The organism is Nitrospira sp. (assembly GCA_024998565.1).
Classification (GTDB): Bacteria; Nitrospirota; Nitrospiria; order Nitrospirales; family Nitrospiraceae; genus Nitrospira_A.
The window spans coordinates 1-115,343 of record JACOEM010000012.1; the positions used below are offsets into that span (position 1 = coordinate 1).

At 57.7% G+C, this 115,343-nt stretch carries 88 protein-coding genes, 2 tRNA genes and 2 pseudogenes (1 of these 92 running past the window's edge); 64 read left to right on the forward strand and 28 right to left on the reverse strand.

Translation table 11 applies throughout. The features are described from left to right. The 6 genes from H8K11_16780 to H8K11_16805 all read right to left on the reverse strand — a co-directional run. A partial coding sequence (locus H8K11_16780; protein ID MCS6265408.1) for a response regulator occupies positions 1-1,054 on the reverse strand: 1,054 nt, incomplete at its 3' end. Then, positions 1,051-4,683 (reverse strand): PAS domain S-box protein, encoded by a 3,633-nt coding sequence (locus tag H8K11_16785; protein MCS6265409.1) that lies wholly within the window; start codon positions 4,681-4,683, stop codon positions 1,051-1,053. The genes H8K11_16780 and H8K11_16785, both read right to left, overlap by 4 nt. A gap of 5 nt (positions 4,684-4,688) precedes the next feature. Then, complete coding sequence (locus tag H8K11_16790; GenBank protein ID MCS6265410.1) at positions 4,689-5,837, reverse strand: FIST C-terminal domain-containing protein; 1,149 nt, start codon at positions 5,835-5,837, stop codon at positions 4,689-4,691. A gap of 14 nt (positions 5,838-5,851) precedes the next feature. Next, on the reverse strand, positions 5,852-7,603 hold the full coding sequence (locus H8K11_16795) for a PAS domain S-box protein (protein MCS6265411.1): 1,752 nt from the start codon (positions 7,601-7,603) through the stop codon (positions 5,852-5,854). A 193-nt stretch (positions 7,604-7,796) separates the two neighbouring features. Further along, on the reverse strand, positions 7,797-8,495 hold the full coding sequence (locus tag H8K11_16800) for a hypothetical protein (GenBank protein MCS6265412.1): 699 nt from the start codon (positions 8,493-8,495) through the stop codon (positions 7,797-7,799). Next, positions 8,492-9,523: a hypothetical protein gene (locus H8K11_16805; GenBank protein MCS6265413.1), complete on the reverse strand. Its 1,032-nt coding sequence runs from the start codon at positions 9,521-9,523 to the stop codon at positions 8,492-8,494. The genes H8K11_16800 and H8K11_16805 overlap by 4 nt, the downstream gene beginning before the upstream one ends. A 255-nt stretch (positions 9,524-9,778) precedes the next feature. On the opposite strand from H8K11_16805, the gene folD reads away from it, so the two are divergent. The 3 genes from folD to panB all read left to right on the forward strand — a co-directional run bounded on the left by folD (position 9,779) and on the right by panB (position 12,490). Next, positions 9,779-10,639: a bifunctional methylenetetrahydrofolate dehydrogenase/methenyltetrahydrofolate cyclohydrolase FolD gene (gene folD / locus H8K11_16810; GenBank protein MCS6265414.1), complete on the forward strand. Its 861-nt coding sequence runs from the start codon at positions 9,779-9,781 to the stop codon at positions 10,637-10,639. A gap of 172 nt (positions 10,640-10,811) precedes the next feature. Then, positions 10,812-11,702: a methylenetetrahydrofolate reductase gene (locus tag H8K11_16815; protein ID MCS6265415.1), complete on the forward strand. Its 891-nt coding sequence runs from the start codon at positions 10,812-10,814 to the stop codon at positions 11,700-11,702. Then, on the forward strand, positions 11,702-12,490 hold the full coding sequence (panB, locus tag H8K11_16820) for a 3-methyl-2-oxobutanoate hydroxymethyltransferase (GenBank protein ID MCS6265416.1): 789 nt from the start codon (positions 11,702-11,704) through the stop codon (positions 12,488-12,490). The genes H8K11_16815 and panB overlap by 1 nt, the downstream gene beginning before the upstream one ends. Before the next feature lie 142 nt (positions 12,491-12,632). Here panB and H8K11_16825 read toward each other — a convergent pair whose 3' ends face one another. The 9 genes from H8K11_16825 to H8K11_16865 all read right to left on the reverse strand — a co-directional run bounded on the left by H8K11_16825 (position 12,633) and on the right by H8K11_16865 (position 25,199). Continuing rightward, positions 12,633-13,172 (reverse strand): DUF309 domain-containing protein, encoded by a 540-nt coding sequence (locus tag H8K11_16825; protein ID MCS6265417.1) that lies wholly within the window; start codon positions 13,170-13,172, stop codon positions 12,633-12,635. After that, the gene (locus tag H8K11_16830) at positions 13,159-13,977 is read right to left on the reverse strand and encodes a symmetrical bis(5'-nucleosyl)-tetraphosphatase (GenBank protein ID MCS6265418.1); all 819 of its coding nucleotides are present in this window, start codon (positions 13,975-13,977) and stop codon (positions 13,159-13,161) included. Before H8K11_16830 ends, H8K11_16825 begins: the two co-directional genes overlap by 14 nt. A 66-nt stretch (positions 13,978-14,043) precedes the next feature. Continuing rightward, positions 14,044-18,345, reverse strand: a complete 4,302-nt coding sequence (locus tag H8K11_16835) for a PAS domain S-box protein (protein ID MCS6265419.1) — start codon at positions 18,343-18,345, stop codon at positions 14,044-14,046. A 22-nt stretch (positions 18,346-18,367) separates the two neighbouring features. Then, positions 18,368-21,205: a response regulator gene (locus H8K11_16840; protein ID MCS6265420.1), complete on the reverse strand. Its 2,838-nt coding sequence runs from the start codon at positions 21,203-21,205 to the stop codon at positions 18,368-18,370. Between the two features lie 67 nt (positions 21,206-21,272). After that, positions 21,273-21,992: a hypothetical protein gene (locus H8K11_16845; GenBank protein ID MCS6265421.1), complete on the reverse strand. Its 720-nt coding sequence runs from the start codon at positions 21,990-21,992 to the stop codon at positions 21,273-21,275. A gap of 75 nt (positions 21,993-22,067) precedes the next feature. Further along, positions 22,068-22,841, reverse strand: a complete 774-nt coding sequence (locus tag H8K11_16850) for a c-type cytochrome (GenBank protein ID MCS6265422.1) — start codon at positions 22,839-22,841, stop codon at positions 22,068-22,070. Between the two features lie 13 nt (positions 22,842-22,854). Next, a complete protein-coding gene (locus H8K11_16855) occupies positions 22,855-24,300 on the reverse strand; it encodes a hypothetical protein (protein ID MCS6265423.1) in 1,446 nt (481 codons plus the stop codon). 198 nt (positions 24,301-24,498) lie between these two features. Next, the gene (queF, locus tag H8K11_16860) at positions 24,499-24,927 is read right to left on the reverse strand and encodes an NADPH-dependent 7-cyano-7-deazaguanine reductase QueF (GenBank protein ID MCS6265424.1); all 429 of its coding nucleotides are present in this window, start codon (positions 24,925-24,927) and stop codon (positions 24,499-24,501) included. 23 nt (positions 24,928-24,950) lie between these two features. After that, positions 24,951-25,199, reverse strand: coding sequence for a methylenetetrahydrofolate reductase C-terminal domain-containing protein (locus tag H8K11_16865; protein MCS6265425.1), 249 nt, complete (start codon positions 25,197-25,199; stop codon positions 24,951-24,953). Positions 25,200-25,661: 462 nt separating this feature from the next. On the opposite strand from H8K11_16865, the gene H8K11_16870 reads away from it, so the two are divergent. The 5 genes and pseudogenes from H8K11_16870 (at position 25,662) to H8K11_16890 (ending at position 29,817) form a co-directional block, all read left to right on the forward strand. After that, positions 25,662-26,561, forward strand: a complete 900-nt coding sequence (locus tag H8K11_16870; GenBank protein ID MCS6265426.1) for a ferredoxin oxidoreductase — start codon at positions 25,662-25,664, stop codon at positions 26,559-26,561. Positions 26,562-26,584: 23 nt separating this feature from the next. Continuing rightward, complete coding sequence (locus H8K11_16875; protein ID MCS6265427.1) at positions 26,585-27,298, forward strand: 2-oxoacid:acceptor oxidoreductase family protein; 714 nt, start codon at positions 26,585-26,587, stop codon at positions 27,296-27,298. A gap of 24 nt (positions 27,299-27,322) precedes the next feature. Continuing rightward, a pseudogene (locus H8K11_16880) lies at positions 27,323-27,553 on the forward strand (hypothetical protein). Between the two features lie 114 nt (positions 27,554-27,667). Then, positions 27,668-28,432, forward strand: coding sequence for a 2-oxoglutarate:ferredoxin oxidoreductase (locus H8K11_16885; protein MCS6265428.1), 765 nt, complete (start codon positions 27,668-27,670; stop codon positions 28,430-28,432). A 38-nt stretch (positions 28,433-28,470) separates the two neighbouring features. Beyond that, positions 28,471-29,817, forward strand: a complete 1,347-nt coding sequence (locus H8K11_16890) for a ferredoxin oxidoreductase (protein ID MCS6265429.1) — start codon at positions 28,471-28,473, stop codon at positions 29,815-29,817. 92 nt (positions 29,818-29,909) lie between these two features. On the opposite strand, the gene H8K11_16895 is transcribed toward H8K11_16890, so the two are convergent. After that, on the reverse strand, positions 29,910-30,158 hold the full coding sequence (locus tag H8K11_16895) for a hypothetical protein (protein ID MCS6265430.1): 249 nt from the start codon (positions 30,156-30,158) through the stop codon (positions 29,910-29,912). Positions 30,159-30,343: 185 nt separating this feature from the next. Here H8K11_16895 and H8K11_16900 point away from each other — a divergent pair, with 185 nt between their 5' ends. From H8K11_16900 to H8K11_16955, 12 genes are all read left to right on the forward strand, one after another. Continuing rightward, entirely contained in the window at positions 30,344-31,429 is a 1,086-nt protein-coding gene (locus H8K11_16900) for a hypothetical protein (protein ID MCS6265431.1), read from the forward strand. Positions 31,430-32,151: 722 nt separating this feature from the next. After that, on the forward strand, positions 32,152-32,574 hold the full coding sequence (locus H8K11_16905; protein MCS6265432.1) for a dual specificity protein phosphatase family protein: 423 nt from the start codon (positions 32,152-32,154) through the stop codon (positions 32,572-32,574). A gap of 188 nt (positions 32,575-32,762) precedes the next feature. Beyond that, complete coding sequence (gene mutM / locus H8K11_16910; GenBank protein ID MCS6265433.1) at positions 32,763-33,626, forward strand: bifunctional DNA-formamidopyrimidine glycosylase/DNA-(apurinic or apyrimidinic site) lyase; 864 nt, start codon at positions 32,763-32,765, stop codon at positions 33,624-33,626. 191 nt (positions 33,627-33,817) lie between these two features. Next, on the forward strand, positions 33,818-35,017 hold the full coding sequence (locus H8K11_16915; GenBank protein MCS6265434.1) for an ATP citrate lyase: 1,200 nt from the start codon (positions 33,818-33,820) through the stop codon (positions 35,015-35,017). A 42-nt stretch (positions 35,018-35,059) separates the two neighbouring features. Beyond that, on the forward strand, positions 35,060-36,880 hold the full coding sequence (locus H8K11_16920) for an ATP citrate lyase (protein ID MCS6265435.1): 1,821 nt from the start codon (positions 35,060-35,062) through the stop codon (positions 36,878-36,880). A 114-nt stretch (positions 36,881-36,994) separates the two neighbouring features. Further along, entirely contained in the window at positions 36,995-39,241 is a 2,247-nt protein-coding gene (locus tag H8K11_16925) for an aconitate hydratase (GenBank protein MCS6265436.1), read from the forward strand. Positions 39,242-39,267: 26 nt separating this feature from the next. Next, a complete protein-coding gene (locus H8K11_16930) occupies positions 39,268-41,499 on the forward strand; it encodes an NADP-dependent isocitrate dehydrogenase (GenBank protein MCS6265437.1) in 2,232 nt (743 codons plus the stop codon). An 83-nt stretch (positions 41,500-41,582) separates the two neighbouring features. Next, positions 41,583-42,293 (forward strand): (2Fe-2S)-binding protein, encoded by a 711-nt coding sequence (locus tag H8K11_16935; GenBank protein ID MCS6265438.1) that lies wholly within the window; start codon positions 41,583-41,585, stop codon positions 42,291-42,293. Between the two features lie 69 nt (positions 42,294-42,362). Beyond that, complete coding sequence (locus H8K11_16940; GenBank protein MCS6265439.1) at positions 42,363-43,964, forward strand: FAD-binding protein; 1,602 nt, start codon at positions 42,363-42,365, stop codon at positions 43,962-43,964. Positions 43,965-44,048: 84 nt separating this feature from the next. Beyond that, positions 44,049-45,227, forward strand: coding sequence for an ADP-forming succinate--CoA ligase subunit beta (gene sucC / locus H8K11_16945; protein MCS6265440.1), 1,179 nt, complete (start codon positions 44,049-44,051; stop codon positions 45,225-45,227). Between the two features lie 11 nt (positions 45,228-45,238). Further along, positions 45,239-46,111, forward strand: a complete 873-nt coding sequence (gene sucD / locus H8K11_16950; GenBank protein MCS6265441.1) for a succinate--CoA ligase subunit alpha — start codon at positions 45,239-45,241, stop codon at positions 46,109-46,111. Positions 46,112-46,400: 289 nt separating this feature from the next. Further along, entirely contained in the window at positions 46,401-48,035 is a 1,635-nt protein-coding gene (locus tag H8K11_16955; protein ID MCS6265442.1) for a B12-binding domain-containing radical SAM protein, read from the forward strand. A 394-nt stretch (positions 48,036-48,429) separates the two neighbouring features. On the opposite strand, the gene H8K11_16960 is transcribed toward H8K11_16955, so the two are convergent. Together H8K11_16960 and H8K11_16965 are read right to left on the reverse strand one after the other, a co-directional pair. Beyond that, positions 48,430-49,686 (reverse strand): adenosylhomocysteinase, encoded by a 1,257-nt coding sequence (locus tag H8K11_16960; GenBank protein MCS6265443.1) that lies wholly within the window; start codon positions 49,684-49,686, stop codon positions 48,430-48,432. Between the two features lie 106 nt (positions 49,687-49,792). Next, on the reverse strand, positions 49,793-50,941 hold the full coding sequence (locus H8K11_16965; GenBank protein MCS6265444.1) for a methionine adenosyltransferase: 1,149 nt from the start codon (positions 50,939-50,941) through the stop codon (positions 49,793-49,795). Between the two features lie 398 nt (positions 50,942-51,339). Between H8K11_16965 and H8K11_16970 the strand changes: the two genes are divergently transcribed. The 6 genes from H8K11_16970 (at position 51,340) to H8K11_16995 (ending at position 57,041) form a co-directional block, all read left to right on the forward strand. Next, positions 51,340-52,776 (forward strand): cytochrome c biogenesis protein ResB, encoded by a 1,437-nt coding sequence (locus tag H8K11_16970; protein MCS6265445.1) that lies wholly within the window; start codon positions 51,340-51,342, stop codon positions 52,774-52,776. Between the two features lie 77 nt (positions 52,777-52,853). Then, the gene (gene ccsB / locus H8K11_16975; protein MCS6265446.1) at positions 52,854-53,768 is read left to right on the forward strand and encodes a c-type cytochrome biogenesis protein CcsB; all 915 of its coding nucleotides are present in this window, start codon (positions 52,854-52,856) and stop codon (positions 53,766-53,768) included. Between the two features lie 102 nt (positions 53,769-53,870). Beyond that, on the forward strand, positions 53,871-54,395 hold the full coding sequence (locus H8K11_16980; protein ID MCS6265447.1) for a TlpA family protein disulfide reductase: 525 nt from the start codon (positions 53,871-53,873) through the stop codon (positions 54,393-54,395). A 32-nt stretch (positions 54,396-54,427) separates the two neighbouring features. Then, positions 54,428-54,964: a TlpA family protein disulfide reductase gene (locus tag H8K11_16985; protein MCS6265448.1), complete on the forward strand. Its 537-nt coding sequence runs from the start codon at positions 54,428-54,430 to the stop codon at positions 54,962-54,964. A 2-nt stretch (positions 54,965-54,966) separates the two neighbouring features. After that, positions 54,967-55,713 (forward strand): sulfite exporter TauE/SafE family protein, encoded by a 747-nt coding sequence (locus tag H8K11_16990; GenBank protein ID MCS6265449.1) that lies wholly within the window; start codon positions 54,967-54,969, stop codon positions 55,711-55,713. Positions 55,714-55,832: 119 nt separating this feature from the next. Further along, positions 55,833-57,041, forward strand: coding sequence for a geranylgeranyl reductase family protein (locus H8K11_16995; protein ID MCS6265450.1), 1,209 nt, complete (start codon positions 55,833-55,835; stop codon positions 57,039-57,041). A 166-nt stretch (positions 57,042-57,207) separates the two neighbouring features. Here the strand turns inward: H8K11_16995 and bamD are convergent, their stop codons facing one another. Beyond that, the gene (bamD, locus tag H8K11_17000; protein ID MCS6265451.1) at positions 57,208-58,128 is read right to left on the reverse strand and encodes an outer membrane protein assembly factor BamD; all 921 of its coding nucleotides are present in this window, start codon (positions 58,126-58,128) and stop codon (positions 57,208-57,210) included. Between the two features lie 204 nt (positions 58,129-58,332). On the opposite strand from bamD, the gene H8K11_17005 reads away from it, so the two are divergent. The 3 genes from H8K11_17005 (at position 58,333) to H8K11_17015 (ending at position 61,023) form a co-directional block, all read left to right on the forward strand. Then, entirely contained in the window at positions 58,333-59,325 is a 993-nt protein-coding gene (locus H8K11_17005) for a ketoacyl-ACP synthase III (GenBank protein MCS6265452.1), read from the forward strand. A gap of 24 nt (positions 59,326-59,349) precedes the next feature. Then, positions 59,350-59,967: a DUF47 domain-containing protein gene (locus tag H8K11_17010; protein ID MCS6265453.1), complete on the forward strand. Its 618-nt coding sequence runs from the start codon at positions 59,350-59,352 to the stop codon at positions 59,965-59,967. Positions 59,968-60,030: 63 nt separating this feature from the next. After that, positions 60,031-61,023 carry an inorganic phosphate transporter gene (locus tag H8K11_17015; GenBank protein ID MCS6265454.1) on the forward strand — a complete coding sequence of 331 codons (993 nt, stop codon included), beginning with the start codon at positions 60,031-60,033 and terminating at the stop codon, positions 61,021-61,023. Here the strand turns inward: H8K11_17015 and H8K11_17020 are convergent. Both H8K11_17020 and H8K11_17025 read right to left on the reverse strand, forming a co-directional pair. Further along, on the reverse strand, positions 60,989-62,848 hold the full coding sequence (locus H8K11_17020) for a HAMP domain-containing protein (protein MCS6265455.1): 1,860 nt from the start codon (positions 62,846-62,848) through the stop codon (positions 60,989-60,991). The two genes, H8K11_17015 and H8K11_17020, sit on opposite strands and share 35 nt — an antisense overlap. After that, complete coding sequence (locus H8K11_17025; protein MCS6265456.1) at positions 62,845-63,561, reverse strand: response regulator transcription factor; 717 nt, start codon at positions 63,559-63,561, stop codon at positions 62,845-62,847. Before H8K11_17025 ends, H8K11_17020 begins: the two co-directional genes overlap by 4 nt. Before the next feature lie 173 nt (positions 63,562-63,734). Between H8K11_17025 and ispH the strand changes: the two genes are divergently transcribed. From ispH to H8K11_17090, 13 genes are all read left to right on the forward strand, one after another. Further along, positions 63,735-64,697, forward strand: coding sequence for a 4-hydroxy-3-methylbut-2-enyl diphosphate reductase (gene ispH / locus H8K11_17030; protein MCS6265457.1), 963 nt, complete (start codon positions 63,735-63,737; stop codon positions 64,695-64,697). Between the two features lie 189 nt (positions 64,698-64,886). Continuing rightward, the gene (gene smc, locus H8K11_17035; GenBank protein MCS6265458.1) at positions 64,887-68,570 is read left to right on the forward strand and encodes a chromosome segregation protein SMC; all 3,684 of its coding nucleotides are present in this window, start codon (positions 64,887-64,889) and stop codon (positions 68,568-68,570) included. Between the two features lie 214 nt (positions 68,571-68,784). Beyond that, entirely contained in the window at positions 68,785-70,959 is a 2,175-nt protein-coding gene (gene shc / locus H8K11_17040) for a squalene--hopene cyclase (GenBank protein ID MCS6265459.1), read from the forward strand. A gap of 54 nt (positions 70,960-71,013) precedes the next feature. Next, complete coding sequence (locus H8K11_17045; protein ID MCS6265460.1) at positions 71,014-71,769, forward strand: hypothetical protein; 756 nt, start codon at positions 71,014-71,016, stop codon at positions 71,767-71,769. Positions 71,770-71,829: 60 nt separating this feature from the next. After that, complete coding sequence (locus tag H8K11_17050) at positions 71,830-72,597, forward strand: ABC transporter permease (GenBank protein MCS6265461.1); 768 nt, start codon at positions 71,830-71,832, stop codon at positions 72,595-72,597. A gap of 89 nt (positions 72,598-72,686) precedes the next feature. Then, complete coding sequence (locus H8K11_17055) at positions 72,687-73,448, forward strand: ABC transporter ATP-binding protein (GenBank protein ID MCS6265462.1); 762 nt, start codon at positions 72,687-72,689, stop codon at positions 73,446-73,448. Positions 73,449-73,460: 12 nt separating this feature from the next. Further along, positions 73,461-73,904, forward strand: coding sequence for an outer membrane lipid asymmetry maintenance protein MlaD (gene mlaD, locus H8K11_17060; protein ID MCS6265463.1), 444 nt, complete (start codon positions 73,461-73,463; stop codon positions 73,902-73,904). Between the two features lie 88 nt (positions 73,905-73,992). Further along, complete coding sequence (locus H8K11_17065; GenBank protein ID MCS6265464.1) at positions 73,993-74,607, forward strand: ABC transporter substrate-binding protein; 615 nt, start codon at positions 73,993-73,995, stop codon at positions 74,605-74,607. 34 nt (positions 74,608-74,641) lie between these two features. Continuing rightward, positions 74,642-75,847, forward strand: coding sequence for a BamA/TamA family outer membrane protein (locus H8K11_17070; GenBank protein ID MCS6265465.1), 1,206 nt, complete (start codon positions 74,642-74,644; stop codon positions 75,845-75,847). Next, positions 75,848-76,876 carry a DUF3187 family protein gene (locus H8K11_17075; protein MCS6265466.1) on the forward strand — a complete coding sequence of 343 codons (1,029 nt, stop codon included), beginning with the start codon at positions 75,848-75,850 and terminating at the stop codon, positions 76,874-76,876. Between the two features lie 183 nt (positions 76,877-77,059). Further along, positions 77,060-79,006 (forward strand): 1-deoxy-D-xylulose-5-phosphate synthase, encoded by a 1,947-nt coding sequence (locus H8K11_17080; protein MCS6265467.1) that lies wholly within the window; start codon positions 77,060-77,062, stop codon positions 79,004-79,006. Positions 79,007-79,050: 44 nt separating this feature from the next. Beyond that, positions 79,051-80,256, forward strand: a complete 1,206-nt coding sequence (ispG, locus tag H8K11_17085) for a flavodoxin-dependent (E)-4-hydroxy-3-methylbut-2-enyl-diphosphate synthase (protein MCS6265468.1) — start codon at positions 79,051-79,053, stop codon at positions 80,254-80,256. A 100-nt stretch (positions 80,257-80,356) separates the two neighbouring features. Then, positions 80,357-80,432 (forward strand) — tRNA-Cys (locus H8K11_17090). A gap of 161 nt (positions 80,433-80,593) precedes the next feature. Here H8K11_17090 and H8K11_17095 read toward each other — a convergent pair. Then, positions 80,594-81,226, reverse strand: a pseudogene (locus tag H8K11_17095) (site-specific integrase). A gap of 331 nt (positions 81,227-81,557) precedes the next feature. Further along, a complete protein-coding gene (locus H8K11_17100; GenBank protein ID MCS6265469.1) occupies positions 81,558-82,274 on the reverse strand; it encodes a hypothetical protein in 717 nt (238 codons plus the stop codon). Between the two features lie 205 nt (positions 82,275-82,479). On the opposite strand from H8K11_17100, the gene H8K11_17105 reads away from it, so the two are divergent. The 10 genes from H8K11_17105 to H8K11_17150 all read left to right on the forward strand — a co-directional run bounded on the left by H8K11_17105 (position 82,480) and on the right by H8K11_17150 (position 93,879). Beyond that, positions 82,480-82,689, forward strand: a complete 210-nt coding sequence (locus tag H8K11_17105; protein MCS6265470.1) for a helix-turn-helix domain-containing protein — start codon at positions 82,480-82,482, stop codon at positions 82,687-82,689. Continuing rightward, positions 82,686-83,399 (forward strand): hypothetical protein, encoded by a 714-nt coding sequence (locus H8K11_17110; GenBank protein ID MCS6265471.1) that lies wholly within the window; start codon positions 82,686-82,688, stop codon positions 83,397-83,399. Before H8K11_17105 ends, H8K11_17110 begins: the two co-directional genes overlap by 4 nt. A gap of 432 nt (positions 83,400-83,831) precedes the next feature. Next, positions 83,832-84,551, forward strand: a complete 720-nt coding sequence (locus H8K11_17115) for a response regulator transcription factor (GenBank protein MCS6265472.1) — start codon at positions 83,832-83,834, stop codon at positions 84,549-84,551. A 2-nt stretch (positions 84,552-84,553) separates the two neighbouring features. After that, entirely contained in the window at positions 84,554-86,032 is a 1,479-nt protein-coding gene (locus H8K11_17120) for a HAMP domain-containing protein (protein ID MCS6265473.1), read from the forward strand. A gap of 151 nt (positions 86,033-86,183) precedes the next feature. Continuing rightward, on the forward strand, positions 86,184-86,978 hold the full coding sequence (locus tag H8K11_17125; protein MCS6265474.1) for a chlorite dismutase family protein: 795 nt from the start codon (positions 86,184-86,186) through the stop codon (positions 86,976-86,978). A 597-nt stretch (positions 86,979-87,575) separates the two neighbouring features. Then, positions 87,576-88,805 carry a hypothetical protein gene (locus tag H8K11_17130; protein ID MCS6265475.1) on the forward strand — a complete coding sequence of 410 codons (1,230 nt, stop codon included), beginning with the start codon at positions 87,576-87,578 and terminating at the stop codon, positions 88,803-88,805. A 202-nt stretch (positions 88,806-89,007) separates the two neighbouring features. Continuing rightward, a tRNA-OTHER gene (locus H8K11_17135) sits at positions 89,008-89,093 on the forward strand. A gap of 488 nt (positions 89,094-89,581) precedes the next feature. Further along, a complete protein-coding gene (locus H8K11_17140; protein MCS6265476.1) occupies positions 89,582-90,010 on the forward strand; it encodes a hypothetical protein in 429 nt (142 codons plus the stop codon). Positions 90,011-90,422: 412 nt separating this feature from the next. Next, positions 90,423-90,938 carry a DMP19 family protein gene (locus H8K11_17145; protein ID MCS6265477.1) on the forward strand — a complete coding sequence of 172 codons (516 nt, stop codon included), beginning with the start codon at positions 90,423-90,425 and terminating at the stop codon, positions 90,936-90,938. Between the two features lie 1,195 nt (positions 90,939-92,133). Then, a complete protein-coding gene (locus tag H8K11_17150) occupies positions 92,134-93,879 on the forward strand; it encodes a cation:proton antiporter (GenBank protein MCS6265478.1) in 1,746 nt (581 codons plus the stop codon). Between the two features lie 190 nt (positions 93,880-94,069). On the opposite strand, the gene H8K11_17155 is transcribed toward H8K11_17150, so the two are convergent. From H8K11_17155 to H8K11_17175, 5 genes are all read right to left on the reverse strand, one after another. Further along, the gene (locus H8K11_17155) at positions 94,070-94,558 is read right to left on the reverse strand and encodes a hypothetical protein (GenBank protein MCS6265479.1); all 489 of its coding nucleotides are present in this window, start codon (positions 94,556-94,558) and stop codon (positions 94,070-94,072) included. Between the two features lie 458 nt (positions 94,559-95,016). Next, entirely contained in the window at positions 95,017-96,750 is a 1,734-nt protein-coding gene (locus H8K11_17160) for a carbamoyltransferase (GenBank protein ID MCS6265480.1), read from the reverse strand. 55 nt (positions 96,751-96,805) lie between these two features. Then, positions 96,806-97,702 carry a polysaccharide deacetylase family protein gene (locus tag H8K11_17165; GenBank protein ID MCS6265481.1) on the reverse strand — a complete coding sequence of 299 codons (897 nt, stop codon included), beginning with the start codon at positions 97,700-97,702 and terminating at the stop codon, positions 96,806-96,808. Positions 97,703-97,802: 100 nt separating this feature from the next. Then, complete coding sequence (locus H8K11_17170; GenBank protein MCS6265482.1) at positions 97,803-98,408, reverse strand: outer membrane beta-barrel protein; 606 nt, start codon at positions 98,406-98,408, stop codon at positions 97,803-97,805. A 112-nt stretch (positions 98,409-98,520) separates the two neighbouring features. Continuing rightward, on the reverse strand, positions 98,521-100,791 hold the full coding sequence (locus H8K11_17175) for a hypothetical protein (GenBank protein ID MCS6265483.1): 2,271 nt from the start codon (positions 100,789-100,791) through the stop codon (positions 98,521-98,523). A 161-nt stretch (positions 100,792-100,952) separates the two neighbouring features. Between H8K11_17175 and H8K11_17180 the strand changes: the two genes are divergently transcribed. From H8K11_17180 to H8K11_17235, 12 genes are all read left to right on the forward strand, one after another. Further along, on the forward strand, positions 100,953-102,317 hold the full coding sequence (locus tag H8K11_17180) for a hypothetical protein (protein MCS6265484.1): 1,365 nt from the start codon (positions 100,953-100,955) through the stop codon (positions 102,315-102,317). Between the two features lie 87 nt (positions 102,318-102,404). Continuing rightward, on the forward strand, positions 102,405-103,553 hold the full coding sequence (locus H8K11_17185) for a hypothetical protein (GenBank protein ID MCS6265485.1): 1,149 nt from the start codon (positions 102,405-102,407) through the stop codon (positions 103,551-103,553). Between the two features lie 11 nt (positions 103,554-103,564). After that, a complete protein-coding gene (locus H8K11_17190; protein MCS6265486.1) occupies positions 103,565-104,620 on the forward strand; it encodes a glycosyltransferase in 1,056 nt (351 codons plus the stop codon). Next, positions 104,614-106,452: a hypothetical protein gene (locus H8K11_17195; protein ID MCS6265487.1), complete on the forward strand. Its 1,839-nt coding sequence runs from the start codon at positions 104,614-104,616 to the stop codon at positions 106,450-106,452. Before H8K11_17190 ends, H8K11_17195 begins: the two co-directional genes overlap by 7 nt. Before the next feature lie 12 nt (positions 106,453-106,464). After that, complete coding sequence (locus H8K11_17200; protein ID MCS6265488.1) at positions 106,465-107,892, forward strand: hypothetical protein; 1,428 nt, start codon at positions 106,465-106,467, stop codon at positions 107,890-107,892. Positions 107,893-107,898: 6 nt separating this feature from the next. Continuing rightward, a complete protein-coding gene (locus H8K11_17205; GenBank protein MCS6265489.1) occupies positions 107,899-109,035 on the forward strand; it encodes a glycosyltransferase family 2 protein in 1,137 nt (378 codons plus the stop codon). A 31-nt stretch (positions 109,036-109,066) separates the two neighbouring features. Beyond that, on the forward strand, positions 109,067-109,696 hold the full coding sequence (locus H8K11_17210; protein MCS6265490.1) for a sugar transferase: 630 nt from the start codon (positions 109,067-109,069) through the stop codon (positions 109,694-109,696). A 16-nt stretch (positions 109,697-109,712) separates the two neighbouring features. Further along, positions 109,713-110,696, forward strand: a complete 984-nt coding sequence (locus H8K11_17215) for a thiamine pyrophosphate-dependent dehydrogenase E1 component subunit alpha (protein MCS6265491.1) — start codon at positions 109,713-109,715, stop codon at positions 110,694-110,696. A gap of 7 nt (positions 110,697-110,703) precedes the next feature. Beyond that, positions 110,704-111,678, forward strand: a complete 975-nt coding sequence (locus H8K11_17220) for an alpha-ketoacid dehydrogenase subunit beta (protein MCS6265492.1) — start codon at positions 110,704-110,706, stop codon at positions 111,676-111,678. A 17-nt stretch (positions 111,679-111,695) separates the two neighbouring features. Next, a complete protein-coding gene (locus H8K11_17225; GenBank protein MCS6265493.1) occupies positions 111,696-112,808 on the forward strand; it encodes a DegT/DnrJ/EryC1/StrS family aminotransferase in 1,113 nt (370 codons plus the stop codon). Continuing rightward, on the forward strand, positions 112,805-113,581 hold the full coding sequence (locus H8K11_17230; GenBank protein MCS6265494.1) for a class I SAM-dependent methyltransferase: 777 nt from the start codon (positions 112,805-112,807) through the stop codon (positions 113,579-113,581). The genes H8K11_17225 and H8K11_17230 overlap by 4 nt, the downstream gene beginning before the upstream one ends. Positions 113,582-113,748: 167 nt before the next feature. Next, positions 113,749-115,343: the 5' portion of a polysaccharide biosynthesis protein gene (locus H8K11_17235; GenBank protein MCS6265495.1), read on the forward strand. Its footprint extends 376 nt past the window's final position; only the first 1,595 of its 1,971 coding nucleotides appear in the window; it begins with the start codon at positions 113,749-113,751; its stop codon lies beyond the right edge, outside the window.

A 115,343-nucleotide genomic window follows, 5' to 3' on the forward strand; every position in this document is an offset into this window, starting at 1 on the left:
CACAGAGGAGATCTGTCCGCACGGCGTGCTTGCTTTCCGCATATAGTACGTTGTCCGAGACGGAAAATCGGATAAGCATCACCCGTTCCTGCTGCGTCGACGGTTCCCCATATCTGGTCGCAGGAAACTCAAGGCCTTGTTCGGGTAGTCGTTGATCGAGTTCCACCAGGACGGAGACCGAACCGTGCTCACTGAACTTGATGGCGTTCGCAAGCAAATTGCTGAGGATCTGTTGCAGCCTTGCCGGGTCGCCGCACAGGCTGCCGGGCACGTCCTCGGCGATCCGTGAAGTCAGCAACAAACCTTTCCGTTGTGCTCGTTCTCCAAAGAGGGCCAGAATACGGTCTAGAAATGTGGGCAAGTCGAAGTCCAGCAATTCAAGCGACAGTTTCCCGGATTCGATTTTGGAGAAGTCCAGAATGTCGTTGATGATGACCATCAAGGCATCGCCCGATGAACGGATCGTCTGAGCGCAGTCAAGCTGTTCGGCGGTAAGGGGCGTGTCCAGCAACCAATCGGTCATGCCCAGGACGCCGTTCATGGGGGTACGGATTTCGTGACTCATGGTGGCGAGAAATTCGGATTTGAGTCGGGCGCCCTCAATCGCGGCATCGCGGGCTTGCGTGAGCGTGGCCTGGCTCTCCCGAAGTTCCTGGAGCACCTGGTCGGCGCGCACCATATAACGAATCCTGTGGGTCAGCAGCATCGCATTCAGTGGTTTGACGATAAAATCGGTCGCGCCGGCATCGTAGGCCTTCGTAATCGATTCAAAATCGTCCAGTCCGGTCATGATAAGAATGGGGGTATGTTCGCCGCCAGGCAGCCGGCGTAATGCCGCGCAGGTGGCGAACCCGTCCATCCCGGGCATCATGACGTCCAGCAGCACCACGTCCGGCGGACACTTCTGGAAAAGTTCGCAGGTTTCAATTCCGTTTTGAGCCTCCTCGACGACCCACCCGGCTTGCTCCAGCGCCTCCCGGGCGAACATACGGATGATGATATCGTCGTCCGTAATCAGTGCATAGGGTGCTCGTCCTGGTGTCAGCGGGTTCATGTCTGCTTCTCCTTGGCGATCTCATTTCGAAAGACGGTACAAGCGGCGCGATAGTCGGATTCCAACTGGGCAAACATCTGGTCGGCATCGACGAGATGTTTTCTGTTCCCCATGGTTTCGAGCTCTTTGCAGCAGGCGGCCACCGCAATGGCGCCGAGTTGCGCGCTGCTAGATTTGAGGCGATGCGCGATTGCTTCCAGGGCCATCGGGTCGTTGGCGCGGATGGCGTCACGTAGTGCGTCCACGCTTTCTCGCGAATTGTCGAGATACTTGCGAAGCACGGAGGCCAGCACGTCCGGCCGGTTGGGACGTTGCAACGCACGGATGCCCTCCAGGGCCTTGAGGTCCATGCCTGGCGATGCAGTTGGGGGGTCCGCTGCCGGCTCAGTCGTGGGTTGAGGGGGCACGGATTGAGTTCCGGGAGCTGTCGCGTTCGGCTGTGCGGCCTGCGCGGGAGGCTCATGGTGACTCAGCCATTTACGGACGATTCCCTGCAACTGCATCTGGGTGAATGGTTTGCTCAGATAATCGTCCATGCCGGCGGCGAGGCAGTGTTCGCGGTCTCCCTGCATGGCATGCGCCGTCAAGGCAATGATGGGTAGTCGACGCCGACCGGAGACTGTTTCGCGACGGCGAATTTCTCCGGTGGCCGTGAGCCCGTCCATTTCAGGCATCTGGCAGTCCATCAGCACGATGTCGAACTGGTTGCGTTCGGCGGCCGTGATGGCCTGCCGGCCGTTTTCCGCCACCTCGACTTCATAGCCCAGTTGCTCCAACATGCCGACGGCCACTTCGCGATTGACGGGACTGTCTTCGGCCAGCAGAATGCGCCCGCTCTGTTTGGGGCTCGGTGCTGCTGCTCCCGCTTCAGTTACCTGGGGGCAGGGAATGTCGCTCGTTTGTCTGGGCGAGACGAGGGGATCTGCCCATTGCGCATACGGCGCGAGCTTCGTTGAGAGTCCGGATCCCAGGGGTTGCAGATCGAAGCGGGTCGTAAACGCGAAGGTCGAGCCGCTTCCCGGTGTGCTTTCCACGGTGATGGTCCCACCCATGAGGCCGACCAGCTGCTTGGCAATAGAGAGGCCCAGTCCGGTCCCGCCGTATCGTCGGGTAGTCGACCCGTCCGCCTGAGAGAAGGCGTCGAAGATGCGTGATTTGGCGGCCGGCGGAATGCCGATGCCGGTGTCGGTCACGGCGAAGCGCAGCAGGGCCTGGGTGGTGGTTCCTTCTACATACTCGGCGTTCAACGAGACGCCCCCAGTTTCGGTGAATTTCATCGCGTTGCTCAGCAGATTCATGAGGATCTGGCGGAACCGAACCGGGTCGCCCTTGAGGTAGCGCGGGACCGCGTCGGCGATGTGTTGAGAAAGGCGAAGCTGTTTCCGGCGGGCCGCTTCACCGAACAACTCGATCGATTCCTCGAGCACCGGGAGCAGGTCGAAGTCGACGCATTCCAAATCGAGTTTCCCGGCTTCGATTTTTGAAAAGTCCAGAATGTCGTTGATGATGGCCAGCAGCGTTCTTCCGGATCGATGCACGGTCGATGCGAGATGGCGTTGTTTGTCCGTCAGCGCACTGTTGAGCAGCAGTTCGGTTGTGCCCAATACTCCGTTCATGGGAGTGCGGATTTCGTGACTCATATTGGCCAGAAACTCGCTCTTCGCTTTGCTGGCGGCCTCTGCGGCTTCCTTCGCGGCACGGAGCTCCTGCTCAGCCTGTTTACGGTCGGTGGTATCGATGTGGATGCCGACCATGCGCGCGGTTACGCCATAAACATCTCGAATCAGACTGCCGCGAGACAGGATCCATCGATAAGAGCCGTCTCGATGTCGAAGACGATGTTCAAGTTCGAACTGGGATCGTTGGCCATCCAGACAGGTCTGGATGGTTTCCTGCACGAATGGTTGGTCGTCAGGATGGATCCGCGTCCGCCACTCGTCGAAGTTATTGGGGAGCGTGGTGTCGTCATAGCCGAGCTGGTTCTTCCATTGCGGAGAGAAATAGATCACGCCTGTGGTGAGGTTCCAGTCCCAGATCCCGATGTGCGAGCCCTGCACGGTCATCGTCAACCGTGCTTCGCTCGTGCGCAAGGCCTCTTCCGCCTCTTTTCGTTCTGAAATATCCACCACGAAGGCGGTGAAGGTATAGGCATTCTCGATACGGAGCGGGGTAATGGCCAGCTCGACCGGGAACTCTGTGCCGTCGCGTCGCAGCGCCGTGATCTCGATTCGTTTGTTCAAGATCGGGCCGTCACCGGTCTTGAGGAACTGCTCAAGCCCGCGTTGGTGGGCCTCGCGGTGCGCATGCGGAATGATGGTGTCTGTCATCGCACGGCCGAGGGCCTCCTGGCGGGTCCAGCCGAAGATCTGCTCGGCCTGCGTATTCCAGCCGATGATAAGGCCTCGCTCGTCCATCCCAATCACCGCGCTTAGTGCGGTGTCGATGATCAATCTCGTCCGGCCTTCGCTCTTGCGCAGCGCTCCTTCTGCGTGAAGACGTTCGACGGCTTCGAGCGCCAGGGATACCAGAGAGGCGATCGCATGGCCGAACTGCTGTTCCTCCAGCATCCAGGGGCGGGGTGGGCCGATATGCTCGTTGCAGAGCACCCCGACGAGTTTGCCATTAAAGCGAATTGGAATGTCCAGCATGGCGCCGATTCCGAGGGGCTCGAGATAGCTGGCGGTGAACTCACGGGTGCGAGGGTCGCATCTGGCATCCGAGGCATCGATCACGCGCTCGGAAAGAAGTTCCCGGAAGTATTCGGGAAAGTCGGCCGATTGGAGCTCAGTTCCCGAGGAGTGGCTGTTCTTCGACGATTCATAGAGATCCTTGCATCGGATTGAGTCGTGGCCTTCACTCAAGATCCAGATGCTGGTTCGGCTCACTCCGAGGGTCATCGCCGTCGCGCGGGTAATTTCCTGCAACGCCGGTTCCAGAACGCCGCTCTGAATGATGCTGTTGCGTGTCAGCTCAAGGAGGGTGCTCTGTTGTCGCCGAAGCAAACTCTCCGTATGACGACGGATGTCCTCCGCCTGTTTGCGGTCCGTAATGTCGCGAAACACGAGCACGGCTCCAGCCGAGCGGTTCTCCTGGACGATTGGTGCCAAGACACACGACACCGGAAACGAGCGCCCGGTGGTCGAGGTCAGCAGCCCGTCATCGGTCCGGAACGAGCCTCCCTGGGCAGTATCATCCAGCAGAATCTGGGTGAAGATCGGTTCCGTAAGCTTCGTGCCGTAGGACAAGGAGATCATGTCGTGTAGCCGGCGACCGACGACCTCTTTTTCGGTCAGACCCCACAGCCGTTCGCCCTCGGGATTCAGCAGCACGATGTTCCAGTGCCCATCGACGACGCAGAGCCCGTCTCCGATGGAGCGGAGGACCGTCTGCAATTTGTCCCGTTCCACGGCGAGCTGGCTTTCGGACGTGCGGCGGAGTTGCTCGTTCAACTCCTGCATTTCGCGCGACGACAGGGCGATGGAGCGCTCCAGCAGTTCGCGTCCCTGATCCGACTCCAGGTAACTCTGGCTGACCCGTTCGAGGAGCTGTTGCCAGCACTCGAGCGAGGACGGCGCGGTTGCATCGTCCAGCCCCAGGCGGTTCAGCTGTCGTTTGAGCAACGGATGCATAGATCTTAGTGCTCGGTAATGGTCGTGAGCGTCATGGTTTGGTTATGCAGATCGCAGGCGCCGCTCTTGTAGGGCGAGATTTCGCCATAGGAGTAAAAGCCGATTTGCTGGCTGCCTTTCGGCAGAATCTCTAGTGTGGCTTCGATTTCCTCTTCGGTCCGCTCGCCAAGCACCAGGCGCCGGCCGACACAGCTGATGGCGATGGAGAGCGTCGGCGAATCGGAGTGTGAACCGTTGTGGTGATCGAACGTGAGCGTGGCGGCTTCGGATGCGCCCTGAATCAGCCGATCGAAATTCGCGCGCATCAGCTGCGCGAAGACCCCTTCGGGAATGTCTCCGGCAAACGTCATGGATTGGGTGGCTTCGTCCACGGCCAGAATGGTGCGGACCAGGACTTTTCCCTCCGCTTGGGAGGTTCTGATTGCGAGAGGGAACAGGAGTCCAGTGGCGGGCAAGCCGGTGGCGCGATCTCCCAGATACTCTTTGTAGAGTTGCAGTGCGGGACGGCCGTCTAGCTCGTAGAGAATGTTGCCGGTGGATTTGGTGACCAGCCGTTCCGGGCCGAATTTATCCCAGCCACCCTTTGAGCCATGTCCGAGCCGGACGTGGTCGCCATAAAATCCGACGGCCGTCACGTAGCCGCTTTGGGGCGTGCGATCTTTCAATACCCATGTTCGTTTGAAGTGAGTCCCATCGCCCGCCAGCCCGCCCGTGACGACAACAGCCTCTCCCAGCGTGTCATTCAGCCCTTTCACGAGTTCGCTGCCATTGACATTGAGGCCGTCGGAGAGGACCAGGACGCCTCGGAGCGAGGGTTGTTTGAGCTGTGTGGCGATTGCGCGTCCGGCGGCGTACGAATCGTTTGGGGAGTGTACTGCTGCGTGGGCCGTGCGGATCGGGGTGTGGTCGAAGCGCACGGCGGCGACGGCTATGCTGTCATCGGAAATTTCGCCTCCGTGAATTTCGCCTGCCGTCGAACAGCCCATCACGTGACTCCGGGGACAGGCGTCGACCACTTCGCGGATGCGATGGGGAGCGTCGATCAAGTCAGGAGCCCCGAAGAGCAGGACGAGGGTTCCTTCCGAATCCAATGCGGAGAGCGACGCCGGAGAGAAGGAGTCGCCGGATTTGATCGAGGATGTAGTGACATGCATGGGGGGATCTCCTTCTAGTTGCCCGGTTTCTGCCGTGTGGCCGTCGTGAGGGTGGTCTCATCGGAGCGGTGCGGCTGCGACGCCGTATCGGATGAGCTGTTCCTGTCAAGGGAGAGCGTGAACCAGAAGGTCGTGCCTTGTCCGGGTGTGCTGGTGAGGCCGAGTCGTCCACCCATCATGCCGACCAGTTGCTTCACGATGGCGAGCCCGAGTCCGGTTCCGCCGTATTTTCTCGTCATCGATCCGTCCGCCTGCGAGAAGGAATCGAAAATCTTTTCCTGAGCATGCAGCGGAATGCCGATGCCCGTATCGGTTACCTCAATGCGGACCTCTCTCGGATCACCGTCGTCCGGGCGCACGGAGACCGCCACATTTCCCCTCTCGGTGAATTTGAGGGCGTTGCCGACCAGGTTGGTCAGAATCTGGCGGAGCCGGTGCGGATCGCCGTGGACCATGTCGGGAATGTCCGGTGCAATGGTGACGCTCAGCGCCAGTCCCTTTTTTTGAGCCTGCTCGTGATAGAGCCCGATGGTTTCGGTGAGTAGCTGGCGGAGACCGAAGGGGATGTATTCCAAGACCAGGCGGCCGGCTTCGATCTTGGAGAAATCCAGAATGTCATTGATGATGTGCAACAGATTGGTGCCCGAATTGTGCACGGTGTCGGCGTATCGGCGTTGTTTGTCGTTCAGCGGGGTCGTCAGGAGGAGTTCGGTCATCCCGAGGACGCCGTTCATGGGGGTTCGAATTTCATGGCTCATGTTGGCCAGGAATTGGGACTTGGCCAGGCTGGCAGTCTCGGCGGCCTCCTTCGCGCGACGGAGGCGTTCTTCCTGCTGCTTTCGCTCGGAAATGTCCTGCACGAAGATGGTGAACTGCTGCGTCCCACCGACGGCCAGACAGCTCATGGCGATTTCCACGGGAAAACTTCTCCCCTGAGAAGTGTGGCCCAGCATTTCACTGCGCCGGTTGAGAATGGCTCCGGGGACTAACCCCGTGTACGGTGTAAGGGGGGCGGATCCGGTTGCGGGGGCTGAGGCGGATACGTAGGTGGTCAGGGGCTTTCCGATCGCCTCGGTTCGCGGGACGTCAAACATCAACTCAGCCTGGGTGTTCCATCCGTTGATGGTCCCCGTGGCATCCGTCGTGATGACGGCGTCGAGGGCGGTTTCGATGATCATGCGAGTTCTGGCCTCGCTTTCCCGGACCTCGTCTTGTGCGAGTTCATTGACCCGCCAGAAGTAGAGCAGAGCCGCACATTGGGCGAGGATGAAACCGCCATGGATCAAGGCCCAGGTCCAGGGGTGTGTTTGCCCGCCCGTATGGCCGTACACCATGTCGGGCATGAGCGTGCCCACCACTCCGTGATCGAGGATGATAAATTGGAGCCCGACGAGAAACGGAAGCCAATCCTGGTACAACACAATCACAGACATCATCACGAAGAAATGAAAGTGCAGTTCGGTTTGGCCCCCAGCGAGGTGAACGAGGAGGGCCGAGGCGGTCATCAGTCCGCAGGTGGCAATGGCAGACTGGAGGCGACGGCAGACAACCGATAGCCGTGCGGCGACGGCGATACCTGCGAGCAGCGCTCCCCCTCCGAGATAGAGGCTGGGACTTGCTCCCATGTAGGCACCGAACATCGGCACTCCCGGCACGTGGAGCCAGAGGATCGAAAGAATGCCCCGGTGACGGGAGTTCCAGGCCGGTTCGGCCAGAGCCTCTCCCTTCGGCAGGCCTGCCAGAAGATCCATAAACAAAGAGCCCATGAGTTTCAGTCAGTTGTGGCGATTCGCCTGACCGCGCTCCGTTGCGCAGTCGTAGGTCTTGACACGCCTGTATCGGCAGAAATCAACCGAAACTAAAGAGAAAATAGGTGCAGGAAAGGTGCAGGAATCAACAGGAGAGGCCGGCTATAGGCATGCCGGGCAGTGACGGATGCAAGCCTAATGAGACGGGGGATTAGTGATGGTGATGACGGCATTCCGGACTATGGACATGGGTCGGCTCCTGGGGGGGCGGGGTCAGTTGCCCCGGGAGCACGATCCGTCCGGCTTCGTGCTGTTTGGTCAAATGCTCGGCGATTTCGGGGTGGAATGTTTTCACGTACCCGATCATGCCGTTCAGGAAGCGGCGTGATTGAAAGTCCTGGCCGGAAAATTCTGTCAGAATCGCGACTGCGCGATCGAGAATTTCCGGAGCTGATCCGGCATCGCTGACCTGTTGGGGCTGTTGTTTGACGAACGTGTCGTATTCCTTCTTGAGTCGTTCCGCAAACACCGGCATCGGGGCCGACGGCACATGAAGGGGGCTCAAGGTCCGACGAAGGGCTTGGATGGCGGCAAAGACTTCGGCATCCTGGCCGTCTCGCCGGTCGTGGAAATAGCCGAAGGTGACGACCTCGATGAGGTTGAACAGCGCGGCCGCCTTTTCGCCTCCCGCCACACTCAGTTGCCGGTAGAGCTCCCGCCGGACCGGGGCGAACTGCTCGCCCAGCCGCTTCTGCTGATAGTCGCTCCCGGTGTCGAGATAGTCGCAGTCGGGAGGACAGGAGATTCTCGTCAGTCGATGTTCCCCGCAGCATTGGCTGCAGATCAAACCGGTGAGGGCGGGACAGGAACGTTTGCCCTTGCGTTGCTTGCAGTAGACACATCGGCTCATTTGCGAGGAGATCCTTCCTTGTCGGATTTCTTGGGTTCGACGAATCCATAGTCCGCCAGTGTGCGTTTGGCCCGATCACCCGATGCAGCCGTCGGCGATTCGAGGCCGTTGACCTCGGCGGCATTGGAGTCTTGGTAGGGGACGAGAATCAGGTGGTTGACTCGGTCGATTCCCACATCAGATGGGCCCGGCAGGTATTCCGCGATCACCTGGAACTTCCCGTTCGGGAGCATGCGCCAGATCTTGCCCTTCGTCCCATCCGAGACATACATGCTACCCCACCGGTCGAAATCCACGCCGCTGAGATTCTGGAACCGGGCGGTAAAAAATCCGTTCGACGCCAGTTCTGTGAGCGCACCTTCCGGGGTGATGTCGAAGATCTTTCCGGAATCATAACTGACCACCACCACATGTCCGGTCTTGGGATGCACGGCGACTCCGGAGGGGCCGGCCAGGTGCGCACCGGAGACATACAACGACAGCGTCAATGTCGGCGCTAGATCCACGCGATAGATCGCGTTGCCGCCCTGGTCGGCCAGGTAGAGATGGCCTTGGCCATCGGAGGCCACATCGGTGAGGGACTGGGCGGCGCCGCCGGCTGCGGGGCGTGGGAGCGCCAGCGTGGCGAGAGGTTTCCCCGTCGTCTTGTCGAAGGCGCGCAGGGTATCCAGATCGGTCACATAGAGGACGTCATCAACGACCACCATGCCCTTGGGAGCATGGAGCGTGACGTCGCCGCGGCCGCCCTCAATAAACTTGAAGGCGGTGATCCGGCCGTCGTCGCTCAGCTTGGTGATGAATCCATTGTTATCCCGGGCATCGGTTTCCCCGTTGATGTTGGAAATAAAATAGGACCTGGTCGCCGGGTCGGCCAGAAAGCTATGCGGAGACTCCAGTCCGCTCACTTGGAGAGCCCAGGCCCAGGGGTGATGGAGCAGGACGCCAATGACCAGGGCGAGCGCCGGGCCGAGACCGCGGCGGCGCAGTCGCCGTGTGAATCTGTTGTGGCGGATGGTCGTGGAAATCATCAACGAAGGTGTCGCACAGAGGATTCTGTAGATGCATCGTAGCCAAGGGCCTCGGAGACTGTCAAGGAAGCCGCAGGTCGGTGCAAGGGGAACGACTGCTCGCGGAGTGGCGACGACAGGAGAGAAGCGGTGAAATATGGCCTCCCCACGGGGCGTTGTCGGTGGTCTACGCGGAGCCGCCAGCGTTGACTTGTTGAAAAATTGCCTGCTATGGTGCCGACACTTTTTGATTCTATTCAGGCCAGGGAGGATATCGTGGCAGCTCGAATTATCGATGGAAAAGCGTTGGCACAGCAAGTCCGGGAACGACTGGCTGTAGAGTCGGCCGCGGTGCTGGCCAAAACAGGAGTCAAGCCTGGACTGGCGACGATTTTGGTGGGAGACGATCCTGCGTCGCACGTGTACGTCAGGAATAAACAGAAGGCCTGCGAATTGGCAGGGATCTATGTGGACGATCACAAATTGCCGGCTAGCACGACGCAAGCAGAGCTGCTGGCATTGATCGAAAAGAAGAACGCCGATCCGAAGATTCACGGCATCCTGGTCCAGCTGCCGCTGCCCAAGCACATCGAGAGCCGCGTGGTACTGGAGGCGGTCTCGCCGAATAAGGATGCCGACGGGTTTCACCCCTACAACTTCGGACGGTTGGTCGAAGGCAACCCGGTCTTCGAAGCCTGTACGCCGAAGGGGGTCATCAAGATGATCGAATCGACCGGCGTGTCGATCGAAGGCAAGCGCGCCGTGGTCGTCGGACGGAGCAATATCGTCGGCAAACCGTTGGCGCTGATGTTGCTCCAACGCAATGCCACCGTTACGATTTGCCATTCGAAGACGAAGGACCTTGCGGCGGTCTGCCGTGAGGCCGATCTGCTGTTGGTGGCGATCGGGAAAGCCAAGTTCGTGACGGCGGATATGGTGCGAGAGGGTGCGGTCGTGATCGACGTGGGCACCAACAAGCTGCCGGACGGCAAGCTCTGCGGCGACGTGGATTTCGAGCCGGTCAGCCACAAGGCCGGGTGGATCAGCCCGGTTCCCGGCGGAGTCGGGCCGATGACGATTGCGATGTTGCTCGACAATACGGTTGAATCTGCTAAGAGAATGGCAGGGATGAAATAGGGTTGATCGAGAGGCTGTTGGCTCATTTGCTCGCCGGTGAGCGCCCACGTGATGCCCGGCATCCCTCGCATCGCATCACGCGCGGCCCCGGAAGGCCCTCGTTGGGCCAGCGGCTTGTCCGTTGCGACCGTGGAGAAGGGCAGGTAAGGATCGAGATGCATAGGAGACTCGCATGAGCCGAGAGCCGCGGCGACTCAAAGACGTATTGGCCCAGGGACAATTTGCCGTGACGGTGGAGTATAACCCGCCGAAGGGCACGAACCTGACCCATGTGGTGGAAAGTGCCAAGGCGCTCGTCGGACGCGTGCATGGGGTGAACGTCACCGACAACACGGCCGCGATCGTGCGTGCCGGGTCCTTGCCGGTCTGCCGTGTGTTGTATGAGTTGGGGCATGACCCGGTGATGCAGCTGACCTGTCGGGACCGTAATCGGATCGCGATGCAATCCGATCTCATGGGGGCGCACATTCTGGGCATCCGGAACATCCTCTGTCTGACCGGAGACTATCCCACCGTAGGCGACCATAAAGAAGCCAAGCCGGTGTACGACCTGGATTCTGTTCAGGTCATGCAGCTGGTCACGGGATTGAATAACGGGAAGGACTATGCGGGCAACAAGCTCGACGGGTCCACCGCTTTTACGATCGGCGGGGCCGTGACTCCCGAAGCCGATCCGCTCGGCCCGATGTTGGTCAAGTTCGAGGTCAAAGTGCGGGCGGGCGCGGAGTTCTTTCAAACCCAGGCGATTTATCAGCCGGAGCAGTTCAAGAAATTCATGGAGGCGGTGCGTCCCTTCAAGGTCAAGGTGCTGGCCGGAATTCTGTTGCTCCGTAGCGCGAAGATGGCAGAATTCATGAACGCCAACATTCCCGGCGTCTGTGTGCCGCAGGACATGATCGACGAAATGCGCGCGGCGGGGGACAAGCGGGCCCTCGATGCCGGTGTTGAGATTGCCGTGCGCACCATCAAAGCCGTGCGGCCGTACTGCGACGGAGTGCACATCATGGCGATCAAGTCGACGGAGCGGCTGCCGGAAATTCTTACGAAAGCAGAGCTCGGGTGATGACCGTCCCGGACTTGCAGAAGTGCAAGCGCGACAGACGGAAGATCACGGTCGTCACCGCGTACGACGCGTTGTTTGCGCGCATCGTCGAAGAGGCGGGCATCGACGTGATCCTGGTGGGCGATTCCCTGGGGGTGGTGGTACAGGGCAAGTCCAACACCCTCTCAGTCACGATGGAGGAGATGCTGTACCATACCAAACTGGTGGCCGGAGCGACTCAGCGGTCGTTGGTCATCGGCGATATGCCGTTCCTGTCCTACCAGGTCAGCCAGGAGGAGGCACTTCGAAACGCCGGCCGGTTCATTCAGGCCGGAGCCCATGCCGTGAAGCTGGAAGGGGGAGCTGCGGTTGCGGACCGTGTGTCGGCGATCGTGAAAATTGGTGTCCCGGTGATGGGGCACCTCGGGATGACGCCGCAATCGGTTCATCAGTACGGCGGGTATAAGGTTCAGGGAAAGGGCAAGGATCGGGCGCAGCAACTGCTTGAAGACGCGCAGGCGTTGGAAGCGGCCGGGGCCATAGGGATCGTGCTGGAAGCGATTCCCGCGGGGTTGGCCAAGACCGTGACGGAGGCACTCACGATTCCGACGATCGGCATCGGGGCCGGCCCGCATTGCGATGGTCAGGTGCTGGTGTTGTACGACCTGCTGGGTCTCTTCGATGAGTTTGTGCCGAAGTTCGTCAAACCCTACGCGCATCTCAAGGTCGATGCTCTGCAGGCTCTCCGCCGGTACAAGGATGAGGTTGAGCAGGGCACCTTCCCGTCCGATTCTGAAAGTTATCACTAGCCGGTTGCCGCTTCCCCCAACTTCGATCCCGGCTGGAATCAATCCTTACCGTTGCCAGCAGCGACGATGCGGCTTACTTCTCGACGCGGACCTGCTTGAACCATCGAAGGTGTTCCTGGCCCTACCAGGAGCGATGGATTGCTCAGGGGGCCTTGTTCACTGATGGCCCGTTGCCACAGTGCTCCAATCGAATACGCACGGCTGGCCGGCTGGTGTCCCCCATCCACATTGTGACGTCATCGGCGAATGTGACGGTATCAAGCCCCATGTAGGAGGCGGGACTGTTCTGCAGGCGCAGGAGCCCGCTATGGGCAAGCTTGCGCACGGCTGCCTCATTGCCGAGCGCGCGTTTGAGATGGGCGGCGGCGAGTTGAATGAGGGCTTGGAAGTAGTTGCCCGCCGTCGTTCTGCGTCCGCACGCGTGCCACAACCCCTCCAACACTTCGTGCGATTCCCACCAGTACCCGAAGTTATAGAGATCGACCGCATACAAATAGTCTTCTGAATTCGACCATTGGTGCGGTTCAAACGGGCGCGGGCGTGGCTCCGGCTCTGCGAAGGAATGCCCCAGTGGATCGCGGCGTGGATGTGGAGTCAGGCCCGGGAGGAATCGGTAGGTCGGCAGCGCCCTGCTATTGTAGCGGGGCCAATCGACCGTGAGCGGGTGCTCATTTGTCTCCACGTGTCTCCTCGCAACGCACTTGGAAGACCTTCCGGTCCTCCAGTCGTACGGCGGTGAGTTGCCGCCCATAGACGCAGCCGCTGTCCAGGGCACACAGATTCGGTGTGAGATGCAGGCCCATTGCCGCCCAATGCCCGAACACAATTGTGGCGGTCGCACTTCGTCGGTTCGGGACATCGAACCAGGGGCGAAATCCCTGGGGTGTGAGTTTCGGCGGGCCGGAGAAGGTCGATTCCATGATACTGTCGTCGGAGCAGGTTCTGATTCGGGTCAACACTTTGATGATGGTGGCAAGGCGCACCGGGCCTTTCAGATCGGAGTGCCATTGCAGAGAGCCGCTGGGGTGAAGGGCGCGAAGCGTTGCGCTGGATTGTTCTCCCCGCAGTGCCGTTTCTGCCTCCATGGCGAATTGCTGGGCCTCCTCGATCGTCCAGTGCGGCAAGAGCCCCGCATGGACCAGTACATAGGAGCCCTCCCGATAGAGCAACGGCTGCTGTCTGAGCCAGGCCGTGAGTTCGCCGCAGTCCTGGGCATCGAGGATTTGGGTCAACGTATCGTCGCGCCGAAGGGGTGTCAGGCCGGTCGCCACGGCAAGCAGGAACAGATCGTGATTGCCGAGCACGGTGACCGCAGCCGGCCCGAGGTCCCGGATATAGCGAAGGACACCAAGCGAGTCCGGCCCGCGATTGACGAGATCCCCCACGAACCAGAGACGGTCCTGTGCCGGATTGAATCCGACCGTCTTGGTGAGCTGTCTGAGCGAGGCAAAGCAGCCTTGTACATCGCCGATTGCATAGGTAGCCATGAGTGCGTGCAGACTAGCGCGGACGACGTTCATTCGCAAGTCGCGAGAGCCGGTCGAGCGGTTGGTTTATCGGGCGGAGCGCTGTTGTAGTTCCGAGGTGATCGCGGCGCAGGCGAACTGATGGGCTTCGATGAGTTGCGACAGACGGTGCGCAGCCTCGTCGTTCCGGGCAAGCCGTCCAAGGGTCTCCAATTCTTTGCAATGGGCGGCGGTGGCCAGGACGCCGAGCTGGGCGCTGCTGGACTTCAAGCGGTGGGCGGCCTGAGAAAGAGCGACCGAATCCTGTGACTGCACGGCGGAGCGAATCTGCTCCACGAGCTGGCGGGAATCATCCAAGTAGGTTGCCAGCACGCGGGCTAAGATGTCGGGCCGTCCCGGGCGTTGGAGCGACAGAATCGCATCCCAGGCAGTCTTGTCGATGGTTGTCGGAACCGGTGCTTCCTCTGTGGCGGCCGGTTCGTCGGCGTCGGCGGTATGGGTGGAGGAGGCCTGGTCGGTCTCGCTCGCCTTGGCTGGCTGTGGCGTCAACCATTGCATGAGCAAGGCGTGTAGCTGCGAGACGGTAAACGGTTTGGTGAGATAGTCGTCCATCCCGGCGGCCAGGCAACGGGCGCGATCGCCTTCCATGGCATTGGCGGTCAACGCGATGATGGGCACATGGCGACGGTCGGTCGCCGTCGCTTCCTGCCGGCGAATGGCTGCTGTGGCAGTGAAACCATCCATCTCGGGCATCTGGCAGTCCATGAGAATGAGGTCGAACCGGCCGGTTGTGGCTGCCTCGACGGCGGCCCGTCCGTTGGGTGCGATCGTGATGCGACATCCCAGCATGTCCAGCATGAAGGATGCCACATCCTGGTTGACGGGGTTATCCTCGGCCAGGAGGATGTGGGCGTCGACGTGCGGACGCGGGGTCGGCGCGGACTCCGGGCTGTGGGGCACTGGTCCGGCGGACCCTCCGAGCACTCGCGTCAGGCAGTCTTTGAGCAGTGACTGTCGCACCGGCTTGCGCAGGAAGCTGTGAAAGAGCCGGTGGGTTACGTCGCTGTCGTCCGAGAGACGCTCGACTGAGCTGAGTGCGATCAGGGGGAGATTCTGATAAGCCGTCTGCTGTTTGATGGAACGCGCGAGATCGACGCCGTCCCGCCCCGGCATTCGAAGGTCGAGGATGGCCATGTCGATTCGATGCTGCGTGTGCCGGAAGTGCTCCAATTGGAGGAGCGCATCGTCGGCAGACTCCGCGGTGAAGACCGTGGCTCCCCAACTCCGCAGGTGGGTGGCCAGAATCTCGAGGTTTGTGCGTGCGTCATCGACGATCAGGATCTGCCGTCCGGCGAGATGGCGTTCGGCAAGCGGAGGGTATGCGGCGTGAGCACTTCCACGTGTGACGGTGAATGTGAACGAGAACGTCGTGCCCTGACCGGGCGCACTCACCAGGCCGACTTCACCACCCATCAGCCGTACCAGTTGTTTGACGATCGCCAGGCCGAGCCCGGTGCCGCCGAATCGCCGGGTGGTAGAGCCGTCGGCCTGGGTGAACGCCGTGAACAGTTGGGCCTGAGCGGCGTCAGGAATGCCGATGCCGGTATCGCGCACCTGGCAAGCGAGTGTGAGGGTATCCGCCTGTTGCTCTGCCAGCGCAAACGCGACCGTCACCTCCCCCTGTGTCGTGAACTTGATGGCGTTGCCGATCAGGTTGAGCAGAATTTGGCGTAGACGGACAGGGTCTCCCACGAGACTATCCGGCACCTCGGCCGGGATGAAGTAGGTCAACTCCAGTTTCTTGTTGCCCGCGGCCCCGGCAAACAATTCGACTGCCTCCTCAACGACCTGTCTCAGGCCGAACTCCACCTGTTCGAGTTCAAGCTTTCCCGCTTCGATCTTGGAGAAATCCAGAATGTCATTGATGACCTCGAGGAGGGCCACGCCTGAGCGGCGGACGGTTTCCAACAGCGACTGTTGTTTGGCCGAGAGACTGGTGCTCAGCAGCAGTTCGGTCATTCCGAGGACGCCGTTCAGCGGTGTGCGGATTTCATGACTCATGTTGGCCAGGAACCGAGACTTTGCCACATTGGCTGCCTCGGCCGCTTCTTTGGCCGAAACCAACTCCTGTGCCGTCAGCTTCAGCGGCGTGATATCGGTGGCGATGCCGAGGTAGCCGGTGATCCGGCCATCCGCCTCCCGCAGTGCCGTGACATTCAACAGTACCGTCTTCCTGGTGCCATCCTTACACACGTACGCCCACTCGTGCTCGTTGGGGAGATTCCGCCGGCATTTTTCGACGAACACGTCGAAGCCCGGTTCGATCGTGGTCCCCAATTCCGCGGAAAACTGGCGCGCTCGCGCGACCACTTCGTCCAAGTCGTGGAAGATGCCCGGGGTCTGTTTGCCGACTAATTCATCGGCGCTGTATCCCAGCAGGGCTTCCGCCGCCGGATTGAAGACCTGGATCATGCCGTCGGGCTTGCACGAGATGATCGCATGACCGGCGTTGTCCAGCATGGCCTTCTGGAAGGTCGAATAGGCCTGCAATGCGGTTTCGCTGCGGCGTTGTTCGGTAATGTCGCGGACGGTCGCCTGCAGTCCGGTGGTCCCTTTCAATGTGATGCGGGTCAACTGTACGCTCGCCAGGAAGGCGGGGCCGCCGACTCGTTTGTGTAACCACTCGAAGCTGTGAGAGCCTTCTTGAAGGGCCATCCCAATCATCTTCGGCGCCTTGACCATGGATTCTTCGCCGTCAGGCTGATGCTCGGGAGAGACGTCCCATGGTCCGAGTGACGTGAAATGCTCGGCGTCCCGCGCCCCGAAGAGTTGAACGGTCGCCGGGTTGCAGGCCGTGAAATTCCAATTCGGGGACGACAAAATCATGATGGCATCGCGCGAGGACTCGAACAGCTCGCGATACTTCTCTTCGCTCTCGTGCAGGATCGATTCGTGTGCGGTCCGGTCGGTGATATCTTCGGCGATGCCGAGCAGGAAGCGGGGGCGTCCCTGCTCATCCATGACAGGCAGTTTCTTGGTGCGCAGCAGTCGTACGCCCCGGTGCTGTGTGTGAATTTCTTCTGAGGCGACCTCGATGAGGCGGCCGCTCCGGAGCGCTTCGCGATCATGACGTGTGAAGCGGTCGGCCTCTTCTTTGCGGAAAAAATCATGGCCGGTCCGGCCGAGGATGAGGTCGCGACTGAATCCTGTGAGCTCCTCCGCCGCCCGATTCCAGCGTGTGAACCGGAGCTGTTCGGCTTCTTTCACATAGACCATGATGGGGAGGTTTTCGATCACCGAGTCGAGAAATTGTTCGGCACGTTTCGTTTCGGTTTCAGCCTTATGCCGGTCCGCTGCCTCTACGGCGAGCGAAACGGTGTTCGCCACTGAGGCCGCAAACTGCTGTTCCTCCGTCGTCCAGACTCTGGGCGTTCCGATGTGTTCACAGTGCAGCGCCCCAACGAGAATGCCCTCGGCGCGGATAGGCACGTTCAGCATGGAGGTGATCCCCAGCGGCAGCAGATGGTGTGCTGCAAATTCCACCGTTCGCGGGTCCGCCTGCGCCTCGTTCGCGACGATCATCTCTCCCGCCTCGAGCGATGAGAAGTACTGTGGATAAAGGGCGGCGGGTTGCTCGATGCCGTGTGAGTGTTGATCGCCCGGTTGGTCATAGAGGTCCGCGCACCGGAGAACCGCATGGTCCGGCGCATAAAACCAGATGCTGACCCGCGCGACGCGGAGGCTCTGTGTCGTGACCCGGGTGATGAGGTGGAAGGCCTCGGTCAATTGTCCACGGTAGATCGCCTGATTGCTCGCCAACCCGACCATGCCTGTCTGTAAGCGGCGGAGTAACGCGGAGTTTTCGATCTGATGTGGCTCCGCCTCCTTCTGGGCTGTGAGATCCCGGAACGTCAGGACGGCTCCGCGTACGACGCCATCATGCGACATCGGAGTGATCGTCAGAGAAATCGGCGTCAACTGGCCATCTTGTCTGAGCAGGAGACCATTGTCGGTCCGGTAGGGGAGAGCGGATTGCAGCGGAGGAATGGAGCGGTCGGTTACGAAGCACTCGTGGCGGAATTCCTCCGGGCCGGGAGCAAGCAGTTGATACGCGGGGCGTCCTTTCAGGTCATGGGCGGGGGCGCCGATTAAGATCTCGGCCTGGGGATTCAGTCTGAGGATGTGCCATTGCGCATCGACGATGCACAGGCCTTCGTCGAGCGAGCAGAGGACGGCGTCGAGTGCGCGGCCTTCGTCGAGGGACAGAGGCGTGTTGGAAGGCGGAATCTCCCGGTGTTCGGTTTGCGAGTCGCCCGAGTCGGTCGCGAGTTGCCCGCTTGTGCGCCGCACGCTCTGCCTGAGTTGTTGCAGAAGCCGACGCATCGTCACGACTGGTCCTTCCGATGGGGCATCATGCCGCCGACCGTCCTGCCCGGTTGAGTTCTTCACGCATCAGGGCGCATACCGCTCGGTGTTCAGCAATGAGGCGCCCGCAGAGATCGGGAAGATTATCCGGAGTGCCTGCCCGGCATGTCGCTTCGATTTGCGCGTACAGGTCGGCCAGTCGCGGTGCGCCGAGCTGGGCCGTTGAAGATTTCATCATATGGGCGATGGTCTTTACAGCCTGGATGTCGGCGCCGGCCATGGCCTGCTGGAGCTGACTAAGCTGGGCGTCGGCATGGGGCACATACAATGTGAGGGCTTTGTGGAGAAGATCCGGCTGGCCGGGTCGTTGGCGAGCACGGATCGCCTGCCACGCGTTGAGGTCCACATGGTCGTCGCTTGGCGCGGCGGCTTCGGCCGGTGGTGCCGTCTGTGGGGGCGGTGCCTGCGGTGTCGACCGCAGAAGGGGTTCGGTTGTCCGTGAGGGCCCCTTGATGGAAAGCCGGCGGTGCAGCACTTCCTTGAGCGTGGTCAATGTAAACGGCTTGGACAGATAATCATCCATGCCTGCCGCGAGGCACCGCTCGCGGTCTCCTTCCAATGCATTTGCGGTGAGGGCCACGATGGTCGTGTGCCGGGGTTGCGCGGCCTGCGTTTCCTGTTCACGAATCAGGGCGGTGGCGGTCAGGCCGTCCATTTCCGGCATGTGGCAATCCATCAGCACCAGGTCGAATGGCCGATTCGTGAGCGCCTCGACCGCCTCTCTGCCGTTTTCAACCATGGTGGTGGTGCACCCGAGTAGCTCCAGCATCGTAAATGCCACTTCGCGGTTGACGGGGTTGTCTTCCGCGAGCAGGACGTGGGCGGCGAATGGGACGGCCTGATCGTCGGGCTGGGTCGGCGCGGGTGCCTCGGTCGCCGGGACGTGGTGGCACAGGCGTGTGAGGCAATCTTTCAACAACGACTGGTGGACCGGCTTTCTCAGCCAGGCACTGAAGAGCGACGGGTGCCGCTGGGATTCGTCTGTGACCTGGTCGACCGAACTGAGCGCGACGAGCCCCATGTCGGAACGCCGCGCATCTTCTCTAATGGTCCGAGCCAGCGTAATGCCGTCCATGTCCGGCATGTGAATATCCAGCACGGCCAGATGGACTCTGCGCCGGGCCGTACATTGGCGATCGAGCAACGCCAGCGCTTCCAGGCCGGAGGTGGCGGACAGCACTGCGGCGCCCCAGGCGGTCAAGTGCGTTTCAAGGATTTGCCGGTTCGTCGGGTTGTCATCGACGATTAAAATGGAACATCCGTCTAACGGCGTTTCGGTTGCTCCCGAGGCGGCAGTGCGTTGGGCGGCGCATTGCAGTTCGACGGTGAACCAGAACGTGGATCCCTGGCCGGACACGCTGTCGACGCCCACATCGCCTCCCATCAGGAGGGCGAGTTGTTTCACAATCGCGAGACCAAGCCCTGTGCCGCCGAATTTCCGTGTGGTGGAGTTATCGGCCTGGGAGAACGCCTGAAACAATCGTGCCTGTGCCGCTTCAGGAATGCCGACTCCCGTATCGCGGATGCGGAATTTGAGCGTCAGGTTCGTCGGGGTATGGGTGAGGAGTTCGAGTGTGACGGCCACGTCGCCGGTGTGGGTGAACTTGATGGCGTTGCCGACGAGATTCAGAAGGATCTGCCGGAGCCGAACAGGATCTCCAATCACGGTGTCCGGGATGTCCGGCGGCACGAAACAGGTGAGTTCGAGGTGTTTGCGACCGGCGGTTTCTGCAAACAGATCCACTGCATCTTCAACCGTCTGTCTGAGGCCGAACTCGATCCGTTCCAACTTCAGTTTGCCGGACTCGATTTTCGAGAAATCAAGGATTTCATTGATGATGTCCAGGAGCCCGGTGCCGGACCGGTGCAGGGTTTCCGTCAATGAACGCTGCTTGGGTGTGAGTGCTGTTGTGAGGAGGAGTTCCGTCATCCCCAGCACCCCGTTCATCGGGGTGCGGATTTCGTGGCTCATATTCGCGAGGAATTGCGATTTGGCACGATTCGCCGCCTCGGCCGCCTCCTTGGCCTGATGCAATTCGGTGGTTCGTTCCCGTACAGCTTGCTCCAGTGAGTCGGTAAAGGATTGGAGCCGCTGTGCCTGCGTGGTGAGCAGAGTGGTGGTCGTCTCAACCAGATCGACGACCTGCTCCAGTTCGCCCTTGCAGGACGGCGAGGCAGGGGAGTTGTCGTTGTCGGACGTCTCATCGCCGGACGGCGCCTGTTCCGAGACGCAATGGAGGGTATGCAGGGTCTCCTGCAGCTTTTCGGCAGTTTCTCGAAACAGGCCGGACATGCGCCTGATCCCGAGTTGAGCGACCGAAATCGTGGCCCCCATGAATAGGACTGACAGGAGGAAGAGGCGGCGCGCTTCGCGGGTGAGTTCCTCCTGCATCGCCGCGAGGGAAAACTCGATCCGCACCCACGCGGCGATGTCCTGTTCGTTCAGGAGCGGCGTGGCGACCAGGAGTGTGGGCACGCCGCCCATAGTTTGGCCATGGGAAATGGTCTCGGCGTTGGTTTCGTGTGCCTGCGCGAGGGTCTCATCCGTCAGCTGCTGTCCGATTTGCTGAGGATTCGTCGCTGCGACGATCATGTTGTCGGGATCGATGATGAGGATACTCAGAATGTCCGAATCCTGGGCATAGCGACCTAACGCTTCTTGGATGCGAAAGAGATTGTCCAACACGGCGGCTGCGCCCACCATTGAAAACGTGCGGCTGACCGCCAGCGCCCGGGCTTGCGTGGCCTGTTCGATGGACTGACGAATTTCAACTAACCGGAAGGTCGCGAAACCGGCCATGCCGATCGTAATCAGGACCGCCATTCCGATGCTAAGACGAAGGCGGAGATTCCCGTGCCAGATGCGCCAGGGGCGACAAATCCAGTCGGTCCTATTTTTTATTGGCATCGACATGAGCGGGGTATTCGATCGTGATGGTGGCTTCGCCGCGAGCTGGAATCGTGATTCGTTGTTGGAACGTTCCCAATGTGTCGTGCCAGACTGTTACGAGGTGCTCCCCCGGGGTGAGTTGGGCGATCTGAAACGCGCCGGTGTCGTCTGTGACACTAAAAAAGGGGTGGGTGAAGGCGAGCACAGTGGCGCGCATAAATTTGTGTGCATCGCACTGGACCATATAGATGCCGGGTTGCTTGAGCGGTTTTTCGACCGGTCGGCTCGCGGGAATCATGGCGACATTCACAAAGGTTCGCGGTCCCATGGAAATGTGGGTGTTGTGCATGACGGGGTCATCATTGCGGATCTCCAGTTGTTGGCCGACCTCGCCCGCGACAATGCGAGGGGAGAAGGCACAATGGGTATTGGTGAGCACAAGCGGGCGGCGTGGCAAATCGGCCGTGGGGACTGTGTCACCGTCGATGCTGACGACTGCGGCTTGAAGGCCTCGCGTCTTCGCATTCACCGTCACGGGGTGGATGGCGGTGGTGGTGCCGCAGAACGACGAATCGCGTGTGACCGTGATCACCTGCCCTGATTCGATCGGGCCGGCATAGGTGATTCGGCCCATCAGTGTGCTTGTGGGAGATTCCGCTCTCAGGAGGGCGCTCGGGCCGAGCATTACGCAGAGCGTCACGGTCAGCAGTATCGGTTTCATGTACCGCATCTCCATTTCCTCGTTGGGCGTCCGATTCGCAGGTTGTATGAAATGTGGGTGCTTCATGGTGCCGAATTATCGCCCCGGCTGACCTGATAGGGACTGGAGGTACCACACCAGATCCCATGCAGCTTCTTCCTGTCCGGAAAATTCATCGGCATAGGCAGGCATCGGGGTGCCGTCCAGGCCGGTCATGATGCTTCGATAGAGATCGTGAGGCGTCGCCCCGTTTTTGAATGAGGATGGGTCGGTGAGGTCCGTGGCGGTCATGGGAAGGTTGTTGGCGTCCCGCAGGTGCCCGGCCTTCGATTCCGGCCCATCACCTGCACCATTGTCCCCGTGGCAGGTCCGACACTCGTACTTGGCGTACAGAGCCCGGCCGTTTGTGATTCCATTCCCGGAGGGAAGGGGCGGCGGAGAGGGGAGCGCGATCGGCGTCGGCTGTTCCTGCTCGAACGCCGGATTCAACGATTTGAGATAGGCGATGACCTGCCATCGTTCCTGCTCGTTCAAGGATCGGTACGACGGCATGAAGCCGGGAATGCCCTGTGTGATGGTTCTGAAGAGATCCTGATCCGTTGGCAGTTCACCCGAGGGGGTGCTTCGCAGTTTGTAGCTCTCTGCCGTGAAGTCGCGAGGACGAGGGGCTGCGTACCGACCGATGGACCAGCCGGATGGCCCGTCCCCTTTCCCTTCGCTGCCATGGCACCAGGCGCAGGCCCGATCATAGATTCGATGCCCCTCGGTAATGGTATCCCGCCCGTCCTTCGGCCGTAGCGCTTGCGCGGTCGTGGCGCAGAAGCCTGTCACGATGAGGATCGCAAGATATCGGAGTACACGGCGATGCATGATTCTTCCCGGTCTAGTAAGAGATATCGATTCCCACAAAAGCTGCATGTCTCAGATTGCGAGCCGCTGCATTGCCCTCTTCTGCACGACGCAAATTGAGGTCGTGTCGGGCGTAAACGGCCACATTCGAGCGAAGGTAGTGCTTGATCTGCATGCCGGCGAACGTTTGTGATGTACGCTGGGCCAGATCTCCTCCGGCATCCATGTTGTCGTACCGTAGCGAGAGCAGGGTTCGGTTCGTGACGTAGGCATCCAGCGCGACGGTCACTCCGCTGGCGGTGGTGTCGAAATTGCTCAAGGCCGCTGTCGGGATATGTGTGATTCTATCCAGTGTATACATCCCATGGAGATCCAGCATTTTGTAGCGCAGGTGGGCAGCCGCACCGTAGCGATTCCAATTCGCATCGACGTTGCGTGTGCCGTCGAATACGGTGGCGTTGCTGTTCCCGAGATAGGCAAATCCCGAGAGGCTTGCTGAAAAGTTGGCTGAGCGGGCGTAATCAAGGCGGATGGCGCCGTAAAAGTCTTTGCCTTTGTTGGAATCTCCAAAGCCTTCGTTCGATCCATTCAGCACGCCGACCTGATACATGAACCAGTCGCCGAACGGGCGCCCGCGGACTTCGACGCCGGTTTCCGCCACTGCGTTGTAGAGCGAGGGGGCATAGGGGGAAATGACGGCCCCTGAGCGATCGCGCAAACCGTAGAATTTGGCGGCTGCGGCAAGCGGGAAGAGCCCTGCCCGCTGGACCGCGTCGCTGGAGGAATTCGTGCTCTCACCGATAAATTCGAGTTGTTGCCGGAGAGTGGAAAAGGAGAATACGGCCGAAGGGTCGAGTTTTCCGATGCGGATATTGGCAATATTCTCACCTGCAACATTGTTGAACGTAATGAAGGCTCGCTCGATCCCTGTTGCCCCTTCTTCGAGATTGGATTCCAGCTCGGCAAAAAACCCGATATTTTTGCTCAGGGTGCCGGCAGTGAATAGGCTGAACACTTCCGGGAATCCGAGCTCGCTTTTGTTTTGGACCGTGCCGGATTCTGCCCCCGGCGGATTCTGCTGCTTGAAGTTGTGGGCGCGCAGGACGTTTCCACGGAGCCGGACACCTGTGTAGTTCGCAAAATCATCCAGGCTGAGGTCGCCGAGATTCTTCTTTCCTGTGATGCCTCCATCTTCGGTTCCCGGAAGCTGATAGCCGTTTTCAAGGAACCGCTCACCGAATGTATTGAGCTGTGGTGGAGCCGTGTGGCACGTCGTGCAGTTCAACGCATATTTCCGCGCAAAGGCGGGGATAGCTTCTGCGGTTTGAACCGACATGTCGTAGGTTCCCGATATCACAACAAAGAGCCCTACCACCGCCTGAACGATGGTTGCTCCCATGGAGTGCGTGCGCAAGACGGTGTCCTTTTCCTGCTCGATAGCAACCCTGTTGCGACGCACAGGTAGCCTGTGCCGACCCATGCCGCACCCTGACTGTCTGATGTCGGTGGATTTTGAGTGGGACTTTAGGCGTTTTCAGTGAGAAACATTGGCAGTGCGCAGCACGTAATGAGCTGCCGCAGAGTTAGTGGGATAGTTGCGATGGGAGTGCCGGTGATGAGGTGAAGCGAGGCAAGTAGCCAGTGGAAGGCGCGCAGAGGAGGCTGTTGAGCAGGCAATTTATGCCGGATAGTTTGCTTCGATCACGCTTCGCAGTCCCCCACGAGCGGCAAATTCACCGGTTACCGTCGCCTTGGTTGGCCGACAGGCTCGTACGATGTCCTGAAGGATGCGATTGACCGCATTCTCGTAGAAAATTCCTACATTTCTGTAGGCATGAATGTACATTTTGAGCGCCTTAAGCTCGAGGCAATACTTGTCTGGCCTGTAGCGAAGGGTGATAGTTCCAAAGTCCGGCAGGTTGGTCTTAGGACAAATGGCTGTGTACTCTGGGATGACGATTGTAATTTCGTATCCCTTGTATTGATTGGGGAATGTCTCAATGTCGGGCAGGGGAGTAGCGATCCCGCTCTTGGCGTGCCGTTCGTTGTATCCCAGCCTTGTGGTTGCTCCCGCGGGCTTCTGTTTTTTATTACCTTTCGCCGTCACCCGATCACCCCACCTTGTTGTTGTCAGACTTGCTTCATCCACTCCAGTTGGCCCAGTTCGTTCAATTTATTGTAGAGCGTGACCCACGGACAGGTCATTTCCGGATAGACCTCGCAGAATCCACCTTTGCGGACGCCTCCGCATGGACCATGGCTCATGAATTTTGGGCACTCGGCCTTGAGTGAGCCATCCGGGATTGGTGGTCGCTTGTGCACCCCTCCCGCATGTTGCTCGCCATGTTCTTCTCCCGGGACCAGCACTCGTATAGGCATAGGCGCAGTGTAGATCGAAACGCGTTAAGCAGCAATGTTTACCCGCTTCTCGGGTCAACTGCAACTGAATTGCGTGACGCATCGTGGTTGCGGCAGAAGTAAAATCTTCGCGTTCAAGCGGATTTAGGGCCAAGGGCCTAGCACCGTTATTTCTACTAGGCCTTCTTTCGTCCGGTGTGGGCCTTCTGCAAAGTTGCATTGCTTTTCCGGACTCTATAGACTCGCCATTGTCCTGGAGTAATGGGACTTTTTTCCGTACTGGTTGCAATTGACAGATTTTTTCGGGCTTTGTTACACTCGGCAACTATGCGAAGTAAGAATGCTAACATTCCGTTCCGTGTCGGGAACACAGGTCGGTACTCAAGTCCAAATATAACGTCAAGATAATCTGCACCTGACTTTTTCTGACCGTTGTTGTTGGTCCGAAGAAAGTCCTCAGCTTATAAAAGGGAGGGAATTCTTATGAGCCTTGATTACGTCAAGTTTTCAAGTGGCTTTGAAAAGTTCATGCCGAAAGAATATCGGGACATGGTTGAGCATGGTCCCTTCGGGAAAAAAGTCTCTGTTTCGCAAATGGGCTCCTTCAAGGAGGTGCTTGAAGAGCACCCGATGTGTGCCGGCTGTGCGATGACCCTTTTCATCCGGCTCGCCATGATTGCCTTCCCCAATCCAGAGGACACCATCACGGTTGGAACTGCCGGTTGTGGACGCCTGGCGATCTCGCAGGCCGCCATTCCTTTTGTGTACGGCAATTACGGCGACCAAAACGGTGTGGCAAGCGGGCTGTCCCGTGGGTTGCGGCTTCGGTTTGGTGATAAGCCCAAGGACGTGGTTGTTATGGCCGGTGACGGCGGTACGGCTGATATCGGATTTCAGCAGGTCCTTCACTCCTGGTTCCGCAAGGAACGCTTCACCACCATCATGTTGGACAATGAAGTGTACGGGAATACCGGTGGGCAGGAAAGCGGCATGACCAATCGTGGCGCCGTGCTCAAGATGGCTCCGTTAGGGAAGAAGTTTGAGAAGATGGATATGCTGCAGATGGCCAAAGTTGCCGGCTGCGCCTATGTTGCGACGGTGGTGCCGAACAATCCTCGCCGTGTTGAGAGCGTCATTAAGAAGGCCGTGTTGATCGCCAGAGAGGTCGGGTCTACCTACATTCAGGCTTATACTTCCTGCAACATTGAATATGCCATTCCGACCGACAAGGTTATGGAAGACGCAAAGAACGTTGAAAACGATCGCTATCAGTTCTCCGAATATATTACCGACGAGGCGAAGCAATTTCTTACGGAACGGTATGGCTACAAGGAATTTCTCCCGAAGCCGGCTGCTCCCGCTCCTGGGCTTCCCAAGGCCTGAGCAACGTTTAAGGAGGGTTGAGTATGGCGACACGGTTCAATATTCGTATGGCGGGTGTGGGCGGCCAGGGCGTTGTGACCGGCTCGCATATTCTTAGTACGGCGGTCATTCATGCCGGAGGAGAAAGCACGATCGTTCCGTTTTATGGATCAGAAAAGCGCATGGCACCAGTCGAGAGCTATGTTCGAGTCTCGGATGAGCCTATCTATGAAATCGGTGAGATCACCTTCCCGCATATCATCATCATCTTTCACCCGCAGGTCATCACGCACGGCAAGTCGTACACCATGCCGTTCTACTTCGGGTTGAAGGAGAACGGGATTGCCTTGATTAATAACGATGGTCCGATGAAGCTTCATCGGGACCAGGCGCGTGAGCTCGAAGAGCGCCATGCGAAACTGTATTATTTCCCGGCGACAAAGCTTTCTTTGGAAGTAGCGGGAATGGACCTCGCCACGAACATGGCCTTGATGGGTTGCATCGGGGCGATCACAGGACTGACCTCTGTTGAGGCCTTGGAACAATCGGTGAAAGATCGGTTCCTCGGAAAAGGTTTTGTGGTCTCCGGAGGTACTGCTGCGCTGGACAGCGTCGTTGAACGGAAATTCAAGAAGAAGCAAGAGTTGATCGAGAAAAACGTGGCAGTTATTCGCGCCGGCTGGAATTATGCCGTTGACCATGGATGGGCGGCCCCCTCTGTGAAGCGTTCGGAAACGACGGAGAGCGTCACCGCATAATCCAGTTATGGACAAGGAGTTCTCATGTATCTCGTAGCCGATATCAGTGTTGAGATCTGTGCTGCCAAGAGCTGTAAGTTGTGCACTCAGTATTGCCCTGAAGCCAATACCATTTTGTATAGCGATGAAATGGGCAAGGACAAGGGATTCAAGTACGGCTCGGCTTATGTGGCGGTAGATCGTTGTAAGGGCTGCGCGCAATGCGTGTGGGTCTGTGACAATATGGCAAAGAACAATGCCATTAAAATGATCATGATCGATCAGCTGCCGGTTGCAGCGTTGACGGACAATATTACCTATGGGGAAAAGAGCACGACGGCGACATTGGTCAGCCCTGTAGTTGGGTAATTGCACGAAAGGGGAACGGGCGTGGGAACGACGCAAGATACGAGAGAACGGATAATCGTGCCGGGACCAGCAGGGTTCCATCCACCATCAGCGGCTCAGTTGGGAGTCTCGCTGCCGGACCCTGGGCAGGGACTGTATTATGGCTTGCTGGAGCCCAACGAAGACACAGTCATTGAAGAGATGGCTCGGAAGATGTTGACGAGCCCGAATGCGACGATTTTCCCTGGTCCTCTCGTCTTGTGGGCGTGGAACAACCATGCCGTCGAGAAGGCGCAAGCGGTTCTTGAAATTGCGGCGCAGATCCCAGATGTGATGATCATTCCCATGCCGGATTATCGGCCAAAGTATCCCAAAATCGATCCAGAAGAGGTGATCAATCCAAACCACCCGAATCTCACTATTTGGGGTAATAAGATTGAGGCCTGTATTTTTATCGGTGTTCATTGTCACTATGCCAATCTTACGTTGAAAATGATCAGGGCGGGGACGAACTGCTGCACCATGGCTATCTGTGCCGAGCAGGGACATGAGGACGCCATGCTGACCATTCGCGATTCGGATACGTTGAAGCTGAAGAAAACCGCACAAATCTTTAAGAAGGTTCGTGAGGAAATGGGCATAAAGCTTCCGGATAACGGCGAGAACGTCCGATTCACTGGAACTCAATCAAAGGTCCATGACGGAAAGACGCACACGAATCCTATGACCTTTATGCCCTCTGCTGCAGGCGTAGGCAGCGCGGCTACATTTGGCCACTCAGCTGAACAGATGAAGCGGGAAGGCTAAGGTTTTAGGCTAAGGCGATACAGTCAAGAGGTGCAACGATGAGCGAAGCATTGGAATCCAAACAAAAGACCAATCCGCAGGGTGACCCTACTACGAGCGTGTCGGCTCCGAAGGCCGAGACCAAGAAGGATCCGCACGCAGATGCAAAGCGGCAGAAGGTCGTCACTCCTGAGTACATGTTCCTGGAAGCTCCTCGAACGAAGGAGTTCATCACTGGCAGCGAAGCCGCAAAAGAGGCTATTCGCCGGTCAAACGTCGATCTTGCCATTGCCTACCCCATTACCCCCCAAAGTGAAACCATGCAGTTGGTCGGCGTGTTGTATGGTGAGGGGTACGTCAAGGAATATTACCGTGGCGAAGAAGAAGTCGGTGTCATGGCGGCTATCGCCGGCGGGTCACGGGCTGGAGTTCGTTGTTATACGGCAACGGCTGGGCCAGGCACGTTGAGAGGGTTGGAAGGGATTGCTTCTTGGCCAGGGCACCGGCTACCAGTTGTGGCCATGTTTACTTGCCGAGTGGTGAACGCACCGCTGGCCATTCAACCTGACAATATCGAAGTGTCTTATCTGCTCAATTGCGGTATGATTGTGTTCCATGCTGAAAATCAGCAGGATATGTATGATTTCACGTTGGCTGGGTTTGTTATCAGCGAGAAGAATGATGTGACCCTCCCAGTCGGCGTGTGCTGTGACGGATTTTTTGTGACGCACGCTCGTGGCTATGTGCGTATGCAAGATCGTGGGATGAAACTTCCCCCGCGCGAACCTTGGCGTGGGGCGGTGCCGGTGCTTGATGCTGAGAACCCTCCGGCACGACTCTCTCGCGATGCCCCCGTTCAGAAGTCCAATTTTATGGCCTACAACATTCACGCGGTGTGGCAGCAGGAAGTGTGGGCTGCTGTGGAGCGCTCCCGTAAGTACATCAACCAGTACATGGGCGGACTACTCACGGCAGAGAATGTGGATGATGCGGAGGCGGTTATTATTGCTTCAGGTAGTGCGGCCGCTCAATCCCGTGAAGCGGTTCGTATTTGCGCCGAAAAAGGTATTAAGATCGGCCTGATTAAGATTCGATCGCTCCGCCCATTCCCGACTCAGGAATTGCGCAAGCTCTGCGGGAAAGCTAAATTGATCGTTGTGCCGGAATTCAACTATGTCGGATGGTTAGCCAAAGAAGTGGCGACTGCTATCTACGGTTTCTCAAATGCCAAGATTATCGGTGGCCCGAGAGTGTATGGCGGGCAGTCTATGCCGGTGGAATTGATCGTGGACGAAGTCGAATCCGGTTTGACCGGAAAGAAGTCCACGAACGTTGCGATTTCACAAGTTATGGGCGCCTCAGCTGCTGATCATGAGGCCATGGGGCATTTCATGCGCAGCATTTAGGTCAAGAGTAACATTGAGGTAGAAACAGCAGGGCCCGTTCGGTTATGCCGAACGGGCCCTGTGTATTTTGGAAGATGCTCGAGTGTGGCTCCTCAGCCCTGAAGATCCTCCTCGACTAGATCAGGACTTTCCGGCATCCCGTGAGCAACGTACTTGGCATAGGACAGGTAGATCGATGCGCTATCGCGCATGGCTTTGGTACCGTTGGCCATACGGTGCAACTTGTCTGAGCCGGGGGCTTCAGTCTTGCGGAGATGATCGACATGGTCATGGAGGATAAGTGTGAAGCGCTCCATGGCCATCTCCACCTCCCGATATGCTTGCAAAATATGGTCAGTCATGTGAATGCTCCTTCTCTGATGAGAATACCCCAGCCTGCTTTGGGGGGTCAACCGAGGGTCTGTCTATGTACCAACTATCACCGGCAGTGTTGAGGGCTATCACGAAGGTGGCCAAAGTAAATCTCCTTGAACACTCTGAGGGGCCATCCCAATCAATAGTTGGGGCAGTGTCGGGACTTTCCGAAATGTTTACACGAAGTGGGCAGGTGGGAAACAGGGTTTACTTCGAGGACCCTCAGTTGCGGGTCGGTTACTTGGTCTACTACCTGCCGGTTAATCTCGCCAAAGTGCAGGTCCTCTTGGACGAACTGCAGCCTATATATCCCCTCGTTCCGGACCAGGATTTTCGAGTATTGGACCTCGGTGGCGGCCCTGGAACAGGAGCCATCGGCGTACTCGATTGGTGCCTTTCGAGGGCTGCGAGGCCGCCGTCTACCCTCCGCGTGATAGCTGTTGATCGTTCACCCCATGTCTTAAGGGTGGCTACTGATGTTTGGCAGGCCTATTCTGAACAGCAGCGGGATCAGTCTATCCTGCCGTTGACAACCGTGGAGTGCAACCTCGAACGTTCCCTGCCCTCCACTATCCGTGACGGCGGTGGTGTAAATGGTTACCAGCTTATTATTGTTCAGAATCTTCTCTCAGAGCTATTCGTGGGCAGTATGGATTCCGTGGGACAACGGACTGCGTTGATAGGGGAACTCCTGAATTACTTGGACTCTGAAGGGAGTCTAATGCTTATCGAGCCGGCTACGCGGTCTGCTTCGCGGGATCTACATCAGGTGCGAGACAACCTTCTGGCAGGGCGGCACTGTTCTGTCTATGCCCCCTGTCTCCATGACGCGCCCTGTTCCGCGTTAGTCAAGCCGGATGATTGGTGCCATGAAGAGCGGAGGTGGGAGAAGCCGGCCTGGATTGCTCAAGTCGATCGACAAGTCGGGCTTATCAAGGATGCGCTTAAATTTTCCTATGTGATTCTGCGAAAGGACGGAAAAACGCTCGTGCCGCGAAATCCCGACTATCACCGGGTGGTGAGCGAGTTACGCGTGATGAAAGGAGAAAAACGAGTGTGGCTGTGCGATCAAGCAGGAAGGTCGGAGATTGGGCGTCAGGACAAGGAGAGCTCAGTGTCGAACCTGGCATTTGATAACTGGCATCGCGGGGCTATCATTCGGGTGAGCGAAATTGTCAGGAAGGAGCGAAAAGGACGACCGGCCATGGTTGGCCGCATTACCTCGTCCGGCACCGTGGAGATCGTTCGCTCTGCGTAAAGATCTAGTCAGCCTCAGGTTCTGAGGAACCGTGCTGATGGGATACCCGATCTTCGTCGAAGAGTTCGGCCATTTCCGCTGCAATCATGTCCCGATCGTTTGGGACTGAAATGAGCGGAATTTCCTTCCGGGGCTTCGTTTCACCCTGGGTACCCGGAGTAGGAGGTTTCTGGGAGTCTGGTTCTGGTGTGGTGTTCATAATAGACCCAGTATACATGAAACTTCGTTCGGAAGGTTACTCAAACGCTTCCAATGAAGATCGTTCAGGGAACTGTGTCTGGCAGGCGTTGCAGGTAACAAAATAGATTGCTTCGCGGACGGACATGGTGATCCGAAAGTCCAAGGTCACCCCACGATGCTGGCAGTTTGGGCAGGAAATCTCTTTTAGCCGATAGGGTACATCCGGTTGAGTCCGAAGGTAGAATTCCATATCTGTGTAGATAGGGAAATTGTACCGACATTTCAAGCAGACACCCCGGCATTCCCCATCTGGCTGCAATGTGCGCCGGTCGACGCCGAAGGTATTGGTCTTACAGATTGCGCACTGGACACTCGCCAGACGTTTTTCTACTGCCTCAAGCGACGTGTGGGCCATCAATTCCTCCTCGAATAGCGAGGTTGAGTATACGCACCGGTTTCAGCGATGTTCAACCGTCTTGCCCGAATTTCGAGGATTCACTTGACCGGGAGTCTATGCCCCCTATACTAACGACACGATGCACATGATCAACAAACGTCTGCTGGTCGGTAATGCCGATGACGCCAGGAATCCTCCCCCTCAGGTAAGTGCTGTTCTCATGGTGGCTGAAGAGCAAAATGTGACAGTTCCCTCGCGGGTTATCTATGCCAAGATTCCGCTCAAGGAGTTTGGTGAGCCGGCCGCGTCTGCGTTGTATGAGGCTGTGGAATGGATTGCGGCGCATGTGGTTGATAATCGATTGATGGTCTGTTGCAGGGTCGGCATGGGGCGATCGGTATCAGTAATAATTGCCTATCTATGCTGTATCGAAGGAATGGCTTATGACGATGCGGTGAAGCTCGTGTTGACCAGGCGACCGGGCGGCATGCCGTTGCCGCGCCTCCAAGAGAAGATTCAGGATGTTTGTCTTCGGCGGCAAGCTCGAGTGAATTCATCAACTCCCTAAATGCTGCGCTGTTCGGGACATTCCGATTTGTCCTCCTTCGTCGGTTCCTCATCCCCCATCGGCCGCTCCCGTTATACTCATCCAAATTGATGCCTCCTGGACTATCGCAGGTTGGAGTTGCATTTTAACTCGGCCCCATGGCGTAATTTGCCCTCCATATAGTCCACTCCGCCACCGAGAGAATATTAATGCCTGAGTTGCCGGAAGCCGAGGTCGCTGCGCGTCAACTGCGCGAACGGGTCGTCGGAGCTACAGTCCGTGATTGCTGGATTGGCCGTGAGGATATCGTGCGAGAAGGGTTGCCTTCTCTGGAACAGTATCGTCAGGGCAAGATTACAGGGGTCGAGCGGAAGGGAAAAAGCGTGATTCTTCACTTTCTCTGCGGCAAGGAGCCGAGATTCCTCGTCGCGGAGTTAGGTATGACCGGATTATTGCTGTTTCGATCCACCTCGACCAAGCATCCCCACCACACCCACTTTATCCTGCATCTCGATGGTTGTTCTGAGCCTGATGTCAGATATTGGAATCCGCGCCGGTTTGGTCGTTTATCGTTGCTTGACCAAGCGGGGCTGGATCGATATGTCACTCGCCGGTTCGGCTATGACCCCCTCATGATCAGTCATGAGCAATTTTTGTGTGTGCTCAGAGCGACACGGAGTCGGCTGAAGTCTCTCCTGATGCATCAACAGGTTATCGCAGGGATCGGTAATATCTATGCAAATGAGATCCTTTTCCGTTCCCGGCTCCATCCCGATCAGCCGGCGAATACGATTTCAGGGAAGGCGATGACGCAGCTCTATCAAGTCATGGGGGAGGTGCTGCGGGACGCCATCGCCTTGGGCGGGTCGAGTGTGCGGGATTTTTTTGCGCCGGATGGGACCGAAGGCCAGTACAAGAGCAGGCATCTGGTGTATGCCAGGGCCGGTGAGCCCTGCCCGAATGCCTGCGGTACGGTCATCTGTCGTTCAGGCGGCGAACGAAGTTCGTTTTACTGTCCCACATGCCAGCGAAACGGGCGTCGGCGTCCCACAGGGCCTGAAAGGTCTCGCTAACCGCAAACCTCGAAGCATCGGAGACAATAATAACGTTATCAATTATTTATGCTGATGAATCTTCGGTGCTCATTATGGTAGGACTTCTGTGCTTGAAGCTTGGGCCTTTTGGAGGATTGAGCTAATCAGCAGAATTCGGTACTCTACCGCTCCGTTTCTCTGCCCTATCACACACCAAGGAGTCGTCAATCATGGCGAAAGTGCTGGAAGGTCCCGGGATGGGGCTGATGAAGAAGTGGGGAATTAATGTTCCCAATTACGTGGTCGTCACTTCCGTTGATGAGTTGTCCAGGCTCGGTCAGGCCAATGAATGGCTGAAGAAGTCCAAGCTCGTTGCGAAAGCGCACGAGGCTCTTGGGTCGCGCTTCAAGTTGGGGCTGGTGAAGATCGATTTGGACTTCAAGGCGGCTGAAGCTGCCACTAAAGAGATGATTGGCCGTCAGGTCGGCAGCATCACCGTGACTCAGGTGATTGTCTCTGAGATGATCCCACACAAGGAAGAGTATTATTGCGCGGTCAAATCAACGCGCGAAGGCAGTGAGATCCTGGTTGCCAATTGTGGCGGGATCGAAGTTGAATCAAATTGGGAACGTGTCAAACGGTTGTGTCTTGAGATCGGGCAATCTCCTTCTCCTGAATCCCTCGAAAAACTGTCGAAAGAGGCAGGATTTAGCGGGCCGCTCGCGAAGAAGATGGCTGAGTTTGCAGGGAAAATGTTTGCCTGCTTCGACAGTGAAGATGCGCAGTATCTCGAGGTGAATCCGGTCGTCCTTCGTGCCGCCGATGAAGAACTGGTCGCGCTTGATGCCGTGACATTGCTCGACGGCGATGCCAAATTTAGACATCCGGACTGGAACTTCGCTTTTGCGGCAGAGTTTGGCCGTGCCTATTCCAAGCAAGAGCTTGAGGTGATGGCTGTCGACAGCAAGATTAAAGGCTCAGTTAAATTCATCGAAATTCCTGGTGGGGATACAGCGATGTTGCCGGCGGGCGGTGGTGCCAGCGTGTACTACTCCGACGCGGTCGTGGCGCGTGGCGGCAAGTTGGCCAACTATGCCGAATACTCCGGTGATCCACCCGATTGGGCCGTCGAGGTCCTTACGGAAAAGGTCTGTTCTCTGCCGGGAATCAGGAACATCATCGTTGGTGGTGCGATCGCCAATTTCACCGACGTGAAGAAGACGTTCGGAGGGATCATCAACGGCTTCAGGAAGGCGAAGTCCGAAGGGAAGTTGAAGAACGTAAAGATTTGGGTGCGCCGCGGTGGGCCGCGGGAAAAAGAGGGGCTTGATGCGATGCGCGCGTTGAAAGAAGAAGGCTTTGACATCAATGTCTTCGACCGCAATACACCGCTCACCGACATTGTCGACAAGGCACTCCAAGCGAAGTAGCCTGCCGCCTATGACCAACCGAAGATAAGGGGAGATCCCGAGATGAGTATTCTGGCAAACAAAGACACCCGTGTGGTGATCCAGGGTGGTCAAGCCGGTGTCAACGCTGCCCGTCGCATGGCCGAGTTCTGTTATCTCATTAAGCGTCCGCTCAATGTTGAGGCGTTTGTCTATCCGCCCGATGCCGGCAAGAGCAATGAGATTCCATACGGCAGTGGTCTGATCGCCATTCCTGTCTACAAGTCCATTGCTGAGGCCACCAAGCATCATCCGACCCTGAATACCAGTCTCGTATACATTGGCGCAGACCGCGCGATGAAGGGTGGTATGGAGGCGCTGGACGATTCTCACATCAAGGTGGTCTCAATGATCACCGAGGGGGTGCCGGAAAAAGATGCCAAGATTCTTGGCGCTCATGCGCGTAAGTTGGGGAAGGTTTTTAACGGCCCCTCATCCATTGGTATCATCTCTGCTGGAGCGTGCCGGCTTGGTGTAATTGGTGGTGCATTCGACAATCTTGTTCTCTCCAAGCTTTATCGTGAAGGATCGTTCGGCGTCATCACCAAGTCCGGTGGTCTCTCGAACGAAATCATTTGGATCTGTTCTCAGTTTGCCGACGGGATCACGACGGCTATCGGTATCGGCGGTGATGCCTATCCTGGCACCGATTACGTCAGTTATCTCGAGATGTTCGAGAACGATCCCCAAACGAAGGCGGTCGTTATTGTCGGAGAGATGGGCGGCGATCTCGAAGAGCGGGCCGCAGAATGGTATGGCGCCAAAAAACGGCGGGTCAAGTTGATTGCCGTGGTCTCGGGCTTCTGTCAGGAGAGTTTGCCGAAGGGGATGAAATTCGGTCATGCCGGCGCGAAAGAGGGCATGAAGGGTGAAGGATCAGCCCGCTCCAAATCCGATGCGCTAAAGAAAGCCGGGGCCCTCGTGCCGCCAACGTTTGGCGCGCTTGGTCCCGCCATCAAGGAAACTTATCAAGATCTCTTGAAGTCCGGCCAAGTCAAGGAGCCGGTCGAGCCTGCTGTCTTGCCTCGGTTGCCAAAAACCGTCGAAGAGGCGATGAAGGCCGATGAGGTTATGGTTTCGCCGCTGATCCGTACGACCATCAGCGATGACCGCGGCGATGAGCCTTGCTACGACGGTTATCCTGCCTCTGAGCTCATTAACAAGGGCTACGAAATTCCTCACGTCATCGGTCTTTTGTGGGACAAGCGGCTGATCTCGAAGCAGGAAGCCGAGATCATTAAGCGCATCATGATGCTTTCTGCTGATCACGGTCCCTGCGTGAGCGGCGCATACGCAACAATTCTTGCGGCCTGTGCTGGGATCGGACTGTCGCAATCAGTCGCCGCAGGCATGATTATGATTGGTCCGCGCTTCGGCGGTGCGGTCACTGATGCCGGACGATTCTTTAAATATGCAGTTGATAACAAGATGTCGGTCGACGAATTCTTGGCCTACATGAAGAAAAACCATGGGCCGGTTCCGGGAATCGGTCATCGTGTGAAGAGTTTGCGCAATCCGGATAAGCGAGTGAAGGAATTGGTTGGGTACGTGAAGAGCTTGCACATCAAGACGCCATGCCTGGATTTCGCGCTGGAAGTAGAGAAAATTACCTCCGTCAAAAAAGATAACCTGATTTTGAACGTCGATGGGACCATGGCGGCCGTACTGGTCGATATCGGATTCCCAGTCGATAGCTTGAACGGATTCTTCATTCTCTCGCGGACGATCGGATTGATCGGACACTGGGTTGACCAAAAACGTCAAGATAGCCGGCTTATCCGTTTATTCGATTACCTTGTGAATTATGCGGCACCGAAGAGGCGGGAAGTTCCGCCGTTGAAGTAAGGCGACAATGGTCGGTCGTCAAGAGTGATTCGTCAATCCGCTCTCGGAGATTTTGCGATCCCTGTCGGTTGACGGGTCTGCGCTGGCGGCAGACATATTATAAGGAGATAAGTCATGTCGATGGATCTCGCCAAGAAGCTGTATGCCAAGATGCCGGATGTGTTCGCCAAGGCCAGAAAGCAATTCGGTCGTGGACTCACCCTGGCTGAAAAAATCTTGGTCGCGCATGCAGATAATTTCGACGCGCAGACCTGGGAGCGAGGCAAGGCGATGTTGGCGCTCAGGCCAGATCGTGTGGCCATGCAAGATGCCACGGCCCAAATGGCCATGCTGCAGTTCATGCAGGCCAATAAGAAGAAAGCGGCCGTACCGAGTACGATCCATTGCGATCACCTCATTCGCGCTGAAATGGGTTCCGAGAAGGATCTGCTTCGCGCGATGGACGAAAATCGAGAGGTCTACAATTTCCTCGCTTCTGCGGCGAAGAAGTATGGCATTGGCTTCTGGAAGCCAGGAGCAGGGATTATCCACCAAGTGGTGTTGGAGAACTATGCGTTCCCCGGCTGTTTGATCATTGGAACGGACTCACATACACCGAACGGTGGTGGTTTAGGCGGGCTGGCGATCGGTGTCGGCGGAGCAGATGCCGGTGAAGTGATGGCAGGTTTGCCATGGGAGGTTCTCCATCCGAAATTGATCGGCGTGCGTCTGACGGGAAAATTGAATGGTTGGGCTTCGCCGAAAGACGTTATTCTCTATCTGTGCGGTTTGCTGACGGTGAAGGGTGGGACCAACAAGATTGTGGAGTATTTCGGCCCGGGTGCCGAAACGATCAGTGCCACAGGCAAGGGCACTATCTGTAATATGGGTGCGGAGCTTGGGGCTACGACTTCCGTTTTTCCCTTCGACCAGAAAATGGTTGCCTACATGAACATCACTGACCGGGCTGATTTAGCGAACCTTGCCCAGTCGCACAAGGATCTGCTCGTAGCCGATGCCGAGGTCTACCAGTCACCCGAGAAATATTACGATCAGATCGTTGAGGTTGATCTCTCGACACTTGAACCGCATGTAGTTGGTCCGCATACGCCGGATCTTGCCCGGCCGATTTCAAAGTTGGCGGCGGAGGCAAAGGCGAAGGGATATCCGGTTGAGTTGAAAGCGGCACTCATCGGTAGCTGTACGAACTCTTCCTACGAAGACATTAGTCGTTCTGCGCATGTAGCCGAGCAGGGCTTGAAGGCTGGGTTGAAAGCGAAGGCGTCATTCCTCGTCTCTCCCGGATCCGAACGCATCTATCATACGATGAAGCGTGACGGGTTCTTGTCGACGTTTGAAAAGCTCGGAGGAACGGTCCTCTCGAATTCCTGTGGCCCCTGCATCGGGCAGTGGAAGCGGGCTGACGGAGTGAAGGGTAAGGCGGATTCAATTGTCAGCTCATTTAATCGCAACTTCCCTGGTCGCAATGACGGAATCAGCGAAACCTTGTCATTCCTAGCAAGTCCCGAAGTCGTGACCGCCTACGCCATTACAGGTGACTTGGGATTTGATCCCGTGAATCAAACCCTCAAGGGCGCGGATGGAAAAGAGTTCAAGCTCCAGCCACCGCAGGGGGAGGAACTGCCTGCCAAGGGTTTTGCGAAAGGTGAAGAGGGGTTCGTGGCTCCTGCTGAAAACGGCGAGGGGTTGACGGTGGACATACCGGCTACCAGCGAACGGTTGCAATTGCTTCAGCCATTTCCACGCTGGGATGGTAAAGATTTCGAAAAATTGCCGCTATTAATCAAGACGAAGGGAAAGACAACCACGGATCATATTTCTCCGGCCGGGCCATGGCTCAAGTTCCGTGGGCACCTCGATAAGATTAGCGACAACATGTTCTTGGGCGCAAACAGTGCCTTTACAGCAGAGCCCGGCAAAGGAACAAATGTCCTCACGGGTGAGTCGAACCTTACCATTGCTCAGATCGCACGCGACTACAAGACCAAAGGTATTGGGTCGGTCGTGGTGGGTGATGAGAACTATGGTGAGGGTAGCAGCCGCGAGCATGCGGCGATGTCGCCTCGATTCTTGAATGTCAGAGTCGTGATTACTAAGAGTTTTGCCCGGATTCATGAAACCAATCTGAAGAAGCAGGGAATCCTGGCTTTGACCTTCGCAGATCCGAAGGACTACGACAAAATCGAGCAGCAGGACCGCATCAGCGTGACGGGGTTGAATAATTTGGCCCCCGGCAAGCCGGTGCAGGTCACCATACACAAGGCGGATGGCAAAGCTCTGACCATCCAAACGAACCACAGCATCACTGAACAGCAGATCGCTTGGTTCAAGGCGGGTTCAGCGCTGAATGCGCTGAACTAACTCATGGGGGGATAAGAGGGAGAATCATGACTACGAAAGCTGACAAGATCATATATACCAAGACTGATGAAGCGCCGATGTTCGCGACCTATTCGCTCTTGCCGATCATTAATGCCTTCAGCAAGGCAGCCGGTGTATCGGTGGAACTGCGGGATATCTCGCTGGCCGGTCGAATCCTTGCGGTGTTTCCTGAATATCTGACGCCGGAACAGCGGCAACCGGACGCACTGTCCGAATTGGGCGAACTGGCCAAGAAACCGGAAGCCAATATCATCAAGTTGCCCAATATCAGCGCCTCGCTGCCACAGTTGCAGGCAGCCATTAAGGAATTGCAGAGCCAGGGCTACAAGCTGCCCGAGTATCCTGAAAATCCGAAGGACGACAAAGAGAAGGATATCAAGTCCCGCTACGACAAAGTCAAGGGCAGTGCAGTCAATCCGGTCTTGCGCGAGGGTAACTCGGATCGCCGGGCGCCCTTGTCTGTGAAGGCGCACACCAGGAAGCATCCGCACAAGATGGGAGCCTGGAGTTCAGATTCTAAATCGCACGTCAGTCACATGAAGGGTGGAGATTTCTTTTCGAATGAAAAGTCGCTGACCACGACCGCTGCGACCGATGCGCGAATCGAATTCGTCGGGCAGGATGGTAAAACCACTGTTCTGAAGCCAAAAGTAGCCTTGCAGGCAGGCGAAGTGGTCGACGCGACCTTCATGAGCGTCAAGGCTTTGCGCACATTCCTCGAAGAACAAATTCAGGATGCGGCCAAGCAGGGCGTGTTGTTCTCGCTTCACATGAAAGCGACCATGATGAAGGTCTCCGATCCCAAGATCTTCGGTCATGCGGTAACGGTTTTCTACAAGGATGTGTTTGCGAAGCACGGCGAGACGCTGAAGAAGCTGGGTGTCGATCCGGACAACGGGATCGGCGACCTCTACGCTAAAATCAAGGCGTTACCGGAAGATCAGCGCAAGGCGATCGAAGCAGATATTCAGGCGGTGTACAAGCAGCGTCCTCCGATGGCGATGGTGAATTCCGACAAGGGGATCACCAACCTCCATGTGCCGAGCGACATCATTATCGATGCCTCCATGCCGCCGGTCATTCGGGACAGCGGCAAGATGTGGGGCCCGGACGGGAAGCTGGCTGACACCAAGTGCGTAATTCCCGATGCAAGCTATGCCCCGGTCTATCGCGAGGTGATCGATTTCTGCAAGAAGCACGGCGCGCTTGACCCGAAGACGATGGGTAGCGTGCCCAACGTCGGACTCATGGCGCAGGCGGCGGAAGAGTACGGTTCACACGACAAGACCTTCAAGGCGCCGGGCAACGGTACGATTCGCGTTGTCGATGCGTCTGGAAAAGCGTTGCTGGAGCACAAGGTCGAAGAAGGGGACATCTGGCGTATGTGTCAGGTGAAGGATGCCCCGATCCGCGACTGGGTGAAACTAGCCGTGACTCGCGCACGGGCGACCGGCGCGCCGGCGATTTTCTGGTTAAACAAGGACCGGGCGCATGACGCGCAACTGATCACGAAGGTGAATCAGTATCTGAAAGAACACGATACGAACGGGCTCGATATCCGGATCATGACGCCGGCCGATGCAACTCGTCTCTCGCTGGAACGGATCAAGGAAGGCAAGGACACGATTTCAGTGACGGGGAACGTGTTACGCGACTATCTGACGGACCTGTTCCCGATTCTCGAAATCGGAACTAGCGCCAAGATGCTCTCGATCGTGCCGTTGCTCAACGGCGGTGGTCTGTTCGAGACCGGTGCGGGAGGATCCGCGCCGAAGCACGTGCAGCAGTTCCAGGAAGAGGGCTATCTGCGGTGGGATTCGCTCGGAGAATTCCTGGCGTTGGCCGCCTCGCTGGAGCATCTGGCCAAAGTGGCGAATAATCCCGCGGCGAAAATGCTAGCAGATACTCTCGATCAAGCCAATGCCAAGTTCCTGGAGAGCAATAAATCGCCGGCGCGCAAAGTCGGAGAAATCGACAATCGTGGCAGCCACTTCTATCTGGCTCTCTACTGGGCGCAGGCGTTAGCTCAGCAGACGCAGGATAAGAATTTGGCAGCGCGCTTCGTCAAGGTTGCTAAGGAAATGGCAGATAACGAAGCCAAGATATCTGAGGAGCTGATTGCGGCTCAGGGGAAGCCGGTCGATACAGGTGGGTACTACCACCCTGATGACGCGAAGTCGTCCAAGGCGATGCGTCCGAGCACCACGCTGAATGCTATCATCGACGCAATTGCGTAGAGGCGTATCCGTCAATTAGGCGTCAGGCGTGAGGGAGAATCGAATCTCCCCACGCCTGGCTTTCAGCGGTTCACGAGAGAAACATGGCACAAGAAGACACCAATGTGATCGATCAGCCGGAAGTGTTGCGCCACAAAATGGTGACGATTGAAATTTCCGGTAAGAAGTATGAAGTGCCGGAAGGTATCACCGTCATCAAGGCATTATGGCATACGGGTCAGGAGGTGGTGCGCGGAGCCGGCTGTCTCGGAGGGTTCTGCGGCGCCTGTGCGACCTACTATCGAACCAAGGATGATCCGAAGGTTCGGACCTGCTTGGCTTGCCAGATGGCAGTGGAAGACGGCATGTCTTTCACCATCATGCCGCCGTTTCCTGCTCGTAAGGCTCTGTACGACATCCAGTCGCTCAAAGATCCGAAGCAAGACCTCTTCAATCTCTATCCGGAAGCGCCACTTTGCCGCAATTGCAATGCCTGTACAGAAGCCTGCCCTCAGAAAATCGACGTGCGGGAAGGGGTCTGGAAGGCAGTGTTCGGTGATTTCAAGAGCGTCTCCGAGATGTTCATGGATTGCGTCATGTGCGGGATGTGCACACCGGTCTGTATTGCCGACATTGCTCCCAATCTTGTCGCCCTGTACGTGAGCAGGGCGCAAGGTGCTCATTTCACGGAGAAGCCGCAGGGGCTGGATATCCGTATTCAGGAAATTCAAGACGGCCGTTTCAACGATGAATGGAACAAAGTGCTTGCAATGAACGAACAGGAGCTGGCCGACCACTGCGCGACAGTGAAGTAATGCCTCGTGCTGTCCGCCGGTCTCGGGCAGATATGTCCGATGACTGTGCTCCGTGCTGAAAGTGAAACCATGGATATTCACGCACTCCAACAGATTGTCCACCAGACTCGGGACGCTCGCCGTAAACAGACTATCCCGAAGTTCTCCCCTGCCGATCGCGACCAGCTGATCCATAAATATCATCCTGATTACCGCACCAGCGCCTATCGTCCGATTCGATTTGGCCCGAACGCGGAGGACAAAACGGTTGTCGAACTCGCTGCCCTTCTCGAGGGGGATAGCTCAATCGCTGAGAATATTGATCTAACCCCACACTACACAACGGATGTTTTGGTCGTCGGCGGCGGCGGTGCTGGGTGTGCAGCTGCGTTGCATGCCCATGGTACCGGTGCGAAGGTGATTCTTGCCACGAAGCTACGACTCGGGGACTCCAATAGTGTTATGGCTCAAGGCGGGATGCAGATTTCCGTTGCGCCGGAAGATTCTCCGGTCACCCATTTCCTTGACACCCTCAAGGGTGGCCATATGCAGAACGACCACGAATTACTCAAGGTCATGGTCGAAGATGGGCCTTCCATTGCCAAGTGGCTAATTGAACTAGGCGTACTTTTTGACCGGCAAGCCGATGGCAATCTCCATGTGAAGAAGGGGGGCGGGAGCTCGAAGCCGCGCCTGCTGACTTGTTCGGACTATACCGGGCTTGAGATCATGCGTGTGCTCAAGGATGAGGTCCTGAACCAAAAGATCCAGCTGCTCGAATTTTGCGCAGCAGTTGAGCTGCTGAGCGACGACCATGGCCATTGCACGGGGGCGATCTTTAAGGATCTCGATAACCACCGGCACGTCGTAGTGGCTGCCAAGTCGGTGATTCTCGCGACCGGCGGTATCGGCCGACTGCACATTCAGGGATTCCCCACGAGTAATCACTACGGCGCAACCGGCGACGGGTTGTGCCTCTCGTATCGGATGGGCGCGAAGCTCGATCATATCGATACGTTTCAGTATCACCCCTCGGGTGCGGTCTATCCTGAGCAATTGATCGGTGCGTTGGTTACAGAAGGCATCAGGTCAGAGGGCGGCCATCTGGTGAACGCCAAAGGTGAGCGATTTGTGAATGAGCTCGATACCCGCGACGTCGTCTCTTCCTCCATTATTCGTGAGTGTGAGGAGGGCCGTGGTATTCGCACCATGTCCGGTCGTGTCGGGGTTTGGTTGGATACGCCGTTGCTCGATGCAGAGCATGGGCCGGGAACGGTGGAAAAGCATTTTCCTGCCATGATGATGCAGTTTGAGCGATTCGGTATCGACATCAGCAAGGATCCCGTCCTCATTTATCCGACGCTGCACTATCAGAACGGCGGAGTGAAGATCGATGCCAACTCGGAAACCAACGTGAAGAATCTCTTCGTCGCCGGAGAAGCTTCCGGGGGATTGCACGGGCGGAATCGATTAATGGGTAATTCGCTACTGGATCTCATGGTGTTTGGAAAGCGCTCGGGGTTGACAGCGGCATCGCGCGCCGCATCCATGCCACAAGGCAAGCTCACTCTCCAACATCTTCGACGGTTCCGGGCGGAGGCCAAGCAGCACGGCAGCTCGAGCGGTGTGATCTCTCCGATGATTCTCCCCGCCTATACACGAAAAGAACCAGAGCGTACGGTGAATGGCTGATGGCGGCTGGTCCTACGAGGAGACCGCGCCGATAGTCACGCTCTACGCCATTTGTCATGAGCCATTAGCTCTTATGAGGTTTCGATGAACGTTCATGAATTTCAGGCCAAGCAATTGTTCGCACAGTTCGGGGTGCCAGTTCCACGGGGAAAGGAAATTACCTCACCGGAAGCAGCCACTGCCTGGGCAAACGAATTGAATACGCCGGTCTTCGTAGTGAAAGCTCAGATCCATGCGGGCGGACGTGGTAAGGCCGGCGGCGTCAAAATTACCAAGGACAAGGGGGCTGTCGCAGGATTTGCCAAGGAGTTGATCGGCAAGACCTTGATCACGCACCAGACTGGACCGAAGGGGAGAACGGTTCATCGCCTGCTGCTCGAAGAAGGCGCCAATATTGCCAAAGAGTTATATCTGAGCATTCTTGTTGATCGCGACACCGGTTGGCCGACGTTTATTGCCAGCACCGAAGGCGGGATGGAAATCGAAGAGGTGGCTGAAAAGACTCCCGAGAAGATCATCAAGGAAGCGATCGATCCCGCCGTTGGATTTCAGGGGCACAATGGGCGCAATGTCGCCTTCGCATTGGGCTTGCAGACGATGGAACCAGCCGTCATCAATCCCTTTGTGCAAATGCTCGGCAACCTTTATCGCCTGTTCATGGAGAAGCACGCGGCGCTCGTTGAAATCAATCCGTTGATTATCACCAAGGAAAAAACCTTGGTGGCATTGGACGGCAAGGTCTCATTCGACGACAATGGCATTTTTAAACATGACGATGTTCAGAAAATGCGGGACCTGAATGAAGAAGATCCGCTGGAAATCGAAGCGACGGCGAACAATCTGAATTATGTCAAGCTTGACGGCAACATCGGCTGCATGGTGAACGGCGCTGGTCTTGCGATGGCCACTATGGACGTCATCAAGCTGGCGGGCAGCGAGCCGGCAAACTTCCTGGATGTGGGCGGCGGAGCCACGAAGGACACGGTGGCAGCGGGATTCCGGATTCTGCTCAAGGACCCGAACGTGAAGGGCATCTTTATCAATATCTTCGGCGGCATCGTACGATGTGAGCGCATTGCGCATGGTGTGATCGAAGCTGCCAAGGAAGTGAAGATTACCGTGCCATTAGTGGTGCGTCTTCAGGGTACGAATGCAGATGAAGGCCGCAAACTATTGGCGGAGTCTGGCCTCAAGCTGGAGGTTGCCAATGATCTGTGGGAAGCGGCGCAGAAAATTGTGATGCTGACCGGCAAGGCGGCGTAAAGGAGAAGACCGTGAGCATTCTCGTCAATAAGAACACGCGGGTGGTAGTGCAGGGGATCACAGGGAAGGAAGGGTCCTTTCACGCGACGCAATGCAAAGCGTATGGCACAAAGATGGTCGCCGGAGTGACCCCTGGCAAGGCCGGACAGGAAGTTGAGGGCATACCAGTCTTCAATACCGTGGCCGATGCCGTGAAGAAGACCGACTGCGATACCTCTTTGATTTTTGTGCCGCCGCCATTTTGTGCGGATGCGATCCTGGAAGCCGCTGATGCAGGTGTCAAACTGATCATCTGCATCACCGAAGGCATTCCCGTGAACGATATGGTGAAGGTGAAACGTGCGTTGCATGGACGTGATGTCCGATTAATCGGCCCCAATTGCCCAGGCGTCATCACAGTGGATGAAGCCAAGATCGGGATCATGCCCGGATTCATCCATAAACGTGGTGTAGTCGGTGTCGTGTCCCGCAGCGGCACCTTGACGTATGAAGCCGTTCATCAACTATCGACGTTGGGTCTCGGAGAAACGACCTGTGTGGGAATCGGCGGAGATCCCGTCAACGGCACGGGTTTCGTGGATGTCTTGCCCTTGTTCGAACAAGATTCTGAAACACAGGCGGTTGTGATGATCGGCGAAATAGGCGGCGACGCGGAAGAGAAGGCGGCCGAATATATTAAGAAGCACGTCAAGAAGCCAGTGATCAGTTTCATTGCCGGGATCACGGCCCCGCCGGGGCGACGCATGGGACATGCAGGCGCCATCATTTCAGGCGGCAAGGGGACGGCAACGGAAAAAATGAAAGCGTTGGAAGCTGCCGGTGTACGAGTCGTCAAGAATCCTGCTGAGATCGGGCAGGCCGTGAAGGCGGCACTCGGTCGCTAGCCAGGGATCTCTTCTAGAGAGGGCGTCGGATCAGATCCGTCGCCCTCTTTGCGTTTGTACCGCCTAAATCATACCGCCAGTCAACGGCTGAGGGGCGCCGATGTTACCGACGTCCCATTCTCGGTGTCAGATTCTTCCCTTTTTCCCTCTTGCGAGACGTGGTACTGTAGGACGCCTCACGTGGGTCGATTGGCCTGAGTGATTTGGTCTCTCTACAATGAGAACCTGGATCCTCCGTCCGCGAGCAAAATGAGGAATCCGGTTACTGTCCCGATGAAAGGACGTTACTATGCTGGTGTTTCTGATACATGTGCGCGATCCCCAGTTTTATGCCCTTCCGGCGAAGACGCGAGCTAAGAACGGGCGTATTCGGGTCATGGGGTTTCCGCCCATCGGCATTATGTCGCTGTCGTCGGTGTTGAAGCGGGCAGGACATGAATGCGTGATGTTCGATCAGGCACATCCTGAGACTCCCAATGAGTTCATTATCGAAGAAATCAAACGACGGAAGCCCGCCTTGGTGGGTCTTAGCTTCCTCAGTACTACGAGCTATCCCTATGCAAAAATTCTTGCTCGCCAGATTCGTGCGGCCGATACCAACGTCAAGTTGGCCTTTGGTGGCGTATTTGCCAGTCTCAATGCGGGGTTGGTGAAGCTACAGTGTCCGGAAGTCGACTTTGTGTGTCGAGGCGACGGGGAGCAGTTGTTACTGGACTTGCTCGACCGTCTTGATGATCCGCAAGAGGTGGGCGGTGTCACTTGGGCGAAAGACGGCAAGGTGATCAATAATCCCAACAGAACGATGGAGCGCCACCTGGACCAGTGGCCATTTCCTGACCGGGAAAGCCTGGAGTTAGACTTCGTCGAGTCGATGCCGTTGGATGTGCCGGCCGTGCTGTCGATGGAGCGATTTACGACCATGCAGACTTCGCGGGGCTGTCCGTGGCCCTGTGTCTTCTGTGACATCCCGATTTTTAATGAGGGCAAGTGGCGGGCGCGTAGCGCGCAACACGTCGTTGATGAGCTGAAGTACCTCGAGGCGAATGGGTACGGATCGGTCTATTTCGTCGATGATCACTTTTTGCTGCAGCCGAAGCGGATCGATGCGATTTGTAAAGGGATCATCGATGCCAAACTGACAATCCAATGGGGAATCGAAGGCCGGGTTGATTCTGTGGCCCAGCACCTCTTCCCCGCCATGGCTCAGGCGCATTGCCGGACGGTGATGTTCGGCATCGAAAGCGGCAGCCAGAAAATTCTGGATCGCCTCCAGAAGGAGCAGACGCTCGCCGAGGTTGAGACCGCCGTTAGAAACGCCAAGAAGGCTGGGATCGAAATCGTTCACGGTTTCTTTACTGTGGGCAATCCAGACGAAACCGTCGAGGATATGCAGAAGACGTTTGATTTCGCCTCGAAATTGCCTTTGGACACGTTTGGATTCAATCGGCTGTGCGTTTATCGGGGCACGCCTCTGTGGCAGGAATATATCAAGCGTGGATTGGTGAGCGACGCCAAGGATTGGTACAAGTATTTTAAGTGTTCGGAGATTGATCCGACCTGTTTGCCGGGGGCGGTCATTAATTCAGTTCGCCAAGAGGGGCTGAAGAAGCTGTTTATGTATAAGCTCACCCGATATCCGATTCAGACCTTCAAGCTGCTGCGCCGCTTCTTGCGTTTCATGCCGTTCCGTGATGTGGCCTATCTCATTATCAAGCCGTTCCTGGGCCAGAAGAAGGGGGCGACGAAGGCCGAAGTATTGTCGCGGGCGGTGGAGCATGCGGAGATGAAAGACGCCGCAGCGCAATTGACCCAGCTGAGCGATGAGTTGCTGCACAGTGTGCTGGAAGAGTCGAAAGCCGAACGCCAGCGGATTCAGCAGGAGGCCGAAGGATCCCGCGAACTTCCCATGGTCAACTCACGTTAGTCTGCACAAGGTTCGCCATGTTCTGTCAGCTGTCCCTGTGCTTCAGCAAGTGAGGCCTGGGGAGGCCCAGACTTGACGTTTTCTGCATCTATTTAGCCGGAGCTGAACCTGCGTCTGTTGTGCTTCGAAGTTACTCCCTCTGCTCTCAGGTTCCACAGCAACTATTCCTACTATCCCGATCAAGCCTGAGGCTTGCGGTGTGTGGTTGTTCCATGGCAACTCGCCAGAGGCTACGCCAGATATCCGGTATGATTGCGAGGAAGTTATAGAGCGCAGGGAGACAGAGTAGGAGGAGCGTCCGGAGTGACTTGAGGCGTTCGTGTAGCCGCTCAGAGTTGCACGGTGGATGGGCCGGAGTTGCCACGAGGCTAACTCCGGCCTTCTCCCAAGAGTGCTAGGTTCCCATTTCCCACGAGGCCAAGTACTTCACCTGCTCTTTGGTGAGCTTGTCGATCGACACGCCCATGCCGGCGAGCTTGAGCCGCGAAATTTCTTTATCGATGTCGGCTGGAACCGGATAGACCTTCTTTTCCAATTTCTTGTAGTTCTTCACGATATATTCGGCCCCCAGGGCCTGATTCGCGAAGCTCATGTCCATGACGCTGGAGGGGTGGCCTTCAGCGGTGGCGAGATTCACGAGACGACCTTCGCCCAAGAGGCTGACGCGACGGCCGTTCTTCAAGGTGTATTGGTCGACACCCGAGCGCACGGCGAGTTTTTTCTTGCTGAGCTTCTCCAGTGCAGGAATGTCCAACTCGACATTGAAGTGTCCGGAGTTGCAGACGATCGCCCCGTCTTTCATGGCCGCAAAGTGCTCGCCGCGGATAACCTTCAAGTTACCTGTGACTGTGACAAAAAAGTCTCCAAGGGGAGCGGCTTCATCCATCGGCATGACCCGGAATCCGTCCATCACGGCTTCGAGGCCCTTCAATGGATCGATTTCAGTCACGATGACGTTGGCGCCCATGCCGCGTGCGCGGGTGGCAATGCCGCGACCGCACCAGCCGTAGCCGGCGACGACGAGCGTAGAGCCGCACACCAGCCGATTGGTGGCACGGACAATGCCGTCCATGGTGCTTTGGCCAGTGCCATACCGGTTGTCAAACATGTGTTTCGTGTCCGCATCGTTCACGGAGATCACCGGGAATTTCAGGACTTTCTTTTCGGCCATGCTGCGAAGACGGATGACGCCGGTGGTGGTTTCCTCTGTTCCGCCGATCACATTGCGGAGCAAGTCTTTTCGCTTCGAGTGCAGATGGGAGACCACGTCGGCGCCGTCGTCCATCGAGAGATGTGGCTTGTGGGCGATAGCCGATTCAATATGCCGGTAGTAGGTTTTATTGTCCTCGCCCTTAACGGCAAAGGTTGGGATTCCCTCGTGTCGAACCAAGGCGGCGGCGACGTCGTCTTGAGTGCTCAACGGGTTGGAGGCGCAGAGGCGAACGTCTGCGCCGCCGGCCTTGAGGGTTTTCATCAGGTTGGCCGTTTCGGTGGTCACGTGGAGGCACGCGGTGGCGCGGATGCCCTTGAACGGCTGTTCTCGCTCAAAGCGTTTGCGAATGAGCCGGAGTACCGGCATCGTAGCTTCTGCCCATTCGATTTTCAATTTTCCCTGATCGGCTAATCCCATGTCTTTCACGTCGTAATCCACTGTTTCCTCCTCCTGTGTCATGCCCTTGAATGGTTGATGTTCGAATGCAGAAAAAAGGGGGCGGGCTTGCGACCCGCCCCCTTGGCTGGTGCGACGCTGTGGGCGTTTAGAGGCCCGCGTCCTTGCGCAACGCTTTGGCTTTGTCGGTTTTTTCCCAGGTGAACTCCGGTTCGTTGCGACCGAAGTGTCCATAGGCGGCCGTCTTTCTGAAGATGGGGCGACGCAGTTTGAGATGCTCGATGATCCCGCGCGGGGTCAATGGGAAATGCTTCCGGACCAGCTTGTCCAGGCTTTCGGGCGCTACCTTCTCGGTATCTTTGGTGTCGACCAATACGGAGACGGGATCGGCGACTCCAATGGCGTAGGCCAGCTGGACTTCGCATTTTGAAGCCAGGCCAGCGGCCACGATGTTCTTTGCAATGTAGCGAGCCATATACGAGGCTGAACGATCCACCTTTGACGGATCTTTCCCCGAGAAGGCCCCTCCACCGTGGCTGCCGTGCCCGCCGTAGGTATCGACGATGATCTTGCGGCCGGTGAGGCCGGTATCGCCCATCGGCCCGCCTACCACGAACCGGCCCGTTGGATTGATATGGTGCTTCACGCTGGTCGGATCGTAGAGGCCCTTCGGCATGGATGGCCTGATCACGTGCTCCATCAAATCCTTCTCGATTTGCTTGTTGGTCACGTCGGGGCTGTGCTGTGTGGAAACGACGATGGTATCGACGCGGCAGGGTTTACCGTCCTTATATTCCACGGTTACCTGGGATTTACCGTCGGGGCGCACCCATTTGAGAATCTTTTTCTTGCGCACTTCCGCCAAACGTTTGGTCAATCGATGAGCCAGCACGATCGGCATCGGCATGAGCTCGGACGTTTCATTGGTGGCATACCCAAACATGAGGCCCTGGTCGCCGGCGCCGCCGGAGTCCACTCCCATGGCGATATCGCCGGACTGTTGGTGGATCGATGTCAGGACCGAGCAGGTGTTGGAGTCGAACCCCCAAGAGGCGTCCGTATAGCCGACATCCTTGATCACGTCGCGAATAATATCGGGAATCTCGACATAGGCCTTGGTCGAGATTTCTCCGGCGACGAATGCGATGCCGGTCGTAAGAATGGTTTCGCAGGCAACTCTCGAAAACTTGTCTTGAGCGATGATGGCGTCTAGAATTCCGTCCGAGATCTGATCGGCAATCTTGTCCGGGTGCCCTTCGGTGACAGACTCAGACGTGAACAGGTAGTTATGTCTCATTGTTCCCCCTGGAATTGAAGTGATACGAGGATGCGGCGGTTGAAGTCAGGTGGCACGGCGACTGATTGTGGAAGACGCGACGCTTAAGATGATTGGACAACTCCGCAAAAAACTAAGGCAATAGTAGCTGACCGGTCGGTTTTTGTCCACCGTTCTGGTGGAATTGGTTGAGTCTCGCGTCGGACAAGTGTCTTGCTTGACAGTCCTTTAAGTCGACTTGTAAGATAGCTTACTTTTCGCGTATTTGGAACATTTTTCATCATAAACGCTCCGCCTCGGCACTTCCAACCTCGTGGTATCGGCCTGCATTGGCGCAGGATTCCACACGCAGCTCGTCATTGGGTATGATGATGGGATTTGTATGACAGCCAGGTCGAAGCAGCTAGGTATGTTGATTCATGAACGATAAACCCGATGCAGCATCCGATGTGAGCGCATCCGCTCCGCGCACTTCAGGCCTTGGCTGGGAGGAGTTTTCGCGCGAGGTCGTGGATTTTTTTGCTTCGATCAAGCTGGCGATGTTTCTGTTCATTGTGCTCGCCATGACTGCGACGATCGGCACGGTCATTCAGCAGGGTGAGCGCCCGGAAACCTATGTGCAGGAATATGGAGAAGAAGCCTATCGTTGGTTCCTTCGATTGGGTTTTACCGACGTCTATCACACCTGGTGGTTCACCAGTCTGCTGGGTCTCCTGTGCGTCAATTCTCTCACCTGTTTCCATAAACGGTTTCCCAGTGTGTGGCGGTCCATGCGGCAGGACAAGGTCAGTGTGTCGCTGGCCTTTATCCAGGGCATGAAACAGCAGACTACCCTTTCGCTCAATCAGTCGAGAGAAGCCGTAGCCGAAGGGCTGGTAAAGCTCTTTGCCGAAAAGGGCTACCGGGTGCTGGCCAAGAGCGATCCCGGAGAAGTGACGGTCTATGCGACCAAGGGGATTATGGGCCGGGTCGGCGCGCATGTGGCCCACCTCAGCGCTACGGTCATCGTGCTCGGAGGACTGCTGGGCAGCTATTATGGATTTCAGGAGTTCGGGGTGTGTCTCGAAGGCCAGACCTACCACATTCCGCGCGGCAACTTCGATCTTCGTGTCGATAAGTTCTGGATCGACTACCATGAGAACGGATCGGTAAAATCCTACAACAGCACCTTGACCGTGATCGATCAAGGCACTCCCACCACAACCAAGACAATTACGGTGAACGATCCCTTGGTCTACAAGGGGATCTGGTTTTACCAATCCAGTTATGGGGATGCGTGGGATCAAATCGAGGCGGCTCGAATCAACATTAAGGAGAAGGGCAGCGACAAGATTATTGCGACGGTCGATTTGGAATGGAATAAGGAAAAGGCCGTCGACGGTCTTCCATTGAAGATGAAGATGACGGATTTTGTGGCCGACTTCGCGTTTAATTCAACCGAGAAGAAGGTGTTCTCAAAAACCGCAGAGCATGCCAATCCCGCCATTCGGCTGGCGGTTGATGAGCGGAGTAGCGTGCAGTCCACTCCCTGGGTGTTCTATCACTATCCAGACCTCTTTGAGATCAAGGATTCCGCATACCAATTTGAATTCATCGGTTATCAGCCGAAGAAGTTTACCGGGCTGCAGATTGCCAGAAATCCGGGCATCAATATGGTCTGGATCGGGTGTACGATGCTGGTGGTGGGCATGACGCTCTCGTCGCTGATTTATCATCGGCGGTTATGGGCGAAGATCATTCCCGGCGAGTCCGGTGTCACGCTCCATCTTGGCGGAACAACGCACAAAAGCCAGATCGATTTCCAAAAAGAGTTCAGGAAGTTGACGGAAAAAATTAACGCCCAGGCTCAATCCTGAAGATCGCTGCCGCGCGACGGTGAGCAACGTTTCATTCGGTCTGCGCTGCACGCTAGGATAGATAGACGGAGGTCCGTATGATGCGATCACTGTTCCTCTTCGATATGACGTTCTGGCTGTATTTAGCCGCGTTAGGGCTGTATGTGGCCTATCTGTTCGCGAAACGTCCTGCCATGCAGATGGTTCCGGCCGGGCATCCGGTGGAGGACCTCGAAGAACGTGATGGTGCATGGGCCACACAATTGGGGCAGGTGGCGACGCTCGTCACCGTGTTCGGGTGGGTGCTGAACACGTTGGCCCTCACGACGCGGGCATTTGAGCGAATGGAGCATTCAGGCACCTTTGCGCCCTGGTCCAACCAGTTTGAGGCCATGGCCTATGTGTCCTGGGCTATCATCCTGGGTTACGTGCTTCTCGAATTCCGTTACAGGATCAAGGCCGTCGGAGCCTTTGTGGTGGGCATCGGGTTTATCGCCATGGGCGCCGCATCGCTCTTGCCCTATCGATACCAGACGGCAGAGCCGCTCGTTCCGGCCCTGAACAGCTACTGGATTTATATCCATGTTTCAGTCACGTTGACCAGTTACGCGGCGTTTGCCATGGCCGGTGGATTGGGCCTGATGTATCTCTTCAAAGAACGGGCGGTCAATCGTGGCAGTCAGTCGCGGTTTTATGCCGCCTTTCCCGATCTCGAGACCATTGATGAGCTGGGCTATAAGGCGATCATGCTGGGGTTTCCGCTGCTGGCCTTCGGAATCATCCTCGGCGCCATGTGGGCAAACTATGCCTGGGGCGGGTACTGGAGCTGGGATCCCAAGGAGACTTGGTCGTTGATCGTATGGCTGATCTATGGCGCCTATATTCATGCGCGTATGACCCGAGGGTGGGAGGGGCATAAAGCGGCGATCTACGCGATCTTTGGTTTTCTCATGGTCATTTTCTGTTTCTGGGGTGTGAATTTTCTCCTCTCCGGTCTGCATGCTTACGCCTAAACCATGACAGAGCACATCAACCAGAGTCCTGCTCATACTGCGCCACGAACCGGCCCGTCCCGTATCGTGGTGGTGATCGCCGCTGCGGCCATTCTAGGCGTGATGTTTCTCGTGGTCTGGCTACAGAGTTCCAAGTACGAACCACTGGTGGTGGGAAAAGAGGCGCCGGATTTCCAATTGCCCGACCTGAATGAGAAGCCACTGCGGTTATCTGACTATCGCGGCAAAGTGGTTTTCTTGAATTTCTGGGCAACCTGGTGCAAACCGTGCCGTGAAGAAATGCCCTCAATGGAAGTGTTGTACAAGAACTTCGAGAAGGACGGCCTGGTAATCCTGGCGGTCAGTATTGACCGGGTAACAACGAAGAAAGAAATCCCCCCGTTCGTGAAGGGGATGAACCTCACGTTTCCCGTACTGGTTGATTCTTGGGGCCAGACCGACAAGCGCTACAAGTTGATGGGAGTCCCCGAAACCTACATCATTGATCAGCAGGGTGTCCTGCGTGAAAAAGTGATCGGGCCTCGGGATTGGACACGATTGGATAATCTCAAGGTGTTGACCCAATTGCTCAAGCCTGCGGAGAAGGCCGCCCATGCGACTCCTGCTCAGGCGCTGCCAACGTCGTAACGGCGATGATGACTCGTTACTCAATTCTGTCCGTGGTCGGCGCCGTCATGATGCTCTGTGGAGGATTATCTGCAGACGCCCGCGGGGCATTGGCTTCCTCGCCGGCCGTGCCGATGCCGGTCGTCGAGCGTATTCCTCAGGTCGATGAAGAGGCGCCGAATTTCCTGTTGAGGGACTCCGAGGGGTTCAACGTCACACTCGATCAGTTCCGAGGAAAAGTCGTGCTCTTAAATTTCTGGGCGACCTGGTGCGGGCCCTGCAAAATCGAGATGCCGGCGATGGAGCGTCTGTATCGAAGCTTCAGCCGCAAGGATTTTGAGATTCTCGCGGTCTCGACCGACGCCCAGGGTGCCGCCGTGACCCGTCCCTTTCAGCGCGAAGTGGGTTTTACCTTCCCGGTGCTCCACGACGCCGATTTTCGCATCGGGCTTCAGTATGGCGCACGCCAGCTCCCGATGACCTTTCTGATCGATCGCAAGGGTATTATTCGAAACCGGATTCCAGGGGCCAGAGACTGGAGCGCTCCTGCCGGGAAGCGTCTGGTTGAATCGCTGTTGCAGGGGTCCTAAGCATGACCGACTCGGTGCAGTCGATTTCATTCGTAGCCGCCTTTTCCGCCGGGCTGCTGTCGTTCGTGTCGCCCTGCGTGCTGCCGCTCGTCCCGTCCTACATTTCCTACATTACCGGACTCTCGATCGAACAGCTCACGGACGTTTCCGAGCGGAATCGCTTCCGGAAAGCGATCATTCTGAATTCCCTGCTGTTCATCGCGGGGTTTTCGACGGTATTTGTCGCGTTCGGGGCATCGGCCAGCCTCTTGGGCCAGGCGTTGATTACCTACCAGGAGCATCTGCGCCGGTTCGGTGGTATCGTTGTGATTATCTTCGGCCTCTACCTCCTCGGCATCTTGAATTTGAACTTCCTCAAGATGGAGCACCGGTACCAGTTCCGGAACCGCCCGGCCGGGTTTCTGGGTTCGTTCCTGATCGGCATCGCGTTTGCGGCAGGCTGGACTCCCTGCGTGGGACCTGTCCTGGGGACGATCCTGCTTTATGCCAGTACGACTGAATCGATGCTCAGTGGTGTGGTCTTGCTGACGTTTTACTCGCTGGGGTTAGCGCTACCGCTGTTTCTCACCGCGCTCGGCGTCGATCGATTTCTCAGTTACTTCAAAGAAGTGCGCGCCTATCTTTGGGGTGTGTCGACGGTGAGCGGCGTACTGCTCATCGTGGTGGGTGTGATGATCTATGCCAATTCGCTGACCATGATCACGAGCTTTCTCGAACGCTATGGGATTGGCTGGTACCTCGGTCAGTAACTCTGCCCCATTTCTCCCTTTCCTATCGGGCTCCTCCTTGACGCCTGCGTTACAGTGCGTGTTCGATCCTTGGCTCATGCCGGGTGGGAGCTCTGTGTCCTTCAATTGGTGGCTGCGGCATGGCTGATAGGCAATTGGCCACAACCTACGATGTGATTATTGTCGGAATGGGGCCGGCGGGAGCGGTTGCTGCTGCGGCTCTCTGTCGTGGGGGCTTGACCGTACTCGGTTTCGATAAGGACGCCCATCCCCGTTACAAGGTGTGCGGGGGAGGGCTCTCGGCGCGTATCGACCGGCTCCTGGAACCCGGCTTCAAATCGGTTGTCGAACAGACGGTCAATGGGGTTCAGTTTGTCTATCGCGGGCAGGATCCGCTCCTCATTGAATCCTCTCAGCCGATCGCCTACATGGTCATGCGAGATCGTTTCGATCACTACCTCGTGCAACAAGCGATTCAGGCCGGAGCCGAACTCCGGACCGGTGAGGGGGTGGTCGAGATCACTCAGGATTCCGATGGAGTGGACGTGGTGACGCAGGAGGGACGTTATCGCGCACAGATGGTGATCGGTGCGGATGGCGCCAATAGTCTGGTTGCACGGCAGCTGTTTCCCAACCGTTCCCTGTATCGGGCGCCGGCGCTTGAAAGTGAGGTGCGGCTCGGGAATAGCCGTCACTATCCGAGCGCCTCCACGATCCTTGTCGATGTGGGGGCCGCCCGTCAGGGGTATGGATGGATTTTTCCCAAGGAGAATGGCCTGTCTGTGGGGGTAGGGGAGTTTCGTCGCAAATCGAGCGGTTTGCGTACGACTTTCGATCGGTTTGTCAGCGAAGCGCAGGGGTTGTCCGGCCGGACGGTGCCGCGGCCGATCGGGCATCCAATCCCTGCCTATTCAGATTCTGAAGGCGGGCAGCGTGAGGGCATTGGCTCCCCGTTCATCAGGGGACGAGCGGCATTGGTGGGCGACGCGGGGCACTTGGTCGACCCGCTGTTCGGGGAAGGAATTTATTATGCAGTTCGTTCCGGACAGCTCGTTGCCAGGGCGATACTGGGGAATCGTCATGATCATCGCAGATCGTTAGCCGACTATGTGGCCGCACTCGAGCGGGATATCTTGCCGGATTTCAGAATCACCGCGAGAATTGCCCGGGTCATCTATGCCTTCCCCCGCCTCGGCTTCAAGCTTCTCCGTCGCTACCAGGATGTGGTGCAGTCCTATTTTGAAGTTCTGCAGGGACGTACCACGGCCGCACAATTCTTGCCAGACGCGAAGAAACGCCTCAAGGCGTCGGTCAACGACTTGCTGCTCGAAGCATTACATTTACGATAGCAGGCAGATGGACACGTCCGCCAGGCGGTTTGGCATGGGCACTGGCGGCCTCACTGTCCCGGCGGAGTCGCCACTCCATTCGGCGCGGCGTCGATCTCGTAGCAGTCTTGTGGGATGCCTTGTGAAGGCGTGTACATGAGTGGATGAACGGGAGGCTCGTTGCCTGTCAGCACCAGGCGCCGAGCCGGCAGGAAACGAACGGCTGTCCAAGGGAGAGCGCCGGCGAATTCTTGAGGTTGGGGATGCTTGGTGAAGCAGAAGGCGTGAAGTTCGACGATGGCACCGAGGCCGCAAGCAGCGTTGTCGAAGATTGAGTCTGCGAAGCCGGTGCGTCGGATTTGGCCGCGACGGTCGGCGCAGGTGCCGACGATTTTTTCTCCAGCTTCGCCAGCAATCGGCGGCCATCACCGGTGTTCTCGCTGTTCGGATACTTCTCGGCTAGAAGTTGAAGCTTTTCCATGGCCCAATCATCCGCTCCGAGCTCCTGATAGGTGAGGGCCAGATAGTACAAGGCCTCCGGCGCCACCTTCTTATCCGGATAGTCTTTCATAATCTGATCGAATCGATGCGCGGCTGCCAGATAGGAGGCACGACGATAGTAAAACTGACCGACGAACAGGTGTGTCTGAGCGAGCCAATCGTGGCAATCGGCAATACGCTGGAGCGCCTGCGCTTCGTACTTGCTGCCCGGGAAATCCTTCCGCAGTTTTTCAAACGCGGCGATGGCCTTCTGGATCGGTTCCGGGTCCCGGTCGATCGACTTGGCCATCCGGAGATGGCTTTCCGCTAAACGGAGCTGGGCATAGACGGCCAGTTGATGGGCCCGATGCAATTCCAGGAAATGCTGGTATTCGACGATCGCCTCGGCAAACTCCTCCTTGTCGAAGAAGGCCTCACCGCGCTTCATGATCACGTTGGGATCGTAGTTCTTCTCGATCGTGTCGCCGAGGAAGATCTGCTCATCCGTGCCGCTTACGGGTTTGGCGTCGGCGGTCGCCTTCGGTTTGCTGGAGCATCCGGCTGCAAACCATAATATGCCCACCACGATAGTGAGAGCGACAGACAGCCCCCTTGAATGCCTGTGCATCCAGCGACTCCTTCGGTAAAGACTCGAAACGTGGACTGATCGTAACTACACAATTTTTCTAGCAGATCGGGAAGGGAAAAGCAACGAATTCGGCTTGTGGAGGTTGACCCTCCTGGGTCCGGGTCCTATAATCTCGCCGCATCTCGTGAAACCGTCTGACGCTTGATCCTTGACGGTCTTCAACGACAAGTGAGTAGGAACCCCGTGAAGCGCAGTCGCATTGTCGGAACCGGTTCGTATGTGCCCTCCCGGGTTGTAGACAACCAGGAGGTAGCGGCTCCGCTCGGCTTGGCCCCGGACCAGATTGTCGCCTTGACCGGGATTCGGACCAGGCATTGGGTAGAGCAGGGCCAGGCGTCTTCGGACTTGGCGGTGGTCGCCGGGCAGCGAGCCTGCGAGGCGGCGGGGATGACTCCACAGTCTGTCGGTGCGATCCTTGTTTCAACGACCTCTCCTGACAGCGCCTTTCCCTCGACGGCCTGCCATGTCCAACGTGCGCTGGGCGCGAATCCGATCATGGCGTTCGACCTGTCGGCGTCCTGCTCAGGGTTTCTCTATGGATTATCGATGGCGGACGTCATGATTCGGAGCGGGCAGATTCGCTCGTGCCTGGTCATTGCCGCCGAGGTGAAATCACGGTGTCTCGATACGAGGGACAGAGAAACGGCTATGCTGTTCGGCGATGGCGCCGGTGCGGTGCTGGTTGTGCAGGAGGATTCATCCCAACCGGACGCTCCGGGCATTCTTGGTGTACGCCTTCATGCCGACGGGTCGGGCCACGGCCTGATTACCATTCCCGCCGGAGGATCGCGGAAGCCCATTGGGGTGGACACCGTCCGTGCGAGCGAGCACATGCTGCGCATGCAAGGCCGCGCGGTGTTTCGATCGGCGGTACGTCGCCTGGAGCAGGCAATGATCGATGTTTTAAAAGAGTTCGGCCTTGCGGCTGGCGATATGACAAGGGTCATTGCCCATCAGGCCAATGCGCGGATTCTAGAGCAGCTACGTCGTCGTCTCGGCCTCTCGCAGGAGGCGGTCTACTCGGTGATTGAACAATATGGGAATACATCGTCGGCCTCTCTGCCGATCGCGCTGGATCAGGCAGTCCGGACACAGCGGCTTGCGGCAGGGGATCTGGTGTTGTTGGGCGCATTCGGCGGGGGCTTGACCTGGGCGACAGGCGTGGTGCGCTGGTAACCCCTCGCAGCTAGAAAGGACGTTATGTTCGGTCTCATTCCTCGGGAAGAAGCGTTTTTCGATTTGTTCAAGAATGCGGCGCACAACATGATCGAGGGGAGCCGTCTTCTGAAAGACATGACGGAGGATTTCCGGAATCCTGTCGAAAAGGCCAAACGCATCAAGGACGTTGAGCATGTCGGAGACGGTATTACTCATGAGATTGCCAGGAAGTTGAACCAGACATTCATCACGCCCATCGACCGGGAGGATATTCATGACCTCGCAAGCGCGTTGGACGATATTCTGGACGTCGTCGAGGCCATCGCCGACCGGTTTGTTCTTTACAAGGTAGCGGCTCCTACGGAGGCGGCCATCCGCTTGGCGAATGTGTTGTATCAGGCGGCGGTGGAAGTCGGGGCGACGGTCGACTTGCTGGGCAAGTCCCACCAGGCAGTCACGGAGTGCAGCGTACGGGTCAACAGCCTGGAGAACGAAGCCGACCGCATCTCTCGCGATGCCATTTCCTCGCTGTTCGAGAAGGAAACGGACCCGATCGCCGTGATCAAGTGGAAAGAGATCTACGAAAATTTCGAAGCAGGGACGGATCGGTGCGAAGATGTCGCCAACATCCTCGAGCGCATCGCCCTCAAGCATACGTGAGCGCCTTCCGCGTTCTCCTCGACACCGATCCTGATCATTATCTAAGGGTAGGAAGCGGCATTCATGGCTGAACTGAGCGGGTTGTTGTTGGTCGTCGTGATTCTGGCATTGCTCTTTGATTTTTCCAACGGCTGGCACGACAGCGCCAATGCTATTGCGACCGTGGTATCGACGCGCGTGGTGAGTCCGTCCACGGCGGTGCTGGTGGCGGGGGTGCTCAATGTGGCCGGAGCGTTCATGTCGACCGCCGTCGCCAAGATGGTCGGAACCGGGATCGTCGATCCGCAGTCGGTGACGCAGGCGGTGGTGGCCTCGGCCTTGGCCGGGGCGATTGTGTGGAATTTTCTGACCCTGTTACTGGGGCTTCCGACCAGCTCCTCTCATGCACTGATCGGGGGGCTGGTCGGTGCCGCGCTGACCCACGGAGGCACGGCGGCCGTCAAGTTCTCAGGCCTGCGCTCGGTGCTGGAGGCGATGGTCTTGTCGCCGTTTTTCGGGTTTGCCATCGGGCTGGTGCTGATGGTGATCCTGAGTTGGGTGTTCTTCCGGGTGCCGCGCGCCTTGGCCTTGCGGTTGTTCTCACGTATGCAGCTGGTCTCCGCCAGTTTCATGGCATTCAGCCACGGGGCGAACGATGCGCAGAAAGCCATGGGCATCATCACGCTGGCGTTGGTGTCCGCCGGAGTGCTTCCGACTGCGGAGGTGCCCACCTGGGTGATCGGCTCTTGTGCCCTGGCGATGGGGCTCGGCACGGCGGTCGGCGGGTGGCGGATCGTCCGTACCCTCGGCATGCGAATCGTGAAATTAGAACCGGTCCATGGCTTCGCGGCTGAAACCGGAGCCGCCATTGTGCTGCTGGCGACCGCTCATATAGGCCTCCCGGTCAGCACGACCCATACCATCACCTCCACCGTCATGGGTGTCGGGGCGGTCAAGCGGCTCTCGGCGGTACGTTGGGGCGTGACCAGACGAATCCTGTCGGCGTGGCTCTTCACCTTGCCGGGGGCTGCGCTACTGTCGACTATCTGCTACCTGTTTCTGTCGAAACTGCAGTAGACGAGTCCTGCGCGACGGGGAGGTGGACCACGAATCGACTCCCCCTGGGCGTATTGCCTTCCACCCAGACCTGCCCGCTATGGGCCTCCACGATATGTTTCACGATGGCGAGCCCCAGCCCGGTCCCGCCGAGCTCGCGCGAGCGGGCTTTATCGACCCGGTAGAATCGCTCGAAGACACGCGGCCGGTCTGCTTCAGGGATGCCGATTCCTGAGTCGGCCACGACGATCTCGATCATCGGGCGGGGTGAAGCTGCCCGCATGTGTGTGGCGTTGCGGATGGCCATGGAGATCCGTCCCTGATCCGGGGTGTATTTCACCGCGTTTTCGAGCAGGTTGATGAAGACCTGTACCAGCCGTTCCTCGTCACCCTCGACCACCCAATATTCGTCCGGGAGCGACAACTCGATCGTGTGATGTTTCTTGTCCGCCAGGGGTTTGATCACTGCCACGGTGCGTTCCAGTAACGCGCGCAAATCGACCGGCTCACGGCGGAACAGCACCTGTCCGGACTCGATTTGCGACAACTGCAGCAGGTCATCCAGAATCAGATTCAGCCGGTTGCTCTGGCGCATGATGATTTCCAGGAAGGCCGTTGCCGTCGCCGGCTCGTCTTTGCCTCCATCCAGCAGCGCCTCGACATAGCCCTTGATGGAGGTCAGCGGTGTGCGCAGTTCGTGCGACACGTTGGCGACGAAATCTTTCCGGATTTTTTCGAGCCGGCGCAGTTCCGTGATGTCGTGGAAGACGAACACGGCGCAGGCTTCCTGCTCGCGGCTGCCTCCGGCGATCGAGGCTTCGACCCGCAGACATCGCCCGCTGGGCGAGAGGGTAATTTCGCCGCCTTGCCCGGATCGGGTCTGCAGCACGGAGGAGACCAGGGCGGTCAGCCCTTCGTGCCGGATGAGTTCGGCATAGTGTCGGCCCCGCGATTCCGTCAGTTCCAGAGAGAACATCCGTTCCAGCGCCGGATTCACCTGGACGACGGTGCCGCGATAATCCAGCACCATGACGCCCTCGACCATGGCGATCAGCATGGCCAACAGTTGCGCGCGGTCGTCCGAAACCTCTTTGATTTTGGTTTCCAGCTGGTCGGTCATCTGGTTGAGGGTCTGCGCGAGCAGGCCGACTTCGTCCGTCGAGGAGACCACCAGTCGGACACCGGGCGTCCCGCCGGCAAGTTGGCGGGCGGCGGCGGCCATCTCTGAGAGCGGTTTTGTGAGATTGCGCGACACCCAGAGGCTCAAGGTCATGGCCAGCAGGAAGGCCGCGCCGAACGCCGTCGCTAAGTCCTGCTGAATGTGCCGCACGCGCTCATCGATCGAGGTCAGCGGAAGCCCGAGTCTGATGACGGGAATGCCGGGCTGCGCCGGCGTCGAGGCCGACAGCAGGCGGGCGACATAATACGTGCGTTCTCCGGTGGTCTGGCTGGCCCGGATATCCATCCCGCGTCCCGATCTTAGGGCCTGCGCGACTTCCGGCCGCGAGAGATGGTTTTCGACGTGAGTCAGCCCTTCAGTCGGCACGGCGCTGTCGGCGACGACGGTGCCGTCCTGTCGGATCACGGTGATGCGGAGGTGAGCCTGCTGGCTCAGGTCACGAACGGTGGCGTGGAGCAGGGAGCCTGGTATGGTCGATCCGGACTGATCGAACAACGGCCGGAGGGTCATGGCAGCCAAGCCGCTGCTGGTCTCCAGTGTCTCCGCCATGCGGCTGAGTTCGGTTTGTTCCACCGAGCGGATGACCAGCCACCCCGCGACCGCCAAGCCGACGAAGACGGCGGCGAGGGTGCCCAGGGCGACTTTCCACCGGATGCCGAGGTTCATGCTGGTACGTCGGATTCGCGTAGTTTGTATCCGAGCGATTTGATCGAAATGATGGCGTCGTCCAGCAGCGGAAGCTTTTGTTTGAGCCGGCGCACGTGGACATCGACCGTGCGCGTGGTGCCGTAGTAGTCGTAGCCCCACACGGCGCTGAGCAGCACGTCGCGAGTGAGCACCCGCCCGATGTTGCGCAGCAGGTGTTCCAGCAGGCCGAACTCCTTGGCCGTGAGCGCGACTTCCTGCCCATCCAGCCGGACCTCGTGCCGGGAGAGATCTACGGTCAAGGGGCCGTAGTGATATTGTGTCTGGGGGCTGTTTGCGTTCCGTTCCAACCGTCGGAGGAGCGCCTTGACGCGCGCCACCAGCGCCTTGGGGCTGAAGGGTTTGGTGACGTAGTCGTCGGCGCCCAGTTCGAGGCCGATGACGGTGTCGGATTCCTCCGCCTTGGCGGTCAGCATCAGAATGGGAAGCAGGGCGGTCTCTTGATTGAGCCGGATTCGTTTGCAGACTTCCAGTCCGTCCAGCTCAGGCAGCATGAGGTCGAGAATGATCAGGTCCGGATGCTCGGCTTTGACCTGGCGGAGTCCTTCTGTGCCGGTCATGGCGGAGACGGTGCGGAACCCTTCCTTCTCCAGATAGAGCTTGACGAGTTGGAGAATATCCTTCTCGTCCTCGACGATCAGAATTTTTTTATGTGTGGTTGCGGGGGGAGGCATGGCGGGATTCTCCCACAACGGTTCCACGGCCTCAACTGCTTTTGCGGTGGAACGAGGCCGATGATCCGGTTGACGACAAGGGCGGGTCTGACGTAAGGTGACCGTTCAGTGAGACTACGCGCTTTTCCCGGCAGGCCGGGCGGCCCTTCATGAGCGTGAGAGGGAATCAGCAGATGAAGATTTATTTAGCCAATCCTCGTGGATTCTGCGCGGGTGTCGACCGCGCCATAGACATCGTCGATTTGTCGCTCAAAAAATACGGCGCGCCGATTTATGTGCGCCATGAGATCGTCCACAGCCGGCACGTCGTGAATTCGCTCCGGCATAAGGGCGCCGTGTTTGTGGAAGAGCTGAACGAAGTGCCCGAAGGATCGGTCGTGATCTTCAGTGCCCACGGTGTGGCGAAATCGGTGTGGGAGGAGGCGCAGAGCCGCCGCCTGCACGTGATCGATGCCACCTGTCCGCTGGTGATCAAGGTGCATAACGAAGTGAACCGGGACTATACGCAAGGGTACGAATTGATCCTCATCGGCCATGCGGGACACCCGGAAGTGATCGGGACCTTGGGCCAGATCCCGGATAAGTTCCACCTGGTGTCCTCGGTCAAGGACGTGGAGAGCCTCCATGTCGAGAAGACGCAGAATCTCTCCTATGTGACCCAGACCACGCTGAGTGTCGATGAATGTCGGGACATTGTCGAGGCGTTGCACCGGCGGTTCCCCAATATCAAGGGGCCGCACCAGGAAGATATCTGTTATGCCACCCAGAACCGCCAGAATGCGGTCAAGTCGTTGTCGAAGCTGGTCGATGTGATTCTCGTGATCGGATCACCGAACAGCTCGAATTCGAATCGGCTTCGCGAATTGGGCGAGCATTGCGGCATTCCCTCCTACCTCATCGATGCGGCGTCGGACATTAATCCCGATTGGCTGAAAGATGCCAAGAGTGTGGGACTGTCCGCCGGGGCTTCGGCTCCCGAAGTCCTGGTCACCGAAGTGGTGGCCTACCTGAAGCGCCTTGGCTCTTCGGAAGAGGTCGAGGAACTCACGGTCATCGAAGAAGATGTGGAGTTTCTCCTTCCCAAAGAACTGGTCACGATCGAATCGGCGTCGCGCGCGTCGGCCTCGGCGAATTAACGTCGCCGGCTGCCGTCCGTTCTTCTTCCATACCGTTTTCGCCACTCCTCCATATGTTGGGGGAGTGGCGTCATTATTCCCCCATATCAGGTGTTTTTCTTTGCATTGATTCTATCGCTGTGATAGAAGATTTTCGTTTTATTCCTCACAATCCGTCCCATCTCAACCTTCTTGCTCTGGAGGTCGCCGGTGTATCTGAAGTCATTGGAAATGCTCGGCTTCAAGTCGTTCGCGGAGGCGAAGATCCAATTTCCGAAAGGCATCACGGCCATCGTGGGTCCGAACGGGAGCGGCAAAAGTAATGTCGTGGACTCCATCCTCTGGGTATTGGGTGAGCAAAGTACGAAGACGCTTCGAAGCGAGAAGATGGAAGACGTCATCTTTAACGGCACCGAGGTTCGCAAACCGTTAGGGCTGGTGGAGGTGTCGCTGGTGATCGGCGGGCTGGGAGAATTACGGCTGGATGCGATTTCCGGGCTACCAAGCGAGCTGAGTGAATATCAGGAACTGATGATCACCCGCCGCCTGTATCGAAACGGGGACAGCGAGTATCTCATCAATAAGACCCCCTGCCGGCTCAAAGACATTCGAAACGTGCTGATTGAAACCAGGGCGGGGTCCAAGGGCCATACCGTCATCGAGCAGGGGCGGATTGAGCAGATCCTGCAGGCCTCGCCGCAGGATCGCCGTGAGCTGATCGAGGAAACCGCCGGTATTGTCCGCTACAAAAAACAAAAGGCCGAAGCTCTCCGCAAACTTGAGGCGACGCAGCAGAATCTGGTGCGTGTCCGGGACATTGTGGCCGAGGTCAAAAAGCAGCTGAATTCGCTGGAGCGGCAGGCTCGCCAGGCGCGTTCGTACCAGACCTTGCAGCAGGAGGCCCGCGGCCTGGAAATCGAACTCCTGTCCCGCGACTATCGCACCATGCATGCCGACCTGGAGTCCGTCGATCACGAAGCGCGCGAGGTGGAAGCGCAGGAAGCGGAGCAGGTGGCCGAACAGGCCCGCCTCGACTCGGACCAGGAAACGATCAGGCTGCGTATGAACGACGCGGCGGAGGCCATTTCCCGCGTGCGTGACACGTTGGCCGGCACGGAACAGCGGCAGTCGCAAGCGTTGACGGCGGCGGAGGTCGAACGGAACCGCACGGAATTGTTTGAACGTCAACGCATGCAGGCTGCGCAGGAAAAGGAGCGGCTGGCGGCGGATCAGGAGCAGGCGCAGTCGGAAATCGAGACCCTTCGGGCGATGTTGCTTCAGCTGGAAGGAGACATCGTCGAACAGGAGGCGCAATTCCAACAGGCGGATGTCGAGGCAAAGTCGTTGGCCGGCCATCGCGCGTCTGCGGTGGCGGAGGAAGAGCGTGCGCGGAAAGATGTGTTGAACCTGGCCGTCCTCGTGGCCAACACAGAGCAGAGTCTGACGCAGCTGACGGCCCGTCAGCAGGAAACCGCCGCCCGGGCGGAGCGGGTCTCGCGCGAGCAGGAACAACTGACGGCGCAGGTGGCCGGGTTGGATCAGCAGCGCGACTTGCTGGCCGCGCAACGCGAAGAGGCCAGCGGGCGCATTCAAGAACTCATGGCCGAACGGCAGGCGGCGATCGAGCGGATCGAAGGCTTGGGCGGGCAGATCACCGGGCTGGATCGGGATATCGTGAAGTTTTCCGAAGATGTTGCCGGTGTGGAATCGCGCCTCGGTGCCTTGCAGGGTGTCGTGCGCGAGGAAATGGGATATGGGCGGGAAGGTGAGGAGGAAGGCACGGCGTTGAAAACGTGCGACGGCGTGCGCGAAGCACTTGCCGAGTGGCTCGTGATTCCGCCGGGGCTGGATCGGGCTGTAGAGACGATTCTCGGGGAACGTGTGCGCGGCTGGCTGGTGGATGAACCGTCGGCGGCCTGTCGTGCGGTGGAGTTTCTAAAGGGCAAAGAACTGGGGCGCGGAGCGTTTCTTCCGCAGCAATTGCGATGGGCTCCCGAGCAGGCGGCGCTTGATTCATCGGCCTCGTGGTGGCCGACGCTGACCGGACAGCCTGGTGTGGTGGGGCGCGCGACGGATTTGATCCGTGCGGAAGGCGCCTCTGCCGCGACATTGAGCTATTTGTTCGAGGGGATTGTGTTTGTGGAGTCGTTGGACGTGGCGCTGCAGCTCTGGCAGCAACACCAATGGGCGGCCCCCGCCGGTCCAACCTACGTCACGTTATCCGGTGAAACGCTGGACGCCGCCGGTGTGATGACCGGGGGCGGCAGCAGTGCCGGTGCCGGACTGTTGCAGCGTCGGCGTGAAGTATTGGAGTTGGAGGCGCGACGGACCGAGGCGGTGCAGGCGCTGGAGCTGGCCAGGGCCGCGCGGGAAGAGGCAGCGGCTGAGTTGGGGCTCGGACGTGAAGATGAACAGCGCCTTGGCCGGGCCATCCGCGAAGCGGAGATGCTGGAGCTGTCGCTGCAGAAAGACGATGCAGGCGTGGAACGCCAGCGCGGGGAATTGCACCGGCGGATGGATGTATTGGCAGAGGAACAGCAGCGGAGCCTGGCCGAGCAGGCGCGGCTTCAAGAACAGTTTCAGTCCAGCCAGGCGCAGTTGGGGCAATGGGTGGCGGAAAAGGCCGGGCAGGAAAGCGGGTTGTTGCAAGTGCGAGAACGGCTGGTGGTGATCGAAAGCCAAAGCCTTGCGATCCAGCAACGATTGACCGAAGTCCGGTTGTCGCTGGAGAGCATGCGCGGGCGCCGGGAGCATGCCACGAACGACATCGCACGATTTACACAGCGCCTGGATGCCGCGCAACGCCGGGCGACTGATTTGGAAGAGCAGGTGGCCGGGTTGGTTGAAGCGACGGAAAATAGCCGCGAAGAGCAGACCAGGCAGGAAGCATTGTGCCGCGAATTGGGCGCAGAGGTGGACGGAATCAAAGCGGAGTTAGTGGCGGCCCAAGAGCGGCAGGCGCAGGAAATGGCCGGGTTGCATGCGGTGGAGGAAACCCTCAGCCAGGTGCGGCAGAGTCTCTCCGCCTTGCACGATCGGCGGATGAGGGCGGAAGTGCGAAAGGCAGAGGTGAAGGCGCATCTCTCCACGATTGAGAGTACGCTCGCCGGTACCTATCAAATCGATCCGGCTACGCTACTGATGTCACCGGCAGGTGATCAGCCGGTCCCGGAGGGTGAAGAGCCTCCGGCCCCGGTCTCGATGCTTGAAACACCGCAATTGCGGGAGCAGATTCAAAAAATCCGTGAACGGCTGGACCGGATGGGTGCCATCAATCTGGCGGCCATCGACGAGCATCGTGAGCTGGAAGAGCGGTATCAGTTCCTGACGACCCAGGAGCAGGACCTCTCCACGTCCATCGCCTCCCTCAAGGAAATCATTCAGCGGATCAACCGGACGACGAAGGACATGTTCGTGGAGACGTTCAACGAGTTGCAACAGAAATTCCGGGACGTCTTTTCCCAGTTCTTCCCCGGTGGCCGCGCCGAGTTGCAATTGGTCGAGGAGCCGCTGGAAGAAGGGGTGGAGGACAATGGTGCGCGCGAGCCCGGTGTGGAGATCGTGGCCCAGCCGCCGGGGAAACGCTTGAAGAGCATTACCATGTTGTCCGGCGGAGAGAAGACGCTGACCGCGATGGCGCTGCTCATCGCCAGCTTCCTGATCCGCCCGACGCCGTTCTGTATCCTGGACGAAATCGACGCGCCGCTCGACGAAGAAAATATCGGGCGCTTCACGAGCGTGTTGCGCAGCCTGTCGTCGACCGCCCAGTTCATGGTCATCACGCACAATAAGCGGACGATGGCGATGGCGGACTCGTTGTTCGGGGTGACAATGGAAGAGCCGGGGGTGTCGACGTTGATCTCGGTCAAGCTTGGTGATCTCCAGCCGGCCTAGTCCCGGCGGGCATGAGTACGTAGGGGGCTGTTTCGGCGGGACTGTGCGGCGCCCTGAGGGGGGCGCTTCCCTTGACTGCCCAGAAACAGTTTGTTATACAGTTCTGCTAATGGTTATAACTGGTACTGTGCGGTTTCATGTGATCGCTGCCTGATCGATGGAACCGTCTCGACTATCAATCCCGCCGTCTTTTTCAGATTCACGGCATCACGTTATGCGACTTCTCAAGAACCTGTTCAATCGTTTGTCCGATAGCCTGTTGGTGTCGGTGCCCAGTCGAATCAGGGCGGCGCGTGACTTCGCCTCCGCTCCGGTATTGAGACTGGTCTCCAACAAACCTGACGCTCCGGTCGGGGACAGTGCGGCGAAACGGGCTCCTTCCCATTCGATCGGCCAACTGGAAGCCTTGGAAGAAGCGCTCCGGAAAAGTCAGGCCTGGTTTCTGGCGAGGCAGGATGCGTCTGAAGGATACTGGGTTGCTGAGCTGGAAGCCGATACGACGCTAAGCTCTGAATACTTGATGTTGCGCCGGTTCATGAATTGCGTCGATCCCGAGCGCGAGCGCAAGGTGATCCGCTATTTGAAATCCGCGCAGCTTCCCTGCGGAGGCTGGCCGATTTACCACGGGGGACCTGCGGATATCAGCGCTTCGGTCAAGGCCTACTTTGCCTTGAAGCTTTCCGGCGTGTCCGCGGATGAGCCGTTCATGGTGAATGCCAGAACCTGCATCCTCGACAAGGGCGGGGTGGTGGCGGCCAACGTCTTCACGAAAATCGCCCTGGCTCTCTTCGGGCAGTACGATTGGCGGGGCGTCCCCAGCATGCCTCCCGAAATCATGCTGTTGCCGAAGCGGTTCTATTTCAGCATCTACGCCATTTCCTACTGGTCTCGCGCGGTGCTGATTCCACTCTTGATCATTTTCGCGAAACGACCGCAGTGTTATGTGCCGCCGGAGCAGGGCATTGACGAGTTGTACACGGAGCCCCCGGCGCAGATTGACTATGGCACGGTGCCTCCGTTTAAGAAGGACCGGACGTGGTTTACCGCCCGAAACTTTTTCATCAATCTCGACGCGCTCCTCAAGATCTATGATCGTTCGCCGGTTGAGTGGGTTCGGCAGAAGGCGCTCAAGTGCGCAGAGCATTGGATGCTCGACCACATGAAGGGCAGCGGAGGCCTCGGTGCGATTTATCCTGCCATGGCCAACTCCGTGATGGCGCTTCATTGCCTCGGATACAAGAACGATGATCCCCTTCTGGTGAAGGCCATGCGGGAGATCGAAGAACTGGAAGTACACGACACGGTGCAGGACAACGGTCAATGCGTCGATGCGATGCATTTGCAGCCCTGCCACTCCCCGATCTGGGACACGGCTTTGCTCATCAATGCTCTGATCGAGGCCGGCATGCCGCAGGATCATCCGGCGCTGCAGAAGGCTTCGACGTGGTTATTGTCAAAACAGACGAAGACCGTCGGCGATTGGATTATTTCGTCTCCCGGTGCCGAACCGGGCGGGTGGTATTTTCAATTCGAGAATGAACTGTTCCCCGATGTGGACGATTCCGCGGTGGTCTTGATGGCCCTGGCGAAAGTGCATCTGTCCGACGAGGCGCAGCAACGTCTGGCGATTCGTCGCGGTTGCCGCTGGGTGACCGCCATGCAGGGATCTGATGGGGGATGGGGCGCCTACGACGTCGACAACAATCGGATCGTCTTCAACTACATCCCGTTCGCGGATCATCGGGCCCTGCTCGATCCGAGCACGGCCGACCTGGCGGGACGTTGCCTGGAGATGCTCGCGACGCTGGGATACGACTGGACCCATCCCGCCGTGGCGTCCGCGCTCACGTTTGTGAAAAACGATCAGGAGCAGGACGGCAGCTGGTATGGTCGCTGGGGTGTGAACTACATTTACGGTACCTGGTCGGTCCTATCCGGCCTGCGAGCGATCGGGGAGGATCTCTCGTCGCCCTATATCCGTCGCGCGGTCACTTGGGTCGAGTCCAAGCAAAACCCCGATGGCGGGTGGGGTGAGTCCTGCCTCTCGTATGGAGATGTCTCGCAGAGCGGTCGCGGTGACAGCACGCCGTCGCAAACAGCCTGGGCGTTGTTGGCCCTGATGGCAGGCGGAGTGACGGACTCTTTCAGCCTGGCCAGGGGGATCCATTACCTCATTCGGAATCAGCGGAAGGATGGGTCATGGGAAGAGGTGCGCCATACCGGAACTGGTTTCCCTCGCGTGTTTTACCTTCGTTATCATTGGTATTGCCAATACTTCCCCCTCTGGGCGCTGGCCATGTACCGCAATCTCAAAACTCGTGGAACGACGAGGGCCGATGAATTGCGTCTGCAGGCCTATCAATCAGGACAGTTCCGGTCGCCACGCTGACCGTGGATGTTCATCGAGTTCAATTTTTCCTGTCATTGTCCCTCGGGAGTCATTGTGACCGCGATCGGCGTCTTCGTGGCAACCCGATGGGAGTTGGCTGCCGTGCGCCAGGCGTTTGCCGCGAGCGAAGTGCGGGTCCTCGGAGGGATTCGTTGCATCGTCGCGCGGCAGGGCCAGGTCGAGTGGTGGATCATTCCGATGGGGGTCGGTCCCGAGCGGGCCACTGCAACCGGCAAAAGGGTGTTCGGGGAACAGTCATTTGCCGCGGTATGGTCGACGGGGTTTGCCTGTGCCTTGGGGCAGGCCGTTATCGGCGAGGTGTTGGTCGGAACCCACGTGATCATGGAGGGTGGCGCGGAGGACGGGCGGTCCGTTCCCTGTGCTGCGGCGGGAGTCGAGTGGGTGCGACAGGCCGTGCAGCAACAGCGTCTGCCGGTGCAGGCCGGGCGGTTTGTTTCGGTGCCACGGGTCCTCTGTCGGGCGGAAGAGAAACAGGAGATCGCGCGTCGAGCGGGAGGGATCGGACTCGACATGGAAAGTGCGGCGCTGGGGTCCGTGGCCTCGGAGCGCAAGATTCCATTTGTCATCGTACGTACGACCTCGGATCTTGTCGATGAAAGCCTTCCGCTTGACTTCAATCTGTTTCTCAGGCCATCTGGGTGGGTGAAGGGTGTCGCCGCTTGTCTGGCTCATCCGACGAGTCTGATCGGGCTTAATCGACTTCGTGTGCAAAGCCGCGTCGCCGGGACACAATTAACGGCGGTATTCAGAGCCTGCGCCGAAAAGGCGTTGCGCGAAGGTCTGGCCTGACTGGGCCCAACGTGTTTCGACGGCTGAGTGTCGGGTAAGTGGACGAGAGGAGAGCGTGGCATGGAAGGTATTGCTCGTATCGGACGGTATACGATCGATCTGACAGAGCAGATGGGACGGATGATGTTGTTCGTCCTCTCCTCCTTTGCCTGGCTGACGCGTCCGCCGTTCCGGGTCTACCAAATCGTCAAGCAGCTCAATTTCATCGGCTATAAGTCAACCTTTGTCGTCGTCCTTACGGCCGTCTTTACCGGCATGGTCCTGGCGCTGCAGGGACATTACACGCTACGAAAGTTCGGCTCTGAAGCCGTGCTCGGTTCTGCCGTGGCGCTCAGCATCATCCGGGAACTGGGGCCTGTTCTGGCGGCGTTGATGGTGACGGCCCGGGCCGGATCCGCCATGACCGCGGAAATCGGCATCATGCGGATTACGGAACAGATCGATGCCCTGGACACGATGGCCATCAATCCACTGCAATACTTGATTGGGCCTAAACTCGTCGCCAGTCTCATCGCCGTACCGCTGCTGGTCGCGCTCTTTGACGTCGTCGGGATTTACGGGGGGTACGTCGTCGGCGTGCAATTGTTGAACGGGAATGAAGGCGCCTACTGGAGTTCGATTGAGTCGGCCGTCGAGTGGAAGGATGTCTACGGAGGCATTTTGAAATCCATCAGCTTCGGCCTGCTGATCAGTTGGGTCTGTTGTTACAAAGGCTTTCACACCAGGCATAGCGCCGAGGGGTTGGGGACCGCGACGACCGAAGCCGTGGTGCTTTCGGCGGTCTTGATTCTGGTGTGGGATTATTTTTTGACGTCGGTGCTGCTGTAACGTCGTGAAGGCTCAAGCGTGAGACGTGAAACGTACGAGGAGGATGGAAATGCGACCGTAGGGTACGCATTTTGCGCTCACGAGGCTCCATGATTAAACTGGTCGGCGTTGAAAAGACTTTGGGCAAGCAGCCGGTGTTGCGGGGCGTGGACCTGACCATTCCTACTGGAAAGTTGACCACGATCATCGGGCGAAGCGGCGAAGGCAAGAGCGTGCTGTTGAAGCATATCATTGGCCTCATGCAGCCGGATCGGGGTGAGGTCTGGATCGACGGGACGAACATTGCGCGACTCAAGGGGCAGGCGCTCAATGAGGTGCGCAAGAAGTTCGCCATGTTGTTCCAGGGTGCGGCCCTGTTCGACTCGATGACGGTATTTGAGAATGTCGCCTTCCCCCTGCGCGAGAAACTTCGCCTGAAGGGCGAGATCGTCACCCGGAGGGTCGAGGAGAAACTGGAGCAGGTGGGGCTGAAGGGCATGGGCCATAAGTTTCCCGCCGAACTGAGCGGCGGCATGCGCAAACGCGCCGGGTTGGCGCGCGCCCTGGTCATGGAGCCCGAGATCATTCTGTTCGACGAGCCGACGACGGGGCTCGATCCGTTGATGGCGAAAGCCATTCATGATCTGATCGTGGCGATGCAGCAGCAATTCAAGTTTACCGCCGTCATGGTCAGTCACGAGATTCCGGAAATTTTCGGGATTTCCGATTATGTGGCGATGCTCAAGAACGGCCGGATCGCCGAAATGGCGCCTTCGAACGAGTTTGTGAAGACAACGGACGAAGAGATTCGGGAGTTTATTTTTGTCGCCGGGACCGTCACGCCGAAGGGGCTGCCGACTGCATCCCTCTGATTAGGAGACGTTATGGAACGCGCAAAGCTGGAATTGATGGTGGGAATCTTTGTGCTCGTCGGGATCGCCTGCCTAGGTTACCTGTCCATCAAGTTGGGAAAACTGGAAGTCATCGGCGGGCACAATTACCCGGTCGAGGCGGAGTTTACGTCTGCGTCGGGACTCAAGCCTGGGGCGTCGGTCGAAATCGCCGGTGTCGAGGTGGGACGTGTCCGGCATATCGGCCTGAGCAGCGACCGTGCCCTGGTGGCATTGGCCATTCAAGACGGCGTGAAGTTGTATTCCGATACGATCGCCTCGATCAAGACTCGCGGGATTATCGGGGACAAGTATCTGGCCCTCTCGGTGGGCGGTGGCGGAGACCAGCTCAAACCCGGCGACAAGATTCGCGATACCGAGTCCGGACTTGATCTCGAAGAATTGGTCAGCCAGTATGTACACGGGAAGGTCAACTAACCTGATCGGTTTCAGTCACCAGGTAACGGACGTGAACAAGCCAGGCCGGTGGGGGACGAAACTCACCACTCAAAGGAGAGGTGTTGGAATGCAGACAAGCCGTTGGATGATGATCGGGGTCGTGCTGGCCCTGCAGATAGTGGTGGGCGGGCTTTCGTCCGCCATGGCCGGACCGGCGACTGATTCGATCAAGGGCACCATCGACGAGGTGCTCAGGATCCTGAACGATAAAGAATTGAAAGCCCCGGCCCGCCTGGAGGACCGGCGGCAGCGCCTGGAAAAAGTGGTAGCCCAGCGGTTCGACTATCCGGAGATGTCCCGGCGCTCGTTGGGTGCGCAGTGGAATCAATTGTCCGACAAGGACAAGCAGGAGTTCGTCGATTTGTTCCGGACGCTCTTGACCAATACGTACGCGGATCGTGTGGAGACCTATTCCGGCGAGGGTGTGCAGTATTTGAACGAGCGGACGGAGAAAGAGTATGCGGAAGTCCGCACCAAGGTGCTCTCCGGGAAAACTGAAATCCCCATGGATTACCGGTTGCTGAACAAGAGCAACGATTGGCATGTGTATGATGTCGTGGTTGATGGCGTCAGTCTGGTGAACAATTACCGCGGACAATTCACAAAGATCCTCCATACCTCCTCGTATCCCGAACTCGTCGATCAACTCCGCAAGAAATCCGACAAGATCAAAGCTCCGTAGGTCCGGTAGGGAGCGAGCGATTCCGGCGAGCGCCATGCAGTGTCACTATTTGTCGTCGATTCGAAGCTGTCTGGCGCTGGCCGGTCTGCTGCTCCTGAGCCTTCCGGCTCCGGCGGGCGCCGACACGCAGATTTTCCCGGTTCCCTCCGTCTCGACCAGCCGGAACGACGGCAACGACGCCGGCTTGATTGCGCCCATCCTGATTGCGGATCCGGACGGAGAACTGAAGTATCTGATGGCGCCCATGCTCATTCAGAACTCAATCGTGGGGACACGCGGGGTCTTTAATCTGTTCAAGTACGATCCGGGTGGGCGACAGATGCGATTCATCGCCTCGTTGACCGAACGAATCGAACGCAAGGTGTTGTTCGATTATGTCGATCCGGCATTCGGCAACGGGCAATATTCACTGAATTTCGGCGGCACCTTTTTTAAGAACGCGACTTCCCGGTTCTTCGGCCTCGGACAGGCGACGACCCAGGCCGCCGAGTCCAACTATACGGCCAGGGAAGCGCGCGCCTACTGGCGCCTCGGTCTCTACGCGAATGAAGTGACGCAGATTTCCGTCGGGCAGCGGGTCCGGCAGGTGCAGCTTCAGCGTGGGGCGATCGATCTGCCCTTTTCGGTCGAGCAATTTCCCACGGTTGACGGTATTCAAGGCGAGTCCATCATCGTGGGCCACCGCGCCTCGTTTTATTACGACACCCGTGACAGTCTGGTGACTCCCACAGACGGCGTGGCCATCACCGCCTATGCCGAACTGAATCAAAATGTGAAAAACGGCGACCACCCGGTCTATTCGCGGTACGAACTCGAAGTCAAAAAATTATTCCCCAGCGAGTCCAAGCGCGCCATCCTGGTGGTTCGCGCCGACCTGCAGGCGACGATCGGATCCCAGGTGCCGTTTTTCGAACAGTCTTCGCTCGGGGGGCAGAACAATCTGCGCGGGTTCGGCTTGGACCGGTACATCGACAAACATCTGATTGCCTTCAGTATCGAAGAGCGAATTCACATCTTGAGGACGAAACTGGCCGGAGTGACTGCGGATTTCGAGGTGGCGCCGTTTCTCGACACGGGGCAGGTCTTCAACTCATTCAAAGACGTCAGCTTTCAAGATTATCGGATGACCCCGGGGTTGGGGTTTCGCGCCATCGTTCGTCCCAATGTCGTCGGCCGGGTCGATTACGGGTACAGTCGCGAGGGCGGAGCGGTCTTCGCAGGGTTAGACTTTCCCTACTAAGTGCCACTGAGTGAACGGCCGGGGTTACTCTTGCGGTACACCATTCATTGCTTCTGTCTCCTTGCACTCCTGAGTGTTCTGCCGCCTGCTGCCGGAGCGGAAGGCTTCGGTCCGTTTCCAGTCAGAAACTTTCAAGCGCTGGATCAACTGGTCCTGGCCATGCCGGGCGAGCGGGCGACGGTGCTTCGCAAGGGCGATTTCGATGTGCGGCTGGAAGCGGCGAATACGGCCAGCATTGCCAGGGACAGTGAGGCGCAAGCCGAGGTGGCGATGAAGTTTGAAACACTTCGGGCCGGCCTCTTTCTCCGATATGGTCTCACCGATCGGTTGGAGCTTGGCGCAGAGATTCCAGGCTATCATCGGTACCGGGGCTTCATGGAGGGGGCGATCATCGGGGTGGAACGGGGCACGACCGGCGTGGCGCCGCCGCGCAAGGCCTTGCGGGAGACCGGGTACGCCTTCAATATTTCAAATAGATCCCGCACGTTGTTTCAAGGAAACGAAGGCGCGACGGGATTGGGAGACATCTCGTTCTACGGCAAATACCAGATTCTCAAAGAAACCTCGAGCCTTCCGGCCCTGTCGGTTCGGGTCGGGGTCAAGGCTCCGACCGGAGACACCGGCGAAGTGTTCGGCAGCGGGCATCCTGACGCCGGTATCGGCCTAGCGCTGGATAAGAAGTTCGCCGATAACTGGATCCTGTACGCGAATCTCAACGGGGTGTTTCCCACGGGACGGATTGCCGGGTTGGGACTCCAGCCGGTGGTGAGCGGGTTGGTCGCCGTGGAATATCTCTGGACGGAGAACTTTTCCATCACGGCCCAATTCGATTATTATTCCCCGCCGTTTCACGGGACAGGCACGCGCGTCCTGGATAAGGGCGTGACGGAGTCGGTGCTGGGGGTGAGTTATCGAATCCTTCCCGGTCTGCTCTGGCAGCTCTATGGAGTGGAGAATCTGGATTTCATCACCGGGAGCGCGGCGGACTTTACCCTCTCCACCGTCCTCACCTACCGGTTCCGGTCGTAGTCGGGAGGGCGAAGTTTTTGGTGCGAGGGAAGGCGAAATCTTGACACAGGCAGTGCCATATGTGAGGATGAGCCGATTATACGAAACTTCTTCGCTGCTTCGTCGCGACCTTCTCTATACGGCTTGTTCCCACTGAATGAATACCTGCGTCCAATTGTCATCATTTGACAAGGAGATTGTGCAATGTCTCTGCTGAAAAATATCCACAGTCCCGCTGATTTGAAACGCCTCTCCCCTGAGCAGTTTCCGGAACTGTGCCAGGAGATCCGTGAGCAGATCCTTACGGTGGTTTCGAATGTCGGGGGGCACCTGGCCTCCAATCTGGGTGTGGTGGAGCTGACGGTCGCGCTGCAATATCTCCTGGATACGCCGAAAGACAAAATTGTGTGGGATACCAGCAATCAAGCCTATACCCACAAACTGCTCACCGGACGCCGGGAGCAGTTCCATACGCTCCGGCAGTACGGCGGGTTGAGCGGGTTCTGTAAGCGTGAAGAGAGCGTCTACGACACTTTCAACGCCGGGCACGCCGGCACCGGCGTCTCCGCCGCATTCGGCATGGTGGAAGCGCGCGAGCAGCGGAACGAAAAACACAAAGTTGTCTGCGTGGTCGGTGACGGCGCCATGACGGCCGGGATGACCCTCGAAGGGTTGCACCATGCCGGCGGCACCAACAAGGATTTCATCGTCGTCCTGAACGACAACCAGATGTCCATCTCGAAGAACGTCGGGGCGATTTCGGCCTACCTGAACCGGACCTTCACCGGCGAATTCTACGCACGTATGCGGGAAGAAACCGGCCAACTGTTGCGGAAGATTCCTCACATCGGCTTGGAGGTGCAGAAAATCGCCCGCCGCGCCGAGGAGCTGGCCAAGGGGGCGATTCTTCCGGGTCTGTTGTTTGAGGAGTTGGGCTTCCAGTACGCCGGACCGATCGATGGACACAATTTCGAGCACCTGCTGCCGACCTTGGAGAACGTGCTCAAAATGAAGGGCCCGGTCCTGCTGCATGTGATCACGAAGAAGGGCTTGGGCTATCAGGCGGCGATGGATAATCCGGTCTGGTTCCATGCCTGTCCGCCGTTTGTGCGTGAAACGGGTGTGCCGGCCAAGAAAGCCGCGCGCCCCAGCTATACGAGTATGGCGATCGATGCGCTGATCAAAGTCGCTCATCAGGACAAGCGGATCGTGGCTGTTACCGCCGCCATGTGCGAGGGCACGGGCCTCAATGCGTTCGAGAAGGTCTTCCCCGATCGGATTTATGACGTGGGTATCGCCGAGCAACATGCCGTCACCTTCGCCGCCGGTATGGCTGCGCAGGGCATGAAGCCGGTGGTCGCGCTGTATTCCACATTCTTGCAGCGGGCCTATGACCAGGTGGTGCACGATGTGGCCACCCAGAATTTGCCGGTGACCTTCTGCATCGACCGGGGCGGTCTGGTGGCCGAGGATGGTACGACGCACCACGGTGCGTTCGATTTTGCCTTCCTGCGCCATGTGCCGAACATGGTGGTCGCGGCACCGAAGGACGAAAACGAGCTGCAGCACATGATGAAGACCTGTGTGACGCATGACGGGCCCGCCTCGGTACGGTACGCGCGTGGCGTGAGTCTCGGGGTGCCGATGGATCCCGAACCGACGGCGTTGCCGATCGGCAAGGGCGAGTTGTTGCGGGAAGGCACGGATGTGGCGATTGTGGCGATCGGAGTCACCGTCTGGCCAGCCATGAAAGCGGCCGAACGGTTGGCGCAGGAGGGGATCTCCGCCGCGGTGGTCAACGCCCGTTTCGTGAAACCTCTCGACACGGAATTGATCATCAAGACGGCGAAGAACGTGCGCTGTCTGGTGACTGTCGAAGAAGGCTGCAAGATGGGCGGGTTTGGTTCCGCCGTCTTGGAAGCCCTGTCGGAAGAAGGTATCACGAACCTGAGAACGAAGGTGATCGGTCTTCCCGACTGGTACATCGAGCAGGGTCCGCAAGACCTGCTGCGCGAACGATATGGCCTGACAGCCGACGGCATTTACAACAACGTGAAGGCGTTGTTCGGGGCGAGTGTGGCCACGGATGATGCAGCCCGGTTGGCGTCGCTGGTGGGGAGTTTGCCGCACGGCGATGAGCAGGGCAGCTAGTTGATGTCGAGGTGTGCCGAAACAGGACATAAGCCGAGAAGCTGATGCATATCACGAGAAAAAAGACGCGGCAGATTCAAGCGGGATCGGTCAAGATCGGCGGAGATGCGCCGATTTCAGTCCAGTCGATGTGCTCGACGGATACACGCGATGTGAACGCCACGGTGGCCCAGATCCGTCAACTGGAAGAGGCCGGATGTGAACTCATTCGTGTTGCCGTCCCTGATGACGAGGCGGCAGCGGCGCTTCCCCAGATCAAAGCCGCGATGACGGTTCCGCTGATCGCCGACATTCACTTCGACCACCGCTTAGCCCTCAAGGCGGCGGAGGTGGTGGATTGCGTCCGCATCAATCCGGGCAACATCGGGGCCTGGTGGAAGGTGCAGGAAGTCATCAAGGCCGTCAACGAGCGGGGCATTCCCTTGCGCGTGGGCGTCAATGGCGGCTCGCTCGAACGTCCGCTGTTGGACAAGTATGGCTGGCCCTCTCCCGAAGCCCTGTCGGAGTCGGCGTTGAACGCCGTCCATGCCTTGGAAGACGAGGGCTTCACCAATATGAAGGTGTCGCTCAAGGCTTCCGACGTGCACCATGCCATCGATGCCTACTATTTGTTCTCCACCCAGGCCAATTATCCCCTGCATATCGGAATCACAGAAGCCGGTACGGCCATGACGGGCGCGGTGAAGTCCGCGATCGGCCTTGGCTGGCTCCTGTCGCAAGGGATCGGTGATACCCTCCGAGTCTCATTGGCGGCGGATCCGGTGGAGGAAGTCAAAGTCGGGTTCGAGATCCTCAAGTCGCTGGAGTTGCGCCATCGCGGCATCAACGTGATTGCCTGCCCGACCTGCGGCCGGGTTGAGATCGATGTGGTGCGCATGGCGAATGAACTGGAAAAGAAGCTCAGCCATATCAAGACGCCGCTGAACGTCTCCGTGCTCGGCTGTGTCGTGAACGGCATCGGGGAAGGCAAGGAAGCGGATATCGGTATCGCCGGCGGGGAAGGCAAGGGTATCCTCTTCAAGAAGGGCAAGTTGATGCGGAAAGTGCCGCTTGAAGAACTCATGGACACGCTGATCCACGAGGTTGAGTTACTGGCCAAGGAAAAAGAAGCCGAGGCCGCCGGCGTGACTCACGAAACGGCAGCATCGTCAGATGGGCAGGCGGAGCCTGGGTGGGAATTGATCGGCCATGCGCCGGATGAACATTCGACTATCGTCCGCGATATTCCTGTGCTTCCTACCAAGCGGTAAGCCGCCGATTTCCAGGCCAACAGTGTCGTCCCAACTGCTCGACTAGGGCCGTTTTGCCGGTTGTGTTCCAGCCCTGCTCCCTTCTATAATCACCCCCCGTGGCGCCGTACCCAAGTGGCTAAGGGAGCAGTCTGCAAAACTGCGATGCGGCGGTTCGAACCCGCCCGGCGCCTCCAATCATTCCTGCAGATATCTCAGAGGGTTCGGTGATTCTGACCGGACCCTGTTCCACCCGCTGATTTTCGTTACTCCCGGTTTTACTCCCGGTTCCACTCGCACTTTTCGACGCAATCGCTCCTAAACTCGCTCGATTTACCGCCGTTCGCAGATGGGCCGGGGAGAGATGGGCGTAGCGCATTGTCATCGTGATCGTGGAATGGCCCATCAGTTCCTGCACTGTCCTGATATCCACTCCTGCCATGACAGCCCGAGACGCGAAGGTATGCCGTAAGGTGTGCCAGGTGACATCTTCGATTTTAGCTCGCTTCAAGGCTGGCTCGTAGATCTTCACCACAAAGTTGCGCCCCTGCATCGGTTGTGCGGAGGTAAGAGGACTCGGGAACAGGAATGGGCTGTGCATCCACGAGGTGAGACCCTTGACGATGTCCAGCGCGGCATCCGTCAGAATGACGTGGCGGGTCTTGCCGGACTTACTCAATGGAATGGTCAAGATGCCCTGTTCGGTGTTCAGGCAGTCCCAGCGCGAATGAAACTGCTCGGTGAGGCGTAACCCTGTTTCGAGAGCGAAGGCCACAATCAACCAGTGCTCTGGAGGCAAGGTATCGCGCAGGCTGGAGATTTCTCTATCACTAAGGAACCGTAGTCGCCCGGCTGGTTCTGAAAAGAACTTCACGCCTTTGACTGGATTGGCCGAAAGCAAACCATCGGCAATCGCCAAGTTCAGGATGCGTCGCAGGGCTCCAAAGTAGCGGTTAATCGTTCGGGCGGTTCGTGTGCCCTTGTGCTTCATTTTGGCTTGGATATGCCGTAAGTCGTCGGCGGTAATCTCGGTCAGAAGCTTCCGTCCTAGGAGCTTCGACCAGAACTTTCCATAGCGATGCACATTCCGAAGACCTGGTGAAGTCACGCCTTCCAGATACCGCGCAATCCATGCCCGGAGGGTCAATTCCTTGGAGACGGCATACTTCTCGGGAAAGTAGCGATTTTCGCGAGCCTCGGACCGCAACCGACCGTACAGTGTCTTGGCTTGGCTCTTGGAGTCCGCCCGGAACCATTTCTCCCGGCCATTCACATACAGGCGGACCCACCAACCGCCTTGCTTAAACACCACCCCACGGTCTTTACCGTTTCGCCTTGCCATCGGGCTTTCCCTTTCGGTTTTTCATGTCGGAATCCGCCGTTGTGCCAGTCCTACCTACTGAGGCTTTTTGTTTCTTCGGTAGATGTTTCTCTCGCCATTTACGAGTGGCCACTCGTGTCTGGCACCGAGGACCGCAGTATGTTTGATCAAACCGAATCGCTAAGTAAATCCGTTGGCATTCTGGGCAACGGCGAATTCGCCCGGAATAGTCGACCAATAAATGGGCGAACCGATATTCAAACTCCTTCACTTTTCGCTTTGTGGCAACAAACACATTCCCTTTTCGTTCGTGGTCCGCGCCAGGCAGTGTGACAATGATGGTGAATTGAGGGAACGTGAAGGCAGTCACTGCCTTTTCCCATAAGTTTTCCAGGCTGTGGAGGACCATGGTCTGAACCTCCTTGGCCTCTGCGCTGCTTGGAATAGTGCCACGAAACCTCTCTCCTGGGATAGATTGGACGCTCCACCCTCCTTCTGTCGCGATTTCCTCCCCATGGCGATTCGCGACGTCATCCACAAAGCTGGCCACCTCGAAAGCCAGGACCATCCATTCACTTGGCGTGAGAGCTTCTAGGTCGGTCTGGATAAACTTCAAGAGCCAGCCGACTTCGCCGTCTGCTGTGGTGAGAATCCGCTCTCTGGCCTTCTTCATCTCGCCGTAGAACTGCTCAAAAATTGCGGCACGGTCTATGGTCATCTGACCTCTCCTTCTGTAGCTGGCTTCGGCAGCTTCATCACTCCACCCCATTTCATATGAAAAAACTGGAGGTGAACGAGGCACCTTGGGACTGAAAACTCTTGGGGAGTGTACCTCGTCAATGGTAATGCATGTCAATGAGCGTTATGCCTAATAAGTATTAGGCATAACAGAAATGATTCACTCATTACCAAGGAGGTGCCCGATGGTCCCGAGTACAAAATTGATCACCATTCGAGAAGCGGCAAATCGGTTAGGGCTCAAGGAAAGCACGATCAGGAAATACATCCTGAAACGGCAGATCGCCTATGTGAAGCCGTCGGTGCGCGCCGTACGGATTCCCATCGAAGAACTCGAACGGATTCTGTCTGCCGGCCTCAGACCTGCCATCCCTCAAGCGGAAGGTGCCCGATGAGCCGCTGGAAGGAGTTCCGGCGGGAGCCCGTCGCCGGGGAATGGACGCGAAAGCAGAAACGAGGCTATCACCGCGTCCGGTCGCTGCTTTGGTTCTGGGAATGCCACCAGTTCCAGGTGCTCTGGGTCACGCTCTCCACGGCAGAAGGCGGGGATGCGGAGAAGCTGACCTACCATCATAAACAACTGCGTCAGCGGATCGAACGCCAGCTCGGCTTTCAGGGGTTGGAGTATTACCAGGTCCGGACTGAGGAAGGGCATGGCGTCCTCCATATCTTCTGGGCCTGGCGGGTGCCGGACGGGGAGCGCGCCCGCCGCTTCTGGATCTCTCAGGAATGGCTTTCCTCCCAGTGGCAAGCCCTCCACGGGGCTCCGGTGGTCTGGATCAAGGCCTATCAGCCTAGCCATCGTTCACGAAACCGTCTCAGCCGCTATGTCATCAGCCAGTACGTCCAGGATCAATGTGGCTACGTGAATATGTGTTGGTCCTGGAAGCGGTCGCTGGGCTTTCCCATCAGCCGACTGTGGGAGGAGATGCGGCATCAATGGTCGACCAGGAATGCCTACCGACGGATCAGAGGCGAGATTGAAATCCCGAGGATCGTTTTCATCAAGACCTGGGAGGATCTGCTGTCAGGGCATCCCATTTGGTTTAGCGGCACCATTCTGCAACTCGTGCTGGGGAAGGGGCTTGTCTATCAGGAGGTGTGAGGATGATCTGGCATCGATGCGATCTGAAGCTGCCGAGTCTATTTGGGCCGGCAGGTTGCAGACGGGAAGCCACCACGTATGATCGTGCGCGCAAAGCCTGTCTCTGTTCTGAGCATACGAAGGAACGGCTCTGCGAGTTTTGCCAATTTGAACGGGCGTGGGTGCGGTTTTGTTATAGGGAGCATGACGTCACATGCGAAATCTGGCTCTGTATCGACTGTGCGGGCTGACCACTCGTAGTCTCGATTCTTAAAATTCTCGGCTACCGCCACATGGAATATTCGCTCGATTAAACCAGGCCTTGGCATTGAAAGCGGACATTTCCTCAGCATGCCAGGATTTTTTCAGTTGGGTCTATAATCTATGGCTGTGATGAATTTGTGACGGACGCTATGCTAAAGGCATTCCTGCTGCCTCGAATATATGGTTTTTATGGCTAAACAAATTCTTGTCGTAGAAGACGACTTAGATATTGGTCGGCTCTTGGAGATGCACCTGACCGACACCGCATATGCCGTAGAGATCGCCAAAACCGGAGAGGATGGCCTTCAATGTGTGCTCTCGAAGAGATATGACCTTATTATTCTTGACGTGATGCTGCCTGGCATCGACGGGTTAGAGATATGTCGGCAGCTTCGATCGCTCCCCACCTATACACCCATCCTCATGTTGACTGCGAAATCCTCAGAAATAGACCGGGTCCTTGGGCTGGAAGTTGGTGCTGACGACTATGTTACTAAACCATTTAGTGTTCGAGAACTGCTCGCACGTGTAAAGGCCCTCTTCCGCCGTTCTGAAGCATTTAGAGATAAGACGCAGGACCTTCAGAAAACTATCCGCGCAAAGGGCCTCTTCATCGATGTTGAAAAACGGAAGGTCACAGTGAGAGGCAGCTTGAGGGATCTCACGGCCAAAGAGTTCGATTTGCTCCTGCAGTTTGCATCCCATCCAGGCCGAGTTTATACGCGCAGTCAGCTTCTCGATTCGGTCTGGGGTTACGGTCACGACGGCTATGAACACACGGTAAATTCCCATATCAACAGATTGCGCGCCAAGATTGAAAAGGATTCGGCCAAGCCCGACTTTATTCTGACTGTGTGGGGCGTCGGATACAAATTCTGTGAACTAGAAGGATCCGGCTTAAAGGACTGACCATGTCGCGGTCACTCTACGGCAAACTCGCCCTTGTGTTGCTCTTCCTGTTTTGTGCGGTTGGGGTTCTATACACTCTCCTAACGGTCTTCACGACGCGCATGTATCAGCAGGAAGTGAATCAGAAGCTGAACCGTGCTCTGGCCAGAAACATTGTTGCTGACCAGTTACTAAGCAGCCAAGGAGAGGTGAGTCCGTACGCTCTGAAAGAACTGTTTCACCTACTTATGGTTATCAATCCGAGCATTGAGATGTACTTGCTTGATGAGAATGGGGGCATAGTCAACTTCTCCGCTCCCACTGAGAAGGTCAAGCGCTCGGCTGTCTCGTTAGAACCAATACATCGTTTTCTCACCGAGGCGGACGCATTTCCTATTCTTGGTGACGATCCCCGTGATGCGACTCGCCAGAAGGTCTTTTCTGTTTCAGCCATACCCTTACACGGACAACCAACAGGATATCTGTACATTGTCCTTGGCGGAGAGGAGTATGACTCCGTCGCCGATATGCTGAATCGGAGCTACATCTTCCGGCTGAGTCTCTGGGCAGCACTTACCGGCTTACTGTTCGCTCTTTTGGGCGGTCTCTTTCTATTCAACATGCTCACCAGAAGGTTAACCAAACTAGCATCGACGATGGAAACGTTCGCAAAGAGCGATTTTTCAGAGGCGCTCGAGCTGCATCCTCAGGATTTCATTCCTGAGCGGAATAGTGATGAAATTGATCGGCTCCGGTCCACATTCAATCGGATGGTAGAACGAATTCTTCAGCAAGTGGCCACTTTGAAGCAGACGGACATCCTTCGGCGTGAGTTGGTGGCCAATGTGTCCCATGATTTGCGTACCCCCCTGGCATCCTTGCATGGGTATCTGGAAACGTTACTGATGAAAGAAGGGACGCTTACACGAGAGGAATACCGGACGTTTCTCGACATTGCCCTCAAGCAAAGCCAACGGCTTAGGGAGCTTGTGGGGGAACTCTTTGAATTGGCTCGCTTAGATTCGCGTGAAGCTCGCATTCAATGCGAACAATTTTCTTTAGCCGAGCTTGTCCAGGATGTGTGTCAAAAGTTTCAACTCACCGTCGCAAATAGGGGGATAGCCCTAAAGAGCAGTTTTACAGATGATCTGCCATTTGTGGAGGCTGATATCGGCCTCATCGAGCGGGCGCTAGAAAACATAATCAATAATGCTACTCGCTATACACCGAGCGGAGGGACCATTGCGATTTCGTTAAGCCACGAATCCGGCTCGGTTATGATACGAATTTCTGATACTGGCTGTGGTATCGCTGATCACGACTTGCCTTATATTTTTGATCGTTTTTATAGGGCGAATCGACAAAATCAGCCTGGAGGAGCTGGGCTCGGGCTGGCCATTACTAAGCGAATCCTAGAGCTACATGGAAGTACAATTCGAGCAGAGAGTATACCTAACATCGGAACCATCATCAGCTTTGAACTGCCCACCGTGCACTTCTAGTCTCTATTGTTCTCGACCGTTACGGGCCGCTCGCCACATCAGGCGTGATAAAAATGTGACAATTTCGTGAGATCGATGTGAAGGGGCAGGGCTATGCTTGACCATGCATTGGGTTGTACCAGCCCTTTTAACCGAAAAGGAGAACGGACTTATGAAGAGAATCAGTCAGATTTCGATGGTTGCGCTTCTATTATGCTTCCTTCCCATGTTGTCTGTAGTGAGTGAGGCGGCCATGGATCACGACAAGCTCTTAAAGGATCCTGGTGTCTACGCAACGTTTGCTGTGTTCAAGATGGGGGAGCACTGGTGGCAGATGGATCATGAAGCGCGTGTCAAGGCGGCCTCCGAAATGAAAAAGGTGTTCGAAAAGCACGCCGATAAGTTAATAGTCGATACGCATTTGCTTCGTGGTCTGTCTGAGAGAGCTGATGTACTTGTCAGGATTCACTCGAAAGAGATGGTTCATAATCAGAACTTCTTGTTAGACCTCATGGGGACCACTATGGGGATGGATATGAAAAATACTGACACCTTCAATGGCATCACCAAAACCCTAAATTATGTCCCTAGCTTCCCAGAAGAACTGAAGGGGGAGTTGAAGACACCGCCACCTCAGGGCAGCCCATACGTTATAGTGGTTCCTATACGCAAGGACGCAGAATGGTGGATTTCTGGACAAGACACCCGAACAGGCCTGATGAAGGAACACACGGATGCGACGGTCGCATACTTGAAGACGGTGAAACGGAAGCTCTATCACTCCAGCGGGTTGGATGATTGGGATTTTATTACCTACTTTGAAACATCCAAGCTGGATGATTTCAACAATCTTGTGACTGGATTGCTCAAGGTCAAGGAGAACCGTCATAATAGGCGTTTCGGTGATCCTCTCCTGTTGGGGACCATTCGACCATTGGATGAAATCCTCGATATTCTCAGTCGCTAGTCTATTTCGCTCGCGCGTTCCAGAACACGGTGACCACCTGGGAACAGGTGGTCACTTCTATGCTGGTACTCACAAATCTTTACTTCTAATACTTAGTTATAGGCTCTATATCCGCCCCACCCTGTCACCACCTGTTGGCTTCTCAGGGGGTGAGAGGGAGGAAATGCAGGGTTATTTTCAAGTGGTGACGGCGATGCGCTAGCTTGGCCGTCCCCTTGGTGAATTAGTGGCCATGCAGAGTTGAGATGAAGACTTTGTCTGCCCAGGATTATCAACTAGACGCGAAATATGCTGACCACGAAGGCCCGCCGGCCGCTCCGGACTGCCGGGGCCGGACGGCCGGGGGGCTCGGGGGCGCAGCCCCCGCTTCACTTGATCTATATGGTCAAAGTAGGACGACCCTTCCTTTGGGTTCTCAGGCGGAAGCCTAACTTTTGGGCGGGAGGATTCAGTTTCAAGGAAGCGCTCGCCGATTGCCTAAAGATTTTGCGCGAGCCTCTGAGGAACCTCGAAATGTCGATCTAATGAGGTTATATTTCGATAATCTTTAATGCAGAGGGGTGCCGGAAAGGCAAAGGCTGAACGAAAAAAGGATCCATGAGAATTAAACTAAAAAAAGGGACGCCTCAGTGGTTCAAGTGGAAACTTAGTTTCTTAGGTGAGCCCGCTCCGATTAATCCGATGGCACTGTTTGCTGGAAACATGTGGAGTTACTTCGATCCTGGATCTCCAAATGAAAGATATGAAAATTTCATACGGAACGGCCGGCATCCTCTATCGACCTTTTTGGATAGCATGCTTCTGTATGACAAGGTTATTGTCCCAACTCATGACTTCATGTCGGTTGTTATTTTGATAAGTGTTTTTGGAGAAGATGGCGTTGCAGAGCTGATTGAAAATAATGCAGTTAGTTTTGTACGTGTGAAAGGGGCACTTGCGTACATAGGGAACGGGGGTGGCCTTGCATCATACGACATTCTTCACGACCAAACTCGCCCTGTAGATCAATTTGCGGATGATGATTCAACCTTGGAGTGGGCCCTGAATGGGCTCAGTACGAAGCCGAGAAGGGTGAACTTAAGTAGGATGATCCTTGAGAACACCCAAACATTCCCGATGGAGAAGATGGTTTCTCTGATCCGCGAGGAGTCCTACAAGGATATTTTAGATGGCCCATATTTAAGGACTGCTTTTAGCCTCAGGAATACCAGTCTTGATCATTTGTTTGGTGTTGAGCCCAATCAATTTAGGTGTGGGGAAATTCAGACTTTCGAAGAGCGAGATGAAATTGATTCCGTTCTTAGAATCGCCCGCGCCAATCTAGAAATGTTGCTTGCATTACAGACTGGTTGCACGGATACAGCTACTGGAACGCCTGTTGGTCACGTATTGAAGGCGAAACAGCAGCGAGGCAGTGCTAGATCTAGTCCTTTTGAGAGATTTGGATCCCTGAAAGAAATTACAGAAGTTCCCGATATCGCGAGTTATGTAATAGATGCTTCGATTCCAGATAGACCAGCACGCCTGCATGACATTTTGATTAAGCGAGGGACTAGAGATGCTGTTCAATTTAGAGCGTGGTTTCATGAAAAGTGTCGTGACAGTCCTCACGTAATTGCCAAGGAATACGGGAGATTAATGCATGATATTCCATTTGTTTCGACTCACAAAGGCAAGACTTTGCGTCTTTTGGCTACGACAATGGCGGGAGTGTATGACCCCGCTCTGGGCTTGGTAACCTCCATCGCAGACAGCTTTCTTGTAGATCTTGTGCGGAAACGAAACCCGAAGTATTTTATTGAGGATCTACGGCAAATTAATAATTAATTAGTATGTTGGTTTTGACGGGCAGTGTTATTGGGAACTGATTCGCTTCCCACCAATCTACGGCAACGTACAAACCCTGATCCCGGTTTTAGTCCCGGTTCCACTCCCGATTTTGCTCCCGGTTGGGAGTCCTCTTTAGTCGTAAATGGGCACCAATAAAATGTCGTAACACCTTGTTATTTAATGGCCTTACTCTCTGTCTGTCGCTGTTGATCTTCATGGGTCGTAGAGCCCTCGGGCAAGCTGCAAAACTGCGATGCGGCGGTTCGAACCCGCCCGGCGCCTCCATACCCTGCTTGCTCGATCCGGATCCCTTACGATTGTTCTTGGCGACGGAATAAGCACCTCCCTGGCATTCCGGGTAATTTTTCCTGACTAGGCCCCGCCCCTCGTCATTCCCCTTGCTCCCGGTTTTACTCCCGGTGCGGTTCAGACTTTCACGGCGATCCCTTTCAACCGGCTCTATTGCACGGGACTCACGTGATGGCGATAAGGCTGAGCCGAGCTGATCAATTTCTCCCTGTCACCAGTCTTTTATCCGTGACGAGTGACAGGGAGCTATACCCCTTCCTCATGCCAGGCGGCGAAGCGTCAGCTTGGCCGTCGGTCTGTTCCATCGTTCGCGACAAACAATGAAAGAAGAAACCGAAGTTGAGACCATCGGAATGCTTACGAGTGCGGACGTTCCGCCCAACGAGGCCCGCCGGCCGCTTCGGGTCCTGCGGACCGGACGGCCGAGGGGATCGGGGGCGCAGCCCCCGCTTCACTTGATCTATATGGTCAAAGTAGGATGGCCGAATTGCCGAAAAAGTGAGCTTGAAGTAGTATCGTTTAACACTTCGCTTGAGCGAAATTCTCCAATGGACATTACCGGTGCAAGCCCAGGAAGATTTGAATTAGGAATACGGCTATTCCTTGAGGGGCAGGCTGTTCTCTACAACGAGGTCGTTTTTTGGAAAGATGGGGACAAAGCCTTGCATGTGAATAGCTACTCCGACTGGAACTGCGAAAATACGACTCCTGACATGGCACGACAAAAAATTGAGAGGTCTAAGGCAGTCTTAGAAGAACTTTCCGAGAAGAGCAATGAATTCTCGGAAGTAGCTAATCGGTTGCCGCATGCACACTATTTTTGTCATGACTGTGGAAACGCGGGCATAGTTTTAGCCAAAGAATTAAACGGTGAGTTCACCTGGCTGTGCTAGAGCCATGCAATTATATCCTAGGCTTCTTGGACAAAGATCTTAGGCTGATCTCAGCAGTTCAAATTTCAGCGTCCGACACGGATACAGTCCGTTGAGCAATTTGGACGCCATACATACTTTTTCATTCTTCGAGGGCTAACGCTCGAAGCCTTGGTCACCACAGCAGGAATAGGTTTAAACGGTATCCTTAGACGCGTAAACCTCCTGTCGCAACCATAGATCTCTTACCTGAGCACAGCATTCCGGTAGCGGCGAAAACTACGCCCCCTACGTCTGCGGGCTTTTGAATAAAGAATTCCGCAGATACCATCCAATCTTTGCCATTGCTGGTTCAAGTTGTGACGGGTTCTTCTTTCCACTAAGCACTCTGCCACCGCTAGTGACATGTGCCTTAACCAGAGGGAGAAATGGTGTGAACAACGAATTTGTTCAGGTCTGTGTTGACGATGGCACCATCGCAGCCGGAGATCCGTGGGAAGTCATGGAGCCGGTTTTGTGGTCAGCTAATATCTATGATGGGCCAGAGCAATACGAAATAAGTCTGTCAGGATTTTCGATTCCCCAGCGCCTTGTCTACGCCTTGATGTGGTACCGCATTGAAGTCAACAATGGCGGCCACGATCAATTCTATTTCAACTCAACTGGAATAGTGTGGAAGGACGCCTTGAACGCGTTCGAGGCGCTGGAGCTCCCCGAGTTCGCCAATATCCTCAGAGGGTCGACGGAACGGCTGGGTGGATCGCCTTCGCTTGATCGTCAGGCGCGTAACGAACAGTTAGAATCGATTGAGCCAGACTTCGACGATCTAGACGAGGCGTTTTACGAGGCCGAGAAAAGAATGGACCTTGATCATCGGATCATGAGTTTCATACGTGCACGACCTTCAGCTTTTTATTTTGTTGGAGAAGTTAGGAAACCTGCGGACTGAGGCGGTTCAGACCGTTTGTACCCTTGAAGATACATTACATTTGAGATGCTCGGCAATTGAGGACAGCCTGCAGTAGGCATGGTTAGGCCTTGGTTAGCTGGAATATGTAGCCTCGGTGATCGGTTAGATAGGCCTGCCGGAGACAACCGCCCCTCCTACATCACATTGTATTGATTGCAACAGCTCTGACCTCGTGAGGGTATATGCCCTGGTGTATATCATTCCAAATCTATGGTGAAGAATTTCATCCTAGTCGGGTTCCGTTCCAATTCACTAAGCAACACGACCCTGGCATTATCGGACGCAGAGGACGTTACCGCGGGCGACCAGTTCTCTATGGGTCTGCATCCTATGAAGTTCCTTCTTCAATTCCAAATATTGACAGGATCAGGCATGTGGTTGAAACCTTTGAGCCTCTATTGGGCGATATTCGCGCTGCAGGTGCTACAGAGTGGCATATTGATATCTGTCGTTATTTCAACGCCCAGTGCAATGAAGCTTATTCACTCGACGATTTGCTATTGATCGCTCGGCTTCAGTGTGGATTCTGGTATTCAGCCTACAGTGTCTCGAAGAAAGAAGAGAAGAGATTGCAACGGGAATTGGGAGGATTTCGGCCATGAGTTACCCGTTGCCGAAAAGGTAATAAGCGAAGCCCCATTCGTGGCCTCCCGCTGGGCTCACTAGAAACATGAGTTCCATTGAGATTGAAGGCTCCGATGCTGGCCTGACTCAGCGGCACTAAGCGGATGCTGAATGATAGGAAATACTTCTAGACATTTGAACCGGTGGCGTCCGATTCGGAGACAGGCCGTTGAGGTGTTCTGCCTTTCGAAACAGTTACGTCGGCGTACAAACCCTGGTCCCGGTTTTGCTCGCGGTTGGGAATCCGCTTCGGTGGCAAATGGGCACAAGGAAAAGTTGTTAAGCTATTACGCTTCTTGATTATTCTTTTCTGTCGATCGCTGTTGATCATCATCTGTCTTACGGCCATCGGGCAAGCTGCAAAACTGCACTGTAGGAAAATAAAACGGGGGAACCTTCGCCATACACACCGCTAGTAGCCGACACCCGCCGAACATGCAATGCGTGCGTCCTTATCAAACAGTCCTTTAGCATTTTACTTATCGCGGCAACCAGCGTTGGTTCATGCTAGTCTGCAGCATAGCAGACGACCTTCTACCTGAGAGGACTCATGGCCCCTGAACCTATTTTTTTTCGAGATCTCGCGTATGTCTTTATCGCTGCGGTCCTAGGCGGGGCCTCCGCCTATCTGCTTCGTCAACCGTTGATTCTGGGCTATGTCTTCGGCGGCATTCTGATCGGCCCCTTTACCCCTGGTCCCTCTATTTCGGATGTCCATAGTTTCGAATTGTTCGCCGAGATTGGCGTGATCCTCTTGATGTTCTGCATCGGGATCGAATTTTCCTTAAATGATTTGTTACGAGTTCGGTGGGTCGCCCTGCTGGGAGGGCCACTCGGCATTTTCCTCTCCATTCTCCTCGCTGTCGGTCTGAGCCATGTTGTGGGATGGAGTTGGATTCAAAGCGTGGTGATCGGGTCGGTGGTGTCCGTGGCGAGCACGATGGTTCTGGCGCGCTTGCTGCTGGACAGTGGAGATTTGCGTGCCAAGCATGGCCGGGTGATGATCGGGATCACACTCGTGGAAGATCTGGCGGTGGTTGTGCTCACCGTCCTGCTTCCGGCGCTCGGTGCTCTGGAACCAGGCCGCTTTGCCACGATTGGAAAGGCCTTGTGGCTCGCGGTCCTCATCCTGGTTCCCTTCGCCTATCTCGCGGCGAAAGCCATTCCTCCGTTGTTGACACGCATTGCGAAGACACAAAATGCCGAACTCTTTCTGCTGGTAGCGTTGTCTATAGGAATCGGCACGGCAGCCGTCACACAGATGGCGGGGTTGTCCCTGGCGCTCGGCGCGTTTCTGGCAGGATTGATCATCAGCGGCTCAGAATATGGTCACGAAACCTTAGCCCGCCTCCTGTCGCTCCGTGACGCTTTCGTGGCTCTGTTTTTTGTGACGATCGGTGTCCTCATCGATCCGCGCGTGGTGTGGGCCAATCTCCCGTTGCTCGGCCTCATGCTCGGATTGATTATCGTGGGGAAATTCGTCATTTGGACGCTGGTCGTGAGGCTGTTTCGTTATGCTTGGGGCACCGCCCTGCTCGTGGGCGTCGGTCTCACGCAGATTGGCGAATTTTCTTTCGTGTTGGTTCAGGTCGCTAAAACGGCGGGACATGTGAGCGAGGATGTGTATAATGCCACCCTGGCCGCTTCGCTGCTGAGCATTCTCCTCAACGCGCCCCTCGTTCGGTATGCGCCTGGGTGGATCGCTGCATTACATTTTAAAATGGGACGAGTGTCCTTGCCCATTCAAGGCGGGATTTCTGACGAGCAAGCCGGGCATGTGGTGCTGTGTGGGTTCGGTCGCATGGGCAGTGCGGTGGGACTCGCCCTCGATCATTTTGAGCTTCCGTACACCGTGATTGAGCGCGACCCGGACATCGTTCGACAGTTGCGCCGACGCGGAATTTCCTGCGTCTACGGGGATGCCTCGCAAACTGAGCTGTTGAAAGCGGCCGGTGCCCAACATGCGGCGTTGGTGATCGTGGCGCTTCCGGTCATTCACGAGACGTCGCTTACCGTTCGACGATTTCGGGGGCTGAACGAAAAAATTCCCCTTCTCGCCCGAGCGCATGGCTTTAGGGAGGCTGAGGACCTGAAGGAGGTGGGAGCGACGGAAGTTATCCTGCCCGAGGTCGAGGGGGCACATACCTTGATCCGACACGCCTTCCAGGCCTTGAAGGTCTCGAAGTCGAGCATCCTCGATTATCTTAAGTCCTGCCAAGCGTTTCGATCGTCCGGTGAGGGACCTGATTCAGGGAACGTGGAGGCCGGGAAGGCTGGCGCTGGGCGAAGTACGTGAATGTCTGAATTAACTGCGGCGTCATCCAATCTCTTACTGCGATGCCGCGGTTCGAACCCGCCCGGCGCTTCCAAACAGAGCTTGCTCGACCCGGAGCCTTTACGATTGTTCTTGGTGCCGGGATAACCTAGTCATCACCTTCTCGTTCATTCTGTTTCTGCCTGCCGGCAGCCCGTGCTGATACCGGCGTTCAGCGGCTCACCTCGGCAATTCGCCGTTCTTGTTCTTTTAGTTTCCGACTTGCGGCAAGGGTGTCCGGATCCAGCAGGCCATGGAGAATCTCCTGTCTCAGTTGCATGAACAGCGGCTCGTGCCTGACGGATGCGGGCTGACCGCCTTGCAGCAGGGTGAGCCAGCGAGTGCTGGAGGCGGCATAGCGGCCGTTCGGCACGGTGGTGCGCAATTCTTGGAAGGCGTGGATCGCATCCTCGCGGTTCTCAAATAACGCGACCAGGCCCCTGAGGTACGTCACCTCTTCACAGCTGGCGTTCTGCTGGCAATTCGCCCGCCGCGCTTCCTGGGTTCGGCTCACCACCTGCAATGCCTCTCGCTCTTTTACATCGGTCTCAAAAAAAGCGCTGCTCGGCAGCGTGACAAACGGCCCCGCACCGGCACAACCAAAGAAGCCGCTGATGAGCAGTACCCAGAGTGAACTGTGCGCAACGTTTCTTCCATTCATACAATACCTCCAGGTAGTAACCGGATCGACAGCTTGTGTGCATGTCATTGGTTCTGTCGGGTGATCGCCGGCTCGCCTCTCCGTCCAGCCCGGCGAGTCCCAACATTCGATGTGACGGACTTGCAGGCTGAGTCCCGCCTGGCGAGGATGCCTGGCTCAGATTGCCCGGTGGTCTCTAAGGAAAGACTCGATGCAACGGTGGCTGAATTCGAGAGGATGACGACAGGACAGTTGCAGCACCGGAGTAGCCCGGGATTGTGTGTGAACACGTCAGCACGGATGGCCGCCTTTCGAGCGTTGTCGGCGGTGGCAGGCCGCAAGCAAACGACAGGGAATCACACACACGGAGTGTAACTCTTACCGTAAGCTTTCCCCTCAAGAAAAGCAAAGGGTGGTCCGGCATACGTCGCCGGGGGCGGCTGAGGCAACGGGTTTCGTTGGCTGCGGGGGGAGCAGGTTCATGCCGGAAGCATGGCGCGATCGATAAAGTAATTGCCGATCACCAGGGCATCCACGCCGCTGCGCACAAATGTTGCCAGTGCCTGTTCGGGCGTGCAGACGATCGGCTCCTGGATATTGAAGGATGTATTCAAGAGAACCGGAATGCCGGTCTCCTTTTCGAAGTGGTCGAGGAGATTCCAGTAGCGCGGATTGCTTGCTCGATTCACGGTCTGAACTCTGGCCGACCCGTCGATGTGCGTGACGGCAGGAATGCGCGCACGCTGATGATCCTTAACCGGCACGGCGAGGGTCATGAACGGGCTTGGCTGCGACAGAACAAAATACTCCGACACCGCCTCTTCTTTGACCGAAGGAGCGAAAGGGCGAAACAATTCACGCTTCTTAATTTTCCCGTTGATGGTGTCGCGAATGGAGTCATGGCGCGGATCGGCCAGGAACGATCGGGACCCCAGTGCGCGCGGACCGAACTCCATCGGGCCCTGAAACCAGGCGAGGATATGGCCTGAGCAGAGAGCCTGAACGGCACGTTGGAGCAGGGCCTCCTCGTCAGCGATCGGCAGGGCTTCGATACCCTGTGCGCGCAGGGCCAGGCCGATATCCTGCTCCCCATATGCCGGACCATAATAGGCGTGGGTCATCTCGAACTGTCGCGGTTTTCCCAATCGCTCATGGTACAGGAGCAGTGCTGCGCCGACCGCGCAGCCAGCGTCATGAGGAGCCGGGGGTACGTACATGCGGGTAAACGGTCCGTCGCGAAGCAGTTTCCCATTGGCGGAGCAATTGAGGCCGCAGCCGCCGGCGATTGCCACGTTGGTTCGCTTTCCGCCCTGCTGGAACGCCCAGGAGGCCAGGTCGCCGACCACTTCCTCGAATGCGGCCTGGGCACTCGCGGCAATCTGTTCATGCCGTTCGGTAAACGGGGCATCGTCGCTCAGTCTGGGGCTGCCGAATGCCTCCAGGAGCTTCGGGTGAAATTGTTTCTTGAGCGCCGCATGGTAGTCGAGCAGATCCCCGTTGAGCCGATAGGAACCGGGCGCGTCGGTGAGTAAAATGTTCTGCCGGATGAAGCGCAGATAGTCCGGGCTGCCGTAAGGGGCCAACCCCATCATTTTGTACTCGCCGTCCAGCATGGTGAATCCCAGAAATCCCGTCATGGCTGAATAGAAATGGCCGAGTGAATGCGGCCAGGGGATCGAGCGCAGGACGCGGATGTCGGTTCCGGCTCCGACGGCCAGGGTCGTGGACACGTCTTCCCCCGCACCATCGAAGACCAGGAGCGTCGCCTCTTCGAACGGCGAGGCGAAGAAGGCGCTGGCCAGATGGCAGCGATGATGATCCAGGTAATGAAGACGGGCTTTGAAGGCCCCGAAGTGTTTTCTGAGGAGGGAGCGAACCAGAAATAATTCGCCCCAGCTGCCCTGACTCGCCGCCGCTTGTCCGCCGCCCGCCGGCGTGAATTCCTGCAGAGCTCGCCCCATCTTTCCAAAAAACGCGGAGGGGCGCGTGAGGGCTGTTTTCAAAACCGCTTTGGTGCGGACCCCCATGCGAAGCGGCTGCCAATAGACGCCGATATGTGCGACCTCTGCCAGGCTGATGCCGGCTCGATTCAGGCAGGAGGTGATGGCACGCAGGGGAAAACATCCTTCGTGCTTCACGCGCGTGAAGCGCTCCTCCTCAACAGCCGCGACAAGCACACCGTCTTTCATGAGGGCTGCGGCGCTCTCGCCCATGGTGGCTAATCCGAGAATGTACATGGTGATTTAGGGAATGAGTGGCGCGCAGGGTCTAGTCGGATGCGTTCAATCGGGAATTGTGGTGCATCGGCAGTGTCGTGCTCATCGGTCCAAGGTGAGGAAAGAGCTTGAGCAGCGCGAGCAGCTTGTCTGCGACGGCCTCTGTGCCCAGCATCCATTGCTTTTGACGGATGATCCAGCGGCTGCGCGACAGATAGGACAGTCCCCGCATGTCTTTCCAGGTCACGGGGCTGGGTTGATCGTCCGCATCCGCAGCATGCAGGTAGACCAACGGCATGTACCCGAGCCTGAGGGCCTGGCGCATTAACGCGATGATGGCCGACAACGGCAACCATCGAAAGTAGGTCCCGCCGATGACTCGGATGCCACGAGTGCCGACAACGGGATAGCGATACAGCGGAAACTCGTACAGCCGGGCCCCTGACAGCTGGAAGACGTCATAGGGCTCGCGCGAGACGCGGGGGCCTCCCATGACAAGACTGGAGTCGTACAGGAACCCCGCCTCCGACAAAACGGCATAGGCCCAGGGAGACCGTTCGTCGAGGGAAAAATTCGGCGCTCTGAATCCAATCACCCGTTGTCCGCAGGCGTCTTCGAGTGCATCCTTGGCGCGACGGACATTCTCTGCGAACTCCGTCCGGCTCAACGAACAGACATTTTCATGCTGATCGCCATGGCAGGCGATCTCATGGCCGAGCCGGCTCATTTCACGGATGAGATCGGGCTGATCCCGCGCAATCTGGCCAGTGGTGAACAGCGTCATGTTGGGACGACCGCCGGCTTGACGGAGCACCGAGAGAATCCGGCGGAGCCCTCTCCAGGTTTGGTCCGGATTCGTCCGCGGCCGGAGTCCCATGTCGAGCATAGTGGCGTGTGTATAGTCTTCCACGTCCAGCGAAAGATAGCAGGCGTTCGGGATGTTGGTCATGACGCTCGTTGCCCGGCGCGTGTGTGGGTACAGGGGTGCCGACGACGGCTGGGGACCCAGGATACCCCTTCAATAGACGGGATTCCAGGGCCCGGCCTGTCTACCGATCGAAATGGTAGGCGACGCCGAACATGAAGAGGTTGGCGCGGTAGTCGGCCGTGACGTTGGTTCGATCGAAGGAGAAGTGCGCGAAGTTATATTTGTATTCGATGAACGGGGCGACTTTTGCGGTGAGGTAATATTTGATGCCTGCCAACACGTTGAAACTGGGAGCAAACGACGCTTCCGGTCGGAAGTTTCCGTCCGAAATATTCCCCAGATTGAGGCCGAGCCCGAGCCCGGCGTAGGGCTCGACTTTGTACTGATAGCCGGTCACGCGAACCAGCGCATTAAACGCAAGGGAGTGAACCAGGAAATCGCTCCCCGGAATCGGCCCCGAGAGAAGCAGATTGGTGCCTTGCCGTGGGGGCGTTTGGGCTTTGACGTTCGACTGAGAGCGATAGACGTCGACCTCGAGCCCGAACCAGTTGAATCCACGGTCATCAAAGTAATGCCCGTATTTCGCGCCGAAGGCCAGATTGGTATTGAGGTCGAGTTTTCCGGCGTCCGTGGTGTCCAGGGTTGCTACATTCGGTCCGACCGCAAAGGCGGCATAGTTTTCGGCATGGACGAGCACCGGCGCGCACATGACAACAATTCCCAACACAGTACCGATCCATCTGCGGAACATAGCGCCTCCAACTGAACGACTATCCGGTATCTTTCGCTGAAGGCTACTCTAACGGGCTTGATGCGGGGTGGCAAGAGAGAAGTGTGTCTTAATCCCGACTGCAGGGCGATTCGCTTCGATGCAGTAATGTCGGCCGCAGGCAGAACCCGCGCCACGGCGATTGATCCCAGGACCAGTTCAATAGGGCGTACTCGGTATGGGTCATGCGGTGTTCGATCACCCGTCCGAACCCGCCGACCCGCAAGGAGAATCCGGCCGGCAGCAGAACATCACGCAACAATCCGAACTCCGTGAAGTTTCCTGCGAAGTAGGCGGGGTCGCCCTGTTCATTCACGAAATGCTCGCCTCGCCAGATCGTGACGTAGGGCCTCCAGCCGTCCAGATCCACACCGGCCGTCAGTTGATAGCCCCGACCGCGAACGATCGGTGCTCCGCCCTGCGTTGGTTCGTGCTGGCTGGTGAGATACAGCGCCATCACATCGATTTCGCGAAACCACGACAGGGCGGACGAATAGCGATTGGGCTGGAACGTCAATTGCGGTCCGACGGCCGTCAGGAAATTGTTCGAGGCGGGCCGGTCCCTCGGCAGGCCGGCTCCGAAAAACGTCCGGGACTCCGAGTACTGGGCCCCGCCGCTGTGTGTCCAGTAGACCTGGCCGTTCAAGGAAAAGAATCCGGCGCTCGCGCGCCCTGTGTATCCCACGTCGAATCGCTCCGCCTTTTGAAATGTCTCGATCTGGTTCCAGTTGATGAACAGATCCTGCTGGTAATGTTCCCGGTTCACCAGGAGCTGGAAGCCCTGTTCGAGAGGGCGTGAAAACAGGGAGGCGTCGTTGAACAGCGCATCCACGAAGGGATGGTTGCGCTTGATCGTGCCGGCAATCACCGACACTGCCGGCCAGAGTTCATACTCCGCCGACAGGATCGGCTGCACCGTGTGGAATCGTTGGGTGTCCCCGACGGGCAACCCTGCAAAGACACCGGCGTCTAGGTTCAATCCGGGCGCAGGACTGTATCGGAGCACCGGCGCGAGGTATTGGCCGGCGAGGGTGCTATTTGAGACCGGTCGTCCTCCGATTTCCCGAAAGCCCGAATAGCCGATGTTATACACATAGGTTAGAGCATCGAACTTGGCCGTAAATCGAGACGGCGAATGTGTCGGTTTCGGTTCGCTCGAGGGAGTGTCCCCGGCGGAGAAGAGATCGCGCACAAATTGCCCGTCCGTGGTATCCCAATTCCAATTGAAGACTAGATATTGCTGGCTGACCCACTTGAACGTGTCACGGTTCTGATATGTGATGCCGTCTTCCGTGAAGAAGGCCCTGATCCGGCGGGCCTGCACGCCGAACTCGATCGACGCGGACTGGCCGAGCGGGATGATTTTTGACAGACCAAATTCAGGGAAATTGCTCGCCGCATATTCCGGGTCGCCCTGCTGACTGAGGAACTGGCGCCCTCGCCAGAATGACACCGAGGGCCGCCACCCGGCCAGATCCAGCCAGACGCTCAGTTCATAGCCACGCCCGCGGACTGCCGGCTGGTTGCCCAGCGACTCATTGAAAGAGGTCAGGTAGGTGGCGCGAATGCTAAGCTGGTTCCACCAAGCCAGGGCGGGAAAATAGGTGGAGGGTTCGAGCACCAGCTCAGGTCCTGCGGCTGTGACCAGATTCTCTGCGGTGTTGAACGACCGGTCCAGTTTCAGGAGGGCCTGGCCGTTGTGGCCCCAATGGGCCTGGCCGTTGAAACGGAAGGGGCCAGCGCGCAGCTGCCCAGCATATCCGACATCATACCGGTTGGTTGCGGAGCCGCGAAACGCCTGCTCCCAATTGATGAACAGGTCCTGTCGGTAATACCGCGAATTCACCAGGACTTGTGCGCCCTGTTCGAGGGGCCGCACAAACCGGTTGGCGTTGTCGAAGACCGCATCGTGAAAGTCCCGGTGCGGGCCCGCCAGGGTGCCGAGCAGGGCGGAGACCTCCTCTGTCGGCTGGTATTGCAGACGGATAATCGGCCGGACCTGTGAGACTTCCGTGTCGTGGCCGAACGGCATGTTGGCGAACAGGCCGAGGTCCAGGTCCATGGATGCGAACAGGCGTTTGCGTACATACACATTCAGTAAGTTGCCGATGAGTGTGGTGTCGCGCCCCAGTCCGTTGGTGAAGGTGTTGTCTTCCAGCCCCTGTTTTTCAAGGTTGAGCACATACGTGGTCGTTTCGAGTCGGAGGTCCAGATCGTGAGAGGCGGAGGCGGACAATGCCGGACTGTCTGCTGAGGCCATGCGGGCGTGGAGCAGCAACAGAGGCGTGCAAATGACGACCAGCGTGAGAGCACGCCATGTGAAGAGACTTACCTGCAGCACAATGGGAGCGGATCATAAGTGGGCCCGGTATGATCCGTCAACGCGGAAGCGACCCGGACTGCGATACCTTGACTTGATTTCGGCGATGGCGTGATATGGGCTACGAACTGCCGATCGCCGGTGGAGATCCGGTGATGGACCGCTGGAGAGGAATTTGCCGTATGGGGCATAACGCTCTAGGGCTGGGAATGGGGCTGTCCCTGCTGACCGCCGCACAACTGCTGTCCTCGTTCGGCATCCAGTGGTATACGGTCGCCCACTTGGGGGCGGGGCCTGATACCGACGCGTTATACGCAGGGACGACGTTGCTACAGCTGTTGTCGGTCGTCGTGATGGACCCGCTGTCGTGTGTGCTGGTGCCGCTGCTGTCCGCTCGTCTCGAGGATGAACGACGGCGGTTGGCCTGGCCGTTGTTCCTGGGAATCGGGACACTCGCTGGCCTTGTGACGCTGGTACTGTACTACGCGGCGCCGTATCTGGTGGCTGTGATGGTTCCCGGATTTTCGGAAGCGACCAGGCACCTCACCGTCGATCTGACACGAATCCAACTGACTGCGCTCATCGGGGTGGCCTGTTTCACGCTGTTGTCTGCGTTCTACCAGGCCAGGGACCGGTTCATCTGGACAGCCGGCGCGCTCCTCCTCTGTTCGCTGCTTGGGTGGTGGGTCTTAGTCATGGCGCTGTCGAGTGGTGGCGTGAGGCTTGCGGCCTGGGTGCAGGTCTTCGTGCTCAGCGGGCCGGCGCTCCTGTTGTTGAAGGCACTGGGAGCATGGGTGCCTGGTTCGTTTCCCGGCGCGGTCGGGTGCCTACGCGAGGTGGGGGGGCGCATGCGACCGCTGGTGTTGAGCGCGGCCTTTGTCCGGACCGGATTCGTCGCGGATCGGTTTCTGACGTCCTTCCTGGGCGCAGGCAGCCTGGTGATGCTTGAGTTGATCTGGCGGGTACTGGCTGCGGTCGTCCGCATCTTCAATCAGGGATTTGTCACGCCGGTCGTGCCGACTCTGGCGAAACTGGCGCAGGCTGGCGCTTGGGAGGAATTTGTGGTGGTCTGTCGAGCCAGGCTGGTCGGGGTGGCAGGCCTCAGCGCGCTCGCCTTCGTCGGTCTGTCGACAGTGGCAATTTTCGGGCAGAGTATCGGATTATGGTTCGGCGGAGACCCGGGACAGGGAGGAATGACAAGTCAGGAGATATCGACTCTCCGGATGACCTTCTTCGCCTGCGCCGGAGGGCTGTTGTGCGGGGGAGTGAATCATCTGCTGGGCAATGCGTTTTATGCCGAAGGCGAAACAAGCATTCCCGCCAGGGTCGAGGTCGTGGCCAGTCTCGGGGGCCTCGCCTTGAAGGCCCTCGGGTTTCTGGCGGGCGGGCTGCTGGGCATTGCCGTGGCGATCAGTCTTCAGTACGCGCTGACCGGCCTGCTCCTGGCCACGGCCTTCTACCGTCGAATGTTGCCGCGGCTTCGTGAACGCTCCTCCGGGCCCGTCGGGCGCATTGTGTCCGGCGAACCGTCAAATCGTCTCCGCTAACGGAAGGAGTGGCGGGGCTTCGCATCGTTGCGACCCCGCTGCCACGGTCATGACTTATCGATATTCACCGATGGGCGGAGAGCGCCTATGACAAGCGTGCAATCGCCGCGACGAGGCAAGCGGCGGGTGGTATTGGCGCTCGCGTCCATGCTCGTGTCCCTGGTCGTGGCGGCACTGTTGCTGGAAGTCATCTGTCGGTGGCTTCCGGTCAACGAGGGACTTCGGGGCCTCTCCGTGGATGAGCAGAATCCCGTGTTCCGTTTTACCCCTCATCGGGAATCGGTGTATTCGCGGGGTTGGAACTTTTCGATCGTCAATCGAGTGAGAACCAACAATTATGGGTTTGTGAGCGATCAGGAGTACGACCCGTCGGCCAAAACGCCGCTATTGGCCGTCATCGGAGATAGTTTTGTGGAGGCCGTCATGGTTCCGTTTCCCCAGACGGGGGTGGCCAGGCTTGCCGGTACCGTGGGTTCCGCCGGACGTGTGTATGGATTCGGGACGTCGGGGTCCTCCCTGAGCCAGTATCTGGCCTACGCGCAGTATGTCAGGGACACATTCCGCCCCGATGGGTTGACGGTGGTGATCATCGGCAACGATTTCGATGAAAGTCTGCGCAAATATAAGAGCGAGCCGGGGTTGCATTACTTTGCGGAGTCGCCGGACGGGCGGCTCGAGCTGATGCGCATCGACCGGCCCGTGCCCTGGTGGCGGGATTTTTGGGCAGGGTCTTCACTCGGGATGTATTTGTATGTGAATCTGGAAATTCGGGAAGTGTGGAAGCGATGGGCCTATCGTCCGGGACAGTCGGTCATCAGCCGGCCGCGGTTCGTCGGAAATACCGCGGCGGAGGCTTCGCCGGCCAGGGTTGCCGATTCCGACCGGGCGATCGAGGCGTTTCTTCAGCATCTGCCGGACATGTCGGGATTGCCAGCCGGTCGCATTGCGTTGGCCGTTGATGGGATCCGGCCTGAACTCTACGATACTGATCGGCTGGCGTCTGTTGGGGATGCCTATGCGGCCGTGATGCGAATGCATCTCATCGATCGCGCCAGGCAGCAGGGTTTCGAGGTGATCGACATGCAGCCGGCCTTCATCGCGGATTACAAACAGCGGCAGCTCAGGTTCGAGTTTCCCGACGACAATCATTGGAATGCCACCGGGCATGAGGTCTTTGCGCGGGCGGTGCGACAGTCGAAGGTCTATCGTGAGACCTTTCGCTCGGTTGGGCCGTGAATCGAGGGTGCATGTGGGATATGGTCGGAATGGCCGTGTCGTCCGAGGATCGGCAGAGGGACTCGGCACCCTTGCAAGGCCGCCCCATTCGGGTGCTCTACCTGTTTCCGGGCGAAGCCGAGGGTTCGGCGATGATTTTTGCGAAGAAACAGGTCGAGGCGATGCGGGAGGCCGGTGTGGCGGCGGAGACGTTTTGTCTGGCATCCCGGACGGATCTGCGCAGTTTGCGCCGGGAGTCCGCAAGAGTGCGTGGCCTGATGGATTCCTTCCGCCCGGATCTCGTGCATGCGCAGTATGGAACTATGACGGCGTTTTTCGCGAGCCTGATCACGACGGTGCCGCTGGTGATCACCTTTCGCGGGAGCGATCTTAATCCCGCTCCGAGCGATCCGTGGATCCGGTCCGCGCTGCGCCGCTGGCTGTCCCAGTATGCCGCCCGCAAGGCGGCTCGGATCATTTGTGTCAGCGAAGGTCTGGCGCGCCGGTTATGGTGGGCGAGAGACCGCGCGGTTGTCTTGCCGTCCGGGGTGGACACGAATCTCTTTGTCCCCCGATCCCAGTCTGACGCTCGACAGGAACTCGGGTGGTCGGAGCAGGATCGCGTCGTGTTGTTCAATGCGGGGCTCTCACCGGCGGTGAAGCGGTTGGATCTGGCGCAGGTGGCGGTGAACGAAGCAGTGAAGGCATGTGGCCCGATCAGGTTTGTGACATTGGATGGACGTGTACCGCAGTCGACAGTCGCAACCATGTTGAACGCCGCCGATTGCCTGCTGCTGACCAGCGATTGGGAGGGGTCCCCAACGATCGTCCAGGAGGCGTTGGCCTGTAATCTGCCGGTCGTGTCGGTCGATGTCGGTGATGTCCGGGAACGCCTGGCCGGTGTCGTTCCGTCCAGAATCGTCGAACGGAATCCGCGGGCGCTAGGGAAGGAATTGGCCGAGATGCTGGCCCGTCCTGTGCGCTCCAACGGCTGTGCGTGGACCGCTCCCATCGCGCAGGATTACATAGTCGGGAAAACGGTCGATCTCTATCGTGCAGTGCTGGGGCCGGAGAGGGCGGCATGCTGATTCTGGGCATCAATGAAGGCATCGACGCCTCCGTTGTGCTGTGCCGGGACGGACGAGTGGTCTTCGCCCTGCAAGAAGAACGGGTGACTCGGGAGAAGGGAGCCATCGGGTTTCCCTTTCAGGCGGTAATGGCGTGCGTGAAAGCCTATGGCCTGAATGCTCGATGCCTCGATCATGTGTGTCTCAGCAATCTCAACAGCCCTGTGAAGGAAACTCGTGAAGACTTGCTCCGGTATTACGCACGGAACTCACGCTCCTGGAAGGAACTCGTACTCGGGGGTGACTGGTCCGGCGCCGCCTCCAGATGTGCGGGCCTCCTGCCGGCTTCGATAGAGGAACTGGGACGGGGGCGGCAAGTCTCGCGGCGGACGGCGAGAAGTCATCCCGCGATTGAACGACAATTGGCGCAGTGCGGCCTCGATAGCATTCCGGTCAGCCGGTTTCACCACCATTCGAACCATGCCGCGGCGGCCTATTACGCGCTCCGCAAAAACTGGGAGGACGCCCATCTGGTGTTGAGTCTGGACGGCGGCGGCGATGACGCCTGCGCTCGGGTGTATCTGGCTCAGCATGGGGAGTTGCGATTGCTGGCCTCAACACCCACCGGCCATTCGCTGGGGAACATCTATGCGTCGGTGACGTACCTGCTTGGCATGCGCCCCCATGAGCATGAGTACAAAGTGATGGGCCTGGCTCCCTATGCGGAGGGGGAGCAGGGTGGGAAGGTGGCGAAGGTGTTCGCCCGGTACTTGGATCTCGATCCCGACAATCCTTTGTATTTCCGTCGAAAGACACCCGAGCGGACGAGCGCCATTCTGCCCCGGCTGATGGATGAGCTTCGAGCGGTGCGGTTCGACCTCGTGGCCGCAGGAGTGCAACTCTTTACCGAGGATCTGATGTGCCGATGGGTGGCTGCCGCCATGGAACGGACCGGGGTGCACAAGGTGCTGGCGGCGGGTGGAGTGTTTATGAATGTGAAGGCCAATCATCGGATCGCCGAACTGCCCTCAGTCGAGTATTTTGATGTGTTTCCGTCCTGTGGCGACGAAACGCTGCCGTTCGGCGCCGTGTGGCAATGTCATCTGCGCCGGGGCGGAGCGCTGGACGATATTCGCTTCGACAATATTTATGTCGGACCTGAGGCAGGTGCGGACCTGGCGGAAGCGCGAGCTAGGTATGGCGATGCGGTGGAGTTTCAGGAACTCGATGATCCGGAGGCGCGCACGGCCGAACTGCTGGCTCAGGGCCACATTGTGGCTCGTTGCTCCGGACGGATGGAATTCGGTGCAAGAGCGCTCGGGAATCGCTCCATCCTTGCAGATCCCGGCAATCCGGTCGTGGTGAATGTCATCAACCGTATGATCAAACAGCGGGACTTTTGGATGCCCTTTGCACCGGCGGTTTTAGGAGAACAGGCTGAGCGGTATATCCATATTCCGTCGTCGCTGCCCAAGCCGCGGGTCAGTCCATACATGATGCATGCCTTCGAGACCACCGGGTGCCGTGAAGACTTGATCGCGGCCGTCCATCCGGCGGATCATACGGCGAGGGTGCAGACGGTATGGAAGGATCTCAATCCGTCTTTCCACGCGCTCATCGAGGCCTTCGGGCGGAGGACGGGTCGGCACGTGTTGCTCAATACGTCGTTCAACCTTCATGGCTTCCCTATCGTTGCCGGGGCGTGCGATGCGGTGGGGGTGCTGCTGCGTTCCGGCCTCGAATATCTGGTGATCGATCGGTGGCTCGTCACAAAGCGTCGACGCCTGGAGCCGGTGCGTGCCGCGTCGACTCAGCAAGGTCTTCAGGCACAAAACCTGATTTCGCCCGCGTAGAGGACCTGCCGGATGGAATTTTATTTTGTGCTCGCCGCCTCAACGGCAGGGATCGCGGGTCTCGCCGCCTTGCTCTATGCAAGAACGGGCAGCCTGTCGTTTCCTCTGGGCATCGCGTTTCTGTATTTTTGGTCGCTCCACGGCGGCTGGTCTATCGTCGCCGACGGGCTGGGCGCCAACAGCCAACAACAGCATCACTATCTGTATCGCAAAGTCTTTCCGGTGGAGTTGAACGGGGAGTATCTCTGGACGTTGCTGCTCTATGCCCTGTTTGTCCTGGTGATTGAGTTGACGCTTCTGGCGGTGGTCAGGTCGGATCGTCCCCATAAGGGCCAGGCTTCGGAAGCCTTGTGGATTTCGCATACGGTCCTCCTCGTCATCGCCGCGCTCGCGGCCGGATCCAGCTTTCTCATCGTGAAGGATCAGCTGGCGACTGCCGTGCTGCTGGGCAAGTCGGGATATTCCGTGACGCGCGGCGGGCTGGGGGAAATGGTGCCCTTGTTTACCCTGCATCAAGTGCTCAATCGGGTGGCACTGTTTTCTCTCTCAATCGGAATTGCAGTCTGGTTCACCGGTCGTCAGGGACGCTGGTTGGCCGGCAACGCTACGTTTGTCACCGGCGCAGGGTATAGTCTTCTGTTGGGCGGCATGTTCCTCTATGTGACGGCGCTTGGGAACAAGAACGAACTCTTTTCGGCACTGATCCTCGGCGGCTTTTTCTATCTCGCGAATGCCAGAACGGTGAAGTGGGGTATTGTGGGAGTCGGCGTCGGATTGATGTTTATCGGCATCGCACTCGTGGATTTTTTGAGAGCCTTTCCGCTCATCGGCCTCTGGGAAGGAATCGACTGGTGGGAGGCAGTGCAGTGGGTGCCGGAAATCCATGCGAGCAACGAAGCGTTCGGCGCCCACCTCTCACTTTACGGGGCGCTGTATTTTCATTCGCCGTTGACCTATGGTTCGAGCTTGACGTCGCTGTTGTGTTCGGTCGTGCCCCGGGTTCTCTGGCCGGAAAGGCCCGGGGATATTTATTCGCACTATGCCTCGAGCGTCGGGATTGTTGAAGGCGTGGGTGAGCAGGGCTTCAGCATTCACCATGCGACCGGCTGGTACCTGAATTTCGGCCTGCCGGGACTGCTGCTCGGTGCGGTGTTGTGGGGATGGATCTGGGGCCGGTGTTTTAATGCGTATCTCTGTGCGGAGGACACGCGGGCTCGAGGGGGGCGATGGCGGTATGCACTTGCGGTCCTGGCTCCGTGGGGGTTTGTCGCCTACATTCCTCCGCTGATTCGAGCGGGACTTGAAGGGTATAAGGGACTGGTGATCGAGGGGCTGTTGGTGCCGATGCTCGTCGTAACAATCGCTTCTTATGGAAGCGGTCTTTTTGCCCGCCTGTTTGCCCCCGTGCCGACGTCCGTCTCGCCGGCGCCTACGGAGTAGATGGAAATGAATCCGGCAGACAGGCTTCCGTTTGTGACGGTGCTGGTTCCGTGTCGGAACGAGGCGGTCTTTATCGAACGCTGCCTGACGTCGATTCTGAGCAACGGATATCCTGTCGATCGCCTCGGCGTGCTGGTCGTCGACGGCAGGAGCGAAGATGGAACTCGTGCCGTGCTGGAGGCGTATGCACAACGCCATGCCTGTGTCCGGGTGATCGATAACCCCGGCCGGACCACGCCCAAAGCCCTCAATCTCGGTGTACGCGAGGCGCAGGGGGACGTGGTCATTCGTGTGGATGCGCATGCGCGCCTGGAGCGGGGCTATATCCGGCGGTGCGTCGAGGCGCTGTACGAGCATCATGCCGATGTGGCCTGCGGCCTGATGCGGACCGTCCCCGCAGTGGATTCTCCGGTCGGGCAGGCGATTGCTGCCGCGTTGAGCCATCCGTTCGGAGTGGGGAACTCATATTTCCGCATTCACGTGTCCGAAGCGACGTGGGTCGATACGGTGTTTTGCGGCTGTTATCGTAGAGAGGTGTTCGCGCGTGTTTCGGCACCGGAGGGTAGTTGTGCCAGCAGAGTTGTGCCCCTCGCGCCCGCATCGATCGATCGCCAAGGTCCGTTTAATGAGGAACTGATCCGCGGGCAGGATATGGAGTTCAGTCTCCGTTTGCGGAAGACGGGCGGCCGCATGTTGCTGGTGCCTGACGTGGCCAGTGAATATTATGCTCGTTCCACCATCGCTGCGTTCTGGCGACAGAATTGGAACAACGGCCTGTGGGCCATGTTGCCCTTCGCCTATGCTGACGGCGTGCCGGTCTCCTGTCGTCATCTCATCCCGTTATTCTTTGTGACGGCCCTGCTGGCGACGGCCGCTGTGGGTGTCGTCTCACGACCCTGGTGTTGGGTGAGTGGCGCGATCCTTGGGGTGTATGGCATGGTGAACGTGGCGGCTTCCGTTCATGTGGCTTGGATCAGCAAGTCCTTCTCCCGCCTCTTCCTGATGCCGTTCGTCTTTGCGGCACTGCATCTGGGGTATGGGCTGGGGTCTCAGTGGGGGCTCGTGCGGTTGATCGGTCTGCCCCGGTTCTGGAGAAAGCTGGGGTTCGCCGGCGCCGGAGGCGCATCTGCGGTCGAGCGCTGACGTTCATGCGGCTAATGGAGATGCCTAGGTCATGAAGCGCCTCTTCGATCTTGTGGTGGCCGCTTGTGCTCTGCTGTTGCTGAGCCCGCTGCTGCTGGCGCTGGCCGTGCTCGTCAAGCTCGGCGATGGCGGCGCGGTGTTGTATCGCGGCCCTCGTGTGGGTCTGGGGGGGAGACCGTTTCGCATGTGCAAATTCAGGACAATGCTGGAACGGGCCGATGTGCTCGGTGGTCCCTCGACGCCTGCCGACGATCCACGGGTGACCCCCATCGGCCGTTGGTTGCGACGGTATAAGCTGGATGAATTGCCGCAGTTGTTCAATGTATGCACGGGAGATATGAGCCTGGTGGGCCCCCGACCGGAGGTACAACAGTATGTTGATTTTTACACTGAAGAGGAGTGCGCCATTCTGGCGGTGCGGCCGGGGTTGACGGACTGGGCGAGCTTGTGGAATATCGATGAAGGGGCCCTGCTGCAGGGAAGCCCCGATCCTGAAAAGACATACCTGGAAACGATCCGCCCGGTGAAGATCCGCCTGCAACTGGAGTACGTGCGTCGGCGCAGCTTTCGGACGGATCTGCACATTCTTTTTCATACGCTGCTCGCGCTGGTTGGTAGGAAACGGTCACAGGAGGCCATGTTCGTGCCGGAGAAAGGGTAGTCGGGTGGAGGCAACCATGCAAGTCAGTAAGGCCGCAGCGGACGGTCGATCTCTGTTGCGAACGATGCTGCTGATCCGGCTCGTTGAGGAGCGGATCGGGGAATTAGTCTCTGCGGGAGAGATCAAGACTCCGTGCCATCTCTCCATCGGGCAGGAAGCGATCGCTGCCGGCGTCTGCGCGGCCTTGAGCCGGCAAGATACGGTGTGGGGTGGGCATCGGTCGCATGGCCATTATCTGGCGAAGGGTGGAGACTTGCCGGAGATGATGGCGGAGGTATTCGGCCGAGTGACCGGCTGCTCGAAGGGACGAGGGGGGTCCATGCATCTCGTGGCTCCCGCGCAGGGGTTGTACGGGACGGTCCCGCTGGTCGGGGCGACTATTCCGTTAGCGGTGGGTGCCGGGCTGGCGTCCAAGCTTCGCCACGAGCCGCACGTGGCCGTAGCCTTTTTCGGCGACGGTGCGACGGAGGAGGGGCATTTTCACGAGTCCCTGAATCTGGCTGCGCTTTATCGTCTCCCTGTGCTATTCGTGTGTGAGAATAATTTTTACTCCACGCATATGCCCCTCTCGGCTCGTCGTCTGAAGGACAACATCGTCCAGGCCGCCGATGCCGCGGGCATGCCTGGTGTGCGTCTGGATGGGAACGATGTCCTGGCAGTGCTCGATGGCACGAGACAGGCCGTGGGGCAGGCGAGGGCCGGCGCGGGGCCCTGTCTTTTGGAATGTCGGACCTACCGGTGGCGCGGTCATGTCGGCCCGGCCTGGGACCTGGAAGTCGGAGCGCGCCGCCGGAGCGAGTTGGATGAATGGATGCCCAAGGATCCCATTCTACGGTTGAGACGGCGGTTGATCGAAGAGGGCCAGTCGGCGAACGAATTGGACGCACTGGAGCCTGCCGTCCGGAGCGAAATCGAGGCGGCCGTGACATTTGCCCGCGAATCGCCTCTGCCCGACGACAGCGATCTGTTCAGGCATGTCTATGCGCCACGGAGAACTTAGCTGCCCTATGCGCCAGTGTAGCTATGCGCAAGCGATACGAGAAGCTCATGCGGAACTCTTGCGGCATGATCCGCGGGTGTTTGTCTGCGGGCAGGGGGTCTGGAATCCCTGGTATGCGGGCAAGAGCCTGCTCGACCTGGACAAGGAATTCGGCCGTGAGCGGGTGTTCGACTGCCCGGTGTCCGAAAATGCGACGACCGGCGCGGCGATCGGGGCGGCGATCGTCGGTATGCGTCCGATCGTATTTCATGCACGGATGGACTTCATGCTCCTGGCCGTCGATCCGATCGTGAATCAGGCGGCCAACTGGTCGTATCTGTTCGGCGGGCAGGTGAGTGTGCCGATTGTCATTCGATCGGTCGTCAACCGCGGCGGCGAGCAGGGCGCACAGCATTCGCAATCATTGCAGGCGCTGTTTGCGCATATTCCGGGCTTGAAGGTCGTCATGCCTGCCACTCCCTACGACGCCAAGGGGCTGCTGGTTGCGGCCGTACGCGATGGAAATCCAGTCCTCTACCTGGACGATCGCTGGTTGTATGAATCGGAAGGCGACGTGCCGGAAGGGCTGTACGAGGTGCCGATCGGGTCGGCCGCGATCCGCCGCAACGGTAAAGAGGTGACGGTCGTTGCGACGTCGTACATGGCGTCTGAGGCGCTCAAGGCCTCGGACACGCTGGCGCAGCGAGGCATCGACGTGGAGTTGATCGATTTGCGGACGATTAAGCCCTGGGATCGTGACCTCGTCTATTCCTCCGTGGGAAAAACCGGACGACTGGTCATCGCCGATGCGGCATGGATGAGCGGGGGGATCGCGGCGGACATCGCGGCGGCGGTTGCCGGCGACATGTTTCATGCGTTGAAGGCCCCCATCGGCCGCGTCTGCCTCCCGGATGTTCCCGCCCCCACCTCTGCCGCGCTCGAACGGGCCTATTATGTCGGCGCCGAGGATATCGTGGCGAGTGTCGAAAAAGTCCTCCTCTAGGATGCAGGTGAATCCGTATGGCGTATAAGGTTCCGTTCATCGATCCGCGCAGTCACTACGGGAAACTCAAGCCGGAGATCGACGACGCGATCACGGGGTGTCTGGCGAACGGCGATCTGGTGAACCGGCACCAGCTCAAGGATTTCGAGCAGCATCTGGCCGAATTCGTGGGCGTGAACTATGCCGTCGGCGTCAACAGCGGCTATCATGCGCTACTGTTTGCTCTGCTCGGTGCAGGCGTCGGGCCAGGCGATGAGGTCATCACCGTGGCCCATACGTTCGTGGCGACGGTCTCCGCCATCGTGCATTGCGGGGCGCACCCGGTGTTGATCGACGTGGGGCTCGATCACAACATGGACGCCGGTCTGATCGAACGCGCGATCACCCCGAAAACCAAAGCCCTCCTGCCGGTTCATCTCAACGGCCGGGTGTGCGAGATGGACAGAATTCTGGCGATTGCCGACAGGCATGGACTGGCCGTGGTCGAGGATGCGGCCCAGGCCCTCGGCGCCACGTACGACGGTCGCCGCGCCGGAAGTCAGGGGCGTGCCGGTTGCTTCAGTTTCTATCCCTTCAAGGTGCTCGGGGGATTCGGCGATGGCGGAGCGATCACGACGAACGATCCGGACCTTGCGCGCATGGCTACACGCTTGCGCTATAACGGTGAAGATCGTGAAACGGGCGAGTATCACTACCATGGCCAGACCGCACTCCTGGATAATGTGCAGGCTGCGGTTCTGGATGTGAAGTTGCGCCATCTGCTTGAATGGATCGCTCACCGGAGGCGGATTGCAGAACTGTATCGACAGGGGCTTTCCGGGATCAGCGAATTACGCTTGCCGCATTTCGATCAGACTCGCCATCATGACATCTATCAGAATTACGTGATTTGTACGGATGTCCGCGACCGGCTGCGGGCCTACCTCAAAGAGCAGGGCATCGAAACGCTGGTCCATTGGGCGAAACCGATGTGGGAGCACCGGGGCTTGGGCCTGGCCACTCCGTCCCTGCCCGAAACCGCGGCGCTCTGCCGGGAGGTCCTGTCGTTGCCGATGAGTGCGGAGACCACAGACGATCATGTCGCTACAACCGTTGCCTGCCTCCAATCGTTTTTCTCCACGCAGACGTGAGCGCTCTCGACTACAGCGCGGTAACCGAAAAAGCCGGAGACCGGGTGACGCAAGAGGCCTTGTCGATGCTGTATACCCGCTATCGCTTTGCCAAGGAATTCACTCAGGGGAAGCGGCTGTTGGAGGTGGCGTGCGGTGAAGGCATTGGCTTGAGATATCTTGCTCAACAGGCCGGGCATGCGGTCGGCGGCGATGTCACGGCGGAGCTGATCCACAAAGCCCGGCATCTCTCGCCCCATACGGTGTCCTTGTTGCGTCTGGAGGCCGAGGCGTTGCCGCTTGGCAGCGCAACTAGAGATGTGATCGTGTGTTATGAGGCGATGTATTACATCGATCGTGTTCTGTTCTTCCTGCAAGAGTGCCGCCGGGTGTTGACCCCTCAGGGTGTCCTGCTTCTCTGCACGGTGAACCCGGAATGGGTGGATTTTAATCCCAGCCCCCACAGTCGTCGCTACTATTCGGCGCGTCAATTGTCCGTTCTACTTCAGGATGCCGGGTTTCGGGCGGAGAGCTTCGGTGCGTTTTCGACGGCGAAGACGTCGGGGAGGGCCATCTGTCTCTCCTGGCTGAAGCGCGTCGCGGTCACATTGCGCCTGATTCCGGACACGATGGCAGGGAAGCAGTGGCTGAAACGCCTGTTTTTCGGTCAGCTCGTTCCTTTCCCGAGTTGCGTGGAGGAGGGGATGGCCGTCTATGTCCCCCCTCGGTCAATTCTCTGCGATCGACCGGTGGACGACTATAAGGTCCTGTTCATGGTCGCTCGTCCGTCCTGATAGTCTCGATTCCGCTTTGCGACATTCCCATTCAAACCCGAGTCCCTCCGGCGTCTCAGGGCCTGGGTCTTATCCTAGGGCTGGATTCGGCGATTGGAGACGGGGTATGTTCGTGAGTATGGCTTGAGGCAATGGCCCTCAGGAGCTCCTCTTGTTCGGACTGAGTCATGCCGATCCTGTTTCCCACAGTCTTCTCCGCGGTTCAGCGGCGCCTGTTGCTGTTTGTAGGCCACTTGGGACTGGCTGCGCTTTCGAACTGGGTGGCATTTCTGCTTCGCTTCGATGGAAACATTCCTGCGCAGGAATGGGACCTGCTCGTGGCGATGCTTCCGCTGCTGCTGATCATCAGGGCGTTCACCTTCTACCCCTTCCGGCTCTATGACGGCATCTGGCGGTACACCGGTCTGTGGGACCTCCGTAATCTTGCGCTGAGTATCGCCGTCAGCTCGTTGGCTTTTGCCGGGGTGGTGCGATTCGGGCTGGGTACGCGAGCCTATCCATCCTCCATTTTTGTCATCGACGCCTTGCTGCTGTGGTGCCTGCTGGCCGGGTTGCGAGTGCTTCCCCGGCTGATACGGGAAGCGGGTTGGTTTCGGACCGACCGGAAGCGGGTGCTGATTGTCGGCGCCGGGGATGCCGGAGCCATGATTGTGCGGGAAATGCGCAATCATCCTTCCTACGGCTATCGTCCGATCGGGTTCGTTGACGACAATCCGGCGAAAGTCGGGCACCGCATTCATGGGGTGAGAGTCCTGGGAGACCGGGATTGCCTCTCTCACATCATCGCCCGACAGGCTCCCGACGTGGTGCTCGTGGCGATGCCCAGTGCCAAGCCTGCCGCGATTCGGGCGGTGGTGAAGGTGCTGGAGCCGTTCCATCTCCCCATTCAAACCCTGCCGAACTTACGGGATCTGTTGCAATGCCGGGTGGAGGTCAGCCAGATTCGGAATCTGTCCATCGAGGACCTCCTGGACCGGGTTCCGGTCGATCTGGATCCTGAACCGCTTCGCGCATTGGTGCAGGGGGAGCGGGTGTTGGTGACCGGAGCCGGAGGGTCGATCGGCGCGGAATTATGCCGGCAGGTCGCCGGGCTGGCTCCTGCATCCTTAGTGTTGCTGGACCGTTATGAGAACGGGCTGTTTGCCGTTGTGAACGAGTTAGTGGCGGCCGGTAAGACGTTCGTGGCTCCGGTAATCGGCGACGTCACCGAGGTCGGTCAGATGAACCGGTTGTTTGCCGAGTATCGCCCCACGCTGGTGTTTCATGCCGCTGCGCATAAGCATGTGCCGCTCATGGAGGGAAATCCCTGCGAGGCGGTCTTGAACAATGTCGGCGGGACCAGGGTGGTCGCGGAGGCCGCCCATCGGCATGAAGTCGACCGTTTCATCCTGATCTCGACCGACAAGGCGGTGAATCCGGTCAGTGTGATGGGGGCAAGCAAGGGGGTTGCGGAACTGCTGGTGCAGCGATTGGCCCGAACGTCCCGGACGGTATTCGCCACCGTGCGATTCGGGAATGTGTTGGGCAGCAATGGTAGTGTGGTCCCGCTCTTTCTGGAGCAGATCAAAGCGGGGGGGCCGGTGACGATTACGGACCCCAATATGCGCCGCTATTTCATGCTGATGACCGAGGCCGTGCATCTGGTGCTCCAGGCCGCACGGTTGGCCAGGGGAGGGGAACTCTTCGTGTTGGAGATGGGCGAGCAGATCAGCGTGGTGGAGATGGCGCGCAATCTGATTCGTCTGTCCGGATTGGTTCCCGA

What these genes read in the sequence shown, in the direction of transcription:
- H8K11_16940 (MCS6265439.1), top strand. Translation starts at nt 42,363, where the DNA reads ATGGATATTCACGCACTCCAACAGATTGTCCACCAGACTCGGGACGCT.
- H8K11_16800 (MCS6265412.1), bottom strand. Translation starts at nt 8,495, where the DNA reads ATGAGCCGATGTGTCTACTGCAAGCAACGCAAGGGCAAACGTTCCTGT.
- H8K11_17015 (MCS6265454.1), top strand. Translation starts at nt 60,031, where the DNA reads ATGGCTGAACTGAGCGGGTTGTTGTTGGTCGTCGTGATTCTGGCATTG.
- ispH (MCS6265457.1), top strand. Translation starts at nt 63,735, where the DNA reads ATGAAGATTTATTTAGCCAATCCTCGTGGATTCTGCGCGGGTGTCGAC.
- H8K11_17150 (MCS6265478.1), top strand. Translation starts at nt 92,134, where the DNA reads ATGGCCCCTGAACCTATTTTTTTTCGAGATCTCGCGTATGTCTTTATC.
- H8K11_16915 (MCS6265434.1), top strand. Translation starts at nt 33,818, where the DNA reads ATGGCGAAAGTGCTGGAAGGTCCCGGGATGGGGCTGATGAAGAAGTGG.
- H8K11_17210 (MCS6265490.1), top strand. Translation starts at nt 109,067, where the DNA reads ATGAAGCGCCTCTTCGATCTTGTGGTGGCCGCTTGTGCTCTGCTGTTG.
- H8K11_17065 (MCS6265464.1), top strand. Translation starts at nt 73,993, where the DNA reads ATGCAGACAAGCCGTTGGATGATGATCGGGGTCGTGCTGGCCCTGCAG.
- H8K11_17200 (MCS6265488.1), top strand. Translation starts at nt 106,465, where the DNA reads ATGGAATTTTATTTTGTGCTCGCCGCCTCAACGGCAGGGATCGCGGGT.
- H8K11_16895 (MCS6265430.1), bottom strand. Translation starts at nt 30,158, where the DNA reads ATGACTGACCATATTTTGCAAGCATATCGGGAGGTGGAGATGGCCATG.
- H8K11_16925 (MCS6265436.1), top strand. Translation starts at nt 36,995, where the DNA reads ATGTCGATGGATCTCGCCAAGAAGCTGTATGCCAAGATGCCGGATGTG.
- H8K11_17125 (MCS6265474.1), top strand. Translation starts at nt 86,184, where the DNA reads ATGAAGAGAATCAGTCAGATTTCGATGGTTGCGCTTCTATTATGCTTC.
- H8K11_17010 (MCS6265453.1), top strand. Translation starts at nt 59,350, where the DNA reads ATGTTCGGTCTCATTCCTCGGGAAGAAGCGTTTTTCGATTTGTTCAAG.
- H8K11_17055 (MCS6265462.1), top strand. Translation starts at nt 72,687, where the DNA reads ATGATTAAACTGGTCGGCGTTGAAAAGACTTTGGGCAAGCAGCCGGTG.
- H8K11_16805 (MCS6265413.1), bottom strand. Translation starts at nt 9,523, where the DNA reads ATGATTTCCACGACCATCCGCCACAACAGATTCACACGGCGACTGCGC.
- H8K11_17160 (MCS6265480.1), bottom strand. Translation starts at nt 96,750, where the DNA reads ATGGGCGAGAGCGCCGCAGCCCTCATGAAAGACGGTGTGCTTGTCGCG.
- H8K11_16790 (MCS6265410.1), bottom strand. Translation starts at nt 5,837, where the DNA reads ATGCATGTCACTACATCCTCGATCAAATCCGGCGACTCCTTCTCTCCG.
- bamD (MCS6265451.1), bottom strand. Translation starts at nt 58,128, where the DNA reads ATGCACAGGCATTCAAGGGGGCTGTCTGTCGCTCTCACTATCGTGGTG.
- ispG (MCS6265468.1), top strand. Translation starts at nt 79,051, where the DNA reads ATGCATATCACGAGAAAAAAGACGCGGCAGATTCAAGCGGGATCGGTC.
- H8K11_16865 (MCS6265425.1), bottom strand. Translation starts at nt 25,199, where the DNA reads ATGCCTATACGAGTGCTGGTCCCGGGAGAAGAACATGGCGAGCAACAT.
- H8K11_17180 (MCS6265484.1), top strand. Translation starts at nt 100,953, where the DNA reads ATGGGGCATAACGCTCTAGGGCTGGGAATGGGGCTGTCCCTGCTGACC.
- H8K11_17155 (MCS6265479.1), bottom strand. Translation starts at nt 94,558, where the DNA reads ATGAATGGAAGAAACGTTGCGCACAGTTCACTCTGGGTACTGCTCATC.
- H8K11_17120 (MCS6265473.1), top strand. Translation starts at nt 84,554, where the DNA reads ATGTCGCGGTCACTCTACGGCAAACTCGCCCTTGTGTTGCTCTTCCTG.
- H8K11_17050 (MCS6265461.1), top strand. Translation starts at nt 71,830, where the DNA reads ATGGAAGGTATTGCTCGTATCGGACGGTATACGATCGATCTGACAGAG.
- sucC (MCS6265440.1), top strand. Translation starts at nt 44,049, where the DNA reads ATGAACGTTCATGAATTTCAGGCCAAGCAATTGTTCGCACAGTTCGGG.
- H8K11_16855 (MCS6265423.1), bottom strand. Translation starts at nt 24,300, where the DNA reads ATGGGTCGGCACAGGCTACCTGTGCGTCGCAACAGGGTTGCTATCGAG.
- shc (MCS6265459.1), top strand. Translation starts at nt 68,785, where the DNA reads ATGCGACTTCTCAAGAACCTGTTCAATCGTTTGTCCGATAGCCTGTTG.
- H8K11_16870 (MCS6265426.1), top strand. Translation starts at nt 25,662, where the DNA reads ATGAGCCTTGATTACGTCAAGTTTTCAAGTGGCTTTGAAAAGTTCATG.
- H8K11_16890 (MCS6265429.1), top strand. Translation starts at nt 28,471, where the DNA reads ATGAGCGAAGCATTGGAATCCAAACAAAAGACCAATCCGCAGGGTGAC.
- H8K11_16795 (MCS6265411.1), bottom strand. Translation starts at nt 7,603, where the DNA reads ATGGGCTCTTTGTTTATGGATCTTCTGGCAGGCCTGCCGAAGGGAGAG.
- H8K11_16905 (MCS6265432.1), top strand. Translation starts at nt 32,152, where the DNA reads ATGATCAACAAACGTCTGCTGGTCGGTAATGCCGATGACGCCAGGAAT.
- H8K11_16830 (MCS6265418.1), bottom strand. Translation starts at nt 13,977, where the DNA reads ATGGCTACCTATGCAATCGGCGATGTACAAGGCTGCTTTGCCTCGCTC.
- H8K11_17115 (MCS6265472.1), top strand. Translation starts at nt 83,832, where the DNA reads ATGGCTAAACAAATTCTTGTCGTAGAAGACGACTTAGATATTGGTCGG.
- H8K11_17025 (MCS6265456.1), bottom strand. Translation starts at nt 63,561, where the DNA reads ATGCCTCCCCCCGCAACCACACATAAAAAAATTCTGATCGTCGAGGAC.
- H8K11_16935 (MCS6265438.1), top strand. Translation starts at nt 41,583, where the DNA reads ATGGCACAAGAAGACACCAATGTGATCGATCAGCCGGAAGTGTTGCGC.
- mlaD (MCS6265463.1), top strand. Translation starts at nt 73,461, where the DNA reads ATGGAACGCGCAAAGCTGGAATTGATGGTGGGAATCTTTGTGCTCGTC.
- H8K11_17205 (MCS6265489.1), top strand. Translation starts at nt 107,899, where the DNA reads ATGAATCCGGCAGACAGGCTTCCGTTTGTGACGGTGCTGGTTCCGTGT.
- H8K11_16900 (MCS6265431.1), top strand. Translation starts at nt 30,344, where the DNA reads ATGTTTACACGAAGTGGGCAGGTGGGAAACAGGGTTTACTTCGAGGAC.
- H8K11_16815 (MCS6265415.1), top strand. Translation starts at nt 10,812, where the DNA reads ATGAGCCGAGAGCCGCGGCGACTCAAAGACGTATTGGCCCAGGGACAA.
- H8K11_16980 (MCS6265447.1), top strand. Translation starts at nt 53,871, where the DNA reads ATGTTTCTCGTGGTCTGGCTACAGAGTTCCAAGTACGAACCACTGGTG.
- H8K11_17140 (MCS6265476.1), top strand. Translation starts at nt 89,582, where the DNA reads ATGGTCAAAGTAGGATGGCCGAATTGCCGAAAAAGTGAGCTTGAAGTA.
- H8K11_16970 (MCS6265445.1), top strand. Translation starts at nt 51,340, where the DNA reads ATGAACGATAAACCCGATGCAGCATCCGATGTGAGCGCATCCGCTCCG.
- H8K11_16930 (MCS6265437.1), top strand. Translation starts at nt 39,268, where the DNA reads ATGACTACGAAAGCTGACAAGATCATATATACCAAGACTGATGAAGCG.
- H8K11_17190 (MCS6265486.1), top strand. Translation starts at nt 103,565, where the DNA reads ATGTGGGATATGGTCGGAATGGCCGTGTCGTCCGAGGATCGGCAGAGG.
- H8K11_17195 (MCS6265487.1), top strand. Translation starts at nt 104,614, where the DNA reads ATGCTGATTCTGGGCATCAATGAAGGCATCGACGCCTCCGTTGTGCTG.
- H8K11_16845 (MCS6265421.1), bottom strand. Translation starts at nt 21,992, where the DNA reads ATGAAACCGATACTGCTGACCGTGACGCTCTGCGTAATGCTCGGCCCG.
- H8K11_17020 (MCS6265455.1), bottom strand. Translation starts at nt 62,848, where the DNA reads ATGAACCTCGGCATCCGGTGGAAAGTCGCCCTGGGCACCCTCGCCGCC.
- H8K11_17225 (MCS6265493.1), top strand. Translation starts at nt 111,696, where the DNA reads ATGGCGTATAAGGTTCCGTTCATCGATCCGCGCAGTCACTACGGGAAA.
- H8K11_17185 (MCS6265485.1), top strand. Translation starts at nt 102,405, where the DNA reads ATGACAAGCGTGCAATCGCCGCGACGAGGCAAGCGGCGGGTGGTATTG.
- ccsB (MCS6265446.1), top strand. Translation starts at nt 52,854, where the DNA reads ATGATGCGATCACTGTTCCTCTTCGATATGACGTTCTGGCTGTATTTA.
- H8K11_17220 (MCS6265492.1), top strand. Translation starts at nt 110,704, where the DNA reads ATGCGCCAGTGTAGCTATGCGCAAGCGATACGAGAAGCTCATGCGGAA.
- H8K11_16920 (MCS6265435.1), top strand. Translation starts at nt 35,060, where the DNA reads ATGAGTATTCTGGCAAACAAAGACACCCGTGTGGTGATCCAGGGTGGT.
- H8K11_17100 (MCS6265469.1), bottom strand. Translation starts at nt 82,274, where the DNA reads ATGACCATAGACCGTGCCGCAATTTTTGAGCAGTTCTACGGCGAGATG.
- H8K11_17080 (MCS6265467.1), top strand. Translation starts at nt 77,060, where the DNA reads ATGTCTCTGCTGAAAAATATCCACAGTCCCGCTGATTTGAAACGCCTC.
- H8K11_16785 (MCS6265409.1), bottom strand. Translation starts at nt 4,683, where the DNA reads ATGCATCCGTTGCTCAAACGACAGCTGAACCGCCTGGGGCTGGACGAT.
- mutM (MCS6265433.1), top strand. Translation starts at nt 32,763, where the DNA reads ATGCCTGAGTTGCCGGAAGCCGAGGTCGCTGCGCGTCAACTGCGCGAA.
- panB (MCS6265416.1), top strand. Translation starts at nt 11,702, where the DNA reads ATGACCGTCCCGGACTTGCAGAAGTGCAAGCGCGACAGACGGAAGATC.
- H8K11_16875 (MCS6265427.1), top strand. Translation starts at nt 26,585, where the DNA reads ATGGCGACACGGTTCAATATTCGTATGGCGGGTGTGGGCGGCCAGGGC.
- H8K11_17165 (MCS6265481.1), bottom strand. Translation starts at nt 97,702, where the DNA reads ATGACCAACATCCCGAACGCCTGCTATCTTTCGCTGGACGTGGAAGAC.
- H8K11_16990 (MCS6265449.1), top strand. Translation starts at nt 54,967, where the DNA reads ATGACCGACTCGGTGCAGTCGATTTCATTCGTAGCCGCCTTTTCCGCC.
- H8K11_16965 (MCS6265444.1), bottom strand. Translation starts at nt 50,941, where the DNA reads ATGAGACATAACTACCTGTTCACGTCTGAGTCTGTCACCGAAGGGCAC.
- H8K11_17110 (MCS6265471.1), top strand. Translation starts at nt 82,686, where the DNA reads ATGAGCCGCTGGAAGGAGTTCCGGCGGGAGCCCGTCGCCGGGGAATGG.
- H8K11_16850 (MCS6265422.1), bottom strand. Translation starts at nt 22,841, where the DNA reads ATGCATCGCCGTGTACTCCGATATCTTGCGATCCTCATCGTGACAGGC.
- H8K11_17105 (MCS6265470.1), top strand. Translation starts at nt 82,480, where the DNA reads ATGGTCCCGAGTACAAAATTGATCACCATTCGAGAAGCGGCAAATCGG.
- H8K11_17070 (MCS6265465.1), top strand. Translation starts at nt 74,642, where the DNA reads ATGCAGTGTCACTATTTGTCGTCGATTCGAAGCTGTCTGGCGCTGGCC.
- H8K11_16995 (MCS6265450.1), top strand. Translation starts at nt 55,833, where the DNA reads ATGGCTGATAGGCAATTGGCCACAACCTACGATGTGATTATTGTCGGA.
- H8K11_16955 (MCS6265442.1), top strand. Translation starts at nt 46,401, where the DNA reads ATGCTGGTGTTTCTGATACATGTGCGCGATCCCCAGTTTTATGCCCTT.
- H8K11_16840 (MCS6265420.1), bottom strand. Translation starts at nt 21,205, where the DNA reads ATGGCGGTCCTGATTACGATCGGCATGGCCGGTTTCGCGACCTTCCGG.
- H8K11_17130 (MCS6265475.1), top strand. Translation starts at nt 87,576, where the DNA reads ATGAGAATTAAACTAAAAAAAGGGACGCCTCAGTGGTTCAAGTGGAAA.
- H8K11_17215 (MCS6265491.1), top strand. Translation starts at nt 109,713, where the DNA reads ATGCAAGTCAGTAAGGCCGCAGCGGACGGTCGATCTCTGTTGCGAACG.